The sequence below is a fragment of the Enterobacter sp. PTB genome, assembly GCF_051130085.1.
GTDB lineage: Bacteria > Pseudomonadota > Gammaproteobacteria > Enterobacterales > Enterobacteriaceae > Enterobacter > Enterobacter ludwigii.
The window spans coordinates 284,758-400,100 of record NZ_JBDKEE010000002.1 but is presented as its reverse complement, the minus strand read 5'-3'; the positions used below and the strand labels follow the sequence as shown (position 1 = coordinate 400,100).

The window sequence follows — 115,343 nt, the reverse complement described above, 5'->3', positions numbered from 1 at the left end:
GTGATGACCCTGACGCTGAACCGTCCGGAGCGTCTGAACAGCTTTAACGACGTGATGCATCAGCAACTCGCTGAGTGCCTGAAGCAGGCCGAGCGCGATGACACCATCCGCTGTCTGCTTATTACCGGGGCGGGGCGCGGCTTCTGCGCGGGTCAGGATCTTAATGACCGCAACGTCGACCCTAACGGTCCGGCGCCGGATCTGGGAATGTCCGTGGAGACGTTCTACAACCCGCTGGTTCGCCGTCTTGCGACGTTGCCGAAACCGGTGATTTGCGCGGTCAACGGCGTGGCCGCCGGGGCCGGGGCCACGCTGGCACTGGGGTGTGACATGGTCATTGCCGCCCGTTCTGCCACCTTTGTGATGGCCTTCAGCAAGCTCGGATTAGTGCCGGACTGCGGGGGAACATGGTTCCTGCCGCGCGTCGCCGGGCGCGCCCGCGCAATGGGGCTGGCGTTGCTCGGAGACAAACTCAGCGCCGAACAGGCACACGCCTGGGGGATGATCTGGCAGGTGGTGGATGACGAACACCTCTCCGCCACGGCCCAGCAGATGGCGCTGCACTTTGCTTCTCAGCCCACCTTTGGTCTGGGGCTGATTAAGCAGGCGATTAACGCGGCAGAGACCAACACCCTCGACGCCCAGCTTGACCTGGAGCGCGATTTTCAACGTCTGGCCGGTCGCAGCGACGACTACCGGGAAGGGGTCAGCGCCTTCCTTGCCAAACGCGCACCGACATTCACGGGGAAATAAGATGGCGATCACGGTTCGTACTGTCGCCGTCATTGGAAGCGGCACGATGGGCGCAGGAATTGCGGAGGTCGCGGCGAGTCATGGGCATCAGGTTCTGATGTATGACATTGCTTCAGACGCGATTTCACGCGCGATTGACGGGATCCGCCAGCGTCTCGCCTCCCGGGTGACTCGCGGAAAACTTTCCGCCGATGCTGGCAGCCAGATTCTTGCCAGGCTGTTGCCGGTAACGGATATCGAAGCGCTCGCCGCGGCAGATCTGGTGATTGAAGCCGCGTCTGAGCGTATCGACGTCAAAAAAGCGCTGTTTGCGCAACTGGCTCAGATTTGCCCGCCGCAGACCTTGCTGACCAGCAATACCTCCTCCATTTCTGTTACGGCGATTGCGGCGGATGTTCACCATCCGGAGCGCGTCGCGGGGCTGCATTTCTTTAATCCCGCACCGGTCATGAAGCTGGTTGAGGTGGTGAGCGGGCTGGCGACATCGCCCGAAGTGGCCGATGCGCTGTGCGAGCTGGCGCTGAACTGGGGGAAACAGCCCGTTCGCTGTCAGTCAACGCCAGGGTTCATCGTCAACCGCGTTGCGCGTCCGTTCTATTCTGAAGCCTGGCGCGCCCTGGAAGAGCAGGTCGCCGCGCCAGAAGTGATTGATGCCGCCCTGCGCGACGGCGGCGGTTTCCCGATGGGACCGCTGGAGTTGACCGACATGATTGGTCAGGACGTCAACTTTGCGGTGACCTGTTCCGTGTTCAATGCCTTCTGGCAGGAACGTCGTTTCCTGCCGTCGCTGGTGCAGCAGGAACTGGTGCTGGCGGGGCGACTGGGCAAAAAAAGCGGGAAGGGCGTTTACGACTGGCACGGTGAGAAACCGGCTGTGCCGTGGCTTGACGCAGTAAACGACAGCTTTACCCCCATGCGTGTGCAGCGAAGAGGTGACGGTGTCACGGAAATAGATGAGCTCCTGTTGATTGAAACCCAGGGGGAGACCGCTCAGGCGCTGGCCCGGCGTTTTAACTGTCCGGTCGTGGTGATTGACCGCATCGAACGCGACGTGGCGGTGATCGCAGCCGCATCGGATAACCCGCATACCGCCACGCAAAAAGCCGTCTGGTACCTGCAGCAGCAGGGACACCGGGTACTGCGCATTGCCGATTACCCCGGCCTGCTGGTCTGGCGGACGGTGGCGATGATTGCCAACGAAGCGCTGGATGCGCTGCAAAAAGGGGTGGCCAGCGAGAAGGATATCGACACCGCCATGCGCCTCGGCGTGAATTACCCGAACGGGCCCATTGCCTGGGGGGAGCGTCTGGGCTGGCAACGGCTGTTAACGCTGCTTGAAAATTTGCAACGCCATTACGGCGAAGAACGCTATCGCCCTTGTTCACTGCTGCGCCAGCGTGCGCTTCTGGAGAGTAGCTATGAGTCATAACGCCTGGCATAACGCCCGCACCATGTATGAACAGGACGCCTGTGCCCAGGCGCTGGGGATCGACATCATCGACATGGACGATGGCTACGCGGTAGTGACGATGACCATCACCCCGCAGATGCTCAACGGCCACAAAACCTGCCACGGAGGACAGCTGTTTTCACTGGCCGATACCGCCTTTGCCTACGCCTGCAACAGCCAGGGGCTGGCGGCAGTGGCGTCAGGCTGTTCAATCGATTTTCTGCGCCCGGGGTTTGCCGGCGACACGCTGACCGCCACCGCGCGGGTTAAGCATCAGGGCAAACTGACCGGCGTGTATGACATTGAAATTCAGAACCAACAACAGAAAACCGTTGCCCTGTTTCGCGGAAAATCTCACCGCATCGGCGGCAGTGTGACAGGAGAAGCCTGATGCGTGACGCTTTTATTTGTGATGGCGTTCGAACCCCGGTGGGGCGCTATGGCGGGGCGCTGGCCAGCGTTCGCGCCGACGATCTCGGCGCGGTGCCGCTGCGTGCGCTGCTGGCCCGTTATCCGCAGCTCGACCTCGAGCGGATTGATGATGTGATCTTCGGCTGCGCCAACCAGGCGGGGGAAGATAACCGCAACGTGGCGCGTATGTCGCTGCTGCTGGCCGGACTGCCTCAGACGGTCTCCGGCACCACGCTGAACCGCCTGTGCGGTTCGGGTCTGGACGCGATTGGCTTTGCCGCACGGGCAATCAGGGCGGGCGATGGCGACATGCTGCTTGCAGGCGGCGTCGAGTCAATGTCCCGGGCGCCGTTTGTGATGGGTAAAGCCACGGCGGCGTTCCAGCGTCAGGCGGAGATTTTCGACACCACCCTCGGCTGGCGATTTGTGAATCCGCTCATGCATCAGCAATTCGGAACTGACAGCATGCCGGAAACGGCAGAGAATGTAGCTGAATTGTTAAATATCAGCCGGGCCGATCAGGATGCTTTCGCGCTGCGCAGCCAGCAGCGTACTGCTCAGGCACAGCAGAACGGCATTCTGGCGCAGGAGATTGTGCCGGTGCAGGTGCCCGGCAAAAAAGGAACGATTACGGAAGTTTCGGTAGATGAGCATCCCCGTGCTGATACCACGCTTGAACAACTTGCCGCGCTGAAAACACCGTTTCGCAAGAACGGTGTCGTGACGGCGGGTAACGCCTCCGGTGTAAACGATGGCGCTGCGGCGCTGATTATCGCCAGCGAGTCGATGGCGCACGCGCAAGGGCTTGTCCCGCGCACGCGGATCGTGGCGATGGCTACCGCTGGCGTGGAACCACGTCTGATGGGCTTAGGACCAGTGCCAGCCACCCGCAAAGTGCTGGAGCGTGCCGGGCTCAGCATCAACGATATGGACGTGATTGAGCTTAACGAAGCTTTCGCTTCTCAGGCGCTGGGCGTGTTACGTCAGCTGGGATTGCCGGATGACGCTGAACACGTCAACCCGAACGGAGGGGCCATTGCGTTGGGCCACCCGCTGGGCATGAGCGGTGCCAGGCTGGCGCTGGCCGCGAGCAATGAATTGCATCGACGCAACGGGCGCTATGCGCTGTGTACGATGTGCATCGGTGTGGGTCAGGGCATTGCCATGATCCTTGAGCGTGTTTGAGCGAATAACAGTGTGAGTACCCTACAATGACAAATACAACAAAGCTTGATCCGATCGAAACGGCCTCCATTGACGAATTACAGGCGCTGCAAACCGAGCGTCTGAAATGGACGCTGCATCACGCCTATAACAACGTTCCGATGTACAAACGCAAGTTTGACGCCGCGGGCGTTCACCCTGACGATTTTAAAACGCTGGAAGACATCCGTAAGTTTCCGTGTACCACCAAGCAGGACCTGCGTGATAACTATCCGTTCGATACCTTTGCCGTACCGATGGAGCAGGTGGTGCGTATTCACGCCTCTTCCGGCACCACCGGAAAGCCAACCGTCGTCGGTTATACCCAGCATGACATCGACAACTGGGCCAACCTGGTGGCCCGTTCTCTGCGCGCCGCGGGCGGCAGTGCGAAAGACAAAATTCATGTGGCCTATGGGTATGGCCTGTTTACCGGTGGGCTGGGCGCGCACTATGGCGCAGAGCGTTTAGGGGCGACCGTTATCCCGATGTCCGGCGGCCAGACGGAGAAACAGGCGCAGCTGATCCGCGATTTCAAGCCGGATATGATCATGGTGACGCCATCCTACTGCCTTAATCTGATCGAAGAGCTGGAGCGTCAGATGGGAGGCGATGCCAGCGCCTGCTCCCTGCGTGTGGGGGTGTTTGGCGCAGAGCCGTGGACGCAGGCCATGCGCCGCGAAATCGAGAAACGTCTGGGGATCACCGCGCTGGATATCTATGGGCTTTCTGAGGTCATGGGGCCAGGCGTGGCGATGGAGTGTATCGAAACCGCCGACGGTCCGACCATCTGGGAAGACCATTTCTATCCGGAGATCGTCAACCCGAACGACGGCACGCCGCTTAATGATGGCGAGCAGGGCGAACTGCTGTTCACCACGCTGACCAAGGAGGCGCTGCCGGTTATTCGTTATCGCACCCGCGACCTGACGCGCCTGCTGCCCGGCACAGCCCGTACCATGCGTCGTATGGACAGGATCAGCGGTCGCAGTGACGATATGCTCATCATCCGCGGCGTCAACGTCTTCCCGTCCCAGCTGGAAGAGGAGATCGTGAAGTTCGAACACCTCTCCCCGCACTACCAGCTGGAGGTCAACCGCCGCGGTCATCTTGATTCACTTTCCGTGAAGGTGGAGCTCAAAGAGAGCAGTCTGACCCTGACCCACGAGCAGCGCTGCCAGGTGTGCCATCAGCTGCGCCATCGGATTAAATCGATGGTCGGGATCTCCACCGACGTGATGATTGTCAACTGCGGCAGTATCCCGCGCTCAGAGGGCAAAGCCTGTCGGGTGTTTGATTTGCGTAAAGTTGCGGCTAACGGTTGAGTTTCCCTCACCCCCTCAACCTAACCTTCTCCCCGGAGGGGAGAAGGGACGTTGTCTCCCTCTCCCTTTGGGAGAGGGCCGGGGTGAGGGGAATATGCTATGATTCATCCAGACCAAAAATAACAACAGAATGAATCACATGAATAAACTCGATGCCTTTATCCAGCACGCGGTTAGCTCGGTTCCCGTTAGCGGAACGTCGCTTATCTCCTCATTATACGGTGACGCGCTTTCACATCGCGGCGGCGAGATTTGGCTTGGCAGCCTCGCCGCCTTACTGGAAGGGATGGGATTTGGCGAGCGCTTTGTGCGCACTGCGCTGTTTCGTCTTAACAAAGAGGGCTGGCTGGATGTGTCGCGCATCGGACGACGCAGCTTTTACCGGCTGAGCGACAAAGGGCTGCGTTTGACCCGCCGCGCGGAGAGTAAAATCTACCGGTCTGAACTCCCCGCATGGGACGGCAAGTGGCTGTTGCTTCTCTCGGAAGGCCTGGATAAAACCACCCTTGCTGACGTCAAAAAACAGCTGATCTGGCAGGGTTTTGGCACCCTGGCTCCCAGCCTGATGGCCTCCCCGTCGCAGCATCTGGCGGATGTGCAGTCGCTTTTACACGACGCAGGCGTGGCGGAAAACGTCATCTTCTTCGAGGCCCATTCGCCGCTGGCGCTGTCCCGCGCGGCGCTGCGTGCCCGGGTCGAGGAGTGCTGGCAGTTGACCGAACAGAACGCGATGTACGAGACGTTTATCCACTCGTTCCGTCCTCTTCTGCCGCTGCTGAAAGAGGCCGCGCCGGACGAATTAACGCCGGAACGCTGCTTCCAGATCCAGCTGTTGCTGATCCATTTTTACCGTCGCGTGGTGCTGAAAGACCCGCTGTTGCCGGAGGAGTTATTGCCTGCACACTGGGCCGGACAAAGTGCGCGACAGCTGTGCATTAATATTTATCAGCGTGTGGCACCGGGGGCGCTGGCGTTTGTCAGCGAGAAAGGTGAAACCTCCGTCGGCGAACTGCCTGTGCCCGGCACGCTCTACTATCAACGCTTTGGTGGTCTTACTATCGTATAAGGAGTGGAGATGCCCGTTTATCAAATTGACGGTCTGACGCCGGTGGTGCCTGATGAGAGCTACGTTCACCCGACGGCAGTGCTCATCGGCGACGTGATCCTGGGCAAAGGCGTGTATGTTGGCCCGAATGCCAGCCTGCGCGGCGATTTTGGCCGGATTGTGGTGAAAGACGGCGCGAACATTCAGGATAACTGCGTCATGCACGGTTTCCCGGAGCAGGACACGGTGGTGGAAGAGGACGGACATATCGGCCACAGCGCGATTCTGCACGGCTGTATTATCCGCCGTAACGCTCTGGTAGGGATGAACGCAGTGGTCATGGACGGCGCGGTGATTGGCGAAAACAGCATTGTCGGCGCGGCGGCCTTTGTGAAAGCGAAAGCCGAGATGCCCGCCAACCATTTGATCATTGGCAGTCCGGCAAAAGCGATACGTGTGCTGAGCGAGCAGGAAATTGCCTGGAAGAAGCAGGGCACGCGTGAGTATCAGGTGCTGGTGGATCGCTGCAAGCTGACCCTGCATCAGGTCGAACCCCTGCGCGAAGTGGAGCCCGGTCGAAAACGTCTGGAGTTTGACGAGGATCTGCGACCAAAATCGGCGTCATGAAGGGGCGCGCACCTGCGGAAGTAAAGCAGCACATCGAAAAAGGCCCCGTCAGGGGCCTGTGCATGTTTACGCTGGCCTGATGCGTTGCACGAAATCAGAACCGGTATTGCAGACCGGCGGTAACGGTATAGTTTTTGTTGGAAATGCCCGCCGCATCACCGCCAATTGACCCGGATTCGCCCGTGTTAGTATCAATAATCTGCGTGCCGCCTTTGCCCTCTTTGTAACGGCTATACGCGAACTCGGCAAAGACTTTGGCGTGTGGCGTGACGTAATATCCTGCATCCACTGACGCACCATAATAGCGAGAGTCTGAAGTTTTCTCGCGGAAGGTCAGCTCGCGCATATAGTGCTCGTCGTTATCATGAGCGCGCACCCAGTCACTGAATTTAAACAGGCCATTAAATTCGAAATTATTAATACGATACTGCCCCACAAGCCCAATATAAGGCATTGAGAAGCGCTGGCTATAACCAATGCCGCGTTCGCCCGCCGGGAAATTCCCCGTGTTGGTACCGTTATCATAATTATAAGAGCCACCGGTGGCCGTCCAGCTAAAACGGGTTTCCTGATAACCGGCAGTCACGCCCGCTTTATAGCTTTCGCCCTGCAATATCCAGCCTTTTACATTGAGATCGTATTCATTGGCATAATTGACGTTAGTTGCCGGATGCGTCGAATGATCTGTCCAGCTGGATTGTCTTTCGTTCATCCAGTCATAGTCATCCATATGACCCGACCCGGATGCCAGCGAGGTCCAGCCGCGTGCGTTCAGGGTCAGGAAAGGGTACGCATCCCAGGAAATATCGCCTTTCAGGATAGCGACGTTTTTAATTTTCCAGTCCAGCTGGCTGATTTTTCTGCCTGTGACGTCGTCATACACCATTTCATGGGATTTCCCGCTGAGCATCCCGCCCGAGGCTGAAACGGTGACGCTGTCAGGTGAGAAATTCGGCGTAAATTGCGTTTCCCCTGCGTATACTGCGCCTGAAAAGGCGGCCATCATTGTCAGTAAAAGCGTATTTCTTGTCATTTTTATGTCCCTAATTAAAATTTAATAAATACCTTGCAATTAAATTTTAAAAGCCACGCAAATAACAATCAACTGCCAGTTTTAGTCATTATTCGCATTTGTGCTGTATATTCCTTTCACAAGAAACGTCCCTGAACGAGATAATATTGCCGTCCGGCCTCCGACAATTAGCGTGAATATCTTTAGCAGGATATTAATCAAAGTACGGTTTTAAAATGACTTCCGTCCAGTGCATAAAAGCTCTGACACGCTGCGATAAATTACGCCGATGGGCGACCACGAAAGCGGCATTAAGCGGTTCAGGAGGCAAATGGGGAAGCACTTCAACCAGCGCGCCGCGCTGGATATGGGGCGCCAGCGCGGAATACCCGCCCTGAATTAAGCCCAGACCCGCCAGCCCGGCTTCATGATAGGCCGGTACGCTGTTGACCCGCGCGGCGCCGGGTAACATCACGGACCGGTAGCCATCACCGTCCGGGTACTGCCAGCCATCAGGCCTGGCACCAAAATTTCGCATGTAATGCACCATTCGGTGCCCCTGACGAAGCAGGTCGTCGATCGTCTCGGGCACCCCGACGCGCTCCAGATAGCGTGGGCTGGCGGCGTTAATCATCCGTAACTGACCCAGCGGTCGGGCAATGAGGGTCTCATCAACAATGGGCCCAAAACGAATGACGCAGTCAAAGCCTTCCTGAACCAGATCGACTCGCCGGTCTGTGCTTGAAAGTTCTATTTCAAGTTCAGGATGCGCGTCCAGCAGTTGTGGCAGGGCGGGAATCACTACGCTTTGGGCCAACACTGCTGGCATATCGACGCGTAAACGTCCCCGCAGTGACATGCCGCCAGGCGCAAACATGGACTGCAGATCTTCAGCATCTGATAACAAATCCCGGGCGCGGGAATAAAAAGCCCGACCGTCTTCGGTCAGCTGTACCGCGCGGGTAGTCCGGTGCAACAGCGTCGTCCCGAGGTCATGCTCAAGCTCACGTACGACCGTTGAAACGCGGCCTTTCTTAATGCCCAGGCTTTCCGCCGCCTGAGTAAAGCTCTGCATTTCTGCGACGCGCGCAAAAATAGTCAGTGCATGCAGGTTTTTCATTGTTCACCTTCCGGGTAACAGTGCGTTATTTTTTGGGTGGTTTATCCCCTTATTGATGACTAATAGAGTGTCTTCATACCGCGTAACGCTGTCAAACAGGTTGATGCGCTTTACACCACCGGCAACAGTCCTCAGGAAGGATAAAGAAGATGAATAAAGGTTATTTAATCGCCCACGTGACCGTCACAGATCCTGCTGCCTATGCAGAATATGCGAACGCTGCCGGGGAAGCGCTGCAGGGGTTCAACCCCCGGGTCATCGTCTGGTCAGGGGAATATGAAAATCTCGAAGGGGAGGCGCATGAACGCCATGTCGTTTTAGAGTTTGATTCGTATGCTGAGGCCAAACGTTTTTATAACAGTCCCGGGTACGTGGCCGCCAGAAAGCTGCGCGCGGGGGCGGCAACCGGGACATTTGTTGTGGTTGAAGGGGCTTAATCCTGCGCCAGCGGCAGGAAGGTGTCAGCAAATATGTCCGGCTCATACCCGGCTGAGGTAAAGAGATGATGACGTGATTCATCAATGGCCTCGCGAAGGCGGGTGATGTCGACCCCCAGCACGTTGCCGTCTTGCTTCACGATTCGTCCGGCAATCATGACGGTATGGATGTTGCTGCGCTCTGCCGCATGGACCACCGTGCCAAATGCATTGCCGGACGGATAGAGGTTGAGATCGCCGGCGTTAATAAGCACCAGGTCGGCCTGTTTGCCCGGCGTCAGGCTGCCGATGCTCTCCTGTAACCCTGCACAGGCCGCACCATCGACGATGGCTGCTTTCAGGAGCTGTTGGGTATGAAGCGTATTTACGATGTGCGCTGAACCACAGCAGTGCTGCTGATGCATGCCCATGACGCGCTGGAGGTAAAAAGCCACGCGCATTTCCATAAACATGTCGCCGCTGTACGACGTTTCATTGTCAACGCTGAGGCCGGGGCTGATGCCGTGGCGCAGCGCGGACTGAAGGGCAAACATGCCGTCTTCAATCCCATAGTGCGCATCGGAACGGGGGCAGACGTTCACGCGTACGCCCGCGTCCCGCAGAATTTTCCATCCGTCGTCCGGCAGTGCGGTGCAGTGATTAAAAATATTGTCCGGTCCCAGAAGCCCCTGCTGATGCAGCGCCTCAAGCTGCGACGCCATTTCACCCCCAAAGAATTCGGTCACGATTGGCAACCCCAGCCTGCGGGCCTCCAGCCATCTCTCCGGTTCCAGCTGGGCCATGACCGCCAGCGAAACAAGACTTTCAGGGTTATTCTGGAAATACTTTTCTTGCAGGCGCTGCCAGTTACCGGGCCAGTGCGCGCGATCCCATTCTCCGGACACCGGTGCACCGGAAGCGTGTACGGCGCGGATCCCCGCATCCAGCAGGGCCTCAACGGCCGCGTCCGAATGCGCAGCGGTGCGGCTGTTATGGGAATTATCAATCACCGTGGTGATACCGGCATCAATACACCCCAGGGCGGTGAGCAGGTTGCCGATATAAATATCGGCAGGGCGATAATACCTGGCGAATGAGAAGTGCGTGGCGTTGCAGTAATCTTCAAGCGTTTTGGCGTCGGGGTTAATGCGGCGCAGTTGTCCCTCCCAGGCATGGCGATGGGTATCTACCAGGCCCGGCATGGCAATCATATGTGTGGCATCTATTAAGCGGGCGCCTTCTGCTGCCAGATTTTCACCAATGGCGACGATCTTTGCGCCTTCGATAAGGATATCGCCGCGCTCAAAATTACCCACCCTGTCATCCATGCTGAGCAGGGTTGCGCCCTTAATCAACGTGGCGGGTGGGGTTATGCTCTGATTGTTAATCATATTTCTCAGGTAATCGCTCATCTTCTTGTCCTTTGTCTCTTCATGGGTGAGAAATTACGCCACCCGATTACGGCGAAAAAGATGCTTAACGTGTTTTCATTATTCATAATCTACGAAGAATAATGTGAGCGACGGTCGGGGGAGAAAAAATGGATCGTATTCAGGCAATGCAGATCTTCATGCGGGTAGCGCAGGCCGGAAGCTTTGTCCGCGCAGCCGAAACGCTTTCTCTGCCTTCGTCAACGGTCACCAGCAGCATAAAAAATCTGGAGAATTACCTCCAGGTGCGCCTGCTTAACAGAACGACAAGGCGGGTGAGCCTCACCGCTGAAGGTGTGCAGTATCTGGCGCAATGCCAGGAAATACTGGCGTTAATCGATCATGCGGAAACGAGCCTGACGGCGTCAGTCCGGCGCCCGCAGGGACGCTTGCGGGTGGATATGCCGGGCGGGATCGCGGATTTCATCGTGATGCCCCACCTGAAAGATTTTTACCGGCTTTATCCGGATATCTACCTGATGTTGGGCGTCAACGATCGGCAGGTTGATCTGGTGCAGGAGGGGGTGGACTGTGTGATCCGAACGGGGGATCTGAATAGCTCGACTCTTGTTGCCCGTCCTCTGGGCCGGTTTCGCTGGGTGACCTGTGCCTCACCGGACTATCTCAGGAAGTTCGGTATTCCCCGCTCGCCAGACGACTTATCACAGCATCGGGCGATACACTATTTTTCCGATCAGACCCGACGGGCGGATGCGTTACGCTTTGTCCGCGGGACAGAGACCGTCTCCATCCCTGTCCGCGGCGAAGCGGCCGTAAATGCCACCGGGCTTTATATCAACATGTGCCTTGAAGGTTTCGGGCTGGCGCAGCTGGCTGAGAGTATTGTCTCAGCGCATCTGCGGGAGGGAAGGCTGGTTGAGGTTCTGGCTGACTGGCAACCGCCTTCGGTGCCCGTTACGTTGCTTTATCCCCATCAGCGTTTTCTCTCTCCCGCAGTGCGTGCTTTTGCAGACTGGATTGCCGGGCTTATCCCGAACGCCAGCCCGGCACCGTCAGGCGGCGGGCTTGATCCGAAACCAGATCGCATACATCGCAGGCAGGAAGACGAGGGTAATAATGGTTCCCCCTAGCGTTCCGCCAATCAGCGTGTAGGCCAGCGTTCCCCAGAACACGGAGTGCGTCAGGGGAATGAACGCCAGCACGGCGGCCATGGCCGTCAGTAAGACCGGCCTCGCGCGCTGTACGGTCGCCTCAACCACGGCGTGGAACGGTTCGAGACCGTCCTTCTGGTTGTGATCGATTTGACCAATGAGTATCAGCGTATTTCGCATCAGGATCCCCGAAAGCGCGATCAGGCCGACGAGGGCATTGATGCCAAACGGCTGATTGAAAAGCAGCAGCGTAGGAACCACACCAATAAGCCCCAGCGGTGCGGTCAGGAATACCATGACCATGGCCGAGAGTGAACGCACCTGCAGAATGATTATCAGCAGCGTCAGGGCAATCATGATGGGGAACAGCGGGGCCATGGCCTGGGTGGCTTTGCCGGATTCCTCAATCGATCCCGCCATTTCGATGCGATAGCCAGGTGGAAGCGAATCAACAATGGGTTGCAGCTGTTTCATGATGGCGGTTGACACATCCGGGGGCTGAAGGTTTTCGGCAATGTCTCCCCGCACGGTAATCGTGGGCGTACGATCGCGACGGCGCAACAGCGGATCTTCCATTCGGATCTCAATCTCCCCGATTTGTGACAGCGGAACGCGTTGCCCGGCGTTACCCACCAGGGTAAAGCCCTCTATCTTCGCCGGATCAAGGCGGATATCACCCGCGGCGCGGCCCGTAACCTGTACCGAACGAATATCTTCCCGCACGGAGGTGATGGGAACGCCCGACAGCAGGAACTGAAGCTGCTGGGCAACGGCGTTCGACGTTAAACCGGTAGCCTGCAGGCGGTTCTGATCGAGGGTGAAATGCAGGGTCGGTACGCGTGAACCCCAGTCGGTATTGACGGTCCTCATCATCGGACTGGCCTGCAGCACACCTTTAACGTTCTCTGCAATGTCACGCAGTTTATTGACATCCGGTCCCATTACACGCCAGGCGACCGGGAAGGGAGAATAAGGCCCGAACACCAGCTGCGTGACCCGCACGCGTGCCTCCGGAGCCAGCCCGCGGGCTACCGCTTCGCGAAGGCGGAACTTAAGCGCCTCGCGTGACTTCTCGCTGTCCGTCATGACGACAACCTTCGCGAAAGAGGGATCGGGCAACTCAGGGGCCATCGCCAGATAAAAACGCGGCGAACCCTGGCCAATGTAGGCGGTGACGATGCTGGCTTCAGGCTGTTTGCGCAGCCACGCTTCGATTTTCGCGGTGGCGGCGCTGGTTTGCTCAATCGATGTGCCATACGGCATCTGCACTTCCACCAGCACCTCGGGGCGGTCGGACGTCGGGAAAAACTGTTTCTTAACCAGCCCCATCCCCAGTACTGCGAGGGTGAAGATGGCCACGACGGACGCGGCGACGATCCATTTTCGGGCGATCACGCGGCTCAGGGTATGACGAAAACGGTTATAGCGCGGGGTGTCATAGATGGCGGCATGACCGCCTTCGACTTTTGCGATGTCCGGCAGAATTTTGACGCCCAGATAAGGGGTGAACACCACCGCCACAAACCACGAAGCTATCAGGGCGAGGCCGACTACCCAGAACATATTGCTGGTGTACTCCCCGGCGGTTGACTGCGCAAAACCATTCGGCATAAACCCGATGGCTGTCACCAGGGTTCCGGCCAGCATTGGCGCGGCGGTATGGCTCCAGGCGTAGGCGGAGGCTTTGATTCTGTCGTAGCCTTCCTCCATTTTTACCACCATCATTTCGATGGCGATAATCGCATCATCAACCAGTAAGCCGAGGGCGAGAATAAGGGAGCCCAGGGTAACGCGGTCGAAGTTTATACCGGAGGCTTCCATCACGACAAAAACGACCGCCAGCGTCAGCGGCACTGCCGCCGCGACAACGATGCCCACGCGCCACCCCATACTGACAAAACACACCACCATCACCACCAGCAGGGCGACGAAGAACTTGATCATGAACTCATCGACCGACGAGCGGATATTCACCGACTGATCGGTGACTTTCGTCAGGGTCATCCCCAGAGGCATATGGGCATTGATGTTTGCCGTTTCAGCATCCAGGGCTTTACCCAGCGCCAGGCCGTTCCAGCCTTCACGCATGACAATACCGAGCAGGAGGGTGGGTTCTTGCTGGTTACGGATCTGCAGGGTCGGTGGATCTTCATAGCCCCGTTCAACCGTTGCCACGTCGGACAGCCGGAGCGTTTTGCCCTGCGCGATAAGGGGCGTATCGCGGATCTTCTGCAATTTATCGAAAGCGCCGTCGAGGCGGATAAAGATTTGCGCCCCGCGCGTTTCAATCGAGCCCGCCGCGGTTAATGCGTTCTGGCTGTTGAGCGTGGTGAAAATATCCTGCGGCGAGAGTCCCAGTGTTGCCAGACGGTCATGCGAGAAGGAGATGTAAATCCGCTCGGCCTGTTCCCCGATGATGTTCACTTTCTTTACGCCCGGAACGTGCAAAAGCTGCTGGCGCAGGGCTTCGGCGTCACGCACTAACAGACGCTGTGGTTCGCCTTTCGCTTTCAGTGCAAAAAGGGCAAAGGTGACATCGGAAAACTCATCATTGATCATCGGCCCCATAACGCCTGCCGGAAGGTTTTTGGTTTCATCCCCCAGTTTCTTTCGCGCCTGGTAAAACTCTTCCTGAACCTGAGAAGGCGGGGTTTTGTCCTGCAATGACAACGTGATAAACGCCATACCGGGGCGGGTATACGTTTCCGTACGGTCATACCATTTGAGCTCCTGCAGACGTTTTTCCAGCGGCTCGGCGACCTGATCCTGAATTTCCTGTGCGCTTGCCCCGGGCCAGACGGTGATAACCGTCATTTGCTTAACCGTGAAGGGCGGATCTTCCGCGCGGCCAAGGCCAAAAAACGAGAAAATACCGGCAAGGGTAACCAGAATAATCAAGAACAGCGTGACCGAGCGCTCGCGTACCGCAAGCGCTGACAGGTTGAAACGACCTCCACTCATGGTGCCATCCCCGCCTGAGTGGCATCGCGCTGTTCCGCCAGCCGGACCGCTTCGCCTTCGTGCAGAAGATGGACACCTAACGCAACAATCTTTTCTCCGGGCTGCACGCCGCCGGTTACTCTGGCGATATCATCCCCTACGCTAAGCACCCTGACAGGCTGCCAGACGACTTTTGTCGGCTGAGCGGAAATACGCCAGACGCCAGGCCCTTTCCCCGCATCGTAGAGAGACGCCAGAGGAACCTGCATCACCCGGCTGTCGCCTTTGCCGTGTTCGATGCTCAGCGTCACGGTCGCCCCCAGCGGCGCGTTCGCCAGCGCGCCATCCAGCACGTATCGGGCCTCAAAGGTACGGGTGGTCGCATCGGCTGAATCAGACAGCAGGCGCAGCTTCGCGCTAACGGGCTGCTTTTCGTTACCGTAGAGCGTTGCCAGGGCTGTACTTCCTACGGCAGGGCGCAGGGTTTCCGGCAACTGGACCAGCGCCTCGCGCTGCCCCGCGCGGGCCAGACGGATCACCGCCTGCCCGGCGCTGACCACCTGTCCGGGCTCGGCAAGCGTCTCCATCACCACGCCGTCTGAATCGGCAAGTAGCACGGCATAACCGGTAGCGTTTTGCGCCACGCCTGCCTGTGCCCGGGCAGCGCTGAGCTCCGCTCTGGCGCTGTCGGCTGCGGCTTTAATCTGGTCGTACTCTGACGCCGACACTGCACCGGATGCCACAAGGCCGCGATAACGCGCCTCATCGCTGGACGCTTTACGTGCGCGCGCCTGGGCAGCATCCACCGCTCGCTGCTGGGCCTGCGCCTGTAATTTCAGATCAACAGGATCCAGACGCATTAAAGGCTGGCCCTGCTTAACGGTTTGACCCGTATCGACAAGACGTTCGAGAATTTTGCCCTGCACCCTGAAGCCTAAATCACTTTGCGTTCTTGCCACCACCACGCCGGTAAAGGCGCGTGACGTCTCGTTCGCAGGGATCACGGACGCAGACCTGACAAGCGGTGGCTGCGTGCGCGGATCGTCACTGGCGTGGTTATCGCCGCATGCCACCAGGGCAAACGGCAGGAGGCATACGGCAAGGCGGGCTGAATGAAGCCTGAGCATGGGAACCCTTATTACATTAACAGGACGGTATCCGCATTCTCATTCTAGTGACCAATAAAGTCAATGGTCACTAATCAGGGGGCGAGGCTTCGCAAAATCAGAGAGGAGAGGACAACCGCCGCGGTCGGGGCGGCTTCGAGGTTGTACTGCAGCTGAACAGGGTTAATGAAAGGGCACATCACCATATAGATCGCCAGTGTAGCTTCGTCCAGAGGGGTTTTTCTCTCGAACTCACCGGCTTTTCTGCCCTCGACAACAATGCTCTCAATCAGTTTCAGCAGACGTTCGGAATACCTTTCGGTTGAAGGCCACTTGTCCCGCGCGGCAACGGCGGCGATGTCGTAGAGTTTACGCTCATGGAAAAACAGTTCACTTCCCGCCTCGGTGAGCGCCCTGAACAGACGACGCAGCTTTTCGCTTGCGGATGGCGCATCAGCGATGGCTGCATTGACCGCCGCCATGATCATATCAAGACGGTTCGCGCAGATGACCTCGCCGATTGCCTGCTTGGAATCAAAAAACTTATAGATATAGGCTTTTGAAAAACCGATGGCTTTGGCAAGTTCAGCGACGGTGGTTTTTTCATAGCCGTAATGGCCGAAATGCTCATACGCAGCTTCGACGATTTGCTCTCGGACCGTGTGATCGAGTGGACCACGTGTGGATGGGGTGTTCATGTCTTTAGTCATTATTTCAGCTTAGCGTGACAGGCTCCGATTGACAACGTGTGACCATTTGGTTATTAGGTCACATGTTTGAGTGGGCAGATGGCACATGCACAGTCGTCTGTGGAACCCGAGGGATAATACTCGTTAGCCCTGAGCCGTTAAGACTGCATCATCAACCAGGTCGGCTAAGTGTATCACTGTTTTTCGCGGGATATTGTCAGTCTTTGCGAGAGGTTGCGCGCGTTTCAGTGCAATTGCGCGGCACTGAAACGTCACGCTTTGACCTGAACGGGATTATGCGTCTGAGCGCGTCCCCTGACCGGCGGGCTTAGGTCGTAATACTTTTTCAGCAATGATCGCCAGACGTCGGCGGGTGACAAACCGGTGTAACTGGCCCAGCAGCCAGTTGCCGCAGCCGGGGATCAGCGTATTGCGTTGCGTATCCACGGCCCGTAACGCCAGCGCGACCACGTTCTGCGCTGGCATTCTTTTGCCCACTGACGCTTCCTCGGCGTTCACCACCTCAAAAAAGGCGGTATCCGTTGCGCCGGGGCAAAGCGCCAGCACGCGGATGCCGTGAGCGCGGTATTCTCCCCACAGCGCGTTCGAAAAGGAGAGTAAAAATGCCTTTGTTGCCCCATAAATTGCCATATACGGATCCGGTTGCATGGCAGCGGTTGAGGCCACGTTAATCATCACGCCTGAACCTTTACGCAGCATCGCGGGCAGCAGGGCGTGCGCGAGCGCCACGGGGGCAACGCAGTTGACGTTGATCTCTTCACGCTGGCGCGCCAGAGATAGTTTTTCAAATCGCCCGTAGGTGGCAAACCCCGCGCTATTAATCAAAATATCGGGATAAAGCCGTAACGCTTCCAGCCGTTCCACAATGTGGGTAATGGCCTCAGGCAGCGTTAAGTCCTGCACGATAACGGTGAGTGATACGCCGTGCGTTTTGTGTAGCTCAGCCGCAAGCGCCTGCAGCGTTGCCTCGGAGCGGGCAACCAGGATCAACCCCACGCCACGGGCCGCGAGCTGGCGGGCGAACTCCCGTCCGATGCCCGAGGATGCACCGGTAACCAGTGCTGTTTTTCCTGTATAATCAAAAGAATTCATAACATAAATCCCGTTTTCCCTGTCTGTGCGGCACAGGATAAACCGTGTACTCAGGTACACGGTCAAGCGTGATTTTTACAAGGTGAGAACGACGCGATGAGGATCGGCGAGCTGTGTGCCAGAACTGGGTTATCGAAAGAGACGGTGCGTTATTATGAAAGGGCGGGCCTGCTGGAAAAAATTCCGCAGCCAAACGGCAGTAATAACTACAAAGTCTACTCGGCTGTGGATTTACAACGGCTGAAGCTGATCGGGCATGCCAAAATGCTGGGGTTTACCCTTGCTGAAATCGCCGATGTTCTGGCGGTCTGGGTTGATGACCGCTTTACCGCGGAGGAAAAACAGGCCGCTTTGCGGCGCAAACTGGCGCAACTGGCGGAGAAAGAAGCGGCGCTGAATGAACTTCGGACCCGCTTGACCGATGCCCTTCATAAAGTCGGTCAGCCGTGTGTTGATGTATTTTAACCGGCCGACGGGGGCCGTTTAACGCAACCGGTGGCTTCACGACGTCATCAGCTCACCGCGTTCAGTCTTTTTAAGCCAGTCGATAAAAAACTGGCTAAATGCGGTGACCTGAAGCGGCTGGAGTTTCCGTTGCGGGTAGACAAACTGTAGCCCGACATCTTTGCGATCAAACCGGCTAAAGCCGGTGAAGCTCCCGGCAAGCAACACTTTCAGCCTACCTTTCTCGACATCGTCCTTCACGTCCCACCACGATTTGCCCGCAATGCCAGCCCCGTCGAGGGCCCACTGACGAAGCAGCGCTCCGTCATCACAGACCATGGCAGGCTCTACGCGAACGACGCGCTCTTTACCCTCAACCTCAAACCGCCATTCATTCATCACCACCCCTTGCGACTCCAGCGCCAGACAGCGGTGGTCCGTCAGCGCGTCACAGGAGGCAGGGATACCCTGGTCGCTAAGATACGCTGCTGACGCGACCAGCACCCGGTGATTGGGACGGATATTTCTGACCACCAGGCTGCTGTCCGGCAGGTTGCCGAAGCGAATGCTCATATCCAGCCGGTTAGCGACCAGATCCTCTACGTGTTCTCTTAAGTAAATGAAAAATTTGATTTCCGGATGCAGGCGGGAAAATGCCATGACGGCGGGGCTGAGATACTGCCTGCCAAAGTCAGAGGGGGCGGAAAGACGAATGTTGCCGCTGAGCACACCCTCTTTTTGTGCCAGTAACGACTCGGCATGATGCATCTCTTCCAGCACGCGCAGTGCAGCATGGTAAAACTCTTCGCCCGCCCGGGTGAGGGAGATAGCCCGCGTGGAACGGTGAAACAGGCGCGTCTGGTAGCGTTCTTCAATCGCTTTGAGGCGGGCGGTCATGGTAGCCGGGGAAAGTGACAGGCGGCGGCCAGCGGCGGAAAGCCCGCCAGCCTCGGCCACTTCAACCAGCAGCGCCATATCTTCGAGTTTACCCATTATTCATATTTTCCGAAAAGTGCATCTGATTTTAGTGTAATTATCAAAATCAGATGCCGCCTGTAAAGTGATTTCATCGTAACCACAAGGGACGTCCAGATGAACCAGACCTCACTTTTTGAACGCTACAGGTTAGGGGATCTCAACCTGAAAAATCGCATCGTCATGGCACCAATGACCCGTGCCCGCGCTCTTCAGCCGGGAAATATTCCCTCGACGCTGATGGCTGAATATTACCGACAGCGGGCCAGTGCGGGCTTAATCATCACCGAAGCCACGCAGATTTCGCCTCAGGGCCAGGGCTATTCATGGACTCCGGGGATCCATACGCCAGAGCAGGTTGCGGGGTGGCAACTCACTACCGGCGCGGTCCACCAGGCGGGAGGGGTGATTTTTTCCCAGCTCTGGCACGTGGGGCGGATGTCTCATGCCCGTTTTCACGAAGACGGACTGCCCGTCGCGCCCTCCGCGCTGGCACCCGATGCGAAAGTATGGGTGGTGAATGAACATGGCGAAGGTCAAATGGTTGACTGCCCGACGCCACGCGTGCTGTCGCGAAAAGAGATCGCGCTCGTCGTCGATCAGTACCGACAGGCGGCGCTCAATGCCGTTCAGGCCGGGTTTGATGGCGTGGAGGTGCACGGCGGAAACGGCTATCTGATTGATCAGTTCCTGAGATCCACGTCAAACATCCGCACGGATGAGTATGGCGGCAGTCTCGTGAACCGGATCCGCTTCGCGCAGGAGGTGCTCGATGCCATTGCAGAGGCCATTGGCGCTGAGCGCACCGGTATCCGGCTTTCGCCGTTTATTACACAGCGGGGAATGAACGATCCGCAGGTGATCGAAGCCATTCTCGCCCTCGCGGCCTGGTGCCAGCAACGAGGCATTGCGTTTATTCACCTGGCGGAAGCCGACTGGGATGATGCGCCACAGGTTCCGGAAAGTTTCCGCAAAAAACTGCGCGAAACATTCCGTGGCACCCTGATCGTGGCGGGAAATTATACCCCTGAAAAGGCGGAAAAAATCCTCGCAGCAGGGTATGCCGATTTGATTGCGTTTGGACGCCCGTTTATTGCCAACCCCGATTTACCACAGCGGCTGGCGCATCACTGGCCGCTGAATGACATCAGCGATCCCGCCACGCTCTTTGGTGGTGCGGCGGTGGGGTATACCGATTACCCCACCTACAACCTGTGTGAGGAAAAATGATGACCCGTAAAACGTTAATTATTGGCGGCGCGTCCGGTATTGGTTTTGCTGTAGCCCGTGCCCTGGCAGCACGCGGCGACGACATTATTCTCGCGGGACGCAATAAAGAGAAACTGAACGCTGCCCGCGCGCGGCTCAGTCCATCTCCCGCCTCTGTTGAGACCCTCGTCCTCGATATTAGCAATGAAGCAGAGGTGATCGCGTTAAGCGAAACGCTGGGTGAGGTCGACAATATTATTGTCACGGCCGGCTCTCAGGCACCGGGAGGGCCGCTTTCCACCCTCGACCCTGGCGCGGCGAGACTGGCTTTTGATACCAAATTTTGGGGTAGCATGCATGTCGCCAGGTATCTGAGCGGGAATATTTCGCCCCGCGGTACGCTGACGCTGACCAGCGGATTTGTTGCACGCCGCGTGGTAGCCGGTGCCATAGTCAAAACCACCATGAACGCCGCCATCGAGGCGGCAACAAAAGTGCTGGCAAAAGAGCTTTCACCGCGTCGCGTAAACGTCATCAGCCCGGGTCTGACCGATACCGAAGCCCACGCCGGGATGGATGCGGCTGCGCGGGAAAAAATGCTGACTGTTGCAGCGCAAACGCTGCCCGCTAAAGCGTGGGGACGAGCGGAAGACGTTGCTCAGGGCTATCTCTTTGCCATCGATAATGCCTTTGTTACGGGCTCGGTGCTTGATATTGAGGGCGGGGCATTACTTAACTGACCCCGTGTTGATCCGAATTGATTCCGGCAGTGAACATGCTGGCGGAAAACGTAATCTCAGGTTGTAAGCGTTTATGCAATATTCAACATATGCACGTCCAGCTGTGCTGGCGTTAATTCTGGCTGGCGTATCCGGTGTGGCTTATTCGGCCCAGAGCGACCGGGTGAAACCGAATCTTCTTATCGTGGATAACACGCTGTCGCAAACGCAATTAACGGCGAGCGAACATGCGGCCGTTACGTATGCCACGTTCTGGGATACCGGCAAAGAGTCTCTGGCACGGGAAGCGCTGGCGGTTAATTTTGTGGATAAAACCCCACCGGAAGGCCGTAAACAGGGGCCAGAGGGCGCCATTATGGCCTCGAGGGCATTTCGCACCGCGGTGCCGGATTTACGCTGCGAGGTGGAACAAATGATCGTTACGGGTAATCGTGTCGTGTCCCATTTGCATTTCCACGGTCATTTCAGCGGGACATTTGGCAAAATAAAAGGGCAGGGTCAGACCGTGGATTTTATCGCGACGGATATCTATGAGATCGGCAACGGTAAAATAGTGTCCAACTGGCATATTGAAGATAACCTGACGCTGATGAAACAGTTGGGTGTGATTTAAATAATAGTCTGCCTCTTTTTCATGGTGTAAAAGATAAGCCCGCCCGGGTAACCGAAAGGTTACCCGGAGCGTATGACCCCCCGTAATGGCGAAGCATGATCCTGACGAAACCTACAGCCCCAGGTCGCTCAGTGAAGGGTGGTCATCAGGACGTCTGCCCAGCGGCCAGTGAAACAGGCGCTCAGACGCTTTTATCGGCACATCGTTGATGCAGGCGAAGCGGCGCTTCATCAGACCATCCGGCTCGAATTCCCAGTTTTCATTACCGTAAGAACGATACCAGTTGCCCGAATCATCATGCCATTCATAGGCATAGCGCACGGCGATACGGTTTTCCGTAAATGCCCACAGCTCTTTGATCAGACGATAATCCAGCTCTTTTTTCCATTTGCGCTCCAGGAATGCCTGCGCTTCCTGACGGTTAGTGGCAAACTCCGCGCGGTTTCGCCACTGGGTATCGAGCGAATAGGCAAGTGCGATTTTGGCCGGGTCGCGACTGTTCCAGCCATCTTCTGCCAGTCTGACTTTTTCGATGGCACTTTCACGCGTAAAAGGCGGTAAAGGGGGGCGTGTGTTCATTTCGGCTACCTCTGGTTGGTATCAGGTAGACAGGTCTGTCTACTGGTGTTAATCTAAGCCTGAAAAATAACGCTGTCAACCTGTCAATTGAGGCCGTCGATCTGTGAACAGAGTCAACTTGAATAACGATAAAACAATCAGTGTGAGGGAAAAAATCTTGCTGACCGCGCACGATCTGTTTTATTCCAGCGGATTTAAAGCAACGGGCGTGGATACCATTATCAAGCAGGCTAAAGTCACGAAAGTGACGTTTTATCGCCATTTTCCGGGAAAAAGTTTACTGATTGTTGCCTATCTCCACTATCGACACGAAATATGGATTGACTGGTTTGAAAGCACGCTGCGTCGACATCTTGCTGCGGGTAAAACCCCGGCCAGTGCATTATCTGACACGCTGTATGAATGGTTTATTTCGGCGTTATTCCATGGGTGCGCCTTTATTAATGCCAGCGCAGAAGCAAAATCTGAAGAAAATGAAGGCGAAATAAAAGATATTTGCCGCAATCATAAAACCGAAACAAAGGCAAAAATAGCGTCCCTGACCGGCATAACCGATGAGAAAACCGTTAATGAAATCATGATGCTGATCGACGGTGCGATTATTCATGCGCAAATGGGGATCGCAGCGGATGAGGTCATAAGCTCATTGAAAAAGGGAGTAGAACGGCTAACAGAAAACGCCGCCTGAACCGGGGCACGATCGGCCGTCGACGAAATACGCTTAGCATGGAAGGGCTGGCGCTGAGCCTGGCAGTGAATGCCAGGCTCCTGCCTTTAGTCATCATCTTCTGCCCGTTCCGCCAGCGCCAGCGAGCTGGCACTGGCCGGATCAAACAGGGAAATACTCTCGATCTGATTCAGCATGATCACCTTTCTGAAGTCCATTGCGCTTCCGGGTTCTGAATCCAGAGTAATGTCGTGGCGGGCATACCATTTGCTGTAATTATTTTCGATGCAAATCCGCATTGTCTTTTCATCGCGGTAGCCGCTTAGCATGGGGATCAGCACGATATTGGCGGTTTTTTCATACTCGAGCGTTGCGGTGTGGATCATGCCGACATAAATCCGTCTCGAGCGCAGCGTCACCTGCGCCAGCTCCCCTTGCTCCATACACTGATACAGCAGTTGTTCGATACCGCTCGACTGCGCGAGACGTTTGTAGAGCTTCTTCCTGCCTTCACCGTCCAGCCTGGCGCTGCCTGCCCAGTTAGAACGATAAAGGCAAAACAGGATGGCGAAGGCCAGCATGACGACAACCGGCGCCTGAATACCTAAAAAGCTCCAGTTCATAAAATCTATTTGCCAGTCGGCATAGGTCTGCGCCGTGAAGTGGAAGGTGTTGTCGGCGGCAGAAAGTGCATAGAGCAACAGCCAGAGCAGCCCCGTGGCGATCACCCCTTGCAGAACGAAGATACAGCCATACAGGGCAACGAGAAAATAGACATCCCAGCCGAAAGATCGCTTGATTTTAAAACGGGTCGACAGGTCACGGCTGGTGTACCAGTACCCACAGACCATCAGCACCATAAAGATAGCCGTTCCCATATCAGGCCCTCTTCAGCGCGTTAACATGACGCAGGAAATCCTGTCGCACCTCGTTGCTCTTGTAGTTCACCGAGGCGTTCCCGTCCTGGTCGATGATGATGCGATCGCCATCCTCCACGGCTTCGATAATTTCCTGCTGGCTCATCACCTGGAGCAATGATTCCGGACTGGAGAAAAGTGACAGAAAGAAACGTTTCATCGCGGGTTTCCTCATCCTTATGATTAAAAAGGATAAGTCTGGAAGAAGAAGGGGAAATTCGCCTTAAGGTAAAACTGAAAAGCAAAACGGGTAACAGGTGTGTCAGAAAATGTTCTGAAAAAAGCATCGGCAAAAAATGTGTAACTTTTTGAAAATTAATATAAATAAAAAATAGTTTTACACAAACTTGGACAAGTAACGTTAATTGTGTAAGTTTTAATTATGCGATTACGCCACGTTGTTTACCGCCAGGATGTGACCCATGAGCACTTTGCCCTCTGTCGTGAGTCGGTTTGTTGAGTACTACACCGCACTGGATAGCCAGCCGCCCTCAGCGCTGGTCGGGCTTTATCATTCGGATGCCACGCTTATCGATCCGTTCGGCGAGCATGACGGGATTTTCGCGCTCCAGCGCTATTTCACCCATCTGCTGGCCAATGTTGAAAATTGCCGTTTTACCATTGATCCTCCGCTGTTTGGTGACCGCCGTTTCGTTGTCACGTGGATTATGCACTGGTCGCATCCGCGCATTGCCGGAGGCGAGCCGCTCGACCTGCCGGGATGTTCGGTGGTGGAGACCGAACATGGGTTGATTACTCGGCAGCGTGACTATTACGACGCCGGAGAGATGATCTACGAGCACCTTCCGCTGCTCGGTTGGGCAGTGCGCGGCGTGAAGCGGAGGGTGAACGCATGAGCACGGTTCTGATTACCGGAGCAAGTTCGGGCATCGGCGCCGGGCTGGCGAAATCCTTCGCTGCTGACGGCCACACGGTTATCGCCTGCGGGCGCGATCCGGCGCGTCTGGACGCCCTGCATCAGCACAGCCCCACTATCACGGTTCGCCTGTTCGATATGACAGACAGGGACGCCTGTCGCCAGGCGCTGACGGGCTGCTATGCCGACCTGGTTATTCTCTGCGCCGGTACCTGCGAATACCTTGAGCAGGGCGTGGTGGATGCAGCGCTGGTAGAGCGGGTGATGACCACCAATTTCCTCGGGCCAGTGAACTGTCTGGCCGCGTTACAGCCGCAGCTGGTTTCAGGCAACCGCGTGGTGCTGGTCAGCTCCATGGCGCACTGGCTGACGTTCCCGCGCGCAGAGGCTTACGGCGCGTCCAAAGCGGCGTTGAGCTGGTTTGCCGACAGTCTGCGGCTCGACTGGGAGCCGAAAGGGGTCGCCGTGACGGTGGTATTCCCGGGCTTCGTTGATACGCCGCTGACGCGAAAAAATGACTTTGCCATGCCGGGCAGGGTGAGCGTTGAGGAGGCCGTTCAGGCCATTCGGACCGGGCTGGCGAAAGGGAAAATGCAAATTGCGTTTCCGGTGGGGTTTGGCCTTATCTTGCGGTTGCTTTCAGGGCTTCCCGCATTTCTTCAGCGCACACTGCTGCGCAGGATGGTGCGTTCATGAAGATTGCCATTATCGGCAGCGGCATCGCCGGGTTGACCTGTGCCTGGCGTCTTGCCGGTCATCATGAGGTGACGCTGTTCGAAGCGGGGGCCACTCCCGGCGGTCATACCGCGACGGTTGACGTGCCGACGCCACAGGGCACTTTCGCCATCGATACCGGTTTTATCGTCTACAACGACCGTACCTACCCACGATTTATGGGCCTGCTGAGCGAGCTGGGTATCAGTGGGCAAAAGACGCAGATGAGCTTTTCGGTGCATAACCCGCAAACCGGGCTGGAGTACAACGGACACACCCTGACCTCGTTATTTGCCCAGCGTCGAAACCTGGTGAACCCGTCGTTCTGGCGGCTGCTCGGGGAGATTGTCCGCTTTAATCGCCTGGCGAAACAGGCGCTGGAGAGCGAGCCAGATCCGCACGCGACGCTGCAGACGTTTCTGGACAGGCACCGCTTTACGCCGTTTTTCGCGCGTCACTACATTCTGCCGATGGGGGCGGCCATCTGGTCATCGTCGTTGCAGGAGATGAAACGTTTTCCGTTGCCGCTCTTTTTGCGTTTCTTTGACAATCACGGCCTGCTGGATGTGACGCATCGTCCGCAGTGGTACGTCGTACCCGGAGGTTCGCGGGAATACATCCGCGCCATGCTGGATAAACTCGGTGACCGCCTGACGCTACACCTCAACGCCCCGGTGCAGCGGGTGATTCGTCAGCAGAATGGGGTAACGATCCAGCTCGACAACGCGAGCCACAGCGTTGATCAGGTGATTTTTGCCTGTCACTCCGGGCAGGCGCTGGCGATGCTTGACGCGCCGAGCGCGGCTGAGCAGGACGTGCTGGGCGATATCGGCTGGCAGCGTAATGAGGTGGTGCTTCACAGCGATCCGCGCTGGCTACCGGTACGTCAGCGTGCCTGGGCGAGCTGGAACTACCGTCTGAGCCAGCAGGATCAGGCCAGCGCCTGCGTCACCTACAACATGAATATTTTGCAGGGGTTGCCTGCGGGTAGCCCGCTGTTCTGCGTCACCCTTAATCCGGACATCCCCGTGGATGAACGCTTCGTTCTGAAACGCTTTGTCTATGAACACCCGCTGTTTAACCCCAAAAGCTGGCGTGCACAGGCGCGTCGCGGTGAGATTAACGGCCACCAGCGTAGCTGGTTCTGCGGCGCTTACTGGTACAACGGCTTTCATGAAGATGGCGTGCGCAGTGCGCTGGACGTGGTGAATGCGATAGCCGCCGGGGAGGGGAACTGAAATGAACAGCTGCCTCTATCACGGTGTCTTACGCCATCGTCGCTTCCGGCCGAAAGCGCACCAGTTCCGCTACAGCGTCTTTATGGCCTGGCTCGATCTCGATGAGCTGGAGACGTTGCCCGCGGTCGGGGTCCGTCGCAATCGTGTTGCCGCCGCTTCGTTCCATGATGCGGATTATCCGCTGGGCACGCCGCTTAAAGAGAACGTCCTCACCAGGCTTGAAAGCCTGACCGGAGAACGGCCGCAGGGGCGGGTTATGCTCCTGACGCAGCTGCGCTACTTCGGATTCCATTTTAATCCGGTCAACTTTTACTACTGCTATGACCGGGCGGAGACGCTGCGCTGGGTGCTGGCGGAAGTTCGCAATACCCCTTGGAATGAGCGTCATTACTACGCGGTGAATGGGCAGGATGCGCGTCCCACAGAAAAAGCGTTTCATGTTTCCCCTTTTAACCCGATGGACATGGTTTACCACTGGCGCTTTAACCCGCCTGACGACTCGTTGCATATGCACATTGAAAACCATCAGGAAGCGAAGGTGTTTGACGCCACGCTGGCGCTACGACGGAAGCCGCTTACCCGGGCGGCACTGCGGTCGCTGCTGCTGCGCATTCCACTGATGACCCTCAAAACCGTTTTCGCTATTTACTGGCAGGCGCTGCGGCTGTGGCTCAAGCGCGTGCCGCTGTATAACCATCCCGTCAGCAGGAGTGAACGCTCATGACCGATCCCGTCTTTGCGCTTGAACCCGATATCCCGCGCAACGTCCGCATCGCGCGCTGGCTGCTGTTTCGTCTGTTAAGCGGTATCCGCGGCGGCTCGCTGACCCTGCGTGAGGGTGCGCAGACGTTCCATTTCGGCGAGACATCCGCTGCGCTGCATGCTGACGTTCAGATCCTGAGCCCGGGCGTGTACTGGCGTGTCTTAATGGGGGGTAGCCTCGCCGCCGCTGAGGCCTGGATGGATGGCGAATGGGAAACCACACAGCTCACGCCATTGCTTGAGATCCTGGCGCTTAACGGGCAGGTGCTTGGCCGGCTGGAAAAGGGATTTCGCCTGTTCAGCAGGCCGCTTGAACGGCTTCGTCACTGGACGCGGCGAAACTCACGCGCCCAGGCCCGCGAAAATATTGCCGCGCATTACGATCTGGGTAACACCTTCTATGCCCATTTTCTGGACAACGAGTTGCTTTACTCCAGTGCGCTGTTCACCGCAGATGAGCAGGATCTCACAGCGGCTCAACAGGCCAAAATGGCTCGCCTGTGCGATCAGCTGGCGCTGAACGCCAATGATCACCTGCTGGAAATTGGCACCGGCTGGGGAGCGATGGCGGAATATGCCGCCCGTCATTATGGCTGTCGGGTGACCACCACGACGCTGTCGCAGGAGCAGTATCTCTGGGCGAAAGAACGGATTGTCCGCGCCGGGTTGCAGGATCGCGTTGAGGTACTGCTGTGCGATTACCGCGACCTCACCGGAGAGTACGACAAGCTGGTCTCGATAGAGATGATTGAGGCCGTGGGGCAGCGCTATCTGCCAACCTTCTTCCGCACCTGTCAGGCCAGGCTGCGACCGGGCGGTCGTATGGCAATACAGGCCATCACCATTCAGGACCAGCGCTATCGCGACTACAGCAAAAACGTCGATTTTATCCAGCGCTACATTTTTCCCGGCGGTTTTTTACCAAGCATCACCGCCATGAATGAGCTTATGACGCGCCACACCGATTTCGTGATGCGCAATCTCTTTGATATGGGGCCCGACTATGCCCGCACGCTGGCTCTCTGGCGCCAGCGCTTCGTGCATGCATGGCAGGAGATTGAAAAGCTCGGGTTCGATGAGCGGTTTCGTCGGATGTGGCTGTACTACCTCGGCTACTGTGAAGCCGGGTTTAACGCCCGCACCATCAGCGTGGTGCAACTGACCGCCGAGCGCGTATGAAACATTATTTGCAGGTCTTTCTGCTGGCTATCGCGTTCGATTTTTACTGGGCGCTGGTGGTGCTCTTTCGCGAGCAGGGCCTGATTATCTGGATCGTGCTGGCGGTTGTGGCCTGCCTGCTGTTGCCGTCCGCGTACCGACTTTACGCCATTGCGCTGGCCGCGGCAGGGAGCCTGCTGGATGCGCTCTGGGCGTTGACGGGCCTGATTGCGTTTACGGGAGAGTCACTGATGCCGCTGTGGATGGTGGCACTGTGGCTGATGTTCGCCACCGTCTGGACTCAGCTGACGCGCACAACAACATTACCCGGCTGGCTGCTGACCCTGCTGGCAACCGTGGGCGGGCCTGTCGCCTATCTGATTGGCGAACGGCTTGGTGCCATTACTTTTCTGGAGCCGACTTTTATTGTCATCAGTTGGATGGCCCCGGGCTGGCTGGTTTTGATGCTGTTTTTCCATCTGCTGGTGGGGAGACAAAAATGAGAGCTGCGGCACTGCTTCTCTTACTGATAATCCTGTCCCCCGTGGCTCAGGCTGCCGACTGGCTGACCTGGCGCAAGGTCGGTGACGCCACGCTGACCTGGGGGCCGTTCACCGTCTATACCTCACAGCTTCGCACGCCGGAGGGGCGTTATAGCGGGGAGAACGGGGATCGGGCGCTGATCATCACTTACGCGCGTGAAATCGACCGTGACGACCTGGTTGAGGCAACGCGCGATCAGTGGCAGGCGCAGGGGATCCTCGAGCAGGAGCCCCAAAGCGAAGCCTGGCTACATATGCTCCAGTCGCTCTGGCCCGATGTTGGGCCGGGCAGCCAGCTGGCGTTTGTGGTCACCGACAGGCAGGGGCAGTTCTGGTACCGCGCTTCGGCGGCGCAGAAAAACTTTATTCCACTGGGACCACGTCAGTCCGCCGCGTTCAGCACGCGCTTTCTGGCAATCTGGCTCAGTCCCCGCACGCAATATCCCGCGCTGCGTCAGCAGCTGACAGGAGGGCAACAATGAAACGTATTCTGGTCATCGCGCTGGCGGTAACGATGCTGCTGGCCGGCTGCAGTACAGAGGTGACGGAATACCGTCAGCAGCAGCCGAAGCTGGATATCTTCCACTATTTTCAGGGGAAAACCGAAGCGTGGGGCATGGTGCAGGATCGCAGCGGTAAACAGTTGCGCCGGTTTCACGTTGAGATTGCAGGTGACGTTATCGGCGATACGCTGACGCTCAATGAACATTTCGTCTATGACGACGGCGAAAAGCAGCAGCGGGTATGGCATATCCGGCGGATAGGGGGCGATCGCTACGAAGGCACGGCAGGGGATATCGAAGGGGTGGCGACCGGGCAGGCGGCGGGAAACGCCTTCAACTGGCATTACAGCATGCAGGTGAAAGCCAATGGCAGCACCTGGCTGCTGCACTTTGACGACTGGATGTACCTGCAGGATGAAACCCATCTGTTCAATAAAACAGATCTGAAGAAACTGGGCGTCACCGTCGCCACGGTGACGCTGTTCTTTACCCGCAAGGCGTAACGTTACTCGCTCCCGGGCGCCGGTTCGGCGGGGTTTTTGCTGCTGAGGTAGATGAAGATCAGCGCAATGGCCAGGCAGACGATGGCCCCGAGACGGCTCAGCGAAAACGGAATGACCGCGTTACCCAGCCAGCCAAAGCTGTCAATCAACATGCTCATGGTGAGCTGGCCGAAAATCACCGCGACCGTGGCAACGGCGGTACCGATACGTTGTACCGCCAGTACCATTATCACAATGTAGGGCACGCCGAACAGGGCACCGAGCAGCTGCCATTTGGGCACATCCATCAGGGTAATGGCCTGTTTGGGTTCAAAGAAGAAGATCAGCAGGGCGGTGACCAGCGCACCAACGGAAAACGTCAGAAACGCGCTTTTAAAGACGCCCACGCTGCTTCCCAGCTGTCCGTTGATGGCGGCCTGGACGCTCAGCGTCGCGCCGCCACACACTGCCAACATAATCATAATCAGTGTCATTTTGTTACCCCTGTGCAACCAGAACCAGCGCGGCAATGATGAAAAGCAGCGCGATGATGCGTTTACCGTTAATCTTTCTGGGCGTGGTGCCCAGCAACCCATAGTGGTCAATGATAAGACTCTTAAAGACCTGACCTGCCAGAATGCCAATCATCGTCAGGGCGATGCCGATGGCTGGCGTGGCGAGGGTCAAAATGACGACGTAAACGGGCCCGAGTACGCCGCCGAGCAGTTGCCATGCGGGCTGTGCGAAAAACGACGGGCTGTTACGCGGGCTGAAAAACAGCATCAGCAGAAACGTCAGTGCGGCACCTGTACCGAAAATACTGAACGTGGCCCATAAATCGCCGACTTCCCCACCCAGTGGCCCCAGCAAGCCAGCCTCTACGGAGAGGCCCATGCCGCCGAGAATAACCAGTAAAATTAACAACCATTGCATATTCATTATCTCTACGTTCTGAAGGCGAAACAGACTAGCCCTGAACATCGATGAGAAAAATGCCATAATGCAGGAAACACCTTTGCAGGAAATGCACTAATGGTTGATGCCGGAAATATGAATATCCGCTCGCTGCGGGTTTTTATTGCGGTTTACGAAGCGCAAAACTTTTCTGTGGTCGCCCGGCGGGAGGGGATGTCTGCCTCGCAGGTTTCACGCGTTATCCATCAGCTTGAGGACGCGCTCGGCCAGCAACTTTTCTATCGTAATACCCGGGCGGTGATCCCAACAGAAAGCGGCCACCTTTTTATCCGCTACGCCAGAGCGATGGTGGAAAGCCTGGAGGAGGCGCGTCGGGAGCTGGATGAGCGTTCGACGGAGCCTTCCGGCACGCTGCGCATAAATGGCCCGGTGTACTTTGGGCAGCGGCACGTTGCCCCTGGCCTGCCTGCACTGGCGGCGCGGTATCCCCGGCTGAATATAGAGCTGACGCTGACCGATGACTTTATCGACCCGCACAAAGATGCCGCCGACGTTATCTTTCGCATCGGCATGCTGACGGATTCAACCTTTCACGCGCGGGTTTTTGGCCAGCAGCGTTACCATCTGGCCGCGTCGCCGGACTATTTGCGAAAACACGGTGTGCCAGACGGGCCGGATGACCTCAGTCGTCACCGGTGCCTGGTCTACCGCGGGTCGTCAGGTCCCAATCGCTGGCTGGTGCGAGGTCAGGGGGACGCCTGGGTGCATTACCCCGTGGTGCCGCTGATGACCTCCAATAATGCGGAGTCGCTGCTCATTGCCGCGCTGGGCGGGATGGGGATCGTGCTGTTTCCGGACTGGCTGATTGGCGACAGACTGCAGAAGGGGGAACTGGTCGCACTCCTCGCGGAACGGGAGTGCGCCATAAATACCGAGCCGCTGAACATTGCGGCGATCTATCCTCACGCCCGTCACCCGCCCCTGAACGTCAGGGCGGTGATTGATCATTACGTGGCGCTTTTCGGCACCCCACCTTACTGGCAGACGTAGCGATTACGCGCCGAGTTCTTTACGGATAATGTCGGCGCCGGCGCTCAGGGCGTTGAGCTTTCCGTTGGCAACCTGACGTGAGAGCGGGGCCATCCCGCAGTTTGTTGATGGCCACAGCTTGTCGGCATCGACAAACTGCAGCGCTTTACGCAGCGTATCGGCCACTTCCTCTGGCGTCTCAATGGTATTGGTCGCCACGTCAATGGCACCCACCATCACCTTTTTGCCGCGGATCAGTTCCAGCAGGTCCATCGGTACGCGGGAGTTGTGGCACTCCAGCGAGATGATGTCGATATTGGACGTCTGCAGTTTAGGGAAGGCTTCTTCATACTGCCGCCATTCTGAACCGAGCGTTTTTTTCCAGTCAGTATTGGCTTTGATGCCATACCCGTAGCAGATATGGACCGCGGTCTGGCAGCGCAAACCTTCGATGGCGCGTTCCAGCGCGGCAATACCCCAGTCGTTCACCTCATCAAAAAACACGTTAAAGGCCGGTTCATCAAACTGGATGATATCAACGCCCGCCGCTTCTAACTCTCTCGCTTCCTGATTGAGAATTTTGGCAAATTCCCAGGCCAGCTTTTCGCGGCTTTTATAGTGAGCGTCATAGAGGGTGTCGATCATGGTCATCGGGCCGGGCAGAGCCCACTTGATCGGTTTATCCGTGAGCTGGCGTAAATACTTTGCATCATCAACGAACACCGGTTTTTGACGCGCGACGGCATCCACCACGGTCGGCACGCTCGCGTCATAGCGGTTACGAATTCGCACGGTCTGGCGGTTCTCAAAATCAACGCCGCTGAGGTGTTCAATAAAGGTGGTGACGAAGTGCTGACGAGTCTGTTCCCCGTCGCTGACAATATCAATGCCCGCACGGATCTGCTCATCCAGAGATAAACGCAGCGCATCCTGTTTACCGGCAAGTAATTCCTGATCCTGCAATTTCCATGGCGACCAGAGCGTTTCGGGTTGCGCAAGCCAGGTTGGCTTAGGCAAACTGCCAGCCGTTGAAGTCGGGAGCAATGTTTTCATAGTAGAAGACCTTTATTATCGATTAATTAAAGCGTGTTGTGACCTGACCACTGCTCAAGAAGAGGTTTATAGGGCTTGATGAAATACGCTTCCGTAAATTTGCCCTGTTCAATTGCCAGCCGGCTGCGTTCTTCGCGGTCATAAACAATTTTTGTTAATGAATGATCCTCATGATTCAGATCGGGCTGGTAGCATTCTCCGGCAGTCGAGTTCGCATTGTAAATTTCAGGGCGATAAATTTTCTGGAAAGTCTCCATGGTGCTAATGGTGCTAATCAACTCCAGGTTGGTGTAATCCCGTAATAAATCGCCGGTGAAATAAAACGCAAACGGCGCTGCGCTATTCTCAGGCATAAAGTAACGAACCTGCAGACCCATTTTCCCGAAGTACTGCTCGGTTAAGGATGTACCGTCCGGACGATACTCAATGCCCAGCACCGGGTGCTGGTTGCCCGTGCGGCGGTAGGTGTCTTTGCTGGAGACGCTCAGGCAGATCACCGGTGCCTTTTTGAAGTTCTCTTTGTATTCAGGTGAGTTAACGAAATGCCGGAAAATAGTGCCGTGCAGCTCACCAAAATTATCCGGGATCGCGAAGCGGGACTGATTTTTATTGTGCTCCGGCAGCAAGACGCTGAAATCATAATCGCGGACATAGGACGAGAAATTATTTCCAACGATACCCTCGATGCGCTCATGGGTCTTTTTATCAACGATCGTTGTCTGCAATATTTCGATGGCCGGGAAGGGCTTCTCAGCGCCGATATGCAAATCCACAGAAATAATGTCCAGTTCGAGCGCATAGCGATCGGCTTTTGGGTTATCCCAGCGCGCTAACGCGTTAAAACGGTTATTCATCATCACCAGCGTATTACGCAGGTTTTGCTGGCGTTTTTCGCCACGGGCCAGGTTGGCGAAGTTGGTGGTGGTACGCGTATTTTCTGAAGGGTTATAATTTTCATCAAAGCAACTACGCTTAAGGCTAAATGTAAAAGCATTACTCATCGTCGTTATACATCCTAAGTTCTTGTTGCTAAGAAGTTACCAATGCATAATTTATGCCTGAGCCCGTGACGGAGGGGAAGTGACTTAATTTCACTGCAACATGAGCTATCTTCATGAACAGCGCCTTTCCAGGTATAATCCCCAAAATTTCAATACGGTTTAGAAACGATCATGACAAAACTCACCCTACAAGAGCAGATGCTGAAAGCAGGCTTAGTCAGCAGTAAGAAGATGGCTAAAGTTCAGCGCACGGCCAAGAAATCGCGCGTTCAGGCCCGTGAAGCAAGGGAAGCAGTAGAAGAGAATAAAAAAGCGCAGCTCGAGCGTGACAAGCAGCTGAGCGAGCAGCAGAAGCAGGCGACGCTGGCGAAAGAGTTTAAAGCGCAGGTCAAGCAGCTGATAGAAATGAACCGCATCACCGTGACCAGAGGCACCATCGCCTTTAACTTTACCGACGGCAACCTCATCAAAAAAATCGAGGTCGACAAGCAGACGCAGGCCCAGCTGATCAATGGCCGCCTGGCGATTGCGCGTCTGGTGATTAATGCCAATGGCGACTGCGACTATGCGATTATCCCGGCAGTGGTGGCCGATAAAATCGCCCAGCGCGATGCCGAGAGTATCGTGTTAAACAGCGCCCTGAGTCAGGAAGAGCAGGATGAAGACGATCCGTACGCAGATTTCAAAATTCCTGACGATTTGATGTGGTAAGCAGCGCTTAAAACGGTGCGGCGTGACGGGCGTTAATTGCCTCTGCGCTGACCGGATGCACAAAATCCAGCTCGCTGGCGTGCAGCATCAGCCGCGGTATCGGTTCGGTGCCCGGCAGTGCAAGACCACCATACAGATCGCAGCCTAAAATAGGGTAGCCCAACTGCTGGCAGTGAATACGCAGCTGGTGGGTTCGCCCGGTCTCCGGGGTCAGTCTGACCCGCGTCAACGGCAGTGCCGCATCATAAAACCGGTCCATCACCTGATAGCGTGAGCGTGCGGGTTTGCCGGTAATTGCACAAATCGACATCAGCGGAAACAGCGCCGGATCTTTAGCAATCGGGGCATCAATCACGCCCTCGTCGTGTTCCACATGCCCGCAAAGCAGGGCGCTGTATACCTTTCGCACGGCGCGCTGGCTGAACTGGTGACAGAGAGCGGCGTTAATCGCTTTATTGCGCGCAATGACCATCAGCCCGGATGTACCGAAATCCAGACGATGCACCAGCGTGCAGCCGGGAAACGTCTGTACCAGTCGATAATGCACTGAATCGCGGTTTTGCGGATTTTTGCCTGAAAGGCTGAGCAGACCGGAAGGCTTATTAATCAGGACCAGATGTTCGTCCTGCCAGAGGATCTCGATCTCGTCGTGACACGGTGGGGCAATAAAAGAATCTATAATCGCAGACATCAGACGGCCCGACAGAAGAGTGGGTGCGGATGATAGCGAATTTTTAGCGGTGGGGACAGTAAGAAACCCTCCCACCAGGCGGTGAGAGGGGGATGATTAAGCGGCTACGAGGCTGTCGATAGCGGCTTTCGCGTCGGTCTGCGCTTTGGTCGCAACTTCCGGGCCGTAGGCAATACCTTCAGCAAACACGAAATTCACGTCGGTGATACCGATGAAGCCCAGGAACAGAGTCAGGTACGGTGCAACCAGGTCAGTAGGGGTGTCTTTGTGAATACCGCCACGGCTGGTCAGTACAATCGCACGCTTACCTTTCACCAGACCTTCAGGGCCGTTTTCAGTGTAACGGAAGGTTACGCCGGCACGGGCAACCAGGTCGAAGTAGTTCTTCAGCTGAGTAGGGATGTTGAAGTTGTACATTGGCGCGTTGATCACGATAACGTCGTGCGCCTGCAGTTCAGCAATCAGCTCGTCAGAGAGGGCCAGGGCTTCCTGCTGACGTGGCGTCAGGGGAGCGTCGCCTGGACGCAGCGCGCCAACCAGTTCGCCATCCAGCACAGGAATCGGGTTTGCAGCCAGGTCACGCACGGTGATTTCATCAGCAGAATGCTGTTCACGCCACTGTTCAACGAAGTAGTCAGAGAGCTGACCAGACTGTGAGTACCCTGCCAGAATACTGGATTTCAATACTAATACTTTGCTCATGGGTGATTCCTGTTTTTGCATTTGATTGAAGGGGGTTGCCCCGTTGCTTGTTGACACTCTATTCACAATCCTGTCGCAGGGATAGCGCAATATATCGAAGTCTATGTTCGAATTTTTTGAATAAGGCACTCAAAGCGCCAATGTGATACTCTATAGCAATCATTAAAAAGAGATTTTACCCGGCAGTGCACTGCCCGTTAACGCTATGACAGAACAACAAAAATTAACCTTCCCGATGCTCCTGCAACAGCTTGATTCACTGATGCTGCGTGATAAACAGCGGTTTGCCCGCCGTCTGCACGGGGTGAAGAAGGTTAAAAATCCTGATGCACAACAGGCCATTTATCAGGAGATGGCGAAAGAGATTGAACAGGCGGCAGGGAAAGTCGTGCTGCGCGAAGCCGCACGTCCGGAGATTACCTACCCGGAAAACCTGCCGGTCAGTCAGAAAAAACAGGACATTCTTGACGCCGTGCGCGACCACCAGGTGGTGATTGTCGCAGGGGAAACCGGTTCAGGGAAAACCACTCAGCTGCCGAAAATTTGTATGGAGCTGGGGCGTGGGGTGAAAGGGCTGATTGGTCACACCCAGCCGCGTCGTCTGGCGGCGCGTACCGTGGCGAACCGTATTGCCGAAGAGCTGCAAACGCAGCCCGGCGGCTGCATTGGGTATAAGGTGCGATTCAGCGACCACGTTAGCGATAACACTATGGTCAAGCTGATGACTGACGGTATTCTGCTGGCGGAAATCCAGCAGGATCGTCTGCTGATGCAGTACGACACGATCATTATCGATGAAGCGCACGAACGCAGCCTGAATATCGACTTCCTGCTCGGGTATCTGAAAGAACTGTTACCGCGTCGCCCGGACCTGAAAATTATCATCACCTCCGCCACCATCGATCCGGAGCGTTTCTCAAAGCATTTCAACAATGCGCCGATTATCGAGGTCTCTGGCCGAACGTATCCGGTGGAGGTACGCTATCGCCCGATAGTGGAAGACGCGGACGATACCGAGCGCGACCAGCTGCAGGCCATCTTTGATGCCGTCGACGAGCTGGGAAATGAAAGCGCGGGCGACATTCTGATTTTCCTGAGCGGCGAACGGGAAATTCGCGATACCGCTGACGCCCTCAGCAAGCGCGATCTTCGCCATACCGAAATTCTGCCGCTGTATGCGCGCCTGTCAAACAGCGAACAAAACCGCGTGTTCCAGCCGCACAGCGGACGTCGTATTGTGCTCGCCACCAACGTGGCGGAAACCTCGCTTACCGTGCCGGGCATCAAATATGTGATTGACCCGGGTACGGCGCGTATCAGCCGCTACAGCTACCGCACCAAAGTTCAGCGCCTGCCAATTGAGCCGGTTTCTCAGGCTTCCGCTAATCAGCGTAAAGGCCGCTGCGGCCGTGTGTCGGAAGGGATCTGTATTCGCCTCTATTCCGAGGACGATTTCCTGTCGCGCCCGGAGTTTACTGACCCGGAAATTCTGCGCACCAACCTGGCGTCGGTCATCCTGCAAATGACTGCGCTAGGGCTTGGCGACATCGCCGCGTTCCCGTTTGTCGAAGCGCCGGACAAGCGCAACATTCAGGACGGCGTGCGCCTGCTGGAAGAGCTGGGTGCCATCACCACCGACGAGCAGGCTAGCGCCTACAAACTGACGCCGCTGGGCCGTCAGCTCAGCCAGTTGCCGGTGGACCCGCGTCTGGCGCGCATGGTGCTGGAAGCACAGAAACACGGCTGTGTGCGTGAAGCAATGATCATTACCTCCGCGCTCTCGATTCAGGATCCGCGCGAGCGTCCGATGGACAAGCAGCAGGCGTCTGATGAAAAACACCGTCGGTTCCACGATAAAGAGTCCGACTTCCTCGCCTTTGTGAACCTGTGGAACTACCTCGGCGAGCAGCAGAAAGCGCTGTCGTCGAACCAGTTCCGCCGCCAGTGCCGCGTCGATTTCCTCAATTATCTGCGCGTGCGCGAGTGGCAGGATATCTACACGCAGCTGCGTCAGGTGGTGAAAGAGCTGGGCATCCCGGTTAACAGTGAACCGGCGGAGTACCGCGAAATTCACATTGCGTTGCTGACCGGTCTGCTCTCCCATATCGGGATGAAGGATGCCGACAAGCAGGAGTATACCGGGGCGCGTAACGCCCGTTTCTCCATCTTCCCGGGGTCCGGTTTATTCAAGAAACCGCCTAAATGGACCATGGTGGCCGAACTGGTGGAAACCAGCCGCCTGTGGGGCCGCATTGCGGCGCGCATTGATCCTGAGTGGGTTGAACCTGTTGCCCAGCACCTGCTGAAGCGCTCATACAGTGAACCGCACTGGGAGCGCGCGCAGGGCGCGGTGATGGCGACCGAAAAAGTGACCGTTTACGGTCTGCCGGTGGTTGGCGCGCGCAAGGTTAACTACAGCCAGATAGACCCCGCGTTGTGTCGCGAGTTGTTTATTCGTCACGCGCTGGTGGAGGGCGACTGGCAGACGCGTCATGCGTTCTTCCGTGAAAACCTCAAACTGCGTGCCGAAGTGGAAGAGCTTGAGCATAAATCCCGTCGCCGCGACATTCTGGTCGACGACGAGGCGCTGTTTGAGTTTTACGACCAGCGTATCAGCCACGATGTGATTTCTGCCCGCCACTTCGACAGCTGGTGGAAGAAGGCCAGCAAAGAGACCCCGGACCTGCTCAACTTTGAAAAGAGCATGTTGATCAAAGAGGGGGCGGAGTCGGTCAGCAAACTCGATTACCCGAACTTCTGGCATCAGGGCTCTCTCAAGCTGCGTCTGACCTATCAGTTTGAGCCTGGCGCGGATGCGGATGGCGTCACCGTACACATTCCGCTGCCGCTGTTAAACCAGGTCGAAGAGAGCGGATTCGAGTGGCAAATTCCGGGGCTGCGTCGCGAGCTGGTGATTGCGCTGATCAAATCGCTGCCAAAACCGGTGCGTCGTAACTTTGTGCCTGCGCCAAACTATGCCGAAGCGTTTTTAGGCCGCGTAACGCCGCTGGAGTTGCCGCTGCTGGATTCGCTGGAGCGTGAGCTCAGGCGCATGACGGGCGTAACCGTCGACCGCGACGACTGGCACTGGGATCAGGTGCCCGATCACCTGAAAATCAGCTTCCGCGTGGTGGACGACAAAAACAAAAAGCTGCAGGAAGGCCGATCGCTGACCGAACTGAAAGAGGCGCTGAAAGGTAAAGTCCAGGAGACGCTTTCTGCGGTGGCTGATGACGGTATCGAGCAGAGCGGATTGCACATCTGGAGCTTTGGAGAGCTTCCGGAAAGCTATGAGCAAAAACGCGGCAACTACAGGGTGAAGGCCTGGCCTGCACTGGTGGATGAGCGTGACAGCGTGGCCATCAAACTCTTTGATAATCCACAGGAACAACAGCAGATGATGTGGCGTGGTCTGCGTCGTTTGCTGCTGCTTAATATTCCGTCACCGATTAAATATCTGCACGAGAAGTTACCGAACAAAGCCAAGCTTGGCCTCTACTTTAACCCGTACGGTAAAGTGCTGGATCTGATTGACGACTGCATCTCCTGTGGCGTAGACAAGCTTATCCACGAGGCGGGCGGTCCGGTCTGGTCAGAAGCGGAGTTTGCGGTACTGCACGAGAAAGTCAGGGCAGAACTGAACGACACCGTGGTCGACATTGCGAAACAGGTCGAGCAGATCCTCACCACCGTGTTCAATATCAACAAACGCCTGAAAGGGCGCGTGGATATGACCATGGCGCTGGGGCTGTCGGACGTGAAAGCGCAAATGGCCGGGTTAGTGTACCGTGGATTCGTTACCGGCAACGGCTTCAAACGCCTTGGCGATACGTTGCGTTATCTGCAGGCGATCGAAAAACGTCTGGAGAAAATGGCTATCGATCCGCATCGTGACCGCGCGCAGATGCTGAAAGTGGAAAGCGTGCAGAAGGCATGGCAGCAGTGGCTCAACAAATTGCCGCCAGCGCGCCGTGACGATGAAGACGTGCAGGCGATCCGCTGGATGATTGAAGAGCTGCGCGTCAGCTTCTTTGCCCAGCAGCTCGGTACGCCGTATCCCATTTCGGATAAGCGTATTTTGCAGGCAATGGAGCAGATTTCGGCGTAACGTCGGGTGTTCGCCCTCTCTCTGTGAGAGAGGGCATCTGCGTTTAGCGATTCACCACGGCCAGGGTAAAGCCATCCCATCCTTTACTGCCCACCGTTTGTAGCGCGGTCGCCGTCAGGCGCGGGTTATCCCCGATCATCTCAATAAATCGTCTGACGCCCTGTACGCGGGCATCGTCGCTTTGCGCGTTAATCACTTCGCCGTCCCGAACCACATTATCCCCGACGATCAGCGTTCCCGGGCGTGAGTAGTACAGTGCCCACTCCAGATACCCTGGATTGTTTGGCTTATCGGCATCGATAAAAATCAGGTCGAACGGCGGAATATCACCGATGTGTTCAAGAGAGTGCAGCGCCTGGCCTTCAATGAGCTCAATCCGATCGCTGAGCCCCGCCAGCTGGATATTCTGCCGTGCAACGCGGGCATGGATGGGGTCCGCTTCGAGGGTGATCAACTTCCCGTCAGGTGGCAGCGCACGCGCCATCCAGATAGTGCTGTAGGCGCCCAGCGTGCCGATTTCAAGGATCCGCCGTGCCTGCGTCATGCGGACAAAAAGCGCCAGCAGCTGCCCCTGATTGGCCGCGACATCATGTTCGGGTAAACCAGCACGCTGGTTGTTTTCCAGCACCCGCTGGAGGATATCATCCTCGGGAATGAGTGAAGAGATCATGTAATTATCGACTGCAGACCACTGTTGTTGCATAGATTGACTCCTGAGTGGCAAACACCGGGTTGCGCTGCGATCCGGTTTTCGCCCCCTCCATGCCGGAGAGGGCCTGTGGGGTATCAGGTCACGCGTTGCTCCAGCCTCCGCCCAGTGCTCTGTACAAATCAACCTGCGCCAGCAGCAGGTTATTTTTGACCTGCACGACGCTGGTTTGTACCGAGAACAGCGTGCGCTGGGCATCCAGCACATCCAGGTACGACGAATAGCCGTTGCGATAGCGGTTTTGCGCTATGCGCAGCGTCTCTTGCGCCACATCTTGTTGGGCAAGCAGCTCCGTCAGTTGTTCCTGATAGCGCGTGATGGCATCAAGACTGTTATTGACCTCGGCAAAGGCGTTACGGACGGTTTTTTCATAACTGTAAAGCGCCTGGTTGCGCTGGGACTGCGAAATATCCACCTGTGCGTTCAGCGCCTGGCGGTTGAGCAGCGGAGCAAGAATGCTGCCGCCGACGCTCCAGAGCTGCAGCGGGTTGTCGAGTAAGCCGGAGAGCGTGCGATCCTATATCGATCCGGTTGCGGTCAGGTTGATCGACGGCAGCAGGCTGGCGCGTGAGGCAGCCAGCGAGGCATCAGCCGCAACCAGTTGCTTTTCAGCCTGCACAATATCCGGACGGCGATTAAGCAGCGAGGAGGGCAGTTGCGAGGGCAATGTCAGGGGCGTCAGGGCCGCAAAGCTTTCACTGCGCGCGACCTCGCCCGGGTTGCTCCCCAGCAGCAGGCTCAGGGCGTTCTCCTGCTGTGCAATCTGATGCTGCAGCAGGGGAACCTGCGCCCGCGTGGAGCGCAGTTCGGAGTCGGACTGCATCAGCTCCAGGCGTGAACTGTAGCCCGTTTCAAACTGGCGTTTAGCGAGAGTGAATGCCTCTTCCCGGGACTTCAGCGTGGAGCGGGTAACGCGAAGCTGTTCATCGAGGGACAGCAGAGTGATATAGCCGGAGGCGACCGAGGACGCCACGGTAAGATCTGCTGCCGCCGCCGCGGCTTTCTGCGCGTCCAGCGAGGCTTCAGCCGCATTCGCGGTGCTGCGGTTTACGCCCCAGATATCGACATCATAGCTGGCGGTGAGGCTGCCTTTATACAGGCTGCTGTAGATCGGCAGACCGGTGGCAGCAGATTGTGTCCGGGCGCGGGTGCCCGTGACGCCAGCATCCAGCGACGGAAACAGGCTGCCGTCGGCCGCGTAGACCCGCGCCTGATACTCGTTAATCCGTTCGCGGGCAATTAGCACGTCGCTGTTGTTCTTAAGCGCCAGGTCCACATAGCGGTTCAGATTATTGTCGTGGAAATTACGCCACCAGAGCTGTTCTGCAGGGCTTGCCGGGCCTGCTGTTGCTCGCCATTGTGTGGGGATGTGCAGCGACGGCTGCGCCGGTTTCACGTCGACCGACTGGCAACCGGCCAGCACGGTCATCATCATCAGAACGGCTATCGGGCGAAGGGTCATTGCTTCGCCTCCCGCGTATCAATGGTCACCTGCACCGACATGCCCGGACGCAGAAGCTGATAGGCTTCCTGGTCACCCAATACTTCAATTCGCACCGGAATACGCTGGGCAATTTTGACAAAGTTACCCGTGGCGTTATCCGGCGTGATGGCGCTGAACTCAACGCCGGTTGCCGGAGAGATGCTCTCCACGCGGCCCTGATAGGCCTTATCATTTAACGCATCGACGGTGAATTTCACCGGCTGACCCACCCGAAGCTCCGCCAGCTGCGTCTCTTTAATATTGGCGATCACCCAGTGCTGAGGCGGCACGAGGGTGGTGAGGTGGGTTCCGGCGGTAACGTAAGCTCCCAGACGAACGGCGATCTGACCAAGCTGGCCGTCGCGTGGCGCCACAATGCGCGTGTTTTGCAGGTCAATTTGCGCCAGCTCCAGCGCCGCTTTGGCGTTTTCTACATCCGCCTCCAGCGCGCCGCGATTGACGATCACCGTTTGCAGATCCTGGCGCGACATTTCCAGCGTGGCTTTCGCCTGGTCAATGTCGGCGCTGCCCTGGGCTGCGCTTGCCAGCGCGGCGTCGCGCTCACGGATAGACAGTGAACCATCCGCCGTCAGGTCCTTTACGCGTTTCAAATCCGCCTGGGATTTCAGACTCTGGGCGCGGGCATTTTTCAGAGCCGCTTCGTTTTTGGCGATCACCGCTTCGGCGCTTTTGCGCTGTTGCAGGTTGTTGTTCAGGGCGGCAATCTTCATCGCCAGCTGCGCTTCGGCCTGATGCACCCGCTGGCGGTAGATACGGTCATCAATCTGCAGCAGCAGCTCGCCCTTTTTGACCCGGTCGAAATCCTGCACCTTCACCTCAGTGATATAGCCGTTAACCTGCGGGCTGATAAAGGTCGTCTGTCCGCGCACGTAGGCATTATCAGTAAACTGCGAGTGGCGGGTAAACGGGGGTAGCTGCCAGGCGTAGAGGATCACCATTACGCCGACAATACCGATTGCTGCCGCGGTGAAAACCGAAACGATACGGACATTTTTACGGGTGTTGGCCTGCTCTTTAGCGGCATCCTGCTGACTCATAACATCTCCAGAGAAATCATCTTCATATTCATTACTTGTTGCCTGTTGCCTTCTTCAGGGCCATACGGGCAGTCAGGCGCAGGCGCAGCAAGCGCCATAAAATCCAGACCAGGGTGGCGGCGGCAATGCTCGCCGTCAGTAAATAAGTATCGTTATAAGCCAGAATATTTGCTTCAAGCGATGAAACCGTTTGCAGCTGGGTGATGGCCTGGGTGCCCAGCAGCGAGCTGTCGCCAATCAGGCTCCGGTACAGCCCGGTGTAAGCCTGAATACGGTCATTCACCAGCGGGTTCAGGGTTGTAAGCTGATCGGCCAGCATGCTGGAGTGGTATTTCTCGCGCCAGGTCTGGAAGGTCCCCAGGATGGCAGAGCCGAGCAGGCCGCCGAGGTTCTGGCTCATGCCAAACATCACCGAGAAGCTCACCAGGTTGCGCGGATCGGCGATAACCCCGCCAATGGCGGCCAGCATGGCGGGCGCGAGGAAGAAGGCGCTGCCGAAGCCCAGCAGGAACTGGCTGAGCATCAGCTGGTCCGGGCGGGTCAGGTTGTTCGACTGGCTGTCCAGCAGGGAGGCAACAATCATAAGCGCCAGCGAGGTAATGATCGGCCACGCCAGTTTTGTGGGCTTGATGGTCAAACAACTGGTCACAATCCCGCAGACAATACCGGCAAAAATAGACCACGCCAGGTGGGTCATCTGCTCATTCTGCAAGCCGACATACTGCAGCCAGCCGATAACGCCGGTGTTTTGCTCCGCCAGCACGATGCGGATCAGCAGCATAATGAGCCCGAGACGCACGATGCTGCCGCTCGACAACCAGCGGGTATTCAGCAACGGGTTAGAACGGTTATGTTCAAACACGATCGCAGACACGATTAATACCAGCGCTAATGCCAGCGACCAGCCGATCCACGGCGCTTCAAACCACCAGTAAAGACGGCCTAAGGAGAGCACCGCGCAGAGCAGCGCCATCCCCGGGGCCAGTAAAAAGAAGGTGATGAAGTCTTTTTTCTCGAAGACCTTGCGCCGGTCGCCAGGAGGCAATTTCAACGCTATCACGCAGGCCAGTGAAATGAGCGCCAGCCCGAGCTCAAAGAAGTAAAGCCCGCGCCACTCGTCAAGCTGCAGCAGCTCGGTCGAAAAGAGGCGGGCGAGGGGGATGGCGAGCGATGACCCGGTAATCCCGATGGTCAGTGCCTTCAGACGGTGTTTCGCGGGCCAGGCCTGTATCTGGTAGTAAATACCGAGGGAGCTGAGCGCGGCGGCCACCATCCCGTGTGCGGCACGCACCATCAGCGCGGAGCTGAGATCGTTTACAAACAGGTGGAAAAAGGTGACCAGCACATACAGCACCAGAAAACCTTCCGTGAAGGCGCGCAAACCATACTGCTGGCGGAATTTCACCAGCAGCAGGTTGATGGAGATGTTGGTCATTACATACACCGCCGGGAGCCAGGCGATTTCTGTCGACCAGGCCCCGAAGGTCCCCTGCAGATTTTGCAGATTGGCGGTGACCACCGCATTACCCAGCGCCCCCGTCAGGCACACCAGCAGACCGACAACCCCGTAGGCAATCCGTTTTGGCGTGCTGTGTTCTGGCGTGGAGGGCGAACCCAAGAGGGCGGGTTTCTCATGAGGCTGCCACTCGCGAGGAGCATAAGGGTCGCGTTCGGGCAGGCGCATAACGTCTTTTACCTTAGAAAAAATTGAATAATGAGTGGGCTAACGATTCTACGTTTGCCGCAAATGATAATTCAAGTGAATATGATTTTCGCAGGTTAATCAAATGTTGAAGAACAGGTTAAGGAAAAAGAGCGGCCCGGAAGGCCGTTGTTTTGTCGATCTGAAGTCGTTAATCTGAACCTGAGCAACTGAGGACATCACCATGGTTCAGACGCATTTTCCCCTTCTGCCGGAGTCAACCCTGGCGGCAATCAACACGGTCGGCCAGTGGCTGGCACAGGATGATTTGGGCGATACCCGCGACGTGGCGGCGGTTGACAGGGTTATTCTGGCCGGAAACGCGGTGATGCCGACCATCGACGCTGCCTGCCGTATTGCCGCTGAACACGACGTTCCGTTACTGATTAGCGGAGGGATTGGCCATTCGACCGCGTTTTTGTATGCGGCCATCGCTCAGCATCCGCGTTATCACACTGTCCCGGTAACGGGGCGAGCGGAAGCAAGCATTCTGGCCGATATTGCCCGCCAGTTCTGGCAGATCCCTGATGCGCACGTGTGGGTTGACGATCAATCAACCAACTGCGGAGAAAACGCGCGTTTTAGCTGGAACATGCTCAAACAGCATCATCAGACGTCCGGGCGCGTGCTGGTCGTGCAGGATCCGACCATGCAACGCCGCACGATGGCAACCTTTGCCCGCGTGTGCCGTGACGAGTCTGCTTCGCCGCAGTGGGTCAGCCACCCGGGCTATACACCGGTGCTGAAAAATGGCGAAAACGGGCTGGTGTTCAGCGGGGAGAGCGCTGGCCTCTGGCCGGTAGAGCGTTATCTCTCGCTCATTTTAGGCGAGCTTCCGCGACTCTGTGATGACATGAACGGCTATGGCCCGGCCGGGCGTGATTTTATTGCACACGTTGAATTCCCCGACGAGGTGACTGCAGCGTGGGCACGGTTAAAGCAGGATCCTGTGCTTACGGATGCCCTGAACCACCGGTCGCTTCTCTGAGCAGAGGCCGTTTGCGGTATTCCCCTCTCCGCGGAGAGGGGACAGGCATTACAGCGAGGCGAATTTGTCCAGCGTGCGCACCAGCTGGGTGACGAAACCGTATTCGTTGTCATACCAGGCGACGGTTTTCACCAGTTGCAGATCGCCAGCCTCTGATACTTCGGTCTGTGTGGCGTCAAAGACAGAACCAAAGTGAGAGCCAATCACATCAGACGAAACAATCTCTTCATCGGTATAACCAAAAGATTTATTCCCCTGCGTCGCTTTTTTCAGCGCGGCGTTGATCTCCTCAACGGTGACCTTTTTACCCAGAATCGAGACCAGCTCGGTCACTGAACCGGTTTTCACCGGTACGCGCTGGGCGTGGCCTTTCAGCTTGCCGCTGAGGGCCGGAATCACCAGACCGATGGCTTTGGCCGCCCCGGTGGTGTGCGGAATAATATTCTCCGCCGCGGCGCGTGAGGCGCGAAGATCTTTCCCGCGCGGGCCATCCACCAGCGCCTGCGTGCCGGTATAGGCGTGAATGGTTGTCATGGTGCCCACTTTTATTTCAAACGCATCGTGCAGGGCTTTTGCCAGTGGGGCGAGGCAGTTGGTGGTACAGGAAGCAACGGAGATAATCGTATCACTGGCGTCAATGGTATCGTCATTCACGTTATACACGATGGTTTTCATCTCACCGGCAGGGGCAGAGATCAGCACTTTTTTGGCACCGGCCTCAAGGTGTGCCTGTGATTTTTCTGCCGACGTGTAGAAGCCGGTGCATTCCACGACGATATCCACGCCCGCGGCTTTCCACGGGATATGTTTTGCCTCTTTTTCGGCGTACACGGCGATAGTTTTTCCGTCAACAATCAGGGCGTCTTCGGTGAAATCTACGCTCCACGGGAAGCCACCGTAGTTGGAATCATGCCTGAGCAGGTAGGCCAGCACTTTGGGAGAGGTGAGATCGTTGATGGCGACGACGGTGTTGCTGTCCTGGGTTTCAAGAAGGCGACGCAGGACAAGGCGTCCTATGCGTCCAAATCCGTTAATGCCAATTTTACTCATGGTGTACTCCTGTGAACGCGTCTTTGCGACAGTTTGAACTCATCCAGGCTTAGACCATCACGGACAGGGCGGCAATTGAAGAAGCTTCATGCGAGGGGAAGTATTTGAAAAACCATACAGAAAAATTAATGAATTTTTAAGGAAAGGGGATTATGTTGGCGCGATATCGGTTATTTATCAGGAAATCTCATGCGTACTAAATATACAAGCCTGCAAATTGCTATCCACTGGCTGGTGTTTTTGTTAATCATCGTCGCCTACTGCGCGATGGAGTTCAAAGGCTTCTTCCCACGCACCGCCCGGCCGGTAATCAACATGATCCACGTTTCGTGCGGCATCTCTGTGCTGGTGTTAATGGTGACGCGTTTAGTGGTTCGCCTTAAATTCCGCGCACCGCCGATTGAACCGAAACCAAAACCGATGGTGACCGGACTGTCCCATCTTGGCCATCTGGTGGTGTATCTGCTGTTCATCGCGCTGCCGCTGATTGGTATTGTCATGATGTATAACCGCGGTACTGACTGGTTAGCCTTTGGTCTGGTGATGCCGCACGCGGCAGAATCGAATTTTGATCTGGTCGACGTTCTGAAAGAGTGGCACGAGACGCTGGCCAACGTGGGGTACGTTGTGATTGGTCTGCACGCGATGGCGGCGCTGATGCATCACTATTTCTGGAAAGACAACACCCTCCTGCGCATGATGCCAAATAAACGCCAGTAACCCATAACCGCGAGCCCTGCAGCAGTCTGCAGGGCTTTTATTTAGCGTTTTATTGCAGTTGAGCGCGTTCTTCCAGGGTTAACTCCAGCGCCTGAGTGGTGCCCGTCTCTGAGGATTTCACGGCCGCTTCCAGTACCGCCATCACCGCCAGCGCCTCGACCGGATGAACCGGATTGGTGATTTTTCCGAGTAGCGCATCACGCACGTTGATGTAGTACTGACGCTGATCGCCTTTCGGCGTGGTAACGGTCTGCGGCTCACCGTTTGCACCAAAGAACACCATGCTGTCACTGTCCTCGCCCCAGGCCTCACTGCCGGGGATCACGCCCGCCAGCAGCTGCGCTTCCTGTTGGTCGATTCGGGCTTTCACCACGCTGCCTTTATCGCCGTGAACGGTAAAACGTGCCGTTCCGCCAGCCACCAGCATGCTGCAGTGCAAAATCACTTTATGTTGCGGATAATCTAAGACCACGTGTGCCCAGTCGTTAATTTCCGCGCCGTCACGCAGCGTGGCGATATTGCCCTGTACCGACTGTGGCAGTCCAAAGAGCTGCAGCGTCTGGTCAATCAGGTGCGGCCCCAGATCAAACCACAGACCGCTACCGGGCACGTTTTGCTCTCTCCAGCGCACGCGCACTTCCGGGCGGAAACGGTCAATGTGCGACTCAAGGTGTTTGACCTTGCCAAGGGTTCCTTGCTCAATAATCTGCTTAATGCCGAGGAAGTCGCTGTCCCAGCGGCGGTTATGGAAGACGGAGAGCAGCCGTTGCTTCTCTTGCGCCAGGGCAATCAGGTCGCGTGCTTCCTGCATGTCGAGCGTGAACGGTTTATCCACGACCACATGTTTGCCTGAATTCAGGGCAAGCGTTGCCAGCGGCGCGTGGGTGGCGTTAGGGGAGGCAATCACCACCAGATCGACATCGGGATGCTGAATTGCCTCTTCCGGGGTTGCCACCACCTGAACATCAGGAAGATCGCGTTTAACCTTCTCTTCATCACGAGACGAAACCACCGCCAGCTTAAGGCCGTCCACGGACTGGATCAGCGGGGCATGGAAGGTCTTGCCTACAAATCCATACCCGATCAGCGCAATGTTGATTGTCTTCTCTTTACTCATGACCTTCTCCACGTTATTTCGCGCAAACCGTAATGTGCATTGCGCCAGGGTCCCCAAGCTCAGGCCAGGGACGATCTAAAAAGAGGTGCTGGATGTTGGATAATCCGCTGACCAGATACGGTTCACAGCGGTTTAGTTTCAGATGGTCGGCGACAATCCAGCGCTCATGGCTGGCCGCGAGCATCGCCCGTTTGACCTCGGCATCGGCCTCTTTTCCGGCGCTCAGACCGAGTTCAGCATGGATAGCACAGGCTCCCAGAATGGCGATATCCGCGCGGTAGCGTGACAGCAGGGAAAGGGTGGCGCTGCCGGCAAACAGTCGCTGCTTGTGATCCCATTTTCCGCCGAGCAGGATCAGTTCGATATCGTCACGGTCGCTGAAGTGCCACGCGATATCCAGCGAGGTGGTGATGATTGTCAGCGGTCCCTTCAGGAACGAGGCGACAGCCATTATCGTGCTCCCCGCATCCAGAAACAGCGTCGAACCTGGCGGAACAGCCTGCGCCACCTGTTTACCAAGACGTTGTTTGGTTTCCGGCAGCAGTGTATTGCGCCCCTGACGATTCATGGCCGACAGATTCAGGGCAATTGCCCCGCCGTGGTTCTTTTGCGCCAGCCCCTGTTTCTCGAGATCGGTCAGATCCCGGCGGATGGTGTCCGCTGAGACCTGCAGTTTGTCCGCCAGTTCCGTAATGCTGGCCTGCCCGTGCTCACTAATGATATCAAGCACATATTTTTGTCTGGCCGTTTTGTGCATGGGTAAATCCCGCAAAATGTCGCAATAAGTTGCATATTACAGCATTTTACCGCAGAGGGAAGGGTGTTGATCGACAGTAAGTATCAATGTCCGGTATTGTTCACATTGGTTATTATTAAAATGTTATTAATACGGTGTGAGTGATTCATTCCAAATGTTAACAGCAATGTTACTGTTGTGTTTTATTAAACATACTGGCGGATATAACCATTGTGATACCAATATGCAACCATTAATGCTTTAATGAAATTAATAAATAGCAATAAATTCTGTGTATTTTTATATTAATAGATATTAATGTTGCGTATGGCATTATGGTTACTTAAATTGACATTTCTTTGAAAATCTTTGTGTCTGACGCATGCTGAAATTAACGCAAAAATGTGCATCCGGCGATTCTAAAATTTTACTTAAATAACAAAGACTTTATTTGTTTCATTTGAAAGCCCCTTTTTAAGGTTTTGTCCAGAAACCCCATCTTTTTTCTTATCTGTAACACCACATTAACATTGTGGGTGTAGTTGCCTATAGCGCATTTTGTTATGCTGCAAACCAGTTAAAGAAATAAGTAAATTCTTATTGTCATAAGAATATGGTCGGCTCTCATCTCCAATGGAAATGGGGTTGGGGAGCGTTTGTCCAATATTTATTCGGACCCAGGTAAGATATTTGTCGAATTATTTATACCCCTTTAGGGGTAAATATTTAAGCGTCATTCAGAGTCAGGGAGATAAAAATGACTATCATGCGGAATAATATGTTGCTGAGATTTCCAGTCGCCCTGGCATTAATTTCACTAGCCTTTAATACGGCCTCTGCGAATAGCCGCCAGGTGGGGATTGCTCCGATTGCTGCGACAACATTAAAAGAGAGTATTCTTTTTGCCATCGATCGCGATCCGTCGATTAGCCAGCAGGCCGCGCAACTGGGAATAGGTCAGGCACAAATAGATGAAGCACGCAGCGGCTGGATGCCACAAATATCGTTAAACGGTAGCACCGGCCATAGCCAGACCACCGATTCCAGCGGCTCGCTGCGCAATTCTGCGGCCTGGGGATTGAGTCTGACGCAGCTGGTATACGATTTTGGCAAGACCAACAACAGCATCGACCAGTCCACGGCGCAGCGCGATAGCTATCGTTACCAGTTGATGAGCACCTTGTCTGCGGTGGCGGAAAAAACGGCGCTCAGCTACGTAGAAGTCAAACGCTATTCCGACCTGTTGCAGGCCGCCAAAGAGAACGTTCAGGCGCTCAAAAACGTTGAACAACTGGCCAAACTCCGCGCCGACGCAGGCGTCAGCTCAACCTCTGACGAGCTTCAGACGCGCACGCGCATTGCCGGTATGCAGGCCACGGTCGAGCAGTATAACGCGGCGTTAAACAGCGCCCGCGCACGGCTTGCGGTGTTGACTGGCATGGAGGCCGAGCGCTATTCACCTGTACCGGCGAAGCTTGCCGTTGAGCAAGACTCGCTTAATCGCATTGATTACTCGGCCATTCCCACGGTCATGGCCGCACAGAATATGGAGCGTTCAGCTCAGTATGGCGTGGCAACGGCAAAGTCTCAGCACTGGCCGACGTTAAGCCTGAAAGGAGGCCGCACCCGCTACGAGTCCGACAACCGTTCTTACTGGGATGACCAGATTCAGCTCAATATTGACGCGCCGCTATACCAGGGGGGCGCCGTTTCAGCCCGCGTTCGCCAGGCCGAAGGGGCAAGGGCCATGGCATCGTCTCAGGTTGACCAGGCGCGGTTCGATGTCCTGCAAAAAGCCTCTGTCGCGCAGGCTGACTGGACCGGCGCGCAGGGGAGAATGCAGGCGGGGAAGCTGCAGCTGGAAAGCGCGTTACGCGCCCGGGATGTTTACAGAAATGAATATACCCTGAGCAAGCGGAGCATTAACGATTTGCTCAGCGTTGAACAGGATGTCTGGCAAGCCACCTCAGCCAAAATAATGGCTGAATATGATGGCTGGAGCTCGGCGATTAATTACGCATCTGCCGTTGATAATTTGATGCCGCTGATCGGAATAGAGAAAAACGCTGCCGCAAAATTACCTGATTTGAGTTAAAAAACACGCGTCTTTTTGTGCGAAATAAGTAAGAAAATAATGGGTGCTTTTTCCCAGGGATAGCTACATCCATTTGGTGGACATATCCACAGGAATCCGGACACCTGCAAGGAGAGGAAAATGAGTAACGTAAAAATTGTTGATGTCATTATTCGCAAAACGGCCGAGAAAACGAAATTAACCGGAGAGGGTAATTTGTCGGTTTCTATTTCTTCGCCGAGTGTGATTGAAATTCAGGGTTCTGCTCAGGATGTTGTGCGTTATGTTCGCCAGGGTAAAGACCTGCTTATTTATATGAAAGACGGCAGCGTTATTCGCTGCAATAACTATTTTGTTGAAGATCCACAGACCCATAATCAATCAGAACTGGTCTTCAACGATCAGCAGGAACTGACGCATATTTCTTTTGCCGATGCCGGGGAAGCGTCTGGCGTTGCTGTTACCGAGTTAACCGCGCAGGCTACGCCGGTTGCCAGCATTGAGCCTTTTCTCGAGCAGGGAAGCGTTCTCAATGACGCGCCATGGGGATGGATTGCAGGCGCTGCGTTGGGCGGCGGTGCCATTGGCGCACTGCTGGCGCACGGGGGTGACGGCGAAACCAAAACCAAAGTCATCGACAACACCAAAGATGTTGAAAGCGCGACGCCGACCTTTTTGCTGACGGACAACGCGGGTGATAAGCAGGGTGTGCTGAGTGGAAAAGCGATCACGGACGACAACACCCCAACCTTTAGCGGTACCGGGCAGCCGGGCGCGACCATTCAGATTAAAGACAGCAGCGGAAGCACCATTGCCAGCACCATGGTCGGGAAAGAGGGTACCTGGACCGTAAAACTCCCGACTCAGGCTGACGGCGAACATACCTGGTCTGTCGTGCAAATCGACGGGAGCAAAACGACGCAGGCGGGCAGCATTACCGTCACAATCTCTACCGCTGACGCCAGCATCACGCTGGGGACAACGGCCGGTGACAACGTGATCAATGCCAGCGAACACTCCGCTGGCTTTACGCTGTCCGGCACCAGCAAAAATCTGGCGCAGGGAACCGGGCTTACCGTCACGCTGAACGGCAAAACCTACACGGCGGAAGTGGGGGCCGGCGGCGCATGGATCGTGAGCGTGCCTGCCGCGGATGCACAGGCGCTGGGTGACGGCACCTGGACCGTGAACGTCAGCGGTAAAGACGCCGCGGGCAATACCGTGAGCGGCAGCCAGACGATAGGTGTGGATACCAACGCGCCAGCGCTTTCTGTTGATACGATTGCGCAGGACAACGTCATCAACGCGGCTGAGCACAACCAGGCGCTGACGCTCACCGGTAAAACCGATGCGGAAGCCGGCCAGATTGTGACGGTAACGCTCAACGGGAAAAATCATACCGCCACGGTGGGGACCAACGGCACGTGGTCCGTTACGCTTCCCGCCAGCGAGGTGCAATCGCTGGCGAATGGCGACCATACGCTAACGGTGAACGTCAGCGATAAAGCGGGGAACGGATCTTCCACGACCGTCGATTTCACCGTGGATACCGCCGCCCCGGTCGTGACGATTAACACCGTTGCTGACGACGATATCCTCAATACCAGCGAGCAGGGCCAGGCGCAGATTATTTCCGGTACGGCGAGCGGTGCCGCAGCAGGGGATGTCGTGAGCGTAACCGTTGGCGGTCAGACCTTCACCGGTGTGGTACAGGCGGACGGCAGCTGGAGCGTGGGGGTGCCTGCGTCCGTGGTGGGCTTGCTGGGAGAAGGCAACCACAACATTACGGTTTCCGTTACCGATGCCGCGGGCAATACCGGCAGCGCCACACACGGCATTACGCTGAGCGGTAACCCACCGGAATTTACCGTTCATGCCATCAGCCAGGATAACGTTCTCAATGCTCAGGAGGCTATGCAGCCGCTGAGCCTGACCGGCACCAGTACTCTGCCAGACGGCAGCGCCATCACCGTGACGCTGAACAACGTCAATTATCAAACCGTTGTCGAGAACGGGAGCTGGTCAGTTCAGGTACCGGTTTCCGACGTCCTGCAACTGGCGAACACGCTGTACACCGTCAGCGTCAGCGGTACCGACAGCGTGGGCAACAGCGGCTCAGCGGAGGCCACACTGCTGGTTGATACCGTGTTGCCACAGGTGGTCATTAATACCTTTGCCGGCGACAACCGGGTGAATAACGCCGAAGTGGCCGCCGATCAAACGATCAGCGGTCGTGTCACGGGTGCAGCGGCAGGGGATACGGTGTCTGTTTCCGTTGGCGGCAAGCATTACAGCGCCACCGTGGGTAGCGATCTGACCTGGAACCTCACTATCCCGTCTGCGGATCTCAGGGCATTCGGCGACGGCGACCTGACCATTACCGCGTCAGTCACCAACAGCCACGGCAATACGGGCAGCGGCGAGCGCGATATCAATATCAACGCGGCGCTGCCGGGTCTGCGCGTTAACACCCTTTCCGGTGATGACGTGATCAATGCCATTGAGCAGCATCAGGATCTTACCGTGACCGGCTCCAGCAGCCATCTGGCCGCAGGCACGCAGATCACCGTCACCATCAATAACGTCGACTATGTCACCGTGGTCAACGCCACCGGTGGCTGGCAGATTGGTGTCCCGGCGAGCGACCTCCAGTCCTGGACGCCGGGCCATATCGCAGTGCACGTCAGTGCAGAAGATGCGTGGGGCAATGCCGTTGCCGCTGAACATCCGATCGAACTCGACCTGAACGCCGTGGCGGTTACTGTTGATGTCATCTCCGGTGATGACCGACTGAACGCGGCGGAAAAAGGCAGCGATCTCACGCTCTCTGGCCAGACGCAGGGCGTGGAAGCCGGGCAGACTGTGGTGGTGAAATTCGCCGAACGGACCTATACCGCGCAGGTGCAGCAGGACGGCTCCTGGAGCCTGACCGTACCGGCCAGCGCCATGGAAACGTTGATTGACGGCCGCGCGCAGGTGAGCGTCAGCGTGACGAACGTTAACGGCAACAGCGCCGATGCGTCGCGCGTGGTGACGGTCGATACGCTGCCTCCGGACATCACGATCAATAATCTGACCGATGACAACATTATCAGTGCCGCCGAAGCGCAGCAGGATATCGTGTTAAGCGGTAGCAGCACGGCAGAAGCGGGCCAGACGGTCACCGTCGCGCTGAACGGTAAAACCTACCAGACCACCGTTCAACATGACGGTAGCTGGCAACTGACAGTACCTGCCGCGGACGTCGGCGCACTGGTCGATGGCACCGTCACGATAACGGCAACCGTGAGCGATGTGGCAGGTAACAGCAGCAGCACGGATCGCGTCGGGCTGGTGGATGCCACCGTACCGCAGGTGACCATTAACGATTTTGTCACCGATACCAATACCATAAACCAGCTTGCCCATACCCAGGCGCAGGTCCTCAGCGGCTCCGTGACCGGAGCGGCAGCGGGTGATTGGGTCACGGTGACCATCAATAACGTGGATTACACCACCGTGGTGGATGCGGCGGGCAACTGGAGCCTCGGCCTGCCTGCGTCTGTGGTACAGGGCCTGGCGGACGGAACCTGGACGATTACGGTCTCTGTGACCGATCAATCTGGCAACACTGGCAGCAGCACGCTGGAGGTGGTGGTTAATACCGTGACGCCGGAGATAGGTATTCACACTCTGGCGGCGGACGACGTGATTAACGCCACCGAAAAAGGCGAAAATCTGCTGCTTTCCGGGACCAGCAACCAGCCAGAAGGCACCCCGATCACCGTGGCCCTGAATGGCATTCACTACACCGCCATTACGGATGCCAGCGGTAACTGGCGTGTTACCGTACCGGCCTCCGCAGTAAGCGCGCTGGGCGAGGCGCACTACACGGTGACGGCGAGCGTCACGGACAGTGTGGGTAATAGCGCGTCGGCCACGCATGATGTGCTGGTAGACAGCTCGCTGCCGGTGGTCACGCTCAACACGCTGGCGGGCGATAACATCATCAACGCGGCGGAACTGGCGGCAGGCCAGACCCTGACGGGGAAAGTCGCCAACGCGGCGGCAGGCGACATTGTCACCCTTACCCTGGGCGGCCAGACGTATACCGTTGCGGTGCAGGACGATCTTACCTGGAGCCTGCCGTTAACCCAGAGCCAGTTAACCGCGCTCGGTAACGGTGAGTTGACGGTTACGGCCAGCGTGACGAATGCGCACGGAAACACCGGTTCTGCCGCGCTGGACTTCACCATCGACGCCCAGTTGCCTGGTCTGCGTATTGATACCGTGGCGGGCGACGATGTTATCAATATCATCGAGCACGGGCAGAATCTCATTGTTTCCGGTACCAGCACCGATCTGGCAGCGGGCAGCACCGTTACCGTGACCATTAACAACATTGAGTACGTCGCCACGGTCCTGGCCGATGGAACCTGGAAAGCGGCGGTGCCTGCGGCGGATGTCAGCCAGTGGCCGGACGGTCCTCTCGACATTACAGCCCGCGCACAGGATGCTTCCGCCAACCCGGTGAATATCGGGACCGTGGTGGATGTCGATCTCGCCCCGGTCGCGATAAGCGTTAACAGCGTGACCCCTGATAACGTGCTGAACGCGGCGGAGAAGGGACACGATCTGGCGCTCTCCGGCACCACGTCTGGGGTCGAAGCCGGTCAGACGGTGACGGTCACCTTTGGCGGCAAAAGCTACACCACCACCGTGGATGCGAATGGCAACTGGGCTTACACCGTTCCGGCTGCGGATGTAAGTGGCCTGAAAGAGGGCGATGCCCGCGTTCAGGTGAGCGTGAGCAACGTGAATGGCAACCCGGCCTCTTCGTCACACGAATTCAGCGTCGATACCACTGCGCCGGCGGTCACCATCAATACGGTCAGTCACGACAACATGCTCAATGCGGCAGAGGCGGCACAGGATCTCACCCTGAGCGGCACCTCGACTGCCGAAGCGGGGCAGACGGTCACGGTGACCTTTAATGGCAATCAATACACCGCACAGGTACAGGCTGACGGCAGCTGGACGCTTGACGTGCCGGCAGCCGATCTGGCCGGTATCACCGACGGCACAGCCGTCGTTACGGCGACCGTGTCGGATAAAGCCGGTAACCCGGCCAGCACGGATGCGTCTGTGCTGGTGGACACCACCGTGCCGCAGATCACCTTCAACACCGTTGCCGGTGATGACATTCTGAATATTGCTGAACACGGTCAGGCGCTGATCGTTTCTGGCACAGTCACCGGGGCACAGGCAGGCGACGTGATCACCGTGACGCTGAACGGTAAAAATTACAGCGCAATGCTGGACGCGTCCGGCAACTGGAGTATGGGTATTCCGGCGGCTGACGCGGGCGCGCTGGGCAATGGCGACCATACGATGTCTGCGACCCTCACCGACAAAGCGGGCAACAGCATCACGCAGACGCATGAGATTGCGGTTTCCCTGACCGCTCCGGTTATCGCTATCAATACCGTTGCGGGCGATGATGTGATCAATGCCATCGAGAAAGGCGAAGATCTGCAACTCTCCGGCACCAGCAACCAGCCGGACGGCACCACGATCGTCGTGACCCTGAATGGCATTAACTACACGGCCACGACTGACGCCAGCGGCAACTGGAGCGTGACGGTACCGGCAGCAAACGTCTCGGCGCTGGGCGAAGCGAACTACACGGTCACCGCGAGCGTGACCGATACCGCAGGCAACAGCGCGAGCACCAGCCATCAGGCACTTGTCGACAGTGCGCTACCGGTGGTGACCATTAACGCTGTCGCCATTGATGATGTCATCAATGCGGCGGAAGTGACTGCGGGACAGACCCTGAGCGGAAAAGTCAGCGGTGCCGCAAGTGGTGACACTGTCACGATTTCAATGGGGGGCAACACCTGGACCGCCACCGTTGAGGATGATCTGAGCTGGTCGGTCAATGTGCCGCCTGAAGTCTTAAAGGCCATTGGCAACGGCGATTTGACCGTGATGGCAAGCGTCACTAACGGTCACGGCAATACCGGCTCCGGCAGCCGCGACATCACCATTGATGCCAACCTGCCGGGTCTGCGGGTCGATACCGTGGCGGGCGACGATGTGATTAACAGCATCGAGCATGGTCAAAACCTGATTATTAGCGGCTCCAGTGATGGGCTGAAAACCGGCTCCGCGTTGACGGTGACCGTCAATGGTAAAACCTATGCGGCGACGGTTCTGGCAGACGGGACATGGACGGCAGCGATCCCGGCCGCCGACGTCAGCGCGCTGAACGCAGGCAAGGTGACGGTAACCGTTGAGGGTCAGAGCACCGCAGGAAACCCGGTGACGATCGCGCATGACGTCACGGTCGATCTGGCCGCGGTGGCGATCAGCGTCAACGCGGTTGCCATCGACGACGTGATCAACGCGGCGGAAAAAGGCACAGACCTGGTCCTGTCGGGTACCACCACCCACGTCGAAGCCAACCAGACCGTGTATATCACCTTCGGCGGCAAGTCTTACACCGCGACCGTGGATGCCAGCGGTAACTGGACCGCTACCGTGCCTTCTGCTGATTTAGGCAGCCTGAAGGAGGGCGATGCCAGCGTGCAGGTTAGCGTCACCAACGTGAACGGCAACAGCGCGTCAGCGGGCCGTGAATACAGCGTGGATACGACCGCGCCGACGGTCTCTATCGACATTGTCAGCGACAACAACATCATTAATGCGTCTGAAGCGCAGCAGGATTTGGTGGTTAACGGCATCACGAACGCGGAAGCGGGTCAGACCGTGACCGTTACGCTGAACGGCAAGGATTACACCACCACCGTGCAGGCGGATGGCAGCTGGAGCCTGAGCGTACCGTCAACCGACCTGAGCGGCATTATCGACGGAAACTACACCATCACCGCGGCGGTATCCGACAAAGCGGGTAACCCGGCCTCGGTGGATCGTGACGTGCTGGTGGATACCACGGTGCCACAGTTGACCATTCACACCGTTTCGGATGACGACGTCATCAACAGCGTTGAGCACGCGCAGGCGTTGATTGTCACCGGGTCTGTCACCGGCGCGGCAGCGGGTGATGTGGTCACCGTCACCATCAATAATAAATCTTACACCGCCACGCTGGATGCCGCGGGCAACTGGAGCGTGGGAGTGCCTGCGGCCGACGTCACTGCTCTGGCCGCCGGGGATCACACCATCACCGCGACCCTGACCGATAAAGCGGGTAACAGCAACAGTGCGACTCACGACGTGGCCGTCAACCTTACCGCTCCGGTGCTGACCATTGACACCATTTCAGACGACGATGTCATCAATAGCACCGAGAAAACGCAGGATCTCACCCTCACCGGCACCGCGTCTGGTCTGGCGACGGGCGCGCTCGTCACCGTGATGCTGAACGGCAAAGCCTACAGCGCGACGGTGGATGATAACGGGCTGTGGACGGCTACCGTTCCGGCGGATCAGGTCGGCGCACTGGGTGAAGCGATCTACACCCTCACCGCGTCTGCAACCGATGCTGTTGGCAACAGTACCAGCGTGACTCACACCGTGAACGTGGAGTCTGTCCTGCCGGGTGTCACCATCAACACCGTGGCTGGCGACGATATTATCAATACCGCGGAGCTGGCGACCGGCCAGACTCTCAGCGGTACCGTGGTGAATGCCGAAGCGGGCAACACCGTCACCGTGACCCTCGGCGGTAACACCCTGACCGCAACGGTGCAGGATGACCTGACCTGGTCCGTCAACGTCCCGCAGTCTGTGTTAACCGCACTGGGTAACGGCGAACTGACCGTCACCGCCAGCGTGACTAACGGCGTGGGCAACAGCGGCACCGGCGAGCGCGATATCACCATCGACGCCAGCCTGCCGGGCCTGCGCGTGGATACCGTGGCGGGTGACGATGTGATCAACAGCATCGAGCATGGTCAGAACCTGATCGTGACCGGCACCAGCGAAGGACTGGCGACAGGAACCGCACTGACCGTAACGGTAAATAATAAAACCTATCCGGCCACCGTGCTGGCTGACGGCACCTGGAGTGCGGCTATTCCGGCGGCCGATGTTGGCGCGCTGGCGGCAGGCACGGTAGCGGTCACCGTTGAGGGGCAGAACAGCGCCGGTACGCCGGTGTCCATTACCCACAATGTGACGGTGGACCTTGCGGCGGTCGCCATCGGGATTGACGCCATTGCCACGGATGATGTGATTAACGCGGCTGAGAAGGGCGCGGACCTGGTGCTCTCTGGCACCACCTCCAACGTGGAGGAGAATCAGACCGTCAGCATCCTCTTCGGCGGTAAAACCTATACGGCGTCGGTGGATGCTGACGGCAAATGGACGGCGACGGTGCCGTCTGCCGACCTGGCCGGTCTGAAAGAGGGCGATGCCAGCGTGCAGGTGAGCGTCACCAACGTCAACGGCAACAGCGCGTCTGCGGGCCGCGAGTACAGCGTGGACACCACCGCGCCGTCCGTAACGATTAACACCCTGGCGGCTGACGACATCCTGAATGCGACCGAAGCGAAAGCTGACCTGACGGTGTCCGGTACCAGCACCGCCGAAGCGGGCCAGACGGTCACTGTAAGCCTGAACGGGAAGGACTACACCACCACCGTGGGCGCAGACGGCAACTGGACGCTGGACGTTCCGGCAGCCGACCTGGCGGCGCTTACGGACGGCAGCGTGACCGTGACGGCCGCCGTCAGTGACAAGGCGGGTAACCCGGCCTCGGTGGCTCACAACCTGGCTGTCGACGTGACGGTGCCGGTCGTGACCATCAACACCGTGGCGGGCGACGACGTGATTAACGTGGCTGAGCATGCGCAGGCGCAGATCGTCAGCGGCTCTGCCACCGGCGCGGCGGCGGGCGATAAAGTCACCGTGACCCTTGGCAGCCAGACCTACACCACCGTGCTGGACGCCGCGGGCAACTGGAGCGTGGGTGTTCCGGCGAACGTGATTTCTGGCCTCAGCGACGGCACCGTGACGGTCAGCGTCAGCGTCACCGATGCCGCGGGCAATACCGGATCCGGCACCCATAACGTGACCGTCGATACCGGTCTGCCTTCCGTGGGCTTCAGTACCCTCAGTGGTGACAACGTACTGAACGCGGTGGAGAAAGGTCAGGATCTGAGCGTCAGCGGTACCAGCGCCAACCTTGCGGAAGGCACCCTGGTCACCGTGACCCTGAACGGTAAACAGTACACCGCAACAACCGCGGCGGACGGCGGCTGGAGCCTGACGGTACCGGCAGCGGATCTGGCCGCGCTGGGTGAGGCGAACTACACCCTGAGCGCAACCGCGACGAACACCGTGGGGAACAGCGTCAGCAATACGGCGAACCTGCAGGTCGATACCGCGCTGCCGACCGTTATCATCAACACCGTGGCCGGTGACAACGTGATCAATGCGGCAGAAGTGGCTGCCGGTCAAACCCTGAGCGGTACCGTTGCCCACGCCGAAGCGGGCAATACCGTCACCGTTACGATGGGCGGTAACAGCTGGACGGCGACGGTGCAGGATGACCTGACCTGGTCCGTCAACGTGCCTTCAGAGGTGCTGACGGCGCTGGGTAACGGCGGACTGAGCGTGACGGCCACCGTCACCAACGGACACGGCAATACCGGTTCCAGCGAACGCGATATCACCATTGACGCCAGCCTGCCGGGCCTGCGTGTCGATACCGTGGCAGGCGACGATGTGATTAACAGCATCGAGCATGGCCAGAACCTGATTGTCAGCGGCTCCAGCGATGGGCTGGCAGCGGGCACGGCACTGACCGTCACCGTGAACGGCAAAACCTATGCGGCGTCCGTACTGGCGGACGGGACCTGGAACGCAGCCGTGCCGGCCGCAGACGTCAGCGCGTGGCCGGAAGGCACCGTGAAAATTACCGTTACCGGTGATAGCCCGACGGGCAACCCGATGACCATCAGCCACGACGTGACGGTGGATCTGGCGACCGTGGCGATCAGCATTAACGCCATCGCTACCGATGACGTGATTAACGCGGCGGAAAAAGGGACCGATCTGGTGCTGTCAGGTGCGACCACCAACGTGGAAGCCGGACAGACCGTCACCCTCGCCATGGGCGGTAAAATCTATACCACCACTGTCGATGCGAGCGGTAACTGGACTTATACCGTACCGTCTGCTGACCTGGCCGGTCTGAAAGAGGGCGATGCCAGCGTGCAGGTGAGCGTCACCAACGTCAACGGCAACAGCGCGTCTGCGGGTCGCGAGTACAGCGTGGACACCACCGCGCCGTCCGTAACGATTAACACCCTGGCGGCTGACGACATCCTGAATGCGACCGAAGCGAAAGCTGACCTGACGGTGTCCGGTACCAGCACCGCCGAAGCGGGCCAGACGGTCACCGTAAGCCTGAACGGGAAGGACTACACCACCACCGTGGGGGCAGACGGCAACTGGACGCTGGACGTTCCGGCAGCCGACCTGGCGGCGCTTACGGACGGCAGCGTGACCGTAACGGCCGCCGTCAGTGACAAGGCGGGTAACCCGGCCTCGGTGGCTCACAACCTGACGGTCGACGTGACGGTGCCGGTCGTGACCATCAACACCGTGGCGGGCGACGACGTGATTAACGTGGCTGAGCATGCGCAGGCACAGATCGTCAGCGGCTCCGCCACCGGCGCGGCGGCGGGCGATAAAGTCACCGTGACCCTTGGCAGCCAGACCTACACCACCGTGCTGGACGCCGCGGGCAACTGGAGCGTGGGCGTTCCGGCGAACGTGATTTCTGGCCTCAGCGACGGCACCGTGACGGTCAGCGTCAGCGTCACCGATGCCGCGGGCAATACCGGATCCGGTACACATAACGTGACCGTCGATACCGGGCTGCCTTCCGTGGGCTTCAGTACCCTGAGCGGCGACAATGTGCTGAACGCGGTGGAGAAAGGTCAGGATCTGAGCGTCAGCGGTACCAGCGCCAACCTTGCGGAAGGTACCCTGGTCACCGTGACCCTGAACGGCAAACAATACACCGCAACAACCGCGGCGGACGGCGGCTGGAGCCTGACGGTACCGGCAGCGGATCTGGCCGCGCTGGGTGAGGCGAACTACACCCTGAGCGCAACCGCGACGAACACCGTGGGTAACAGCGTCAGCAATACGGCGAACCTGCAGGTCGACACCGCGCTGCCGACCGTCACCATCAACACCGTGGCCGGTGACAACGTCATCAATGCAGCGGAAGTGGCGGCAGGCCAGACGATCGGCGGGAAAGTGGTGAACGCCGAAGCGGGTAATACCGTGACGGTCTCTGTCGGTGGCAATACCTACACCACAACGGTACAGAGCGATCTGAGCTGGTCTGTAGACGTCCCGCAGTCCGTGCTGACCGCGCTGGGTAATGGCGACCTGACCGTCACCGCAACGGTTACCAACGGACACGGCAATACCGGTTCCGGCGAGCGTGATATCTCCATCGATGCCAGCCTGCCGGGCCTGCGTGTCGATACCGTGGCAGGCGACGATGTGATCAACAGCATTGAGCAGGGTCAGAACCTGATTGTCAGCGGCTCCAGCGATGGGCTGGCAGCGGGGACCATGCTTACGGTAACGGTGAACGGCAAAACCTATGCGGCGTCCGTACTGGCTGACGGGACCTGGAACGCGGCTATTCCGGCGGCGGATGTAAGCGCGCTGCCGGCAGGAACGGTAACCGTTACCGTTGCAGGCCAAAGCACCACGGGCAATCCGGTGACCATCAGCCACGACGTGACGGTGGATCTGGCGACCGTCGCCATCAGCATTGATACCATTGCCGTTGACGATGTGATTAACGCGGCGGAGAAAGGGGCAGACCTGCTGCTTTCCGGCACCACCAGCAACGTGGAAGCCAACCAGACCGTCAGCATCACCTTTGGTGGCAAGCACTACACGGCCACCGTTGATGCCAGCGGTAACTGGACGGCGACGGTACCGTCTGCTGACCTGGCCGGTCTGAAAGAGGGCGATGCCAGCGTACAGGTGAGCGTCACCAACGTGAACGGCAACAGCGCCTCAGCAGGGCGCGAATACAGCGTCGATGCGACCGCGCCTGCCGTGACGATTGATACGGTTGCCGGCGACAACGTGATCAACGCCAGCGAAGCGTCTGCAGGTGTGGCCATCACCGGCACCACCACGGCAGAAGCGGGTCAGACGGTCACCGTAACGCTCGGCAATAAGCAGTACACTGCGCAGGTTCAGTCAGGCGGCACGTGGAGTGTGAATGTGCCCGGGGCCGACCTGACCGCGATGGCCGACAACGGCTACACCGTACAGGTTAGCGTGAGCGATGCGGCCGGTAACCCAGGCAGCGCGGATAAAGCCATTACCCTTGACACCACGCCACCGGTTATCAGCTTTAACGCGGTCGCCGTTGATGATGTGATCAACAGCGTGGAGCATGCGCAGGCGCAGATCGTCAGCGGTAGTGCAACCGGTGCAAACGTCGGCGACAGGCTGGTGATTACCGTCGGGTCTCATCAGTACACGACAACGGTAGATGCGAGCGGCAACTGGAGCGTGGGCGTACCGGCCAGCGTAATTTCCTCGCTGGCTGACGGCACCGCGACCCTCAGCGCAACCATTACCGACAGTGCGGGCAACAGCAGCACGAAGACCCATGATGTGGTGGTCAACACGGCCTCGGTGGCGCTGACCGTGAATACCATTGCCGGCGACGACGTGATCAACGCGGCAGAAGCAGGCACCTCGCTGGTGATTAACGGCTCGAGCGCGCAGTTTGCCAGCGGGACGCAGGTCACGGTAACCCTGAACGGTAAAAGCTACACCGCCACCATTCAGAGCGACGGCTCCTGGACGACTACCGTGCCGGCTGCTGATGTGGGCGCACTGACCGATGGCGGACATTATCCTGTCTCCGTTGCTGCCCAGGACAGCGCGGGCAACAGCGCGTCGGCAACGCACGGCATCAGCGTGGATACCACCGCGCCGGTGATCGGTGTGAATACGCTCTCTGGCGACGACGTGTTAAATGCAGCAGAAGCACAGCAGCCGCTGACCGTGCACGGTTCTACCAGCGCGGAAGCCGGGCAGACCGTTACCGTAACGCTGGGGGGGAAAACCTACAGCGCAACGGTGGCGAACGATGGTACGTGGACGCTGGATGTGCCAGCCGCCGACCTGGCGGCCCTGAATCAAGGGGCGCTGACGCTGACCGCTTCAGTCAACGATAAAGCGGGTAACAGCGGACAGACCACTCACACCCTGACGGTGGATACCGTAGCGCCAACCGTAACCATCGGCACTGTGGCGGATGACGATATTGTCAATAACGCTGAGCAGCTGGCAGGCCAGACCATCAGCGGCACCACCACGGCGGAAGAGGGCCAGACGGTGACGGTTTCCTTCAACGATCACAACTATCAGGCGACCGTGGGGGCGGACGGCTCGTGGTCGGTCTTTGTGCCGGGACATGACTTCCTCGGCCTGAGCGACGGGAATTACACCCTAACGGCGACGGTGATCGACAAGGCCGGTAACCCGGGCAGCGCGACGCACGACGTGACGCTAAACGGTGATGTCCCGACCATAACTATCCACACCTTTGCGCAGGACGATATCGTCAGTGCCGCTGAACATGGTATCCCTCTGGTGGTCAGTGGTACCACCGACGCGCCTGCTGGCCAGACGGTGACCATCACCCTGAACGGCAAAACCTACACCACAACCGTGCAGGCTGACGGTAGCTGGAACTATACCGTAGGCAGTGCAGACGTGACCGCGCTGGCAGACGGAGGATCGTATGTGATCCATGCCCAGGTGAGTAACACCATCGGTAACACTGCCAGCGACGATCACACCGTGACCGTGGATCTGACCGCGCCGTCAATGGGGATCAGTATCGACGCCCTGCAAAACGATACCGGGCTGAGCGCGAGTGATTTCATCACCAACGACAGCCAGATTATTGTTAACGGTTCATTGACCGCGCAGCTCGGCAATAACGAGAAAGCGCAGATCAGCGTGGACGGCGGGGCGAGCTGGATTGACCTGGCCGTTACGGGCACCACCTGGCGCTACACCGATGGCCGCACCCTGACGGACGGTACGTATCAGTACCAGGTCCGCGTGATTGATAACGCGGGTAACGTAGGGGCAACGGACAGCCAGAACGTGGTGGTGGATCTCACCGCGCCTGCGGCGACGACCATTACGGTCGATTCCGTCAGTCAGGATACCGGTTTGTCTGGCAGCGACTTTATCACCAGCGATAACCAGATCAGCCTGAAAGGGACGCTCGGTGCGGCGCTGGGGAGTGGCGATCACGCGCAGATCAGCCTCGACGGCGGCGTAACCTGGACGGATGTCAGCGTCAGCGGACTGAGCTGGACCTGGGTTGATACCCGCACGCTGGCGGACGGCGATTATAACTATCAGCTTCGCGTGATTGACGATGCGGGCAATATCAGCGCCACCACCAGCCAGGTGGTCACCATTGATACCGTGGCACCCGATGCCAGTAAAACCATCGCCATTGACAGCATCAGCGATGACACTGGCCTGAGCAGCAGCGACTTTATCACCCATGATACCTCGCTGACGCTGCATGGCTCGCTCGGCGCGACGCTGGCTGACGGCGAATATGCGCAAATCAGCATCGATGGTGGCGTGACCTGGCAGAATATGATTGTCACCGGCAACAGCTGGTACTACGTGGACGGCCGCACGTTGGGTAATGCCACTTATGACTATTATGTGCGCGTGGTGGATGCCGCAGGTAACGTGGGATCCAGTGCCCATCAGCAGGTGACTGTCGATACGGTTGCCCCGGATGCGGCGATTACGGTGACCGTGGATAACATCACCGTGGATACCGGCTTTGACAACAACGACTTCCTGACCAGTTCAACGTCATACACCCTGAACGGGACGCTGGGGGCGCAACCCGGTGCGGGCGAGTATGTTCAGGTCAGTATGGATGGCGGCACCACCTGGGTTAACGCGACGGTGAATGGCACACAGTGGAGCTATAACGACACGCGTACCCTGGCCGACGGTAGCTACAACTATCAGGTGCGGGTGGTCGATCTGGCCGGTAACGTCGGGGCAACCACGTCGCAGACGGTCACGGTTGATACCCACGCGCCTCAGTACGGCATCACCATTGACAGCATCAGTGAAGATACCGGGCAGTCCGGCACTGATTTCATCACCATGGACACCACGCTTACGCTCAACGGCTCGCTTGGCAGCGCGCTGGCCAATGATGAACGCGTGCAGATTAGCCTGGACGGCGGGAATACCTGGACAGATGCAACGGTAACCAACCAGCGCTGGAGCTACACCGATACCCGCGATCTGGCTGACGGTGATTACACCTATCAGGTGCGGATTATCGACCAGGCAGGCAACGTGGGCTCAACCTCATCGCAGGTGGTGACGGTGGATACCACGCCGCCAACCACCGTGGGCACCGTGGTGAGCTATACCGATGGCGAAGGTGAACGTCAGGGCTCCTTTGGCAGCACGATGGCGACGGATGACAGCTCGCCGCTGATCAACGGAACGCTGAACCGCGCACCGGATGACGGTGAGATTGTGCAGCTTTATCGTGACGGGATCCTGCTGGGCCAAGTCACGATGAACGGTAGCGCAAGCTGGTCCTTCCAGGATAACGGCCTGAGCGATGGCAATCATACGTATATCCTGCGGGTAACCGATAAAGCCGGTAACTATACGGAATCGGACGGGTTTGTACTGAACGTCGATACCAGTATCCCGACCACCACGGCGGCAATTACCGCGCAGACAACATCGGATACCACGCCGATTGTCAGCGGAACGGTCTCCGCGGATCTGGTGAACGGCGAGTACCTGGTGGTGAATGTGAACGGTAAAACCTACACGTCGCAGACGGGCGGCGCGGTGGTGGTCGACCCGGATCACAACACCTGGTATCTGCAGATCCCGGACAGCGATGCACTGAGCGTTGCCAGCTATAACGTAACGGCACAGGTGAAGAGCAGTGCGGGTAACGGCAATACCACCGGGACGGCGAGCGGCAGCCTGGTGATTGATACCACAACGGTGAATACCAGTTGGGCCACCACGGCGGGTAACAGCGATAACTCGACCATGACCGTCGGCATGAACAGCAGCGGCCTGTGGAATATCATTGCTAACGGACAGTCCTATTCCAGCAGTGATGATTCAACCTACGCGGCGAACGCGCTAACCAATACGCGTGGCTTCCCTGCCGTAAGCCAGACCGCCGCCGATTTCGACCGTAACGGCACGCAGGACATCTTTGCGACTGAAACCACCTACGGCGGGTCTACACAGGTGATGTGGACCTACGATGGCAGCACTTACAACGCCAGCCAACTGGGTATGGGAACCACTATCTGGTATGGCGGTGTCATTGCCTACGATAAAACCGGTGACGGGTATCTGGACCTTGCGTATGGCGATGCCGGTGCGGACTCCATTACCTACCTTATTAACAACAAAGGGGTGCTCACGCCGGATGGGAACTATGGCGGCGCCGGGTTCTGGGGACAATTCACCACCATGCGTGAAATCTCCGGCGTCGACCTGAATAACGACGGCACCGTGGATGTGGTTCAGCACACCAACCGCAGCGGCGCGTACTCGCTTACCGTGATTAACAACAACGGTAACGGGACGTTATCCCTCGGTCAGAACCTGACTAACGTGTTTGTTGCAAACGTGGCGAATACCACCACAGCGGCGTCGATGACGTGGGCGGATTTCAACGGCGATGGCTACATGGATCTGTACCTGGGCAGCAGCTACAACAACAACGGCGGGGTGATCTACTACAACGACGGTACCGGGAAACTCTCCACCACCAAGAGCGCGGTTGAGGCCTCTAACGCGTCTGCAGGGTATCTGTCGGTGGCGGTGGACTGGAACGCCGACGGCCAGATGGACGTCATCAAGCTCAGTACCTACAGCGGATCGCAGACCGCAACCCTGTTTACCAACAACGGTTACGGTTCAAGCTGGACATCAAGTCAGCTGGCTTCCGGACTGGCGAACGTCACCGGTGTGGCCGCCGTGGATTACAACTGGGACGGCGCGCAGGATCTGCTGGTGTCGCAGCAGAACGGCAAGGTGGTGCTGGTGCAAAACAGCAAAACCGTTGCCGACGGCACGGCGATGCATCTGCACATTGTCGACAGTGAGGGTATCAACGCCTACTACGGTAATACGGTCAATCTGTATAACGCGGCGGGCGTACTGGTGGCCTCGCAGATCATCAACGCCCAGTCCGGTATCGGTTCGAACGATACCTCTGCACTGGTGAGTTTCTACGGTCTGGATCCGAATGAAACTTACTCGGCCGAGATCCTGAAAATCACCAATGGCGTGTCGGATAACGTCACCTGGAGCGGTCTGGAAGCCGGCAACGGCAAAGAGGGCTACGTCCTCACTGCCGAAGCAGCAACCGGAGGGCACAGCGGGACGCTTACCGGTACCGGGTATAACGACACCTTTATCGCCGAGGACGGCACGTATACCTATAACGGTTCCGGCGGCTGGACGACCCACTCGGATCACGACACCTGGAGTAACACCGGGGGGATGGACGTGGTGGACTACCGCAATGCGACGTCCGGCGTGACCGTCGACCTGCGTCTTTCTACCGCGCAGGACACCGGGTTTGGTACCTCACGCCTGCTGAACATTGAGGGCATTAACGGCTCGGACTTTGACGATGTCATTACCGGCAACAGCGGTAACAACCAGTTCGAAGGCCGTGGCGGTAACGACACGTTCAATATTGGCAGCGGCGGTCACGATACGCTGCTCTATACGTTGATCAACGCCTCCAATGCCACAGGCGGTAACGGCAGTGATGTGGTGAACGGCTTTACGGTAGGCACCTGGGAAGGCACGGCGGATACGGATCGTATTGACCTGCGCGACCTGCTTTCAGGCAGCGGCTACACCGGTACGGGCTCAGCGAGCTATGTGAACGGGGTCGCCACGCTGGACGGCAGTGCGGGGAATATCACCGATTACATCCGCGTGGTGCAGAACGGCAGCAATACCGAAATCCAGGTTGACCTGGACGGTAGCGGCGGTCAGTTCTCACCCACAACGCTGGTCACGCTGAACGGCGTGCAGACCGATCTGGCTACGCTGCTGGCAAATCATCAACTGTTAATTGCGTAAAACTATGCCGCGAGGAGCGATCCTCGCGGCCTTTTGCGTGGCTACAACGAAGAGCGATAAAAGATTTCACAACATTATGAAGACACATCCACAGTACGAACCCTGGTTGCAGGGCATGCTCATCATCGCGAAGCACTATCGGCTGGACTTCTCGGCAGAGCATGTTCGGGTCACGATTAACCATGAAAGCCAGTCTCCACGCCAGCTGGTGCTGGAAGAGATGGCTCGCCAGCTTGGGTTAGGGATGCGTATGGTGGCGGCCGACGCGGTCTCCCTCGACCCGTGGCGTTTACCTCTGCTTGCGGAATTTACCGGCGGGCAAATCGCGGTCATTAACCGCATGGACAGCGAGGGCAACGTGAGCCTGCAGTTCAGCGGTGACGGCGGCCTGGAGACGACGCTGACGCGTGATGCGCTGTGCTCACGGTTGACAGGACTGCTGGTGCTGCGCCCGCTCGAGTCCACGCCGGATGCCCGGGTGGATGATTACATCAAACCGTATGAGAAAAACTGGTTCTGGCAGCTGGCCCTGAAGGACTGGCGACGCTACAGCGATATTATGCTGGTGGCGCTGGTCGCTAACGTCCTGGCCCTTTCCGGCATGGTCTTTTCCATGCAGGTGTATGACAGGGTGGTGCCCTCGCAATCGGAAGCCACGCTGTGGGTTCTGTTTGGCGGCGTGATGATCGCCATTGTTTTCGAATTCATCATGCGCATGCTGCGCGTGCACATTTCGGATGTGGTGGGTAAACGCGCCGACCTGCGTATTTCTGAACGCGTTTTTGCACACGCGCTGCGGATTAAAAACGGGGCGCGCTCTAAGTCAACCGGGTCGTTTATTGCCCAGATCCGCGAGCTGGAGTCGGTACGTGAACTGATCACGTCCACCACCATTGCGGCCATCTCCGATCTGCCATTCTTCCTGCTGTTTGTGTTCATTTTGTGGATGATTGGCGGTCCTCTGGTACTGGTTGTCCTGCTTGCCGTGCCGCTGCTGCTTATCCCGGGCCTGCTGGTCCAGCGCCCGCTGGGCAAACTGTCCAGCGAAGGGATGCGCGAGTCCGCCATTCGTAACGCCACGCTGGTGGAAGCGGTTCAGGGCATTGAAGACATCAAGCTGATGCGCGCTGAACAGCGCTTCCAGAATCAGTGGAATAACACCAATGATGTTGCCGCTAACGTCGGCATGAAGCAGCGCTGGCTGACCGGGCTGTTGCTGACCTGGACGCAGGAGGTGCAGTCGATTGTGTATGCCGTGGTGCTGCTGGTGGGGTGTTACCTGGTTATCAGCGGGGACATGACCACCGGTGCGCTGGTGGGGACCTCTATTCTCGCGTCGCGGACCATCGCGCCGCTGTCGCAAATTTCAGGCGTGCTCTCCCGCTGGCAGTCGGCGAAAGTGGCGCGTAAAGGACTCGACGATCTGATGCAGCGCCCGATTGACGATCCTCAGCAGGGCAAGAAGGTGCATAAAGCCCATCTGCGGGGGGATTATGCGCTGGAAGAGGTGGGGTTCTGGTACGACGATGAAGAAAAACTCACCGTTCTGAACATCAGCAAACTGCAGATTCGCGCCGGTGAGCGGGTGGCGGTGCTCGGACGCAATGGCTCCGGCAAAAGCACGCTGCTGCAACTGCTGGCTGGGATGCAGGAGCCTCAGCAGGGCAGCATTCTGCTGGATAATATCGCGTTGAACCACCTGGACCCGGCTGACGTTCGCCGCGACATGCAGCTGCTGAGCCAGCAGGCGCGGCTGTTCTTTGGCTCCGTGCGGGACAACATTCTGATGGGCAACCCGCTGGCCACCGACGATGAGATCCATCAGGCGCTGGTGAACAGTGGTGCGCTGGAGTTTGTCCGCAAACAGAAAATGGGGCTCAACTACATTATCAACGAAGGCGGCGCGGGCCTGTCCGGCGGGCAGCGTCAGGCGTTATTACTGGCTCGCGCCCTGATCACCTCTCCGAACATTTTGTTGCTGGATGAACCTACCGCCTGGCTTGACGAGATGAGTGAGAAGCAGTTTATCCAGCACCTTAAACCGTGGTTGGGCAAGCGCCGGACGCTGGTGGTCGCGACCCATCGTCTGCCTATTCTGGAACTGGTTGACCGTATCATCGTGCTGGAAAACGGCAAGGTGATCATGGATGGCCCGCGCGACGCCATCCTTCGTCAGCACGGTATGGCGCCGCAAAAAGCCTCACAGCGTACCGTGACCATGAAACCGACACCAGTAGCAGAGGAGGGCGTAGCATGACTGATTTCTCTCGCGTCAACAGCCGCCTGAAGGAGCCACGCTTGCCGCGGTCAACCTGGGTCGCCTGGTCGCTGTTCGCCCTGCTGGCGGTATTTATCACCTGGGCAAGCCTGTTCAGCCTTGATGAGGTCACCACCGGTAGCGGCAAGGTTATCCCCTCTTCGCACGAGCAGGTGATCCAGTCCCTTGAGGGGGGCATTATTCACAGTTTGCTGGTGCGTGAAGGCGACATCGTTGAGCGTGGTCAGCAGCTGGCACAGCTTGACCGGACGAAAACCGAATCAAGCGTGCTGGAAAGTGAATCGCGCCTGAATGCCGCGCTGGCAACCGCCTCGCGTCTGAAGGCCGAAGTGAACGACACGGCACTGGCTTTTCCGGCAGAGCTGGATGATGACGTTGAGCTGGTCAAACAGGAAACGGCGCTGTATCAGTCTCGTCGCGAAAGTCTTGAGAAAGGGCTGGCGGGGTTACGGCAGGGGGCCGAACTGGTGCAGCGTGAGCTGTCGCTGACCCGTCCGCTGGTGACGCAGGGGGCAGCCAGTAAGGTGGAGGTGTTACGTCTTGAGCGTCAAAAAAATGAGCTTGAGAACAAAATCACCGAGATGAAAAACCAGTATTACGTTCGCGCCCGTGAAGAGCTGGCGAAAGCGAACGCGGAGATTGAAGCGCAACGTTCGGTGATGAAAGGGCGTGAAGATTCGTTGACCAGACTGACCTTCAATGCGCCGGTGCGCGGGATCGTTAAGGATATCGACGTGACAACCGTGGGAGGGGTGATTCCGCCAAACGGCAAGCTGATGAGCCTGGTTCCGCTTGATGACCAGATGGTGATTGAAGCGAAAATCTCGCCGCGCGATGTCGCCTTTATTCATCCGGGACAAAAAGCGCTGGTGAAAGTGACCGCCTATGACTACTCCATTTACGGTGGGCTGGAGGGCGAGGTGACCATGATTTCGCCGGATACGCTTCAGGATGAGGTGAAAAGGGATGTGTATTACTATCGGGTCTATATCCGCACTGACAGTAACCATCTGACCAATAAACAAGGCAAAGCCTTCCCGGTGTTTCCGGGGATGATTGCGACCGTTGATATTAAAACAGGCAGTAAAACGATTCTGGATTATCTGTTGAAACCGCTTAATAAGGCGAAAGAGGCACTGCGGGAACGTTAAGCAAAGGGCGTTCGGGAAACCGAACGCCAGAAACATTATACCGTCGACGTTACGTTAACAACGTGGCGTCGTTCTTTAGGAACGACGTTGATATAGTGAGTCACATAGGCGAAGTATAATCCGGCATAGTTTTCGACCAGTTCTATAAACGCCGGGTAAATCGACATCTGGCCATCACCCTGATCTTTAAGATAACCCGCCTCTTGCGCCGATTTAATAATACGGTTGACGTGGATCCGTGAAACAAAAAATTCTTTAGCCAGTAAGTTGGCTGAATAAGGTATTACTGCACCATGTGCGGTTTTATTTTTTATGGCCTGCAGGTAAAGATATAACATTATCATCCGCCCTCCGTCTTTATCAATAAACAATCCCACTTCAGGCAAAACCTTCCTGAACGTTAATCCCCTGAAAAGGTATTCCGCTGCGCGACGGAAAAAGTTATTTCGCAGGATGTCGTTATCCAGCAGATTAACGTTGATATTAAACTTTGGGAAAAGAATACTTACCGGCAAAAATGCGCCGGACATGTAGCGTTTAAGTTCATTAAGTCCCTTTTCAGTCGGTGCGATTCTCGTTTTGCGTCTGTCTTCACTGCAGCGCCAGGTCTTGATGCGGCCGGTGGTTCTGAGCAAGGTGATGATCGCAATCACACTGTTGGGGCTGGCTATTTTATAACGGGAACATAATTCTTTAATTTCTGATACTGACTCAGCCTGATTTCCAAAGATAAAACAACACATGGAAAGAATAATGTTGAACCGTGATTCCTGAAGCATCGTTTTGTAGAACAAAGGTTGTTTTTTGTAGATGGCGTCATTAATGGTGTAGTGCTCTGTTATTGCCTCACTGAATCGCGGATTGTTTTTAATGACATCCCTTCGATGTAGCAAGGCCCTGGATGAGATATGATTATCCATAGCGTTTGTCTCTTATATGAATGAGCCGATAGATGAAGTATCCAGTCTTCTTTCGGATTTTTCATTATACCTTGAGATTGACATATTTACCGTTATTATTTGATGCGAATTTTATATTTATACTGCATATGGATACAGGCGGTGATTAACACAAAGATGTTCTCGTTAGTCACGTTGATAACGGTTTCTTAACCTGATGGTGTACTGTAAAATTATTATCAACAACAGGGTTTTTTATATTTTGTTACATTCACAAGTGGGATATGTGTTTTTGTGCCCAGGAGCAGGTTATGACCCAAAATATTTCTTTCAGAAATGCTGCTTTTTATGAGCAAAAATTTGTCATCTCAACCTGCCATTTCACATTTCAGGGGTACAGTCTGTTGCTTAAACAGTACGGTATAGACGCTTCGCACGTTCGTTTTGAGGGGGATGAACCTTCCCGGCAGGATCTGGAAAATATCCTTAGCAGTCAAAATGCTCAAATCTCGGTGTTCCTCGGAAAAGGTGTGGTCTCTCTGCTGGAGAGCCTGAAGCGACTCGCTTGCGTGCTAAATAAACTTCCTGTTATTCGAAAGGTAACCCTGTACGGGGAAATGCCGGATGGCTGGCTGTATCGAACGCTGGGGAATCTGTTAAATAATACTTTCCAGCTTTCATTGATTCGTATAGCCAGCGTGTCTGATGTTATGACCTGTTTTCGTATGCATAATGACGTATTTAAGGATAACTCACGTTCATTGCGTGACCAATACTGGGGGGTGTCTTATCAGGAAAACGTAAAAGGTTTAACCGAAAGAGAGGTAAGCGTTTTATTAAATTTTTATCGCGGAATGTCAGTAAAAGAGCAGTGTGAAAAAATGGGGCTGTCTAATAAAACGGTTTATACCCATCGTAAGGAAGGGGTGAAAAAATTACACCAGATCCGACGCTGGCTGAAAGATCCGCATGCCTTAAGAATCGAAGGCAGCACGGAACGGTTAACGCAAAAAGAAAGTCTCTCTGCCAAAGAGACGGCGGTTTATAATGCATTGCTAAAAAGAGAAATATTCCCTGCATATCAGATCATAACCGATCGTTATAAGAAAGGTGTGGGGTTTGAGATACTCATTCGCTGGAATAATAATGGTAAAATTATCAAGCCAGTTAATTTTCTTACTGATATTTCAAGCCAGGAAGTATGGCTAAAAATTACTGCGCTAGTGATTCATGCTGCGGTGTCAGGTATTAATAAATATAACGGTAAATATTATTTTTCCGTCAATATCCCCCCGCGACTTGCCTCGGGGAATGCACTTCCCGACATGGCCAAAAAGGCTGTGGCGATGCTGCTCAATCCGCAGTGGGCCGACAAACTGGTCTTTGAATTTGCCGAAGATATTGATGTGACCAAGGATAGGACGATCCCAGAAACCATGCGGCGTTTACGCAATACCGGGTGCCGGCTGTTTCTCGATGACTGCTTTTCCAACCATCAAACCATGTTCCCGGTAAGGCAGGTGCATTTTGATGGATTAAAGCTTGATCGGGATATCGTCGAGCATTTTGTGGCGAATGATAATGATTATAATCTTATTAAAGCGATACAGATATACAGCGATATGACCGGCACGGATTGTATTGCTGAAGGGGTGGATAGCGAAGAGAAGTTTGAGAAGTTAGTCGCCCTTGGGGTTAAAAGCTTTCAGGGCTATTATCTGTCGCGGGCGGTGAAAGAAGACGAATTAGATCGCATGGTCAGATTGTTTAGCTAAAGCGCAAAAATAAAGCCCCGAAGGGCCTTTGTTTATTTTCGACCCAGTAACAGGCCGAGAACAATACCTACCGCCCCCGCAGCAATTAAACCCGTCAGGGGATTATTTCTCACCGCTTCAGTGACATCGGAAACGGCGTCGCTGGCCTGTGCGGCATATTTTTTGGCAGCACCTTTAACCTGATGCTTAGGGGAGTCAACGAAATCGCCAAACTGCTGCTGGGCTGAGCCTGCCAGTTCATCGAGTTTATTTTTCGCTTTGTCTTCTGCAAACTGTGTATTTTTATCAGTATTGAAATCAGTCATTTTTGCCTCCTTGTGTTGATAGTATAAGGATAGCCTCTCTTTTGCGTTTTAAGGGAAGCAGGGCGTAATTTGGCACAAAATCCTCCTGTTTTCGGATATATCTCTATGCCACAAACCCTTTATTTCTCATTCTTATCCTGACCGTAATACAGTTTTCCAATCCGGATAAGCGGGCGGCCCTGAGATTTGCGGTGCAGGTTACTGTCCCTGAGCGAATACACGCACCCGCAATATTCCTGCTGGTAAAACTGTTCTCGCTTGCTTATCTCAATCATGCGCGAGGAACCGCCCTGTTTGCGCCAGTTGTAGTCCCAGTAGACCATCCCCGGATAGCGCGCTGCCGCACGCTGGCCGCAGTCATTTATCTGCTGCATATTCTTCCAGCGGGAGATCCCTAATGAACTACTGATGACGCGAAAACCATTTTCTGCCGCATATAACGCTGTGCGTTCGAAACGCATATCGAAGCACATGGTGCAGCGGATGCCGCGCTCGGGTTCCCATTCCATGCCCTTAGCGCGTTCAAACCAGTTATCGGTGTCGTAATCGGCATCGACAAACGGCACGCCGTGTTTTTCCGCAAAGCGAATATTCTCCTCCTTACGGATGAGGTATTCCTTTTGCGGATGAATATTGGGGTTATAGAAAAATATGGTGTAATCAATTCCCGACGCCTGGATCGCCTCCATCACTTCTCCCGAGCAGGGGGCGCAGCAGGAGTGCAGCAGCAGTTTGTCGGCGCCGTCTGGCAGGGTAAGTTGAGGGCGGATAAAGGGGGTTGTACTCATCGTATCAACTCTATGTGAATGAAATTTATTGAATTGTAGTCCCGTAACCGAAGAAAGTGAACGTTCAGGGCAAACCCCGGCGAACGTAAACATCCACGTTTCTTTTCTATGGCTCCGATCACGTCACCTCGTATTCCCCTGATCCTGCGACAACTCGCAGCAATCATGCATTGACCGAAGGAATAAATTCGACATAATTTATTTCCGTGGTGAATCCTCTCTGACGAGAGGGCGTTCCAGACTACTGCTGTCCGCAGGTATGCACGCATCTTTGCTTACCAGGGGAGAGTCACTGGGATGCACCCGACACCACGATTCTTTCTTTAATTTTTTATCCCATTGGAAGGGTATAGAGTGCACAAGTTTAATTCCTCTCTTCTTGCGATTTTTTTGCTGACAGGTTGTAGTTCCGATTTGGTTCTCAGCCCACCTCAAAAACCTAAATACAAGGCTATGCCAGAGATAACCCAGTCTGTGACGCCATCCCAACAGCGTGCGATCATGGCTGGCGAGAGGCCTGATTGGTCAGAAAGGACGCCAGTCGGCACCATGAAACGATATTGATAAATACCTAGCGACCAGGGCTGCCATTCGGTGGCCTTTTTTATTGTGATGAATGAGCGGGATGTGATGGCCGCAGCCAAAACGCAGAAGGCATGGTGAAAACGCCCCTGCGCCTGGCGTTGATAATCACCAGACGTGTGGAATGCAACTGAATCAAGTTAATGTTCTATATACTTATTTTATCAATACACCAATTCCTGATAAGATTGTTCCTAATTTTTACTGATGGAATAGGGACATGAAAAAAATTGTTGGCGTGATATTACTTTCCTGCTTACTTGCCGGTTGCGATAAACCTAAAATTGACTCATCAACTGATGATGCAATGAAATCGTCTATAGCTAAAGTCAGAGAGTCACTTCCGGAGAATAAGCGGGAGGAGTTTGATAGCGCTCTGCAAGTTGTGGCATTCAGTAACATCAACATGGCTGATCTCATGCATGCCTCATCAGACAATGACAAAGAAGACCTCAGCAAAAAGATGCGCGAACCCCTGTCGGGAAAGACTGCTGAGGAAGTCATTTCTTATGCTCAGAAAGTAACAGCTGAGAGAGAGCTTAAGCAGAAAGAACAGGCAATTCAGGAAATTAAAACGCTAGAAAAGAAAAAAGCTGACTCAGATATGGCTAAAGAGGAGCTGAAGAAAATCCAAGTTTTATCAGCCAGATTTACCAGGGAGCCTGAGGCAGACGGTGAGCCACAACCCGTAATTAGACTGGTTGTAAAAAACAAGAGTGAAAACGTTATTTCCAGAGCCTACCTGCATGGAGTGATAGCAAGCAGCGGACACTCAGATCCCTGGTTGGAAAGTAAGTTCTTTTACGATATTCCTGACGGGCTTAAACCGAATGAAGAAGCTACATGGGCTCTGGCTCCGCCTAAAAATTCTGAATGGGGTCAACTTTATGCCCCAAGCGACGCTGTTTTCACTGTGACAGTCATGAGAGTAGACGGTACTGATAAGCGGGCGTTGTTTGATGCAACAATGTTTACAGAGGAAGACGGTAACAAGCTTGATGAACTGAAGAAAAAATACCCGTGACTTTTAGCTAAAAAAATGACCCGCTTAGGCGGGTTTTTTTACGTCCGGAGGAAACGTGGCGACAGATATATTCACCTGGTGAACCCAGATACGGGCAGAAAGGGAAGGGAAGTTTAGCCACACGATTCGTTCTGCATCCTTTGGTCGTGGTTATGAGCAAATCGCAGGAGATGAATTACCCCTGAGCAGCAATTCTGGCTGATGACCCTCTCAGCTAACTACACGATAACCACGTAAAAGCTAATGTTTACATAAACCTGTTTTAAAAGATACAATACCCCCCTATAGTATCAGGAGGGCGTATGCCGCATTCACCCGCAGATAAAAAACGTATTCTGACGCGCGTCCGCCGCATTCGAGGGCAGGTTGATGCTCTTGAGCGTGCACTGGAATCGGGCGACCCCTGTCTGTCCATCCTGCAGCAAATTGCCGCCGTGCGCGGTGCTGCGAATGGGCTGATGGGCGAAATGGTTGAAATTCACCTCAAAGATGAGCTGGTGACCGGGGAGACAACGCCGGACCAGCGGGCCGTTCGCATGGCAGAAGTCGGCCATTTGCTGCGCTCTTATCTAAAATAAACCCACAGACCTCACAATAAGGGAAGAGACATTATGAAATCTCGCGCTGCTGTCGCATTTGGCCCCGGCCAGCCGCTCAAAATCGTTGAAATCGACGTGGCTCCGCCGAAGAAAGGCGAAGTCCTGATCAAAATTACCCATACCGGCGTGTGCCATACCGATGCGTTTACCCTTTCGGGTGACGATCCTGAAGGCGTGTTCCCGGCGGTACTCGGCCACGAAGGCGGCGGGATTGTGGTGGAAGTCGGCGAGGGTGTGACCAGCCTGAAGCCGGGTGACCATGTGATCCCGCTGTACACGGCAGAATGTGGTGAGTGTAAGTTCTGTAAATCCGGCAAAACTAACCTGTGCCAGGCGGTTCGCGCTACTCAGGGTAAAGGTCTGATGCCAGACGGTACCACTCGCTTCTCCTATAACGGTGAACCGATCTATCACTACATGGGCACCAGTACCTTCAGCGAATACACCGTGTGTGCGGAAATTTCGCTGGCGAAAGTGAACCCGCAGGCGCCGCTGGATAAAGTTTGCCTGCTGGGCTGCGGCGTAACCACCGGAATTGGCGCGGTGCATAACACCGCAAAAGTGAAAGAGGGCGACACCGTTGCGGTGTTCGGTCTCGGCGGTATTGGTCTGGCGGTTATCCAGGGGGCGGTGCAGGCAAAAGCGGGTCGTATTATCGCTGTCGATACTAACCCGGAGAAATTCACGCTGGCAGGCGAAATGGGTGCCACTGATTTCGTGAACCCGAAAGACTACGATAAGCCGGTTCAGGATGTGATCGTTGAGATGACCGATGGCGGCGTTGACTTCAGCTTCGAATGTATCGGTAACGTTAACGTGATGCGCTCCGCGCTTGAATGCTGCCACAAAGGCTGGGGTGAGAGCATCATCATTGGCGTTGCCGGTGCGGGCCAGGAGATCAAAACCCGTCCATTCCAGTTGGTGACCGGCCGTGTGTGGCGTGGTTCAGCGTTTGGCGGCGTGAAAGGGCGCACCCAGCTTCCGGGCATGGTGGAAGATGCAATGGTCGGGAAAATTCAGCTCGACCCGTTCATTACCCATCGCCTGCCGCTGGAGCAAATCAACGACGCGTTCGATTTGATGCACGAAGGTAAGTCCATCCGTACCGTGATTCACTTCGGCGACAAGTAACTCTTCTGCCAGCGGTTTTTTTGCCGCTGGCGTTTCCTGCATAATCTTCTCTAAAGTGTGACCTGCCTTGCGCTTTTAGCCGTAAGCTAATCTCCAGCCGTGCCGATGACTATTTTACAGGCGTGTTTTTACGCATCTTACCTACAAGAGAGTCGACGGTCATGGACAACACAACAACGATGCAGGCGCAGCGCACGCTGAGCTTTTTGCATCATATCAGGCTGGTTCCGCTGTTTTCCTCCATTCTCGGTGGCATTATTTTGCTGTTCGCCTTGAGCTCAGGTCTGGCGGGCTATTTCCTGCTGCAGGCAGACGCCGATCAGCAGGATGTCACATCAGAAATTCAGGTGCGTATGGGGCTGTCGAACAGTTCTAACCATCTTCGCACCGCGCGTATCAATATGATCCACGCTGGCGCGGCCAGCCGTATCGCCGAGATGGATGCAATGAAGCAGAACATCAGCGAGGCGGAAAAACGTATTAAGCAGTCTCAGGATGGCTTTAATGCGTACATGAACCGCCCCGTTCGTACGGCGGAGGATGAAGCGCTGGATGCCGAACTGAAAACACGCTTTGACGCCTATATCGCGGGCCTTCAGCCGATGGTTAAATTTGCCAAAAACGGCATGTTTGAAGCGATCATTAACCATGAAAACGAATCCGCGCGCCCGCTGGATGACGCCTATAACGCCGTCCTGCTGAAGGCGATTAAGATCCGTACCGACCGGGCCAATGCCCTGACGGCGCAGGCGCACAGCCGCACGCAGCTGGGCCTGATGTTTATGGTCGGGGCGTTTGCCCTGGCGCTGGTGTTGACCGCGCTGACCTTTATCGTACTGCGCCGCACGGTCATCAATCCGCTTCAGCGTGCTGCTACGCGAATCGAGAACATTGCGAAAGGCGACCTGACGATGCCGGATGATGTCGCCGGGCGCAGCGAAATTGGCCGACTGACGCGCGACCTGCAAACCATGCAGCACTCGCTGGAGACCACGGTTGGCACCGTACGCCAGGGGGCGGAAGAGATCTATCGCGGAACCAGTGAAATCTCGGCTGGCAACACCGATCTCTCATCCCGTACCGAACAGCAGGCGGCCGCCATTGAGCAGACTGCCGCAAGTATGGAACAGCTGACCGCGACGGTGAAACAGAATGCCGATAACGCGCACCATGCCAGCAAGCTGGCGGAAGATGCCTCCGGTAAAGCCAGTCGTGGCGGCCAGATGGTCTCCGGCGTGGTGAAAACGATGAGCAATATCTCCACCAGTTCGAAGAAGATCTCTGAGATTACTGCGGTGATTAACAGCATTGCGTTCCAGACCAATATCCTGGCGCTCAATGCGGCAGTAGAAGCAGCGCGTGCGGGTGAACAAGGACGCGGCTTTGCGGTGGTGGCGAGCGAAGTGCGTACCCTGGCGAGCCGAAGTGCAAATGCCGCGAAAGAGATTGAAAGCCTGATCAACGAGTCGGTTTCCCTGATCGATCAGGGTTCCGGTGAAGTGGTCGCCGCGGGCAACACCATGAACGACATCGTCGATGCGGTGAAACGCGTCACCGATATTATGCTGGAAATTGCCGCCGCCTCCGACGAACAGAGCCGCGGTATCGAGCAGGTCAGCCAGGCGATTTCGGAGATGGACAAAGTGACGCAGCAGAACGCCTCGCTGGTGGAGGAAGCCTCTGCGGCGGCGGCCTCCCTGGAAGAACAGGGCGCGCGTCTGACCGAGGCTGTCGGGGCATTTCGTCTGAGTGGCGCAAAGCCTGGCCGTTCAGTCTCGTCTGCGCCAGCGGTGAAAAACGCACCTTTACGTCCTGCGCCTGCGGTGTCGGGTGATAACTGGGAAACGTTCTGAGTCATCCGGGGTAAACGGGTGAAAAAAAAGGGACCGTCAGGTCCCTTTTTTATTGCGTTACTGCTTATCCGGCAGCGCGTAGGCAATCACGTAATCACCGCGATCCGGCGACTGACGGGCACCCCCCGCGTTGATGATGATGTACTGTTTACCGGTTTTCGGTGAAACATAGGTCATCGGTCCGGACTGGCTACCGACCGGCAGACGGTCTTTCCAGATCTCTTTCCCGGTGGCGGTATCAAATGCGCGCAGGTAGAAATCCTGGGTGCCGGCAAAGAACAGCAAACCGGACTGGGTAGCGAGGGACGCGCCCAGGGTCGGCATACCGATTGGGATCGGCATATGCATGCGAATGCCAAGCGGGCCAGTATCTTCCACCGTACCGACCGGAACCTGCCACACCAGCTTGCCTGATTTCAGGTCAACGGCTGACATGGTGCCAAACGGTGGCTTCTGACACGGAATGCCCAACGGCGACAGGAAGCGTTCACGCATAGCTCCGAACGGTGTACCGTCCATAGGCACAATACCCATCTCGATGCCGCTGGCGTTTTTCGCCACGTTGGCACGCGGTACCATGTAGTTTGCCAGTCCCAGGCGCATATCGTTAACGAACATCAGGCTGTTGTTCGGGTCGATTGAGACGCTGCCCCAGTTCATCCCGCCAAGGGAGCCCGGGAACTGCAGGGAACGGTCGAGACCCGGTGGGGTGAAGACGCCCTGGTGACGCATCTCTTTAAACTGAATGCGGCACAGCAGCAGGTCTACTGGCGTCGCCCCCCACATATCCGATTCGGTCAGCGTCTGGTTGCCAATCATCGGCATGCCAACAGAGTACGGTTGGGTCGGGGAGTAACGTTCACCTTCAACGTTACCGGCCGGTACCGGGCGCTCTTCCACTTTCGCCACGGGCTTGCCGGTTTCGCGGTTGAGCATAAAGATCATGCCCTGTTTGCTGGTCTGCACCAGCACCGGCGTGGTGCCACCTTTACCGTCGGGTAAATTGTACAGCAGCGGCTGGGAAGGGAGATCAAAGTCCCACAGGTCGTGGTGGGTGGTCTGGAAATGCCAGCGCACCTGACCGGTGGCGGCGTCCACCGCCACGATGGAGGAGCTGTACTTGTCATCCAGCGCCGTACGCTCACCCGCCCAGAAATCTGGCGTGGCGTTGCCGGTTGGCAGATAGATCAGGTTCAGTTTTGCATCGTAAGACATGGCAGACCAGACGTTCGGCGTGCCGCGTGTATAGGTCTGTCCTTCCGGTGGGAGGCCGGTCAGTTGCGGATTACCCGGATCCCATGCCCATGCCAGCTTACCGGTATGAACGTCATACGCACGCACGACGCCCGGCGGTTCGCCGGTGGAGAAGTTATCCGCGATACGACCGCCAACCACCACCACATTCCCCGCGACCAGCGGCGTGGAGGTCTGCTGATAGTAACCCGGCTTGATTTCCCCCATCCCGATGCTCAGGTCAACGGTGCCACGATCGCCAAAGTCTTCACAGACCTTGCCGTTATCCGCATTGATGGCAATCAGTCGCGCATCGGTGGTCGGCAGGAACAGACGACGAGGGCAGGCCGCAGGCTGTGTATCTGTCTGTGACGTTGTCACGCTGCTGTGATCTTCAAAATAACCCAGACCGCGGCAACGCTGCCAGTTCGGTGCCGAGGCTTTCGCGTCGTAACGCCATTTCTCTTTACCGGAGTCGACGTCCAGCGCCAGGACTTTACTGTACGGCGTACAGACATACAGCGTGTCGCCAATTTGCAATGGGGTGTTCTGATCTTCCGCACCGGAGCCGTTGCTCTGAGGAATATCCCCCGTGTGGGCAACCCAGGCCACCTTCAGATCGTTCACGTTTTGTTTGTTAATTTGATCGAGGGCGGCGAAGCGGTCACCGTGGGTGGTATTGCCCCAGTGCGCCCAGTTTTTCTGCTCCTGACCTGGTGCGACCGGTTTTACCGGTACCGGCTCATTCGCCACCACCAGCGTTTGCGGCTTGAACATCCAGCCGAGGCTCACCAGCATCACGACCGCCAGAACGGCCGCGACGCCAAACGCCGGTGCTTTGTTCGGGGCGTTGTGGTTTGCTGCGCGCATAAACGGCCAGACGATGGCACAGAGGAAGGCCAGCACGGCAAACGTAAAGAGGCGCGAGAAGAGCGGCCAGAAATCCCATCCGGCATCGCTGACGGCCCAGAACAGCGAGGCGATAAACGCGATGCCATAGAGGACGATCCCGCTGGTGCGGTTGATGAAAATCAGGACGGCGGCAATCACCATCGCCACGCCCATGATCAGGAAGTACCCACTTCCGCCTACGGTAACAAGCTTTAAACCTAAGCCGCCAACAGCCAGACCGATGAGCGTCATCAGTCCGGCAAGGAGCCACTGCAGGATACGGGGTATCCCACGTGGCGCGCTGCCAAATGCCATTTCTGTCTCCTTTAAATCCCCCGCGTTGCGGAACGGTGCCGAATATGTACCAATTGGGTAATAATCGCGGAGGTGGATGAGGTTTTATACGGTTTATCCGCATCATGTGCGGTTGAATTACTGTTTAACAAATAGCATGCGAACCATTTGGTGAATTCGCGGCTATGATAAAACTGTTAAATTGTTTTACGCAATTGTTAATGGATGATTTCGCATTTTTTGACCACAGAAACAAAAAACCCGTCGACAGGACGGGTTAGTGGTTGAGGCTATAAAGGCATCTCAGGCAGGCATGGATTTGCGGATGGCGCTGAGCAGCGTCTGCGCACCCGGGGAGAGCGGGGTATCCACGCGGGTTAATATACCGATAGGTTCGCCCGCACCTGGCGACGTCACCGGCAGTGCGGTAAGCGTGCCCTGGCGGAGATCATCTTTCACCGCGCCGGAGGGAACGAACCAGACGTAGTCATAATCCACCGTAAGCTGGCGCGAAAGCGAGGCCGACAGCGTTTCGATGCAACCTGAAGGCAGTGAGCAGCCCTGCATCTGCAGCAGTGTCTCAGCGTTCTGACGCGGAACGGTGCCTTTTGGGGATACCACCACCGGCCACTCCATCACGCGGCTTAACGTCACCGTATCCTGCAGCAGAGGGTGACCGGGACGCACGACCAGCTTCAGGGATTCCAGGAACAACAGCTCGTAGTTAAGCCCGCCCATAAGCTCGGGGTCGGACATGCGCCCGATACCGAGATCCAGTTCGCCGGATTTTAGCCCGGCGAGCAGCATGGTGTTATTCATGGTGGCAACCTGAATAGTGGTATGCCGCTGATGTTTGTGGAACTGTCCAATGACCGGAGGCAGAATGCCGAGCGCCGCCGTTGGCAGGGCACCCACGCGCACAATCTCCGTGGCGTGCTCCTCTTTGCGGTTGAGCGACTGTCCGGCAGTATTCAGCGCATCGAGAACCTTGACGGCGTGCGTAAGAAATTGCTCACCCACGAGGGTGAGTTGTGCCCCCAGCCGACCGCGGTCGAAGAGACGGGTTCCGGTGAGTTGTTCCAGCTCGTTCAGCGTTTTGGAGAGCGCAGGCTGGCTTAGGTTGAGAGTTTCAGCCGCTCGCCCCAGCGTTCCCTGTTGAGCGACGGCCACAAATGTATGCAAATGGCGCAAGCGTATGCGCTGACTGAACAGACCATTTTTTTCCATAGGCGATGTTAAAAACAGAGCGATGCGGGTGACAAGCTAAGTTGTTTAATTTTGATAACTTGATAGCAAAATATTTTTAACATTTGATCTGTTTGAGTTACAACATTTTTTTTGGCAGGGGGGAGAGGAAGAACGTCCTTGTTCTTTTCGAGCACATTGAGAGCGTTACGTCAGTGTATAGCCGGGTTAAATCACGCCATCACCGCCGTCAGAGCACCATACCTGACCGGAGGTAAATGAACATTCATCCGAGGCCAGCGTGACATAGAGCGGTGCGATTTCAACAGGTTGACCCGGACGCCCCAGCGGGGTATCGGCACCAAACTCTTTCACTTTTTCCATCGGCTGGCCGCCGCTGGATTGCAGCACCGTCCAGTAAGGACCCGGGGCAACCGCGTTGACGCGTATTCCTTTTGGACCAAGCTGTTTCGCTAAGGATTTGGTGAACACCGCCAGACAGGCTTTTGTCTGGGCATAATCCAGCAGCACAGGGCTGGGCTTAACCGCCTGGACCGAGGAAGTATTAATGATAGAGGCCGATGGTTTCAGATGGCGCAGCGCCGCTTTGGTTATCCAGAAAGGCGCATAGACATTGGTTTTGAAGGTCGCGTCAAAATCTTCCGTGGTGAGCTCTTCAAGGGATTCCCGGTATTGCTGACGACCAGCGTTATTCACCAGAATGTCCAGTCCCCCCAGTTTGGCCACCGCCTCTTCTACCAGCTTCTGGCAGAACGTCTCGTCACGGATGTCACCCGGCAGCGCGACGGCAATGCGTCCTTCCGCTTTGATAAGCTCAATGACGTCAACCGAGTCTTTCTCTTCTTCAGGCAGATAGTTGATTGCGACGTCAGCCCCTTCACGGGCGTAAGCGATCGCGACTGCGCGACCAATACCGGAGTCGCCTCCGGTGATCAATGCTTTCTTGCCGGCAAGGCGGCCATGCCCTTTATAGCTCGTTTCCCCGTGGTCGGGTACGGGTTGCATTTCTGATGCCAGTCCCGGCGGCGTTTGCGGTTGCTCCGGGAAAGGGGGTTGCGGGTAAGCGTTCTGACGTTGTGTAGTATCACTCATAGCTGACTCCTTAAGCCAAGGGGTGAGATTTGATGGATAGTTGCAGCGTTAACGCTTCGCTGAATTATTTCTGCAAATGATCGACGCGCACGACAGGCGGCGATGATTTCTTATCAAGCGATCCGTTGATACTGATCATCTGATCGGGTTTTACTGTTCTGCCGTCGAATACTGCCTGGGGAATAATAACGTCTATTTTTCCGGTTTTATCCTGGAATACAAACTTATCGCCGCTACCGTCAATAAGGTTTCCGCGTAATGAAATAGTCGCACCATCATGCATTTCTTTTGCATGATCGATGGTCATAATTCGTGCGTCATCGGTTCCACGATAACCGCTATCCAGTGCGTGCGGCGGTGGCGGTGCTTCACCTTTTTGTAACCCGCCGTTATTATCTGCCCATGCGGCCGGTACCAGAAATATCAAAAAAGCGGAAATAAGCGATAATTTCATCTGATATCCTTCATTTTGTGTGTCTTGACTTATTAAGTATTGTTGCTATTCCTTTATGTGGCAAATGTGATAAGTCTTAAAAACATTCGCTTTTGAAATCAAAAATATCGGTTAATAAGCGAAACGGTGATAGCCGCCATGAAGCATCAAAGTGATAAGTTACCTGGGATAGATGAGAATTACCGATTGCTGACGTTTGAATATGGATTTCGTCAGGTGGGTTTTATTGTCCTGCTGGCCATTATCGTTGCGGCGATAGCGGGCTTCTTTTCAAGCGGAGTGGTGAGTGATACGCAAAGAACAAACTCGGCAAAGTCGCTGACCATCAACTACGAGCGCTTTGGCCGACGCCAGACGGAGTCGAAGATCCACCTTTCATTCCCGGTCAGAACAGAAGGGAAATACACCCTGAGTGTGACCAGCGAGAGCAACGATGTTTACGAGCCAGGAAGCGTTTGGCCGCAACCGGACAGCATGTTCAGTCGCGGGAATACGCTCTTTTTTGTTTATAACAACCTGAAAATGTCCGACAACTTCTCTGTCTTACTTTTCACGACCCCTGCACGCGCAGGTAAATGGGACAATGTCGTTCGCATAAACAACGAGCCGGAAATCCCTTTCTGGCAATTTATTTACCCGTAGGAGGCTGATATGGATATGGTCTTTCGTGCGCTGGCTATTTACCTGTTCCTCGTCGTGGTATTTAAAGTTGCCGGACGGCGCGCTTTGCTGCAGATGACCAGCTTTGATCTGATTCTCCTGTTAATTATCAGTGAGGCGACGCAACAGGCGCTGCTCGGGGAAGATTTTTCGGTCACCGGCGCAATGATTACCATTACCACGCTGGTGGTAGTGGATATTATCTTTGGGATAATGAAAAAATATTTCTCACCGGTAGAAAATATTCTTGATGGCACTCCGGTGATATTGGTTGAGAACGGCGTGCCGCTAGCAGATAAACTCAAAAAAGTCGACGTTTCCTGTGATGATATTCTGGTATCGGCACGCCAGAATAATGGTGTTACGCAGCTGAGTGAAATTAAATATGCCATTCTTGAGCGCAATGGTCATATTTCAATCATTCCTTTTGAGAAGTAAGAGGCCACGAAATGAGCAACCTTCACCATGATAACAATTATACCGTCGCCGAACTGACCAAAAAAGTGGCGAGCAAATTGACAGACTTAGGGCTTCGCTTAACCACGGCAGAATCCTGCACCGGCGGAAAACTCTCCGTCGCCCTTTGTGCTGAAGAGAACACGGCCGAATTTTATGATGTCGGCCTGGTCGTGTTCAGTGACGGCGCAAAAGAGCGCATTCTGGGCGTGCGTCCTGAGACCCTTGAACGGTATACGGCCGTGAGTGAACAGACGGTGACCGAAATGGCCGCCCGGATCCTGGAGATTGCCCAGGCGGATGTCAGTATTGCCATCAGCGGTTATGCCGGGCCAGAAGGGGGAGACGATGGCACGGCGGCAGGGACCGTTTGCTTCGCCTGGAACCTTCGCGGACACACGGAAACCCGTACCGTCCTGTTTTCCGGCGACTGCCAGGATGTGGTTGAGAAGGCGGTGCAGTATTCATTGTCTGAATTAGTGACCAGATTATCAGGCTGGGATAACGAGTAAATTAACGCGGAGGTTCTATGGCTGTGATTGTCATTACCGGCGGTACGGCGGGTGTGGGAAAGGCAACGGCGTTGCACTTCGCAAAGGCAGGCTACGATGTGGGCATTATTGCCCGCGATGAGACAAGCCTGCACTCGACCCAGGAGGAATTAACGCGATTTGGCGTCAAAGCCTGTGCGGTACAGGCGGATGTCGCCGACAGCCAGGCGGTGGTGGACGCGGCAAACGAGATTGAATATCGCCTCGGCGCAATTGATGTGTGGGTTAACAATGCGATGGGTGCGGTGCTGGCACCGTTTCGTACCCTGACGCCGGATGAATTTCGCCGCGTCACTGATGTGACCTATCTTGGCTTCGTAAACGGAACCCGCGCCGCGCTGGAATTGATGGTGCCACGCGATCGCGGCGTGATTATTCAGGTCGGGTCCGCGCTGGCCTACCGTTCGATCCCGTTGCAATCGGCCTACTGCGGCGCCAAAGCGGCGATTCGGGGATTCACCGATGCGGTGCGCACGGAACTGATGCATGAGAACAGCCGGGTGCAGCTTTCAATGGTGTAGATGCCGGGGCTGAATACACCGCAGTTTGACTGGGCAAGAAACAAATTCGCCTGGTCTATGCGTCCGGTTCCGCCGGTGTTTGAGCCTGAAGTTGCCGCGAGCGCGATTTTTAAGGTCGCGCAAAAACCGGTGCGCGAACTGTGGGTGGGCAGCAGTACCATTCAGTCGATCGTCGGACAATTCCTCTTCCCGGGTTTCCTGGACCGGCTGATGGTGAAGAAGGCCTGGGAAGGTCAGATGACTGACGATCTGAATGACCGGGATCGCCAGGATTATCTCGACCAGCCTGTCAACGACCTGCACAAAATCCATGGGCGTTTTACCCCGGAAGCGAAAAACCGCGCCACGGCGATCACCTCAGGTGTGCCCGGGAAAGTCCTGTTAGGCTCCCTCACGGTGGCGGGCGTTGTGCTGACGCGGCTGATGATTCGGCGTAAAAGGTAATCAGCGCAGCGCGCTACGGTTAGTCCAGAACCAGCGATAGCCGTAGCCGCTGAGGGTAAGCTGGACGGTTTTGCCACAGATCAGCGCGTCGTCATAGCGTTTATCCGCCAGGCAGGCGGTCCAGGTGGCGTGACGGATCCCGCGGGCGGTAAACTGGACCGGCTTGTCGCTAAAGTTAACGAAGGTCAGGATACTGCGCGCTTCGGCCTCGTAATAAATGCCCAGTACCGCGTCATCATCAATATTGATGAGACGAAACGGTGCGACAGCAATCTCCGGAAATTCAGAGCGCGTATTGGCCATGTCGATGATCCGGTGCAGCAGGGAATTGCGGTGCAGCAGGGAATCGGCCACGTTGATTTTCTGATAACGCCAGGGACCGCGATCGATGATCGGGGCGATAAACCGCTCAGGATCCGCTGCTGAAAAGCCACCGCCTTCTGACCCCGCCCACTGCATTGGCGTACGCACGGCATAGCGCTCTTCCAGCGTCAAATCATCACCCATGCCAATCTCATCGCCGTAGCGCATGACCGGCACGCCCGGGAGTGAGAAGAGCACCGCGTGGCAGAACGCCAGCCGTTTTTGATCGCCCTTTAACATCGGTGCCAGACGGCGTCGTATCCCGCGCTGGTAGACGTTCATCTCTTCGTCAGGGGCGAAGGTGTCGACCACAATCTGTTTCTCTTTTTTACCGATCCCTTCCAGATCTAACTCATCGTGGTTGCGCAGCCAGTTGGCAAAGCAGCACGAGTCAGGCGGGACAATCATCTTCTTTATGGCATTGCGCAGCGGTCGGGCGCTTTTCCTGGCAAGGCTGACGTAGAAATACTTATTGAGCCAGAAATTCAGCACCAGATTCAGACGGTTATTTTCGCCGAAATAGTCTTTATACGCCTCCACGTCGACGTCCACCTCACCGAGCAGGATCGCTTCCGGATTACGTGCTTCAATAAGGCGGCGCATATGCTCCAGGATCCATAACCCCTTTTTCTCGTCACCGCCGCCTGCCTGCGCGGTCAGGTGCGTTGCGGCATCAAGGCGAAAGCCCGACACCCCGAGCTTGAGCCAGAAGAGGATAATATTTTCGATCTCGTTGAGCAGCGCGGGGCAGGTCAGATTCAGGTCGGGCTCGTGGTGATAGAACATATGTCGGTAGTATTGCCCGGCCTCGTCATCCCATGTCCAGACGCTCTCTTCCACGCCGGGAAACATCGGGGAGGTATCGTCCTCGTTATTATCCGACCAGATATAATAGTCACGAAAAGGTGAAGTTGGGTTGCGGCGCGCCTGCTGAAACCAGGGATGGGCGTCCGAGGTGTGCTGAATCAACAGCTCAATAATGACCTGCATACCCAGCTCCCGGGCCTGTTCAATAAAGGCGATAATGTCGGCCAGCTTTCCGAAGCGAGGATCAACCTGCAGATGGTCGCTGACGTCGTAGCCTTCATCCAGAAACGGGGTGAGGTAGAAAGGGGTGATCCAGATAACCGTCGCCCCCATGCGGCGAATGTAGCGCAGCTTTGCGCCAATCCCGGCGATGTCCCCGCAGCCATCGCCGTTTAAATCATAAAAGAGTGCAGTATCAATCTGATAAATAATGGCTCGGGTATGCCAGTCTGCCATAGTTCACCTCAGTGATAACCTTCCGTGTCGGAAACTTTGCCCCGGAAAACGTAGTAGCTCCAGGCGGTGTACACCAGAATCACCGGAATAATCAGTAACGTTCCGACCAGCATAAACAGCTGGCTGGCCGGTGGTGCCGCAGCCTCCCACAGGGTAATGTGCGGCGGAATAATGTTAGGCCACAGGCTAATTCCCAGACCGCTGAATCCGAGGAAGATCAGCCCAAGGGTCAGCAGGAAGGGACGCGAGTGGCTGGCCGGGTTGCGCGTCAGTCGCCAGATCCACAGGCTAAACACGCCTACCAGCAGGGGAACCGGCAGGAACCAGATGAAGTTGGGGAAGGTAAACCAGCGGTCGGCAACGTACTGCCAGCCGAGCGGCGTCCAGATACTCACCACCGCGATCACCACCACCAGCGCCAGCAGCACGTGCCGGGTCAGTTCACGCATGCGGTTTTGCAACGCGCCTTCACTTTTCATGATAAGCCACGTGGTACCGAGCAGGGTGTAGGCCACTACCAGCCCGATGCCGCAGAAAAGATTGAAGGGCGTTAACCAGTCAAGGGCGGAGCCGACAAAACGCCGGCCCTCAACGTCAAAGCCGTTAATCACTGCTCCCACCACCACCCCCTGGCTGAAGGTGGCAAGCAAAGAGCCGCCGGCGAAGGCGTAGTCCCAGAATTTGCGGTGCGAAGGCGTTGCCTTAAAGCGGAACTCAAAGGCCACGCCGCGAAAGATAAGGCCAATTAACATGGCGGTAAGAGGGATGGTCAGCGAATCGATAATCACCGCATAGGCCAGCGGAAACGCGCCGAATAACCCCGCACCGCCGAGCACCAGCCAGGTCTCGTTGCCGTCCCACACCGGCGCTACGCTGTTGACCATTACGTCACGCTCTCTGGCATCGCCCACGAAGTTAAAAAGCAGCCCGATGCCCAAATCAAAGCCATCCATGATGATATACATCAGCGTGGCGAATACGATGATGGCAAACCAGATAACTGAGATATCGACGCCCATCATTTTCTCTCCTGTTCCGGAACAGACTCAGCGGCAGACAGCGGACGGGCAGGGGTGCCCGAGGTATTTGACGTCAAGGTATCAACGGGCTGCGGACCTTTCTTGATAAGCCGAATCAGGTAGACGTAGCCCACGCCAAACACCGACGAATAGACCACAAAGAAGGCCAGCAGGCTGATGCTCATCTGCAGCGTGCTGTGCAGCGAGACCGCGTCGATCGTGCGCAGATAGCCATACACCACCCACGGCTGACGACCCACTTCGGTGGTAACCCAGCCGGCCAGCAGCGCCAGTAGGCCCGCCGGTCCCATGCACAGCGCGAACCAGTGGAAGGGCCGCGACTGGTAGAGTCGATGGCGATAGCGTAGCCAGACGCTGACCAGACCCAGCGTGATCATCAGCAGACCCATGCCGACCATAATGCGGAATGACCAGAAAACAATCGGTGAGTTCGGGCGATCTTCTTTCGGGAAGTCTTTCAGTGCCGGGACCTGTTTATCCAGGCTGTGGGTCAGAATCAGACTGCCAAGGGCAGGAATTTCCAGCGCGTAGCGGGTGCGCTCCTGCTCCATATCCGGCAGGCCAAACAGCAGCAGCGGTGTCGCTTCGCCTGGCGGGTTCTCCCAGTGACCTTCGATGGCGGCAATTTTGGCCGGCTGGTGTTCGAGGGTATTCAGGCCATGCATATCACCGACGACGGCCTGAATGGGCGCGACCAGCAGGGCCATCCACATCGCCATGGAAAACATGGTGCGTATCGCGGGCGTGTCGTTGCCGCGCAGCAGATGCCATGCGCCCGACGCCCCCACAAACAGCGCGCTGCTCAGGAACGCGGCGATAGCCATGTGAATGAGACGGTAAGGGAAGGAGGGGTTAAAAATGATGGCCAGCCAGTCCTCTGGAATGACCTGCCCGTTCTGAATACTGAACCCCTGGGGCGTGTGCATCCAGCTGTTGGAGGCGAGGATCCAGAAGGTGGACATCAGCGTACCCAGCGCGACCATACAGGTCGAGAAAAAGTGCAGGCCCGGGCCGACCTTGTTCCAGCCGAACAGCATCACGCCAAGAAAACCGGCTTCGAGGAAGAAGGCGGTTAAGACTTCATAGGTCAGGAGGGGGCCGGTGATACTGCCGGCAAACTGTGAGAATCCGCTCCAGTTAGTGCCGAACTGATAGGCCATGACCAGACCGGAAACGACCCCCATACCGAAGTTAACGGCAAATATCTTTAGCCAGAAATGGTACAGCGAGCGCCACACCTCATTTTTGGTGCGAAGCCACATCCCTTCGAGCACCACCAGATAGCTGGCAAGACCGATGGTGATCGCCGGGAAAAGAATATGAAACGAGACGGTAAAAGCGAACTGGATTCTGGCGAGGTGAAATGCGTCGAGTTCGAACATGGTCCGTACCTCTGGAACTGTTGCGCACGAGGATTGCCAGGCAGTCCGGGGCTGCCTGGCAAAATCGGTTACGGTTTTTTCTTCCCGGCACCCAGTTCGGCGCCGGTCAGCGGGTCGGAATGTGGATCGGACTTCGTGCGGGCCGACATCGCTTTGACCAGCGTGGCCTGTTCGGTCGTCAGCGTCACGCTTGCACTCCCGTCTCCGCCGTCAACGGCAGGTTGGGGGGATTCAACGTAGTCGAAATGTTTATCGCTGTTCCAGCTTCCGCGAACCTCTCCACCTTCAGACATATTGTAGTACTTGTTGGTGTATTCCTCGATTGGCGGTAGTTTTCCCGGAGGGAAATTATTACGAATGGACTGAAGCGCCTTCTCAAAGGAGAGCTGATGCGCTGCCTCACGCGTCATCAGAAACGCCAGCGCATCCTTCACGCCCGGATCGTCCGTGACGTTAATCAGCCGTTCATAGATGATCTTCGCTCGGGCCTCGGCAGCCACATTTGAGCGCAGATCGGCGGTCGGCTCGCCAATGGTGTCGACATAAGCCGCCGTCCACGGCACCCCGGCGGAGTTGGTCAACGGAGTACCGCCACCGTAAAGCAGGGAGGTAATATGGCTGTCGTTACCGTTTTCGGTCATGGACCGATACAGCTCGGCTTCATTTTCCACGCCCTCCGCCAGTGCGCCTTTAGCCCCTTTATTAAGCATACCCACCAGGGTACCGATAATTTCAAGGTGGCTTAACTCTTCGGTCGCGATATCCATCAGCATATCTTTACGACCCGGGTCGTCATCACTCAGCCCCTGAGTAAAGTAACGGCAGGCGGCGGCCAGCTCGCCCTGAGGACCGCCGAATTGTTCCAGTAATAAATTGGCAAGGCCGGGATTCGGTTCGGCAACCCGAACCGTATATTGTAATTGTTTGACGTGTCGAAACATGTCTTCTCTCCTGAGGTTATTTTTTTGCTTCGACACCGGATGCGTCTGAACGCAGCAGGAACTGTTCGGTGGTCTGTGGAATGTGGCGAATCAGCCAGTCGGCCATCTCGCGCTCTTCCGCCAGGATACTTTCGATGGCGGGCACGGAAGCCATGTCGCCCGCTTTTTTGGCCGCGGCCAGCAGGGAGGTGTAGCAGGCTATTTCAAACTGTTCGAAAACATAGCCGCTGATAGACCCTTTGACGATCTCATCAGAGGGGAACATCCCGCCAATGGACTGTCCGAGCGCCGCCATTTTACTCATCGAATCTTTTAAAACCGAACGCGAAATATCATTACGGTCGAGGATCTCTTCCAGTAAGGTAATTTGTCGCTTCGTTTCACTAATATGCTGCTCAATTCTGGCGCGAACATCGGGATAATTATCGATACGGCTGGCCATGGATTCCAGCATAGATTCGGCTTGCTTTTCCATCGCATGGGCATCGCGTAGCCAGTCATGGTAGTGTTCTACGTGATTCATTATAATGTCCTCATTATGGTGTCGCTTATTTGGTCTCACTCTCAGCAGCCTGATCGGCACGCGCAGCACTGTAGCCAGATAAATGGCCGACAATATTGGCGTAGATACTGATGATAATGACCCATAGTACGCTGCTCTTCCACCATAAAACGGAAGGGATAGCGAGTATGAACCATATTATTGCTGTCGTTAAATGGCACCGTTTAATAGTCCTGGGACTGATGCTCATTTTATTTAACCTTTGCTATAGCGTCATTTTTGCGCTTTTTGGTTAATATTGCCTACGGCCAGGTCGGTAAGTTTAAGATCGGTTTCTTTCTCTTCATCCAGCGTTTCGGCCAGAAGTTTAACGGCTTTTTTATAGCCCAGTTGTTCTGCTAATGTGGCGAGGGTACCGTAACTGGCAATTTCGTAATGCTCCACTTTTTGTGCTGCGGCAATTAATGCGGCGTCACGCACCTCATTTTTCTCGGTGCTCTCGATGACCTCATTGGCCTCTTCAATCAGGCCTTCCATTGCTACGCACTTCATACGCTTGAGCTTAAGACCAGATTCTTGCTCGATAATCTGGTCGATACGCTCAATCTGTCCCTGTGTCTCTTCAAGGTGTGCACTAAAGGCTGCGCTCAGTTTTTCACTGGAGGCAGCACGAGCCAGTTTGCCGAGCGCGCGGGTCAGCTGCTTCTCAGCGCTGTAGGTATCGGACAGGAGGTGAATAAACACATCTTCGACACTTTTCATATTCATCATTACGCTCCGGTAAAATAAAGAAGGGGTACTGCGAGCCTGGAGGCCCGCAGCATGCTCTCTGTTTTAAATAAAAGAGATTTACATCAGATCAGGAGTTTTTACGGCCACCACCGTGGCTGTTTTCTCCTCCTTTCTTACCTGCTTCAGATGCGCGTTGCGGATCGTTTTTAAAATTACCGCCGCTGTGCTGGCCACCTTTACGTCCAGCTTCTGATGCTTTTTCACGGTCTTGTGCGAAATTACCGGAACCACCACGATGCTCTGCCATATTAAACCTCATATATTGGTTATGTCAGTTAAGATACGAAAATATTCCGTATCACTCGTCGTTCGAATAATAACTTTAGTCGGTGTTTCATATTCGTCAAATATGTTTTGTAAACCATCGCTTCGTTGCTGAGATATTTCTGATGGTTAACGCTTCGTTTAATATGAATATATCCTGGATGGCTTGCGGTTAACTGCCTGTCTTCATGGAGTTAATCCGCGAGCCGCAGGGGATAACTTTTTTTCTTGCATTGTTTATGCCTGAAGTGCGTGCGGCAGTCTAAAAATTACAGACTAATCTTAAGGAGAAATATTGAAAATCCGCTTGTTGCGTTAACGAAATAAGATATATGCCACTGATATTTGTTTTTAATGAGATATTACCTCTTAAGATAATGCTATTTATTACCTCTTAATGGTTAAGCGATGAGGTTATTAATAATACAGTTTAATCAGAAAGCGCTTTATTTAGAGAAGGTGAATCTGCCAGGTCATATGGGTGTCAGGGCAGGCCAGCACACGCTTTAACCACTCCTGTCTTAAGATCACAAATCGGAAATTCTTCCCCCCAGAGGGAACGGGTTTCTCTACACTCCAGGTAATATTCACTGGAGGCATGACATCATGGCGAACACCATCACGGCTGATGATATTCGGGAACACTTTTCGCAGGCTATGTCGGCGATGTACCAGCAGGAAGTTCCGCAGTACGGCACCTTGCTCGACCTGGTTGCGGACGTAAACCTGGCGGTTCTGGAAAATAACCCACTATTACATGAACAACTGGCGAACGCGGATGAACTGGCGCGCCTGAATGTGGAGCGTCACGGGGCGATCCGCGTGGGTACCGCGCAAGAGCTTTCGACCTTGCGTCGTATGTTTGCCATTATGGGGATGTACCCGGTCAGCTATTATGACCTCTCTCAGGCGGGCGTGCCCGTCCACTCCACGGCGTTCCGCCCGGTCGATGATGCGGCGCTGTGCCGAAATCCGTTTCGTATCTTTACCTCGCTGCTGCGCCTCGAATTGATTGACAACGTCGTCCTGCGTGAGCGTGCCGCGGAGATCCTGTCTCACCGCAATATCTTTACCCCGCGTTGTCTGGAGCTTATCGCGCTGCATGAGGCAGAAGGGCACTTTACGGATGCGCAGGCGCAGGCGTTTGTACAGGAGGCGTTAGAAACCTTCCGCTGGCATCGTCATGCGACGGTCGACCAGGAGACTTATCTGGCATTGCATAACGAGCACCGACTGATTGCGGATGTGGTCTGTTTCCCGGGTTGCCATATCAACCACCTCACGCCACGTACGCTGGATATTGATCGGGTGCAGGAGCTGATGCCGAAGTACGGGATTGAACCCAAAATTCTGATTGAAGGGCCACCGCGCCGCGAGGTTCCCGTTTTACTGCGCCAGACCAGCTTTAAAGCGCTGGAAGAGCCGGTGCTGTTTGCCGGGGAGCATACAGGAACGCATACCGCGCGCTTTGGCGAAATTGAACAGCGCGGCGTGGCGCTGACGCCAAAAGGTCGTGCGCTTTATGATAGCCTGCTTGCAGAGGCCGGTACCGGTAAAGACAACATGACGCACCAGCTCCATTTGCGCGAGATCTTCAGCGCCTTCCCGGACAGCGAATTGTTGATGCGCCGTCAGGAGCTGGCCTATTTCCGCTATCGCCTGACGCCATCCGGGGAAGCGCATCGACATGCGTTTCGTCCGGGAGACGATCCACAGCCGTTAATTGAGCGCGGGTGGGTTGTCGCTCAGCCGATCACCTATGAAGATTTCCTCCCGGTCAGTGCCGCAGGGATTTTCCAGTCGAATCTGGGCAATGAAACCCAGGCGCGTAGCCACGGTAACGCCAGTCGCGACGCGTTCGAAGCGGCGCTGGGTTGCCCGGTGTACGATGAGTTCATGCTCTATCAGGAGGCTGAAATCCGCAGCAAACAGCGTTGCGGTTTGCTCTGAAATCGTTACTCTTCTGGGGTGTGATGGAAACAGAAGGTTGTTATGCAAAATCCCTCCGCCCCTGTGATTGAAACGCGCCAGGGCGCACTGTCTGGTTTAACGGATGAAAACGTTCATCTCTGGTGTGGTATTCCCTATGCGGCGCCTCCCGTTGGCAACTGGCGCTGGCGTTCGCCACGGCCGCCTGAACGCTGGAAGGGGCTGCGTCTGGCCACCGCTTTTTCGCCCTCAAGCTGGCAGAACAGTGAGTATTGCCAGGCGTTAGGGGGCGGCGATCCCGGCCGGTTCTCAGAAGATTGTCTGTATCTTAACGTCTGGTCACCCGTCGAGCGCCCGGCGCCGCTTCCCGTCATGGTCTGGCTACACGGCGGGGGGTTTACCATTGGCGCGGGTGGCCTGCCGCCCTATAACGGTAAGGCGCTGGCAACGCGCGGCGTGGTGGTTGTGACGATCAATTACCGTCTTGGTCACCTGGGCTTCTTTGCCCATCCCGCGCTGGAGGGAGAAGAAGACCGGGTGGTGCATAACTTTGCGCTGCTGGATCAGATTGCCGCCCTTGAATGGGTTCGGGAGAATATTGCCGCTTTCGGTGGCGATCCTGACAACGTCACCCTGTTTGGCGAATCCGCCGGCGCGCGCAGCGTGCTGTCGCTGCTGGCGTCTCCGCTGGCGAAGGGACTCTTCCACAAAGCGATTGTGCAAAGCGGATACACCCTGCCGGATACGCCACGGGAACAGGCCCTGCAAAAAGGGGAAGCGCTGGCGGCGCATTTCGGCCTTGAGGAGGCGTCAGCAGAACAGTTACGTGCCATTCCCCCCGAAGCGTTCTGGCCGCTGGCCGCGCCGCTGAACATCGCCCCGGCCCCCATCGTCGGAGACTGTGTTCTGCCGGAATCAATGCTCGATGTGTTCTTTGCCGCGCGTCAGCATCCTGTTCCGGTGATGATCGGGTCGAACAGTGACGAAGCCAGCGTGATGGCGGTATTTGGTATCGATCTCGCCGGTCAGATCCAGAAGCTTCGCCGTGAACGTCGCTTTGGACTGGGGCTGATCAAACTGCTCTATCCGGGTGTGAAAGGGGATGTGGAGCTTGGCAGGCAGGTGTGCCGGGATATGGCTTTTACCACCATGGGATATGTGGTGATGCAGGCCCAGCAGCGCGTGGGCGGCTTGTGCTGGCGTTACTGGTTCGACTATGTGGCGGAAGCAGAACACGCAACCTATATCAACGGTGCCTGGCACGGTAATGAGGTGCCGTACGTGTTTGACACCCTTGGTGAGATTGAGCCTTCCTGCCACTACGTTAATGCGCGAGACCGGCAATTCGCTGCGCAGGTTGCAGATTATTGGGTGAGCTTTGCGCGTGACGCCGGTCACCGGGAAAGCCTTCCAGGCCCGACGCACTGGCCGGCCTGTCGAAAAGGAAGGGACGTGCTGCTACGTATCGGCGTGAATAAACATGCAGGTTTCAGGCTTGAAAACCGCTTTATGCGCGCGCGCATGAGCCTCTTTAAGCGCGTTATGAAACACCATGTGAGCCTCGACTGAGCAGGCAGGAGCGAAACGCCGCCAGCCCATTTTCCTGGCCAGGCGATTCGCGCAGAACCAGTCTGTAGCTCGCACCCGTTTTAATGCTGCTCTCAAAAGGTCGCGCCAGCCTTCCGGCGCGGACATCTTCTTCCACCAGCGTTTCGTCAGCAATGGCCACCCCCAGCCCCTGAATGGCGGCCGTGATGGCAAGGTCCATCGTGTCGAAGTGTTGATTTTTGTGCATAACAACCCCCGGGCCTTCCTGCTTCGCCAGCCACAATGACCAGTCTGTCTTATCCCTTGTCGGGTGAAGGAAGGTTAACGCACCCAGTTCGCAACCTGCTCGCAGGGGGCTCATTACCGGGGTTAACGCCTCTTCAAACAGCAGATCGCCCGCGCTCATATGGGTGCCAAATACAATGGCCGCGTCGTAAGATTCCGTTTTGAAATTGACGTTATGGTCGGTAGTGGTGGTCAATGCTATCTGCAGATCCGGCTGCTCACGCTCCACCTCCAGCAGACGAGGCACCAGCCAGCGCATGGCGCAGGTGGGTGCTTTGAGTCGGATCACGGTTTGCTGGGTACGGGCCCGATCGGCCAGGGTCAGCAGCGTTTCAAAAGTGGATTGCAATTCCGGAAGCAGGGCGCTGCCCTGCGGGGAGAGGCGCAGGCCGCGCGCATGACGCTCGAACAGCGGAAAGCCGAACCACGCTTCAAGGGTGGCGATTTTGCGACTTACGGCTCCCTGCGTCAGACAGAGCTCTGTTGCGGCATGGGTCAGATTCAGATGACGCGCGGTGACTAAAAAGGCGTCGATGGCATTAAGCGGGAGCGAACGGCGCGACATTAACCACCTCAGGTATGCGTTTTTCTCATGGCTATTATGACAACAATTCGATTGTCCCGACAACTGACTTGTTGTTTGAATAGTTATGCATTCATCATGAGAAAGGAAAGAGGATGACGTTACACACTCCGGTGCACACCCGTTCCAAATTACCCGATGTGGGGACCACGATTTTTACCGTTATCGGCCAGCTCTCCGCCCGGCATAACGCCATCAATCTTTCTCAGGGTGCACCCAATTTTTCCTGCGATCCCAAACTGGTCGCCGGGGTGACCCGGGCGATGGAGGCAGGGCACAACCAGTACGCGGCAATGACCGGCCTGCAGCCGCTTAAAGAGCGTATTGCGGATAAAATTGCCACCCTCTACGGCACGCACTATGACCCGGCCAGCGAAGTGCTGGTCACCGCCAGTGCCAGCGAAGGACTCTATTCGGCGATCAGCGGGCTGGTGCACCCGGGCGACGAAGTGATCTACTTTGAACCGTCGTTTGACAGTTACGCCCCGATTGTTCGCCTTCAGGGGGCCACGCCGGTTGCCATTAAACTGACGGTGCCGGATTTTGCCGTCAACTGGGATGAAGTCCGTGCGGCGATCACCCCGCGTACGCGCATGATTATCATCAATACCCCGCACAACCCGAGCGGGCAGGTCTTCTCAGCAGAGGACCTGCAGCAGCTGGTGGCGGTGACCCGCAATACCGATATCATTATTTTGTCTGACGAAGTGTACGAACACGTCGTCTTTGATGGTGAACCGCACCACGGTATGGCGACACATCCGCAACTGGCGGAGCGGAGCGTCATTATCTCTTCCTTCGGAAAAACCTATCACGTGACCGGCTGGCGCGTGGGTTACTGTGTTGCTCCGGCGGTACTGATGGATGAGATTTGTAAAGTCCATCAATTTCTGATGTTTTCTGCCGATACGCCAATGCAGCATGCGTTTGCAGAGCACATGATTGACCCGCAAACCTGGCTGTCGCTGGCGGCGTTTTATCAGCGCAAACGCGATCTGCTGCAAAGTTTGCTGGAAGCATCACCGTTCAGACTCTTGCCGAGCGCCGGTTCGTTTTTCCTGCTGGCCGACTACAGCCAGTTTAGCGATGAGCGCGACAGTGAACTGGTGAAACGGCTGATCGTTGAGTATGGAGTGGCCACCATTCCGCTGTCGGCGTTTTATGCGGATGGTACGGATAATAAATTGATTCGTCTCTCTTTTGCGAAAGATGAGGCGACGTTACGGGCAGGTGCCCAGGCCCTGTGTCGGGTTAAACCACGCTAAGGAGTTGGAGATGAAATTACGCGCGTTAGTTGTCGGCATGGGATTGCTGTGTACGTTTTCGTCATTCGCGGCTACCGAACTGCGGTACGGGCTGGAGGCGGAATATCCGCCGTTTGAAAGCCGAAATGCTGCTGGCGAACTGGAAGGGTTTGACGTTGAGCTGGGCAATGCCATCTGCAAAGCCGCAGCGCTGAAATGCACCTGGGTTGAAACCTCTTTTGATGCGTTAATACCGGGCCTGGTGGCGAAGAAATTTGATGCCATTAACTCGGCGATGAACATCACCGAACAGCGACGTAAAAGTATTGATTTTACCCAGCCGATTTACCGCATCCCATCGCAGCTCGTTGGCAAGGCCGGTACCGCGGTAGAGGCAACGCCCGCGGGGCTTAAGGGCAAAACCATCGGTGTCCTGCAGGGCTCCATTCAGGAAACCTATGCGAAAGAGCACTGGGAAAAGCAGGGTGTCACCGTGGTGTCTTATAAAGATCAGAATATGGCCTGGGGCGATCTGCTGAATGGCCGTATCGACGCCTCGCTGGTCATGTCCGCGGCCGGGCAGGCAGGTTTCCTCAGCAAGCCGCAGGGGAAAGGGTTTGGCTTTATCGGCAAACCGGTGTCGGACGACACTATCCTCGGCAGTGGGATCGGCTTTGGGTTGCGTAAAGGGGACGAGGCCACCAAAAAGCAACTTGATGCCGCAATTGATAAAGTGCGTGCCGATGGCACGATCGCTAAACTCGCTGATAAGTACTTCCCAGGTATCGATGTCAGCGTAAAATAACCGCCTCATTTGCCCCGACTGACGATGTCCAGCCGGGGCATTTTTATACACGTCTTTATACCTTTCTTTACACCTTTTTCGGGTCGTTCTGGTCGACAGAAAATATTTCGCACTTTGTACAGATAATCGCCGCCCAACAATTGGATTCTTAACCATTTTTGTTTAGGCTGTGCGTTCTTTCTTGCCGTCATTTCGCCGAGTGCGAAACACATTCACACGACCATAAGGACGTTTTTCCAGGCATGAATCGCAGACGTTTTCTAAAAGGCTCGCTGGCAATGGCAGCCCTGAGCGGCACAACTGGCCTTGCTTCCCTGTTTTCCAAAGCGGCTTACGCTGCTGACTCTGACATTGCTGACGGTCAGAGCCGTCGTTTTGACTTCTCCGTACTGCAATCCATGGCCCATGACCTGGCGAAAACCCCATGGGGCGGAGCACCGCGACTGTTACCGGACACGCTGGCGACCATGACGCCGCAGGCCTATAACGCCATCCGTTACGATGAAAAACAGTCACTGTGGAATAACATTGAAGGCCGTCAGCTGGATGTGCAGTTCTTCCATATGGGCATGGGTTTCCGTCGCCGCGTGCGCATGTTCTCGCTGGATCAGTCAACGTCACAGGCGCGCGAAATCCACTTCCGTCCTGAGCTGTTCAGCTACGGTGAAACCGGTGTTGATACGAAGCAGCTGGAAGGGCAAAGCGATCTTGGGTTTGCCGGTTTCCGTGCCTTCAAGGCACCGGAACTGGCGCGTCGCGATATCGTCTCATTCCTGGGGGCGAGCTATTTCCGTGCGGTTGATGATACCTATCAGTATGGTCTTTCCGCGCGGGGTCTGGCGGTGGATACCTTTACCGACACGCCGGAAGAGTTCCCAGACTTCACCGCGTTCTGGTTTGAAACCGTCAAACCGGGCGACACTACCTTCACCGTCTATACGCTGCTGGACAGCCCAAGCATCACCGGTGCGTATAAGTTCGTGATCCACTGCGAGAAGAGCCAGGTGATCATGGAGGTGGAAAACCATCTCTATGCGCGTAAAGACATTAAACAGCTCGGCATTGCGCCGATGACCAGTATGTTCAGCTGCGGTACAAACGAACGCCGCATGTGCGATACCATCCACCCGCAAATTCATGACTCCGACCGTCTCGCCATGTGGCGCGGTAACGGGGAGTGGATTTGCCGTCCGCTGAACAACCCGCAGAAGCTGCAGTTCAATGCGTTTGTGGACAAAAACCCGAAAGGGTTCGGCTTGCTCCAGCTCGATCGCGATTTCTCGCATTATCAGGACGTCATGGGCTGGTATAACAAACGCCCAGGCCTCTGGGTGGAGCCGCGTAACGACTGGGGTAAAGGTGCGGTTGGCCTGATGGAGATCCCGACAACGGGTGAAACACTGGATAACGTGGTCTGCTTCTGGCAGCCAGAAAAACCGGTGAAAGCGGGCGATGAGCTGGACTTTAAATACCGTCTTTACTGGAGCGCCATGCCGCCGGTCCGTTCCCCACTGGCGAATGTCTTCGCGACCCGTACCGGTATGGGTGGGTTCCCGGAAGGCTGGGCGCCGGGCGAAAACTACCCGAAAGTGTGGGCCCGTCGCTTTGCTATCGACTTCGTCGGGGGCGATCTGAAAGCTGCCGCGCCAAAAGGGATTGAGCCGGTCATTACCCTCTCCAGCGGTGAAGCGAAGCAGGTTGAGATCCTCTACGTTGAGCCGTTTGACGGCTATCGCATTCTGTTCGACTGGTATCCTACCTCGGATTCAACCGAACCGGTGGACATGCGCCTGTTCCTGCGCTGTCAGGGAGATGCGATCAGTGAGACCTGGCTGTATCAGTATTTCCCGCCTGCGCCGGACAAACGTAACTACGTTGACGATCGCATCATGCGTTGACCATTTATTCCCTCTCCCCGGCGGGGAGAGGGTGACGGGAAGGGACCATGACCGCCACTGAATCTGAAATAATCCCGGTGACTGACCATCTCGAGCTTCGCGCCGTCGAAGAGCGCTATACCGCCGATTTGCACAACATGGTCATCAGAAACAAAGCCTGGCTGCAAACCGCCTTTGACTGGGCGCAGCATGTGGGCACCGAAGATGACACCCGTCGTAATGTGCTGAGTAATCAGATGCTGCACCAGCGCGGCTACGCCAAAATGTTTCTGATTTTCAAGGATGAGGACCTGGTCGGCGTGCTGTCGTTTAATGCGATTGAACCCGCCAACAAAGCCGGATACATCGGTTACTGGCTGGACGAGGCGCATCAGGGACAGGGCATTTTGTCGCAGGCGCTGCAGGCATTTATGCGCTATTACGTCGAGCGAGGCGAGATCCGCCGTTTTGTCATTAAGTGTCGGGTGGCGAATAAACCCAGCAACAACGTTGCTCTGCGCAACGGTTTTACGCTGGAGGGGTGCCTGCGGGAAGCAGAATTTCTGAATGGTAATTTTGACGATGTGAATCTCTACGGCAAAATTTACCCGCTATAACGCCCCCAACAGAGGCGTACGGGTGATGCGCTGGTCGCCGTTAATCACCTTTTCGCCGCGCAGGTGGATGTTCTCACCGGCAAAAGCCTCAATCACCGCATCGTCGGTGATTTCAACCCGATGCTCAATAAGCACATCGCCGCTGATACGCGCCCGCCCCTGGATCACGACCTTATCGTCAAGCAGGATAGGGCCGCCGCGCAACCAGGCCTGACCGCCAATCAGGACGTGGTGTTTAATGACACAATTTCCTTCCACCACCGCGTTTTCAGCCACCTGAGAGCTGTAGCGGACGGTAGGGATGGCATCGTCGTCAAAACCGGCAATGACGCGGGCGTTACCGTACACTTTTGCGCAGTCACATACCCAGACGTTATTGAGATCGTTGCCTTCGAGGATGGCGCTGTCGAAAACTTCCGCCCGGTGTTCAACGAAGGCATAATTAACCATTGCCTCGCCGTAGATTTGCGCCTGATGCACAATGCGTGACTGGCTTACCGTCGCCTTGTCATAAATTTTCAGGATCTGCTCATGGTCCGGCGTAAGCCCTTTGGCAGCAATCACCACGCTGTTATGAAGCACCCGCGCCTCGCCGAAAATATGGCATTCGCCGCGCACACAGGATTGCTGTATCGTGACGTTGTCACTTATGCGCGCGCCGTGACTGACCTCCGCGCCGTCCAGCCAGCAGTTGTCGCCAATCTGCGCGTCATGACTGACGATGCAAGGCAGGGTAAGGCGCGCGTTGCCGGACACCGTCGCACCGGCAAAGACGACGCTGTTTTCATCGTAGATCCAGCAGTCGCCTTCGTGCGCGAGGGCGCTCTCATCTTCAACCCAACCGCCTTTCGTGCCGCTCACGATGTCGTTAAAATTCGCCGTGGCAATAATCTGTCGTAACGACGTCGAGTGCGTTGTCTCGCCGTTTTTCCATTGCCAGAGGCGGGTGTCCTCGCTGAGCCTGTACTTTTTCATCATGGAGTCTCGGGTAAGCGTCTCCACTAAACGTAGCAAACTTTCGGTGTTTCGTAGTGCTGGCATCCGTCGCGGAAACCCCTTAAAATGGCATTTAAAATACATTTTAAAAATTCAAATTAATGAATAAAAATAACAACACTCAACAAGTGCTTAACCTGCCCGCGGGTTACTTCGGTATGGTGCTTGGCATCATTGGGATGGGCTTCGCCTGGCGATACGCCAGCACGCTCTGGCCCGTGACGCGCTGGCCTGGTGAGAGCCTGGTGGCCCTTGCGATTGTGATTTGGTTTTTGCTGACGGTGGCGTTTATCGCCCGGGCGATCCGTTTCCCGCAAAGTGTGCTGGCCGAGATGCGCCACCCGGTGATGAGCAGTTTTGTCAGCCTTTTTCCCGCCACAACGATGCTGGTCGCCATCGGTTTTGTGCCCTGGCTGCGCCCGGTGTCACTGGTATTATTTGGCGTCGGGGTGGTGATACAGCTGGCTTATGCTGCCTGGCAAAGCGCCGGATTATGGCGCGGTAACCATCCGCAAGAGGCCACCACGCCGGGGTTATACCTGCCCACGGTAGCAAACAACTTTATCAGCGCCATGGCGTGCGGCGCGCTGGGGTTTAACGATGCCGGGTTGGTGTTTCTCGGGGCGGGCGTTTTTTCCTGGCTCAGCCTTGAGCCGGTAATTTTGCAACGACTTCGTAGCGCCGGGGAGTTGCCTTCCGCGCTGCGAACCTCGCTGGGTATTCAGCTGGCCCCCGCGCTGGTGGCCTGCAGCGCCTGGTTTAGCGTCAATGGTGGTGAGGCGGATACATTTGCCAAAATGCTGTTCGGCTACGGCCTGTTGCAACTGCTGTTTATGTTACGGCTGCTGCCATGGTATTTATCCCAGCCGTTTAACGCCTCGTTCTGGAGCTTCTCGTTTGGCGTGTCGGCCCTGGCCACCACGGGGCTTCATCTGGGGCAGAGCAGTCCGTCGGGCTTTTTTCACGCCATTGCCGTCCCACTGTTTATCTTTACCAATGTCATCATCGGGATGCTGCTGGTACGAACGTTTATCTTGCTGATACAGGGCAAACTTCTGGTGCGCACTGATAAAGCGCTGCTTATGCAATCTGAGGAAAAATAATGGCTGTTGATGAAAATTACTTCACAGAGAAATATGGCTTAACCCGTACGCACTCAGAAGTGCTGTACAGCGCGGGCATTGTGAAACCGGGTAAAACGCTGGATCTGGGCTGTGGTAACGGGCGTAACAGCCTCTATCTGGCAGCCAACGGTTACGACGTGACCGCGTGGGATAAAAATCCCCTGAGTATCGATAATATTGAGCGCATCAAAGCGGAAGAAGGCATCGTAAACCTGCAGACGGCAATCAAAGATCTGAACAACCTGAGCTTTGAGGGCGAATACGATTTTATTCTCTCTACCGTGGTGCTGATGTTCCTGGAAGCGAAAACCATTCCGGGCCTGATCGACAATATGCAGCGCTGCACCAGACCCGGCGGTTATAACCTGATTGTTGCCGCGATGGACACGGCGGATTACCCGTGCACCGTCGGCTTCCCGTTTGCGTTCAAAAGCGGTGAACTGAGCAACTACTACGAGGGCTGGGCGTTGCTCAAGTACAACGAAGAGGTGGGCGAACTGCACCGCACCGACGAGAACGGTAACCGCATCAAACTGCGTTTTGCCACGCTGCTGGCGCGCAAGCCCGCTTAACGGGCGGCCAGCAGGCAGAGCTGCAGGGCCGTGTTGTATGAGGCCTCAAACGACGACAGCGGCAAAAACTCAAACTTCGAGTGGAAGTTATGCGCGCCGGTGAAGAAGTTTGGCGTGAGCAGGCCTTTTGCCGAGAGCGCTGCGCCGTCAGTACCGCCGCGCATTGGCGTCGGTTTGGGCGTGATCCCAAGGGATTCCATGGCTTCAAACATCAGGTCGATAGCGCGACGATCCTCACCAATCGCATTGCTGATATTGCTGTAGGTATCTTCAATGCGATACTCCACCTTTGCCGTAGGATGCTGTCCGGCAATCAACGCCGCGACATCGGCAATCTGCTGCTTGCGGGCGGCAAACTGTGCTTTATCGAAATCACGGATATTCGCTTTTAAGACGGCCTCGTTTTGCCCCGCCTGAATGCCGTTAAACCAGATATAGCCTTCACGCCCCTCGGTGCATTCCGGGGTTTGCTGGCGGTCAAAATGGCTGATGAAGTCTGTCGCCATCAGCAGTGGGTTAACCAGCACGCCTTTGGCGGACATGGGGTGAGCCGTTACGCCGGTAAAGCGAATTTCTGCCGCCGCGGCGTTGAAGTTCTCGTAAACAATCTCACCCAGCTCACAGCAGTCGATGGTCCAGGCAAAATCAACGTCAAAACGGTTTAGATCCAGCGCCTTCGCGCCACACAGGCCGATCTCCTCATCCGGCACAAACGCGACCACAATGTCGCCATGCTGATGTTCTGGCGTCAGGTTTTCCAGCAGCGTCATGACCACGGTGACGGCGGCTTTATTATCTGCGCCTAATACGCTGGTCCCGTCGCTGAAAATAATCTCTTCACCCGGGTAAGCCAGAATTTCCGGATGCTCTTTTACGCGTAACCAGATTGATTTCTCTTTATTCAAACAGAGGTCTTCACCCGTAAATTTTAATATTTGTGGATGAATATCCGGTGATAAACCGACATCGACGGTATCAATATGGGTAATAAAACCGATGCGTGGCGCCCCGGCTACATTACCTTTTTTAACCGCAGTAACCGTCGCGTATTCATCAATCACAATGTCGTCTAAACCCAGCTGCGCCAGCTCCTGGGCTAGCTCACGCGCCATGTCGTGCTGGCCCGGCGTAGAGGGAAGGGTGTTCACTCTGGGATCGCTCTGGCTGGTGATGGCGAGATAGCGGAAGAAGCGGTGCGTTAATTGTCTGGAGAGTGCCGAGCCCATAGTGATTCCTTCTGTATTTATTTTTCAGGTGTTTGCTACATCACTTTAATGATATTTATGAAATGGCAAAAGAATTAATTAGCCGTCGAATTAAAAAGACAGGAATAAATGATGAAAAGCAAACTCACAATGTTAACGCTGGCACTTGCTGCGCTCACGGTCAGTTCCACCGTCGCGGCAAAAACGCTGGTGTATTGCTCTGAAGGATCGCCGGAAAACTTTAATCCTCAGTTATACACGTCGGGAACCAGCGTGGATGCCAGTGCCGTGCCGGTCTATAACCGGCTGGTCGATTTCAGGGCGGGTACAACGGAACTGGTCCCGAGCCTCGCGGAACGCTGGGAGGTGAGCGATGACGGCAAGGTTTATACCTTCCATCTGCGTAAAGGGGTGAAATTTCAGAGTAATAAATCGTTCAGGCCGACGCGCGACTTTAACGCCGACGACGTGATTTTCTCATTTATGCGCCAGAAGGATGTCAACCATCCCTATCACAACGTCTCTAACGGCAGCTATTCCAACTTCGAGAGCCTTGAGTTCGGTAGCCTGATCACGGCCATTGATAAAGTCGATGAGCACACCGTGCGCTTTACGCTCGCCCATCCGGAAGCGCCGTTTGTCGCCGATCTGGCGTGGTATTTCGCCTCGATCCTGTCGGCGGAGTATGCCGACGCGATGCTGAAAGCCGGCACGCCTGAGAAGGTGGATATGGACCCGATTGGCACCGGGCCGTTTAAGCTGGCGCAGTACCAGAAAGATTCGCGCATCCTGTTCACTGCGTTTCCGGAGTACTGGCAGGGCAAATCGAAGCTGGATCGACTGGTGTTTAGCATCACGCCCGATGCCTCGGTGCGTTTTGCCAAAATCGAGAAGAACGAATGTCAGGTGATGCCGTTTCCAAACCCGGCGGACCTGCCGCGCATGAAGGCTAATAAAGACATTAATCTGATGAGTAAAGCCGGGCTGAATACCGGTTTTCTGGCCTTCAATACGCAAAAACCTCCGCTGGATAACGTGAAGGTCCGCCAGGCGCTGGCAATGGCCATCAATAAGCCGGCCATTATTGACGCGGTATTCCACGGCACCGGCACGGCGGCGAAAAACCTGCTGCCACCCGGCGTCTGGAGCGCCGACAGCGAACTGAAGGATTACGACTACGATCCGGAAAAAGCGAAAGCGTTGTTGAAGGAGGCTGGTTTTGCAAACGGCATCAGCATCGATTTATGGGCGATGCCGGTTCAGCGTCCCTACAATCCGAACGCAAAACGGATGGCGGAGATGATTCAGGCCGACTGGGCGAAGGTTGGCGTCCAGACCAAAATCGTCACCTATGAATGGGGCGAGTATCTTAAGCGGGTGAAGGGCGGTGAACACCAGGCCGCGCTGATGGGCTGGACGACAGCAACCGGCGACCCGGATAACTTCTTTGGTCCGTTATTTACCTGTACTTCGGCTAACGGTGGATCTAATTCCGCCAAATGGTGCTACAAACCATTTGATAAAATTATCGCTGAAGCGAAATCGATAACCGATCATGATAAACGCGTGGCGCTGTATAAAGAGGCCCAGCAGATGATGCATGACCAGATGCCGGCAGTAATGATTGCCCATTCGACGATTTTTGAACCGGTGCGCAAGGAAGTCACGGGCTATGAAATCGATCCGTTCGGCAAGCATTTGTTCTGGCAGGTTGATATTAATCAGTAGTTTTTCACTGCCCGGCGTTCAGTCGGGCAATCTTTTCGCAATTTGTGCTGCTTACATCATTTTTTGTCACAACAAACCCGCCAGACTTTTGCTATAACTTCAAATGCATACTTGCAGATAACATGGAATACCATCATGCGTACTCACACTTTTTTTAAAGTTGCAGTGCTTTCTGGTCTGTTGGCGTTAGCGGGCTGTTCGTCTAAAGTCGCCGCCCCCGAACAATATTCAGGCTTTTTAAAAGATTATTCTGGATTGCAGCAAACAACGTCCGCAACGGGTAAACCGACGCTGCGTTGGGTCGACCCGTCGTATAACGAGGCAAATTACGACAGTATTTTATGGACGCCAATCACCTATTATCCAGCGCCAAAACCAACGACCCAAATTGGTCAAAAAACGCTTGATGAGCTTCTGGCTTATACCAACACCAAAATGAAAGCGGCAATCAGCCAGCGTAAACCTGTTGTTACGACACCAGGTAAACACAGCCTGATCTTCCGCGGTGCGATTACCGGTGTGAGTTCACAGAAAGAAGGTCTGCAGTTCTATGAAGTAGTGCCCGTCGCGTTAGTGGTTGCAGGTACGCAGATGGCAACGGGGCACCGCACCATGGATACCCATCTCTTCTTCGAAGGCGAGCTGATTGATTCGGCGACGAATAAGCCGGTCATGAAGGTCGTGCGTAAAGGCGAAGGTAAAGAGCTGGCGAACGAAAACACGCCAATGGGCTTCGCAACGTTAAAACAGGTTGTGGATGACATGGCGACGGATGCCACCATGTTTGATGTTAAGAAAACCGCGAAATAATCAAAACGGCCTGCAGCAATGCAGGCCTTTTTTTATGCCATACGCAAACGTCTGAACCAGGTTTCCGGTTTCGTAAACATCACCATATTCCCGCCCAGAATCAGCAGTAATCCAATGATGCCGTTGAGATGCCACACGTAACCTTCATAGACCGTGGAGATGGACAGCGCCACCAGCGGGAAGAGCAGCGTACTGTATGCCGCTTTGCCCGGGCCAATGCGTCCCACCAGCGTGAAGTAGGCACCAAAAGCGATGACCGAACCAAAAATGGCGAGATAAAGCAGCGCGCCAATGTAACTCACCGTCCACTCGGGGATAAAACTGTCACCCCGGAACAGGGCAATGCAGCCCATAATGACCGTACCGTAAAACATCGCCCAGGCGTTGGTGGTCATGGTCTCCAGCCCTTTTCGCTGGTGGCGCATGCTGATCATATTGCCCAGCGAGAACCCGTAGGTCCCCAGTGCTGAAAGACCAATCCCCGTCAGCAGGGAGGCACTCCAGCCACTCGCCAGCAGGTCGTCCCAGAAGAGGGTGATGATCCCGATAAGCCCCAGGGCCGCCGCCGTCCAGAAGCGTGCGGGTGGGCGCTGACCGAAGAAAATAAAGCTGTTGATGGCGTTATACAGTACGGCCATCGAGAAAATCACCGACTCCAGCCCGGTATTAATGTGCGCGGCGGCGGTATAAAAACACCAGAAGTTGAAGCAAAAAACGCAGCATCCCTGCAGCATGCAAAAGAGATGATCCCGCAAGGCCAGTTTACGAAGCCGGCGCAGGGCAATTAAGACGATCATGATCGTGGCGCAGGCCACGGCAAAGCGCCAGAAAATTGACACCGGGGCTGCGACTGGCCCCTGTTGCAGGAAAATGGCAATCCAGGTTGTTCCCCATATCACCACCACCAGTCCATAGAGTAATGCGTTCATTGTTGCTCTCTTCTCACACAGCGAAAAGTGCAGTCTGGCGCGAGTGGCATGACATTGCTTTCACCGATTTGCGGTGGACTTGCATATTCTTGCGCTTTTTTGTGGCTGCAGATCTGGCATCGTGGAGCAACACTTCATAGACTGAGAGTCTGATTACTCACCCGTTAATAGCTATGTCTCGCGCTTACGATACCTTTGAAACGCTACGCCAGCAGAACGCCGTGCTGCGGGAAACCGTTGCGCTGAATTCCGGTATTCAACTGGCAGCCTGGTACAACAAGCACGACACGATAACCGTGAAAAGTAATCACCATACCCTCAGCCTGTACGTGGCGGACGGTTATGAGAGCTATCAAAAAACGCCGGGCGGCTGGAAAAACGGCGGCGGCCCGGACCGTTTCTGTCTGATGCCAAAAGAGAGTGAATCGACGTGGGATATTCGCGATGACCTGTCGTTTGTCCATCTCTACTGCACCGATGAGCATCTGCGTGATGTCGGGGAAAAAATCTGGGACAAGCGCCCGCTGTCCCTGACGCTGGATGAAAAGATCTTCGGCAGCGACCCGAAAATTACCGCGCTTTACCGTCAGTTTTTGCTCGGCTGCGACTGGCAGCAAAAAGCTAACCAGCTCACCCTGAGTACCGCGTCTACGCTGTTGATGACCCACCTGTTACAGAATTACTCCAGCGTGCAGTGGAAGCTGCCGGTGGTGACCGGCGGGTTGTCGCCGTTTGTGCTGCGTAACGTGCTGGCGTTTATCGAAGAGAACCTTTCCCAGCCGCTGACGCTGGCGGAACTGGCCGAACAGGCCGCGCTGAGCGAGTATCATTTCGCCAGGATGTTCCGTCAGTCCATGGGGCTGGCACCGCATCAGTACGTGATGCAGCGTCGAATGGAGAAAGCCAAAGCGCTGGTGCAGCACACAACCACACCGCTCACGGATATCGCGCTGGCCTGCGGGTTTAACTCCGCCAGCCATTTCAGTAACCGCTTTCGCAGCATGATGGGCATAACGCCCTCGCAGCTACGCGCGGCGAAGGTGTGAAAAGACCGTATAACATACGCCGCCCAGCACCAGCCCCCAGAACGCAGAGCCAATACCCAGGATCGTGACGCCGCTGGCGGTCATCAGAAAGGTGACAATTGCCGCGTCGCGCTCCGTTTCGTTGTTCAGTGCCTGATACAAGCTCCCGCTGATGGTGCCCAGCAGCGCCAGGCCGGCGAGCATCTGGATCCAGCTCAGGGGAAGGGAGGCCATCAGCCCGGAAATGGATCCGCCAAAAATGCCCGCCAGCAGATAAAACCCGCCTGCGGCCACGGCGGCAAGCCAGCGTTTGCTGGCATCCGGGTGCGCATCCGGGCTCTGGCAAATCGCAGCGGTGATCGCGGCGATACAGATGGAAAAGACGCCGAACGGGGATAACACCAGTGCCAGCCCTCCGGTGACGATCATCAGCGGTGATACGGCCAGCGGATAGCCGGAAGCCTGCATCGTGGCGAAGCCCGGCGCATTCTGGGACGCCATGGTGACCAGGAAGAAGGGCACGCCAATGCTTATCAGACTGGTTAACGTAAAGGTTGGCGCGATAAACGTGGGCATCACCACGGAAAGGGTTAACTCTTTTGTGACAACGTCACCTCCCGCCCAGGCCACCATACTGCCCACCAGCAACGTGGCGACAATGGCGTAGCGAGGGGCCAGCGCTTTGGCGAACAGCCATGCCGCCAGCATGCTGCCGCACAGTAAAAAATGTCCCTCAAGATTGCTGAACGCCTGCAGTCCAAACCTGAGCAGCACCCCGGCGAGCATAGCAGCGGCAAGGGAATGCGGGATAAGCTTCATCAGGCGAGCAAACAACCCGGTTACGCCGCACAGCAGAATGAGCGCGTTGGCAAAGATAAAAATCCCGATGGTCTCGGCAAGCGTTACCCCGTGCAGGCTGGTGGCTAACAGCGCCGCGCCGGGCGTAGACCAGGCGGTGAGTACCGGGGCTTTATACCACCAGGAAAGCGCCAGCGTGCTGACCCCCATACCTATCCCCAGGGCCGTCATCCAGCCGGCGATCTGCTGCGCGTTTGCGCCTGCGGCAGCAGCGGCTTGCCAGATAATGGCGGCGGAACTGGCATATCCCACCAGAACGGCGACAAAACCGGCGAGAACGGCAGGAAAGAGTGAGGATGAAGGGCGCA

General features: G+C 56.1%; 93 protein-coding genes and 3 pseudogenes (2 of these 96 only partly in view). 52 read left to right on the top strand and 44 right to left on the bottom strand.

Annotation, left to right across the window (positions count from 1 at the left end; translation table 11 throughout):
• From paaG to paaY, 7 genes are all read left to right on the top strand, one after another.
• Window positions 1-753 carry the 3' portion of a 2-(1,2-epoxy-1,2-dihydrophenyl)acetyl-CoA isomerase PaaG gene (paaG, locus tag AAIR21_RS03975; protein ID WP_131701768.1) on the top strand. Its footprint begins 36 nt before the window's first position, so only the last 753 of its 789 coding nucleotides appear in the window; the start codon falls outside the window, past its left edge; it ends in the stop codon at window positions 751-753.
• A 1-nt stretch (window position 754) separates the two neighbouring features.
• A complete protein-coding gene (paaH, locus tag AAIR21_RS03970; RefSeq protein ID WP_183516388.1) occupies window positions 755-2,182 on the top strand; it encodes a 3-hydroxyacyl-CoA dehydrogenase PaaH in 1,428 nt (475 codons plus the stop codon).
• The gene (paaI, locus tag AAIR21_RS03965) at window positions 2,172-2,594 is read left to right on the top strand and encodes a hydroxyphenylacetyl-CoA thioesterase PaaI (RefSeq protein WP_020884240.1); all 423 of its coding nucleotides are present in this window, start codon (window positions 2,172-2,174) and stop codon (window positions 2,592-2,594) included. The genes paaH and paaI overlap by 11 nt, the downstream gene beginning before the upstream one ends.
• Window positions 2,594-3,799, top strand: a complete 1,206-nt coding sequence (gene pcaF, locus AAIR21_RS03960) for a 3-oxoadipyl-CoA thiolase (protein WP_020884239.1) — start codon at window positions 2,594-2,596, stop codon at window positions 3,797-3,799. Before paaI ends, pcaF begins: the two co-directional genes overlap by 1 nt.
• A gap of 26 nt (window positions 3,800-3,825) precedes the next feature.
• Window positions 3,826-5,142, top strand: a complete 1,317-nt coding sequence (gene paaK, locus AAIR21_RS03955) for a phenylacetate--CoA ligase PaaK (RefSeq protein WP_148575735.1) — start codon at window positions 3,826-3,828, stop codon at window positions 5,140-5,142.
• A 130-nt stretch (window positions 5,143-5,272) separates the two neighbouring features.
• The gene (paaX, locus tag AAIR21_RS03950; RefSeq protein ID WP_044867798.1) at window positions 5,273-6,208 is read left to right on the top strand and encodes a phenylacetic acid degradation operon negative regulatory protein PaaX; all 936 of its coding nucleotides are present in this window, start codon (window positions 5,273-5,275) and stop codon (window positions 6,206-6,208) included.
• A 9-nt stretch (window positions 6,209-6,217) separates the two neighbouring features.
• Complete coding sequence (gene paaY / locus AAIR21_RS03945) at window positions 6,218-6,814, top strand: phenylacetic acid degradation protein PaaY (protein WP_020884237.1); 597 nt, start codon at window positions 6,218-6,220, stop codon at window positions 6,812-6,814.
• A gap of 94 nt (window positions 6,815-6,908) precedes the next feature.
• Here paaY and AAIR21_RS03940 read toward each other — a convergent pair whose 3' ends face one another.
• Together AAIR21_RS03940 and AAIR21_RS03935 are read right to left on the bottom strand one after the other, a co-directional pair.
• A complete protein-coding gene (locus AAIR21_RS03940) occupies window positions 6,909-7,847 on the bottom strand; it encodes an omptin family outer membrane protease (protein ID WP_183516387.1) in 939 nt (312 codons plus the stop codon).
• 193 nt (window positions 7,848-8,040) lie between these two features.
• On the bottom strand, window positions 8,041-8,946 hold the full coding sequence (locus AAIR21_RS03935; protein WP_014169938.1) for a LysR family transcriptional regulator: 906 nt from the start codon (window positions 8,944-8,946) through the stop codon (window positions 8,041-8,043).
• Window positions 8,947-9,095: 149 nt separating this feature from the next.
• Between AAIR21_RS03935 and AAIR21_RS03930 the strand changes: the two genes are divergently transcribed.
• A complete protein-coding gene (locus AAIR21_RS03930; RefSeq protein ID WP_014169939.1) occupies window positions 9,096-9,383 on the top strand; it encodes a DUF1330 domain-containing protein in 288 nt (95 codons plus the stop codon).
• On the opposite strand, the gene AAIR21_RS03925 is transcribed toward AAIR21_RS03930, so the two are convergent.
• Window positions 9,380-10,774, bottom strand: coding sequence for an amidohydrolase family protein (locus tag AAIR21_RS03925; protein WP_183516386.1), 1,395 nt, complete (start codon window positions 10,772-10,774; stop codon window positions 9,380-9,382). The genes AAIR21_RS03930 and AAIR21_RS03925 overlap by 4 nt on opposite strands.
• Before the next feature lie 128 nt (window positions 10,775-10,902).
• Between AAIR21_RS03925 and AAIR21_RS03920 the strand changes: the two genes are divergently transcribed.
• Window positions 10,903-11,883 carry a LysR family transcriptional regulator gene (locus AAIR21_RS03920; RefSeq protein WP_183516385.1) on the top strand — a complete coding sequence of 327 codons (981 nt, stop codon included), beginning with the start codon at window positions 10,903-10,905 and terminating at the stop codon, window positions 11,881-11,883.
• Here AAIR21_RS03920 and AAIR21_RS03915 read toward each other — a convergent pair.
• The 4 genes from AAIR21_RS03915 to AAIR21_RS03900 all read right to left on the bottom strand — a co-directional run bounded on the left by AAIR21_RS03915 (window position 11,806) and on the right by AAIR21_RS03900 (window position 17,752).
• Entirely contained in the window at window positions 11,806-14,865 is a 3,060-nt protein-coding gene (locus tag AAIR21_RS03915) for an efflux RND transporter permease subunit (protein ID WP_183516384.1), read from the bottom strand. The genes AAIR21_RS03920 and AAIR21_RS03915 overlap by 78 nt on opposite strands.
• Window positions 14,862-15,971, bottom strand: a complete 1,110-nt coding sequence (locus AAIR21_RS03910; protein WP_183516383.1) for an efflux RND transporter periplasmic adaptor subunit — start codon at window positions 15,969-15,971, stop codon at window positions 14,862-14,864. Before AAIR21_RS03910 ends, AAIR21_RS03915 begins: the two co-directional genes overlap by 4 nt.
• A gap of 74 nt (window positions 15,972-16,045) precedes the next feature.
• A complete protein-coding gene (locus AAIR21_RS03905) occupies window positions 16,046-16,660 on the bottom strand; it encodes a TetR/AcrR family transcriptional regulator (RefSeq protein WP_014169944.1) in 615 nt (204 codons plus the stop codon).
• A 273-nt stretch (window positions 16,661-16,933) separates the two neighbouring features.
• Window positions 16,934-17,752 carry an SDR family NAD(P)-dependent oxidoreductase gene (locus tag AAIR21_RS03900; RefSeq protein ID WP_032681083.1) on the bottom strand — a complete coding sequence of 273 codons (819 nt, stop codon included), beginning with the start codon at window positions 17,750-17,752 and terminating at the stop codon, window positions 16,934-16,936.
• 96 nt (window positions 17,753-17,848) lie between these two features.
• On the opposite strand from AAIR21_RS03900, the gene AAIR21_RS03895 reads away from it, so the two are divergent.
• Window positions 17,849-18,217 (top strand): MerR family transcriptional regulator, encoded by a 369-nt coding sequence (locus tag AAIR21_RS03895; protein ID WP_020884230.1) that lies wholly within the window; start codon window positions 17,849-17,851, stop codon window positions 18,215-18,217.
• Window positions 18,218-18,253: 36 nt separating this feature from the next.
• Here the strand turns inward: AAIR21_RS03895 and AAIR21_RS03890 are convergent, their stop codons facing one another.
• Window positions 18,254-19,189 (bottom strand): LysR family transcriptional regulator, encoded by a 936-nt coding sequence (locus AAIR21_RS03890; RefSeq protein WP_020884229.1) that lies wholly within the window; start codon window positions 19,187-19,189, stop codon window positions 18,254-18,256.
• Between the two features lie 99 nt (window positions 19,190-19,288).
• On the opposite strand from AAIR21_RS03890, the gene AAIR21_RS03885 reads away from it, so the two are divergent.
• The 3 genes from AAIR21_RS03885 (at window position 19,289) to AAIR21_RS03875 (ending at window position 21,733) form a co-directional block, all read left to right on the top strand.
• Window positions 19,289-20,401, top strand: a complete 1,113-nt coding sequence (locus AAIR21_RS03885) for an alkene reductase (RefSeq protein WP_183516382.1) — start codon at window positions 19,289-19,291, stop codon at window positions 20,399-20,401.
• Window positions 20,398-21,120, top strand: a complete 723-nt coding sequence (locus AAIR21_RS03880) for an SDR family oxidoreductase (protein WP_183516381.1) — start codon at window positions 20,398-20,400, stop codon at window positions 21,118-21,120. The genes AAIR21_RS03885 and AAIR21_RS03880 overlap by 4 nt, the downstream gene beginning before the upstream one ends.
• Window positions 21,121-21,193: 73 nt before the next feature.
• A complete protein-coding gene (locus tag AAIR21_RS03875; RefSeq protein WP_025204268.1) occupies window positions 21,194-21,733 on the top strand; it encodes an ester cyclase in 540 nt (179 codons plus the stop codon).
• 111 nt (window positions 21,734-21,844) lie between these two features.
• Here the strand turns inward: AAIR21_RS03875 and AAIR21_RS03870 are convergent, their stop codons facing one another.
• Window positions 21,845-22,312, bottom strand: a complete 468-nt coding sequence (locus AAIR21_RS03870) for a DUF1348 family protein (RefSeq protein WP_183516380.1) — start codon at window positions 22,310-22,312, stop codon at window positions 21,845-21,847.
• Between the two features lie 103 nt (window positions 22,313-22,415).
• Between AAIR21_RS03870 and AAIR21_RS03865 the strand changes: the two genes are divergently transcribed.
• Window positions 22,416-23,000 carry a TetR/AcrR family transcriptional regulator gene (locus AAIR21_RS03865; protein WP_068794601.1) on the top strand — a complete coding sequence of 195 codons (585 nt, stop codon included), beginning with the start codon at window positions 22,416-22,418 and terminating at the stop codon, window positions 22,998-23,000.
• Between the two features lie 86 nt (window positions 23,001-23,086).
• Here the strand turns inward: AAIR21_RS03865 and AAIR21_RS03860 are convergent, their stop codons facing one another.
• Both AAIR21_RS03860 and AAIR21_RS03855 read right to left on the bottom strand, forming a co-directional pair.
• Window positions 23,087-23,857 (bottom strand): hypothetical protein, encoded by a 771-nt coding sequence (locus AAIR21_RS03860; RefSeq protein WP_014169953.1) that lies wholly within the window; start codon window positions 23,855-23,857, stop codon window positions 23,087-23,089.
• 1 nt (window position 23,858) lies between these two features.
• Window positions 23,859-24,056, bottom strand: coding sequence for a hypothetical protein (locus AAIR21_RS03855; RefSeq protein WP_008502331.1), 198 nt, complete (start codon window positions 24,054-24,056; stop codon window positions 23,859-23,861).
• A gap of 262 nt (window positions 24,057-24,318) precedes the next feature.
• Here AAIR21_RS03855 and AAIR21_RS03850 point away from each other — a divergent pair, with 262 nt between their 5' ends.
• From AAIR21_RS03850 to AAIR21_RS03815, 8 genes are read left to right on the top strand one after another with little or no spacing between them, the layout of a single operon-like run.
• A complete protein-coding gene (locus AAIR21_RS03850) occupies window positions 24,319-24,753 on the top strand; it encodes a nuclear transport factor 2 family protein (RefSeq protein ID WP_014169955.1) in 435 nt (144 codons plus the stop codon).
• Entirely contained in the window at window positions 24,750-25,469 is a 720-nt protein-coding gene (locus AAIR21_RS03845) for an SDR family NAD(P)-dependent oxidoreductase (RefSeq protein WP_025204266.1), read from the top strand. The genes AAIR21_RS03850 and AAIR21_RS03845 overlap by 4 nt, the downstream gene beginning before the upstream one ends.
• Window positions 25,466-26,725 (top strand): NAD(P)/FAD-dependent oxidoreductase, encoded by a 1,260-nt coding sequence (locus tag AAIR21_RS03840; protein WP_049022881.1) that lies wholly within the window; start codon window positions 25,466-25,468, stop codon window positions 26,723-26,725. The genes AAIR21_RS03845 and AAIR21_RS03840 overlap by 4 nt, the downstream gene beginning before the upstream one ends.
• Before the next feature lies 1 nt (window position 26,726).
• The gene (locus tag AAIR21_RS03835) at window positions 26,727-27,449 is read left to right on the top strand and encodes a DUF1365 domain-containing protein (protein ID WP_183516379.1); all 723 of its coding nucleotides are present in this window, start codon (window positions 26,727-26,729) and stop codon (window positions 27,447-27,449) included.
• The gene (locus tag AAIR21_RS03830) at window positions 27,446-28,666 is read left to right on the top strand and encodes an SAM-dependent methyltransferase (RefSeq protein WP_183516378.1); all 1,221 of its coding nucleotides are present in this window, start codon (window positions 27,446-27,448) and stop codon (window positions 28,664-28,666) included. The genes AAIR21_RS03835 and AAIR21_RS03830 overlap by 4 nt, the downstream gene beginning before the upstream one ends.
• Window positions 28,663-29,148, top strand: coding sequence for a DUF2878 domain-containing protein (locus tag AAIR21_RS03825; RefSeq protein WP_040017417.1), 486 nt, complete (start codon window positions 28,663-28,665; stop codon window positions 29,146-29,148). Before AAIR21_RS03830 ends, AAIR21_RS03825 begins: the two co-directional genes overlap by 4 nt.
• Window positions 29,145-29,669, top strand: a complete 525-nt coding sequence (locus AAIR21_RS03820; protein ID WP_183516377.1) for a hypothetical protein — start codon at window positions 29,145-29,147, stop codon at window positions 29,667-29,669. Before AAIR21_RS03825 ends, AAIR21_RS03820 begins: the two co-directional genes overlap by 4 nt.
• On the top strand, window positions 29,666-30,193 hold the full coding sequence (locus tag AAIR21_RS03815) for a DUF3833 domain-containing protein (RefSeq protein WP_183516376.1): 528 nt from the start codon (window positions 29,666-29,668) through the stop codon (window positions 30,191-30,193). Before AAIR21_RS03820 ends, AAIR21_RS03815 begins: the two co-directional genes overlap by 4 nt.
• 2 nt (window positions 30,194-30,195) lie before the next feature.
• Here the strand turns inward: AAIR21_RS03815 and AAIR21_RS03810 are convergent, their stop codons facing one another.
• Both AAIR21_RS03810 and AAIR21_RS03805 read right to left on the bottom strand, forming a co-directional pair.
• On the bottom strand, window positions 30,196-30,666 hold the full coding sequence (locus AAIR21_RS03810; RefSeq protein WP_148575705.1) for a DMT family transporter: 471 nt from the start codon (window positions 30,664-30,666) through the stop codon (window positions 30,196-30,198).
• Between the two features lie 4 nt (window positions 30,667-30,670).
• The gene (locus AAIR21_RS03805) at window positions 30,671-31,105 is read right to left on the bottom strand and encodes a DMT family transporter (protein ID WP_032670472.1); all 435 of its coding nucleotides are present in this window, start codon (window positions 31,103-31,105) and stop codon (window positions 30,671-30,673) included.
• A 99-nt stretch (window positions 31,106-31,204) separates the two neighbouring features.
• Between AAIR21_RS03805 and AAIR21_RS03800 the strand changes: the two genes are divergently transcribed.
• On the top strand, window positions 31,205-32,137 hold the full coding sequence (locus tag AAIR21_RS03800; RefSeq protein ID WP_025204257.1) for a LysR family transcriptional regulator: 933 nt from the start codon (window positions 31,205-31,207) through the stop codon (window positions 32,135-32,137).
• Between the two features lie 3 nt (window positions 32,138-32,140).
• On the opposite strand, the gene AAIR21_RS03795 is transcribed toward AAIR21_RS03800, so the two are convergent.
• Together AAIR21_RS03795 and AAIR21_RS03790 are read right to left on the bottom strand one after the other, a co-directional pair.
• Window positions 32,141-33,169: a methionine synthase gene (locus tag AAIR21_RS03795; RefSeq protein WP_025204256.1), complete on the bottom strand. Its 1,029-nt coding sequence runs from the start codon at window positions 33,167-33,169 to the stop codon at window positions 32,141-32,143.
• A 26-nt stretch (window positions 33,170-33,195) separates the two neighbouring features.
• Complete coding sequence (locus AAIR21_RS03790; protein WP_063215369.1) at window positions 33,196-34,170, bottom strand: DUF1852 domain-containing protein; 975 nt, start codon at window positions 34,168-34,170, stop codon at window positions 33,196-33,198.
• Between the two features lie 171 nt (window positions 34,171-34,341).
• Here AAIR21_RS03790 and AAIR21_RS03785 point away from each other — a divergent pair, with 171 nt between their 5' ends.
• On the top strand, window positions 34,342-34,881 hold the full coding sequence (locus AAIR21_RS03785; RefSeq protein ID WP_014169968.1) for a DUF2058 domain-containing protein: 540 nt from the start codon (window positions 34,342-34,344) through the stop codon (window positions 34,879-34,881).
• Between the two features lie 7 nt (window positions 34,882-34,888).
• On the opposite strand, the gene AAIR21_RS03780 is transcribed toward AAIR21_RS03785, so the two are convergent.
• Both AAIR21_RS03780 and azoR read right to left on the bottom strand, forming a co-directional pair.
• Complete coding sequence (locus AAIR21_RS03780; protein WP_078774015.1) at window positions 34,889-35,572, bottom strand: RluA family pseudouridine synthase; 684 nt, start codon at window positions 35,570-35,572, stop codon at window positions 34,889-34,891.
• Between the two features lie 96 nt (window positions 35,573-35,668).
• The gene (gene azoR, locus AAIR21_RS03775) at window positions 35,669-36,274 is read right to left on the bottom strand and encodes an FMN-dependent NADH-azoreductase (RefSeq protein ID WP_025204253.1); all 606 of its coding nucleotides are present in this window, start codon (window positions 36,272-36,274) and stop codon (window positions 35,669-35,671) included.
• A 205-nt stretch (window positions 36,275-36,479) separates the two neighbouring features.
• Between azoR and hrpA the strand changes: the two genes are divergently transcribed.
• A complete protein-coding gene (gene hrpA, locus AAIR21_RS03770) occupies window positions 36,480-40,382 on the top strand; it encodes an ATP-dependent RNA helicase HrpA (protein WP_014169971.1) in 3,903 nt (1,300 codons plus the stop codon).
• 43 nt (window positions 40,383-40,425) lie between these two features.
• Here hrpA and AAIR21_RS03765 read toward each other — a convergent pair whose 3' ends face one another.
• From AAIR21_RS03765 to AAIR21_RS03750, 4 genes and pseudogenes are all read right to left on the bottom strand, one after another.
• Window positions 40,426-41,085: an O-methyltransferase gene (locus AAIR21_RS03765; RefSeq protein ID WP_044857164.1), complete on the bottom strand. Its 660-nt coding sequence runs from the start codon at window positions 41,083-41,085 to the stop codon at window positions 40,426-40,428.
• Window positions 41,086-41,173: 88 nt separating this feature from the next.
• A pseudogene (locus tag AAIR21_RS03760) lies at window positions 41,174-42,553 on the bottom strand (efflux transporter outer membrane subunit).
• Window positions 42,550-43,632 (bottom strand): HlyD family secretion protein, encoded by a 1,083-nt coding sequence (locus tag AAIR21_RS03755; RefSeq protein WP_434679992.1) that lies wholly within the window; start codon window positions 43,630-43,632, stop codon window positions 42,550-42,552. Before AAIR21_RS03755 ends, AAIR21_RS03760 begins: the two are co-directional and overlap by 4 nt.
• 31 nt (window positions 43,633-43,663) lie before the next feature.
• Window positions 43,664-45,316 (bottom strand): MFS transporter, encoded by a 1,653-nt coding sequence (locus AAIR21_RS03750; RefSeq protein WP_032681063.1) that lies wholly within the window; start codon window positions 45,314-45,316, stop codon window positions 43,664-43,666.
• A gap of 202 nt (window positions 45,317-45,518) precedes the next feature.
• Between AAIR21_RS03750 and AAIR21_RS03745 the strand changes: the two genes are divergently transcribed.
• Window positions 45,519-46,322, top strand: coding sequence for a YdcF family protein (locus AAIR21_RS03745; protein ID WP_044866483.1), 804 nt, complete (start codon window positions 45,519-45,521; stop codon window positions 46,320-46,322).
• Between the two features lie 48 nt (window positions 46,323-46,370).
• Here AAIR21_RS03745 and gap read toward each other — a convergent pair whose 3' ends face one another.
• Window positions 46,371-47,372: a type I glyceraldehyde-3-phosphate dehydrogenase gene (gene gap / locus AAIR21_RS03740; RefSeq protein ID WP_020884211.1), complete on the bottom strand. Its 1,002-nt coding sequence runs from the start codon at window positions 47,370-47,372 to the stop codon at window positions 46,371-46,373.
• Between the two features lie 189 nt (window positions 47,373-47,561).
• On the opposite strand from gap, the gene cybB reads away from it, so the two are divergent.
• The gene (gene cybB, locus AAIR21_RS03735) at window positions 47,562-48,092 is read left to right on the top strand and encodes a cytochrome b561 (RefSeq protein WP_183516374.1); all 531 of its coding nucleotides are present in this window, start codon (window positions 47,562-47,564) and stop codon (window positions 48,090-48,092) included.
• Window positions 48,093-48,141: 49 nt separating this feature from the next.
• On the opposite strand, the gene AAIR21_RS03730 is transcribed toward cybB, so the two are convergent.
• Together AAIR21_RS03730 and AAIR21_RS03725 are read right to left on the bottom strand one after the other, a co-directional pair.
• The gene (locus AAIR21_RS03730; RefSeq protein ID WP_183516373.1) at window positions 48,142-49,209 is read right to left on the bottom strand and encodes an oxidoreductase; all 1,068 of its coding nucleotides are present in this window, start codon (window positions 49,207-49,209) and stop codon (window positions 48,142-48,144) included.
• Between the two features lie 13 nt (window positions 49,210-49,222).
• Entirely contained in the window at window positions 49,223-49,966 is a 744-nt protein-coding gene (locus AAIR21_RS03725; RefSeq protein WP_149376560.1) for a DeoR/GlpR family DNA-binding transcription regulator, read from the bottom strand.
• Window positions 49,967-50,702: 736 nt separating this feature from the next.
• Between AAIR21_RS03725 and AAIR21_RS03720 the strand changes: the two genes are divergently transcribed.
• From AAIR21_RS03720 to AAIR21_RS03700, 5 genes and pseudogenes are all read left to right on the top strand, one after another.
• The gene (locus AAIR21_RS03720; protein ID WP_063215356.1) at window positions 50,703-52,040 is read left to right on the top strand and encodes a TolC family outer membrane protein; all 1,338 of its coding nucleotides are present in this window, start codon (window positions 50,703-50,705) and stop codon (window positions 52,038-52,040) included.
• A 120-nt stretch (window positions 52,041-52,160) separates the two neighbouring features.
• A pseudogene (locus tag AAIR21_RS03715) lies at window positions 52,161-54,071 on the top strand (Ig-like domain-containing protein); the annotation flags it as partial.
• Window positions 54,072-54,119: 48 nt separating this feature from the next.
• Window positions 54,120-70,166, top strand: coding sequence for an Ig-like domain-containing protein (locus tag AAIR21_RS03710; RefSeq protein ID WP_410392182.1), 16,047 nt, complete (start codon window positions 54,120-54,122; stop codon window positions 70,164-70,166).
• Between the two features lie 76 nt (window positions 70,167-70,242).
• Window positions 70,243-72,423 (top strand): type I secretion system permease/ATPase, encoded by a 2,181-nt coding sequence (locus tag AAIR21_RS03705; RefSeq protein WP_014169983.1) that lies wholly within the window; start codon window positions 70,243-70,245, stop codon window positions 72,421-72,423.
• Window positions 72,420-73,595 carry an HlyD family type I secretion periplasmic adaptor subunit gene (locus tag AAIR21_RS03700; protein ID WP_020884204.1) on the top strand — a complete coding sequence of 392 codons (1,176 nt, stop codon included), beginning with the start codon at window positions 72,420-72,422 and terminating at the stop codon, window positions 73,593-73,595. Before AAIR21_RS03705 ends, AAIR21_RS03700 begins: the two co-directional genes overlap by 4 nt.
• A gap of 35 nt (window positions 73,596-73,630) precedes the next feature.
• Here AAIR21_RS03700 and AAIR21_RS03695 read toward each other — a convergent pair whose 3' ends face one another.
• Window positions 73,631-74,515 (bottom strand): MarR family transcriptional regulator, encoded by an 885-nt coding sequence (locus AAIR21_RS03695; protein ID WP_014169985.1) that lies wholly within the window; start codon window positions 74,513-74,515, stop codon window positions 73,631-73,633.
• 290 nt (window positions 74,516-74,805) lie between these two features.
• Here AAIR21_RS03695 and AAIR21_RS03690 point away from each other — a divergent pair, with 290 nt between their 5' ends.
• The gene (locus AAIR21_RS03690; RefSeq protein ID WP_410379961.1) at window positions 74,806-76,269 is read left to right on the top strand and encodes an EAL domain-containing protein; all 1,464 of its coding nucleotides are present in this window, start codon (window positions 74,806-74,808) and stop codon (window positions 76,267-76,269) included.
• A gap of 32 nt (window positions 76,270-76,301) precedes the next feature.
• On the opposite strand, the gene AAIR21_RS03685 is transcribed toward AAIR21_RS03690, so the two are convergent.
• Window positions 76,302-76,574 carry a DUF883 family protein gene (locus AAIR21_RS03685; protein WP_014169987.1) on the bottom strand — a complete coding sequence of 91 codons (273 nt, stop codon included), beginning with the start codon at window positions 76,572-76,574 and terminating at the stop codon, window positions 76,302-76,304.
• Window positions 76,575-76,693: 119 nt separating this feature from the next.
• Window positions 76,694-77,362, bottom strand: coding sequence for an epoxyqueuosine reductase QueH (locus AAIR21_RS03680; protein WP_138013818.1), 669 nt, complete (start codon window positions 77,360-77,362; stop codon window positions 76,694-76,696).
• Window positions 77,363-78,164: 802 nt separating this feature from the next.
• On the opposite strand from AAIR21_RS03680, the gene AAIR21_RS03675 reads away from it, so the two are divergent.
• The 4 genes from AAIR21_RS03675 (at window position 78,165) to AAIR21_RS03660 (ending at window position 82,551) form a co-directional block, all read left to right on the top strand.
• Window positions 78,165-78,968 (top strand): DUF6694 family lipoprotein, encoded by an 804-nt coding sequence (locus AAIR21_RS03675; RefSeq protein ID WP_020884201.1) that lies wholly within the window; start codon window positions 78,165-78,167, stop codon window positions 78,966-78,968.
• Between the two features lie 302 nt (window positions 78,969-79,270).
• A complete protein-coding gene (locus AAIR21_RS03670; RefSeq protein WP_063924972.1) occupies window positions 79,271-79,546 on the top strand; it encodes a metal/formaldehyde-sensitive transcriptional repressor in 276 nt (91 codons plus the stop codon).
• A gap of 33 nt (window positions 79,547-79,579) precedes the next feature.
• Window positions 79,580-80,698: an S-(hydroxymethyl)glutathione dehydrogenase/class III alcohol dehydrogenase gene (locus AAIR21_RS03665; RefSeq protein ID WP_014169990.1), complete on the top strand. Its 1,119-nt coding sequence runs from the start codon at window positions 79,580-79,582 to the stop codon at window positions 80,696-80,698.
• 161 nt (window positions 80,699-80,859) lie between these two features.
• A complete protein-coding gene (locus AAIR21_RS03660) occupies window positions 80,860-82,551 on the top strand; it encodes a methyl-accepting chemotaxis protein (RefSeq protein WP_025204238.1) in 1,692 nt (563 codons plus the stop codon).
• 57 nt (window positions 82,552-82,608) lie between these two features.
• On the opposite strand, the gene AAIR21_RS03655 is transcribed toward AAIR21_RS03660, so the two are convergent.
• From AAIR21_RS03655 to AAIR21_RS03640, 4 genes are all read right to left on the bottom strand, one after another.
• Window positions 82,609-84,990 carry a glucose/quinate/shikimate family membrane-bound PQQ-dependent dehydrogenase gene (locus AAIR21_RS03655; protein ID WP_183516370.1) on the bottom strand — a complete coding sequence of 794 codons (2,382 nt, stop codon included), beginning with the start codon at window positions 84,988-84,990 and terminating at the stop codon, window positions 82,609-82,611.
• Window positions 84,991-85,272: 282 nt separating this feature from the next.
• Complete coding sequence (locus AAIR21_RS03650) at window positions 85,273-86,196, bottom strand: LysR substrate-binding domain-containing protein (RefSeq protein ID WP_014169993.1); 924 nt, start codon at window positions 86,194-86,196, stop codon at window positions 85,273-85,275.
• Window positions 86,197-86,382: 186 nt separating this feature from the next.
• On the bottom strand, window positions 86,383-87,267 hold the full coding sequence (locus AAIR21_RS03645; protein WP_183516369.1) for an SDR family oxidoreductase: 885 nt from the start codon (window positions 87,265-87,267) through the stop codon (window positions 86,383-86,385).
• 64 nt (window positions 87,268-87,331) lie between these two features.
• The gene (locus AAIR21_RS03640; RefSeq protein ID WP_020884197.1) at window positions 87,332-87,721 is read right to left on the bottom strand and encodes a YdeI family stress tolerance OB fold protein; all 390 of its coding nucleotides are present in this window, start codon (window positions 87,719-87,721) and stop codon (window positions 87,332-87,334) included.
• 138 nt (window positions 87,722-87,859) lie between these two features.
• Here AAIR21_RS03640 and AAIR21_RS03635 point away from each other — a divergent pair, with 138 nt between their 5' ends.
• From AAIR21_RS03635 to AAIR21_RS03620, 4 genes and pseudogenes are all read left to right on the top strand, one after another.
• Window positions 87,860-88,363 (top strand): hypothetical protein, encoded by a 504-nt coding sequence (locus AAIR21_RS03635; RefSeq protein ID WP_020884196.1) that lies wholly within the window; start codon window positions 87,860-87,862, stop codon window positions 88,361-88,363.
• A gap of 9 nt (window positions 88,364-88,372) precedes the next feature.
• Window positions 88,373-88,819 (top strand): DUF421 domain-containing protein, encoded by a 447-nt coding sequence (locus AAIR21_RS03630; protein WP_020884195.1) that lies wholly within the window; start codon window positions 88,373-88,375, stop codon window positions 88,817-88,819.
• 11 nt (window positions 88,820-88,830) lie between these two features.
• Window positions 88,831-89,349, top strand: a complete 519-nt coding sequence (locus tag AAIR21_RS03625) for a 2-oxo-tetronate isomerase (RefSeq protein ID WP_014169998.1) — start codon at window positions 88,831-88,833, stop codon at window positions 89,347-89,349.
• 17 nt (window positions 89,350-89,366) lie between these two features.
• Window positions 89,367-90,353, top strand: a pseudogene (locus AAIR21_RS03620) (SDR family oxidoreductase).
• Here AAIR21_RS03620 and AAIR21_RS03615 read toward each other — a convergent pair.
• The 8 genes from AAIR21_RS03615 to AAIR21_RS03580 all read right to left on the bottom strand — a co-directional run bounded on the left by AAIR21_RS03615 (window position 90,354) and on the right by AAIR21_RS03580 (window position 96,883).
• Window positions 90,354-91,979 carry an alpha-amylase family protein gene (locus AAIR21_RS03615; protein WP_020884193.1) on the bottom strand — a complete coding sequence of 542 codons (1,626 nt, stop codon included), beginning with the start codon at window positions 91,977-91,979 and terminating at the stop codon, window positions 90,354-90,356.
• Between the two features lie 8 nt (window positions 91,980-91,987).
• Window positions 91,988-92,998 (bottom strand): cytochrome d ubiquinol oxidase subunit II, encoded by a 1,011-nt coding sequence (gene cydB / locus AAIR21_RS03610; protein ID WP_183516656.1) that lies wholly within the window; start codon window positions 92,996-92,998, stop codon window positions 91,988-91,990.
• Window positions 92,998-94,401 carry a cytochrome ubiquinol oxidase subunit I gene (locus AAIR21_RS03605; RefSeq protein WP_049023362.1) on the bottom strand — a complete coding sequence of 468 codons (1,404 nt, stop codon included), beginning with the start codon at window positions 94,399-94,401 and terminating at the stop codon, window positions 92,998-93,000. The genes cydB and AAIR21_RS03605 overlap by 1 nt, the downstream gene beginning before the upstream one ends.
• Before the next feature lie 68 nt (window positions 94,402-94,469).
• Window positions 94,470-95,342, bottom strand: coding sequence for a manganese catalase family protein (locus AAIR21_RS03600; protein ID WP_020884190.1), 873 nt, complete (start codon window positions 95,340-95,342; stop codon window positions 94,470-94,472).
• Window positions 95,343-95,358: 16 nt separating this feature from the next.
• The gene (locus AAIR21_RS03595; protein ID WP_014170004.1) at window positions 95,359-95,865 is read right to left on the bottom strand and encodes a ferritin-like domain-containing protein; all 507 of its coding nucleotides are present in this window, start codon (window positions 95,863-95,865) and stop codon (window positions 95,359-95,361) included.
• A gap of 25 nt (window positions 95,866-95,890) precedes the next feature.
• Window positions 95,891-96,094, bottom strand: coding sequence for a hypothetical protein (locus AAIR21_RS03590; RefSeq protein WP_183516367.1), 204 nt, complete (start codon window positions 96,092-96,094; stop codon window positions 95,891-95,893).
• Window positions 96,095-96,117: 23 nt separating this feature from the next.
• Entirely contained in the window at window positions 96,118-96,612 is a 495-nt protein-coding gene (locus AAIR21_RS03585; protein ID WP_183516655.1) for a ferritin-like domain-containing protein, read from the bottom strand.
• 91 nt (window positions 96,613-96,703) lie between these two features.
• On the bottom strand, window positions 96,704-96,883 hold the full coding sequence (locus tag AAIR21_RS03580) for a general stress protein (protein WP_020884187.1): 180 nt from the start codon (window positions 96,881-96,883) through the stop codon (window positions 96,704-96,706).
• Between the two features lie 623 nt (window positions 96,884-97,506).
• Here AAIR21_RS03580 and hglS point away from each other — a divergent pair.
• Both hglS and AAIR21_RS03570 read left to right on the top strand, forming a co-directional pair.
• Complete coding sequence (gene hglS, locus AAIR21_RS03575; protein WP_014170009.1) at window positions 97,507-98,850, top strand: 2-oxoadipate dioxygenase/decarboxylase HglS; 1,344 nt, start codon at window positions 97,507-97,509, stop codon at window positions 98,848-98,850.
• Between the two features lie 42 nt (window positions 98,851-98,892).
• Window positions 98,893-100,398, top strand: coding sequence for a carboxylesterase/lipase family protein (locus AAIR21_RS03570; RefSeq protein ID WP_032681038.1), 1,506 nt, complete (start codon window positions 98,893-98,895; stop codon window positions 100,396-100,398).
• Here the strand turns inward: AAIR21_RS03570 and AAIR21_RS03565 are convergent.
• Complete coding sequence (locus AAIR21_RS03565) at window positions 100,370-101,227, bottom strand: LysR family transcriptional regulator (protein WP_183516366.1); 858 nt, start codon at window positions 101,225-101,227, stop codon at window positions 100,370-100,372. The two genes, AAIR21_RS03570 and AAIR21_RS03565, sit on opposite strands and share 29 nt — an antisense overlap.
• Window positions 101,228-101,340: 113 nt before the next feature.
• Here AAIR21_RS03565 and AAIR21_RS03560 point away from each other — a divergent pair, with 113 nt between their 5' ends.
• The 4 genes from AAIR21_RS03560 (at window position 101,341) to rimL (ending at window position 105,788) form a co-directional block, all read left to right on the top strand.
• The gene (locus AAIR21_RS03560) at window positions 101,341-102,510 is read left to right on the top strand and encodes a pyridoxal phosphate-dependent aminotransferase (protein ID WP_014170012.1); all 1,170 of its coding nucleotides are present in this window, start codon (window positions 101,341-101,343) and stop codon (window positions 102,508-102,510) included.
• A 10-nt stretch (window positions 102,511-102,520) separates the two neighbouring features.
• Window positions 102,521-103,294: a transporter substrate-binding domain-containing protein gene (locus AAIR21_RS03555; protein ID WP_025204230.1), complete on the top strand. Its 774-nt coding sequence runs from the start codon at window positions 102,521-102,523 to the stop codon at window positions 103,292-103,294.
• Between the two features lie 242 nt (window positions 103,295-103,536).
• Complete coding sequence (locus tag AAIR21_RS03550) at window positions 103,537-105,192, top strand: glucan biosynthesis protein D (RefSeq protein ID WP_183516365.1); 1,656 nt, start codon at window positions 103,537-103,539, stop codon at window positions 105,190-105,192.
• Window positions 105,193-105,239: 47 nt separating this feature from the next.
• Entirely contained in the window at window positions 105,240-105,788 is a 549-nt protein-coding gene (rimL, locus tag AAIR21_RS03545; RefSeq protein ID WP_183516364.1) for a 50S ribosomal protein L7/L12-serine acetyltransferase, read from the top strand.
• Here the strand turns inward: rimL and ydcK are convergent.
• Entirely contained in the window at window positions 105,783-106,763 is a 981-nt protein-coding gene (ydcK, locus tag AAIR21_RS03540) for a YdcK family protein (protein ID WP_047366223.1), read from the bottom strand. The genes rimL and ydcK overlap by 6 nt on opposite strands.
• 122 nt (window positions 106,764-106,885) lie before the next feature.
• Between ydcK and tehA the strand changes: the two genes are divergently transcribed.
• Window positions 106,886-107,887 carry a dicarboxylate transporter/tellurite-resistance protein TehA gene (gene tehA / locus AAIR21_RS03535; protein WP_020884179.1) on the top strand — a complete coding sequence of 334 codons (1,002 nt, stop codon included), beginning with the start codon at window positions 106,886-106,888 and terminating at the stop codon, window positions 107,885-107,887.
• On the top strand, window positions 107,887-108,480 hold the full coding sequence (gene tehB, locus AAIR21_RS03530; RefSeq protein WP_020884178.1) for a tellurite resistance methyltransferase TehB: 594 nt from the start codon (window positions 107,887-107,889) through the stop codon (window positions 108,478-108,480). The genes tehA and tehB overlap by 1 nt, the downstream gene beginning before the upstream one ends.
• On the opposite strand, the gene pepT is transcribed toward tehB, so the two are convergent.
• The gene (gene pepT / locus AAIR21_RS03525) at window positions 108,477-109,706 is read right to left on the bottom strand and encodes a peptidase T (protein ID WP_020884177.1); all 1,230 of its coding nucleotides are present in this window, start codon (window positions 109,704-109,706) and stop codon (window positions 108,477-108,479) included. The genes tehB and pepT overlap by 4 nt on opposite strands.
• Before the next feature lie 111 nt (window positions 109,707-109,817).
• Between pepT and AAIR21_RS03520 the strand changes: the two genes are divergently transcribed.
• Together AAIR21_RS03520 and AAIR21_RS03515 are read left to right on the top strand one after the other, a co-directional pair.
• Window positions 109,818-111,413 (top strand): ABC transporter substrate-binding protein, encoded by a 1,596-nt coding sequence (locus tag AAIR21_RS03520; protein ID WP_020884176.1) that lies wholly within the window; start codon window positions 109,818-109,820, stop codon window positions 111,411-111,413.
• A gap of 135 nt (window positions 111,414-111,548) precedes the next feature.
• On the top strand, window positions 111,549-112,223 hold the full coding sequence (locus AAIR21_RS03515; RefSeq protein WP_020884175.1) for a DUF3313 domain-containing protein: 675 nt from the start codon (window positions 111,549-111,551) through the stop codon (window positions 112,221-112,223).
• A gap of 32 nt (window positions 112,224-112,255) precedes the next feature.
• Here AAIR21_RS03515 and AAIR21_RS03510 read toward each other — a convergent pair whose 3' ends face one another.
• Window positions 112,256-113,152 carry a DMT family transporter gene (locus AAIR21_RS03510; protein WP_014170023.1) on the bottom strand — a complete coding sequence of 299 codons (897 nt, stop codon included), beginning with the start codon at window positions 113,150-113,152 and terminating at the stop codon, window positions 112,256-112,258.
• Between the two features lie 173 nt (window positions 113,153-113,325).
• On the opposite strand from AAIR21_RS03510, the gene AAIR21_RS03505 reads away from it, so the two are divergent.
• On the top strand, window positions 113,326-114,198 hold the full coding sequence (locus AAIR21_RS03505; RefSeq protein WP_025204220.1) for a helix-turn-helix domain-containing protein: 873 nt from the start codon (window positions 113,326-113,328) through the stop codon (window positions 114,196-114,198).
• On the opposite strand, the gene AAIR21_RS03500 is transcribed toward AAIR21_RS03505, so the two are convergent.
• Window positions 114,178-115,343: the 3' portion of a benzoate/H(+) symporter BenE family transporter gene (locus AAIR21_RS03500; protein ID WP_050736778.1), read on the bottom strand. 1 nt of this gene lie beyond the right edge of the window; the window shows 1,166 of its 1,167 coding nt (coding positions 2-1,167); only part of the start codon is in view: it crosses the right edge, with 2 bases visible at window positions 115,342-115,343; it ends in the stop codon at window positions 114,178-114,180. The genes AAIR21_RS03505 and AAIR21_RS03500 overlap by 21 nt on opposite strands.

Bases quoted from the DNA above. Each gene is read 5' to 3' on its own strand.
- paaH (WP_183516388.1), top strand. From the start codon at position 755: ATGGCGATCACGGTTCGTACTGTCGCCGTCATTGGAAGCGGCACGATG.
- paaI (WP_020884240.1), top strand. From the start codon at position 2,172: ATGAGTCATAACGCCTGGCATAACGCCCGCACCATGTATGAACAGGAC.
- pcaF (WP_020884239.1), top strand. From the start codon at position 2,594: ATGCGTGACGCTTTTATTTGTGATGGCGTTCGAACCCCGGTGGGGCGC.
- paaK (WP_148575735.1), top strand. From the start codon at position 3,826: ATGACAAATACAACAAAGCTTGATCCGATCGAAACGGCCTCCATTGAC.
- paaX (WP_044867798.1), top strand. From the start codon at position 5,273: ATGAATCACATGAATAAACTCGATGCCTTTATCCAGCACGCGGTTAGC.
- paaY (WP_020884237.1), top strand. From the start codon at position 6,218: ATGCCCGTTTATCAAATTGACGGTCTGACGCCGGTGGTGCCTGATGAG.
- AAIR21_RS03940 (WP_183516387.1), bottom strand. From the start codon at position 7,847: ATGACAAGAAATACGCTTTTACTGACAATGATGGCCGCCTTTTCAGGC.
- AAIR21_RS03935 (WP_014169938.1), bottom strand. From the start codon at position 8,946: ATGAAAAACCTGCATGCACTGACTATTTTTGCGCGCGTCGCAGAAATG.
- AAIR21_RS03930 (WP_014169939.1), top strand. From the start codon at position 9,096: ATGAATAAAGGTTATTTAATCGCCCACGTGACCGTCACAGATCCTGCT.
- AAIR21_RS03925 (WP_183516386.1), bottom strand. From the start codon at position 10,774: ATGAGCGATTACCTGAGAAATATGATTAACAATCAGAGCATAACCCCA.
- AAIR21_RS03920 (WP_183516385.1), top strand. From the start codon at position 10,903: ATGGATCGTATTCAGGCAATGCAGATCTTCATGCGGGTAGCGCAGGCC.
- AAIR21_RS03915 (WP_183516384.1), bottom strand. From the start codon at position 14,865: ATGAGTGGAGGTCGTTTCAACCTGTCAGCGCTTGCGGTACGCGAGCGC.
- AAIR21_RS03910 (WP_183516383.1), bottom strand. From the start codon at position 15,971: ATGCTCAGGCTTCATTCAGCCCGCCTTGCCGTATGCCTCCTGCCGTTT.
- AAIR21_RS03905 (WP_014169944.1), bottom strand. From the start codon at position 16,660: ATGACTAAAGACATGAACACCCCATCCACACGTGGTCCACTCGATCAC.
- AAIR21_RS03900 (WP_032681083.1), bottom strand. From the start codon at position 17,752: ATGAATTCTTTTGATTATACAGGAAAAACAGCACTGGTTACCGGTGCA.
- AAIR21_RS03895 (WP_020884230.1), top strand. From the start codon at position 17,849: ATGAGGATCGGCGAGCTGTGTGCCAGAACTGGGTTATCGAAAGAGACG.
- AAIR21_RS03890 (WP_020884229.1), bottom strand. From the start codon at position 19,189: ATGGGTAAACTCGAAGATATGGCGCTGCTGGTTGAAGTGGCCGAGGCT.
- AAIR21_RS03885 (WP_183516382.1), top strand. From the start codon at position 19,289: ATGAACCAGACCTCACTTTTTGAACGCTACAGGTTAGGGGATCTCAAC.
- AAIR21_RS03880 (WP_183516381.1), top strand. From the start codon at position 20,398: ATGATGACCCGTAAAACGTTAATTATTGGCGGCGCGTCCGGTATTGGT.
- AAIR21_RS03875 (WP_025204268.1), top strand. From the start codon at position 21,194: ATGCAATATTCAACATATGCACGTCCAGCTGTGCTGGCGTTAATTCTG.
- AAIR21_RS03870 (WP_183516380.1), bottom strand. From the start codon at position 22,312: ATGAACACACGCCCCCCTTTACCGCCTTTTACGCGTGAAAGTGCCATC.
- AAIR21_RS03860 (WP_014169953.1), bottom strand. From the start codon at position 23,857: ATGGGAACGGCTATCTTTATGGTGCTGATGGTCTGTGGGTACTGGTAC.
- AAIR21_RS03855 (WP_008502331.1), bottom strand. From the start codon at position 24,056: ATGAAACGTTTCTTTCTGTCACTTTTCTCCAGTCCGGAATCATTGCTC.
- AAIR21_RS03850 (WP_014169955.1), top strand. From the start codon at position 24,319: ATGAGCACTTTGCCCTCTGTCGTGAGTCGGTTTGTTGAGTACTACACC.
- AAIR21_RS03845 (WP_025204266.1), top strand. From the start codon at position 24,750: ATGAGCACGGTTCTGATTACCGGAGCAAGTTCGGGCATCGGCGCCGGG.
- AAIR21_RS03840 (WP_049022881.1), top strand. From the start codon at position 25,466: ATGAAGATTGCCATTATCGGCAGCGGCATCGCCGGGTTGACCTGTGCC.
- AAIR21_RS03835 (WP_183516379.1), top strand. From the start codon at position 26,727: ATGAACAGCTGCCTCTATCACGGTGTCTTACGCCATCGTCGCTTCCGG.
- AAIR21_RS03830 (WP_183516378.1), top strand. From the start codon at position 27,446: ATGACCGATCCCGTCTTTGCGCTTGAACCCGATATCCCGCGCAACGTC.
- AAIR21_RS03825 (WP_040017417.1), top strand. From the start codon at position 28,663: ATGAAACATTATTTGCAGGTCTTTCTGCTGGCTATCGCGTTCGATTTT.
- AAIR21_RS03820 (WP_183516377.1), top strand. From the start codon at position 29,145: ATGAGAGCTGCGGCACTGCTTCTCTTACTGATAATCCTGTCCCCCGTG.
- AAIR21_RS03815 (WP_183516376.1), top strand. From the start codon at position 29,666: ATGAAACGTATTCTGGTCATCGCGCTGGCGGTAACGATGCTGCTGGCC.
- AAIR21_RS03810 (WP_148575705.1), bottom strand. From the start codon at position 30,666: ATGACACTGATTATGATTATGTTGGCAGTGTGTGGCGGCGCGACGCTG.
- AAIR21_RS03805 (WP_032670472.1), bottom strand. From the start codon at position 31,105: ATGCAATGGTTGTTAATTTTACTGGTTATTCTCGGCGGCATGGGCCTC.
- AAIR21_RS03800 (WP_025204257.1), top strand. From the start codon at position 31,205: ATGGTTGATGCCGGAAATATGAATATCCGCTCGCTGCGGGTTTTTATT.
- AAIR21_RS03795 (WP_025204256.1), bottom strand. From the start codon at position 33,169: ATGAAAACATTGCTCCCGACTTCAACGGCTGGCAGTTTGCCTAAGCCA.
- AAIR21_RS03790 (WP_063215369.1), bottom strand. From the start codon at position 34,170: ATGAGTAATGCTTTTACATTTAGCCTTAAGCGTAGTTGCTTTGATGAA.
- AAIR21_RS03785 (WP_014169968.1), top strand. From the start codon at position 34,342: ATGACAAAACTCACCCTACAAGAGCAGATGCTGAAAGCAGGCTTAGTC.
- AAIR21_RS03780 (WP_078774015.1), bottom strand. From the start codon at position 35,572: ATGTCTGCGATTATAGATTCTTTTATTGCCCCACCGTGTCACGACGAG.
- azoR (WP_025204253.1), bottom strand. From the start codon at position 36,274: ATGAGCAAAGTATTAGTATTGAAATCCAGTATTCTGGCAGGGTACTCA.
- hrpA (WP_014169971.1), top strand. From the start codon at position 36,480: ATGACAGAACAACAAAAATTAACCTTCCCGATGCTCCTGCAACAGCTT.
- AAIR21_RS03765 (WP_044857164.1), bottom strand. From the start codon at position 41,085: ATGCAACAACAGTGGTCTGCAGTCGATAATTACATGATCTCTTCACTC.
- AAIR21_RS03755 (WP_434679992.1), bottom strand. From the start codon at position 43,632: ATGAGTCAGCAGGATGCCGCTAAAGAGCAGGCCAACACCCGTAAAAAT.
- AAIR21_RS03750 (WP_032681063.1), bottom strand. From the start codon at position 45,316: ATGCGCCTGCCCGAACGCGACCCTTATGCTCCTCGCGAGTGGCAGCCT.
- AAIR21_RS03745 (WP_044866483.1), top strand. From the start codon at position 45,519: ATGGTTCAGACGCATTTTCCCCTTCTGCCGGAGTCAACCCTGGCGGCA.
- gap (WP_020884211.1), bottom strand. From the start codon at position 47,372: ATGAGTAAAATTGGCATTAACGGATTTGGACGCATAGGACGCCTTGTC.
- cybB (WP_183516374.1), top strand. From the start codon at position 47,562: ATGCGTACTAAATATACAAGCCTGCAAATTGCTATCCACTGGCTGGTG.
- AAIR21_RS03730 (WP_183516373.1), bottom strand. From the start codon at position 49,209: ATGAGTAAAGAGAAGACAATCAACATTGCGCTGATCGGGTATGGATTT.
- AAIR21_RS03725 (WP_149376560.1), bottom strand. From the start codon at position 49,966: ATGCACAAAACGGCCAGACAAAAATATGTGCTTGATATCATTAGTGAG.
- AAIR21_RS03720 (WP_063215356.1), top strand. From the start codon at position 50,703: ATGACTATCATGCGGAATAATATGTTGCTGAGATTTCCAGTCGCCCTG.
- AAIR21_RS03705 (WP_014169983.1), top strand. From the start codon at position 70,243: ATGAAGACACATCCACAGTACGAACCCTGGTTGCAGGGCATGCTCATC.
- AAIR21_RS03700 (WP_020884204.1), top strand. From the start codon at position 72,420: ATGACTGATTTCTCTCGCGTCAACAGCCGCCTGAAGGAGCCACGCTTG.
- AAIR21_RS03695 (WP_014169985.1), bottom strand. From the start codon at position 74,515: ATGGATAATCATATCTCATCCAGGGCCTTGCTACATCGAAGGGATGTC.
- AAIR21_RS03690 (WP_410379961.1), top strand. From the start codon at position 74,806: ATGACCCAAAATATTTCTTTCAGAAATGCTGCTTTTTATGAGCAAAAA.
- AAIR21_RS03685 (WP_014169987.1), bottom strand. From the start codon at position 76,574: ATGACTGATTTCAATACTGATAAAAATACACAGTTTGCAGAAGACAAA.
- AAIR21_RS03680 (WP_138013818.1), bottom strand. From the start codon at position 77,362: ATGAGTACAACCCCCTTTATCCGCCCTCAACTTACCCTGCCAGACGGC.
- AAIR21_RS03675 (WP_020884201.1), top strand. From the start codon at position 78,165: ATGAAAAAAATTGTTGGCGTGATATTACTTTCCTGCTTACTTGCCGGT.
- AAIR21_RS03670 (WP_063924972.1), top strand. From the start codon at position 79,271: ATGCCGCATTCACCCGCAGATAAAAAACGTATTCTGACGCGCGTCCGC.
- AAIR21_RS03665 (WP_014169990.1), top strand. From the start codon at position 79,580: ATGAAATCTCGCGCTGCTGTCGCATTTGGCCCCGGCCAGCCGCTCAAA.
- AAIR21_RS03660 (WP_025204238.1), top strand. From the start codon at position 80,860: ATGGACAACACAACAACGATGCAGGCGCAGCGCACGCTGAGCTTTTTG.
- AAIR21_RS03655 (WP_183516370.1), bottom strand. From the start codon at position 84,990: ATGGCATTTGGCAGCGCGCCACGTGGGATACCCCGTATCCTGCAGTGG.
- AAIR21_RS03650 (WP_014169993.1), bottom strand. From the start codon at position 86,196: ATGGAAAAAAATGGTCTGTTCAGTCAGCGCATACGCTTGCGCCATTTG.
- AAIR21_RS03645 (WP_183516369.1), bottom strand. From the start codon at position 87,267: ATGAGTGATACTACACAACGTCAGAACGCTTACCCGCAACCCCCTTTC.
- AAIR21_RS03640 (WP_020884197.1), bottom strand. From the start codon at position 87,721: ATGAAATTATCGCTTATTTCCGCTTTTTTGATATTTCTGGTACCGGCC.
- AAIR21_RS03635 (WP_020884196.1), top strand. From the start codon at position 87,860: ATGAAGCATCAAAGTGATAAGTTACCTGGGATAGATGAGAATTACCGA.
- AAIR21_RS03630 (WP_020884195.1), top strand. From the start codon at position 88,373: ATGGATATGGTCTTTCGTGCGCTGGCTATTTACCTGTTCCTCGTCGTG.
- AAIR21_RS03625 (WP_014169998.1), top strand. From the start codon at position 88,831: ATGAGCAACCTTCACCATGATAACAATTATACCGTCGCCGAACTGACC.
- AAIR21_RS03615 (WP_020884193.1), bottom strand. From the start codon at position 91,979: ATGGCAGACTGGCATACCCGAGCCATTATTTATCAGATTGATACTGCA.
- cydB (WP_183516656.1), bottom strand. From the start codon at position 92,998: ATGGGCGTCGATATCTCAGTTATCTGGTTTGCCATCATCGTATTCGCC.
- AAIR21_RS03605 (WP_049023362.1), bottom strand. From the start codon at position 94,401: ATGTTCGAACTCGACGCATTTCACCTCGCCAGAATCCAGTTCGCTTTT.
- AAIR21_RS03600 (WP_020884190.1), bottom strand. From the start codon at position 95,342: ATGTTTCGACACGTCAAACAATTACAATATACGGTTCGGGTTGCCGAA.
- AAIR21_RS03595 (WP_014170004.1), bottom strand. From the start codon at position 95,865: ATGAATCACGTAGAACACTACCATGACTGGCTACGCGATGCCCATGCG.
- AAIR21_RS03590 (WP_183516367.1), bottom strand. From the start codon at position 96,094: ATGAGCATCAGTCCCAGGACTATTAAACGGTGCCATTTAACGACAGCA.
- AAIR21_RS03585 (WP_183516655.1), bottom strand. From the start codon at position 96,612: ATGAATATGAAAAGTGTCGAAGATGTGTTTATTCACCTCCTGTCCGAT.
- AAIR21_RS03580 (WP_020884187.1), bottom strand. From the start codon at position 96,883: ATGGCAGAGCATCGTGGTGGTTCCGGTAATTTCGCACAAGACCGTGAA.
- hglS (WP_014170009.1), top strand. From the start codon at position 97,507: ATGGCGAACACCATCACGGCTGATGATATTCGGGAACACTTTTCGCAG.
- AAIR21_RS03570 (WP_032681038.1), top strand. From the start codon at position 98,893: ATGCAAAATCCCTCCGCCCCTGTGATTGAAACGCGCCAGGGCGCACTG.
- AAIR21_RS03565 (WP_183516366.1), bottom strand. From the start codon at position 101,227: ATGTCGCGCCGTTCGCTCCCGCTTAATGCCATCGACGCCTTTTTAGTC.
- AAIR21_RS03560 (WP_014170012.1), top strand. From the start codon at position 101,341: ATGACGTTACACACTCCGGTGCACACCCGTTCCAAATTACCCGATGTG.
- AAIR21_RS03555 (WP_025204230.1), top strand. From the start codon at position 102,521: ATGAAATTACGCGCGTTAGTTGTCGGCATGGGATTGCTGTGTACGTTT.
- AAIR21_RS03550 (WP_183516365.1), top strand. From the start codon at position 103,537: ATGAATCGCAGACGTTTTCTAAAAGGCTCGCTGGCAATGGCAGCCCTG.
- rimL (WP_183516364.1), top strand. From the start codon at position 105,240: ATGACCGCCACTGAATCTGAAATAATCCCGGTGACTGACCATCTCGAG.
- ydcK (WP_047366223.1), bottom strand. From the start codon at position 106,763: ATGAAAAAGTACAGGCTCAGCGAGGACACCCGCCTCTGGCAATGGAAA.
- tehA (WP_020884179.1), top strand. From the start codon at position 106,886: ATGAATAAAAATAACAACACTCAACAAGTGCTTAACCTGCCCGCGGGT.
- tehB (WP_020884178.1), top strand. From the start codon at position 107,887: ATGGCTGTTGATGAAAATTACTTCACAGAGAAATATGGCTTAACCCGT.
- pepT (WP_020884177.1), bottom strand. From the start codon at position 109,706: ATGGGCTCGGCACTCTCCAGACAATTAACGCACCGCTTCTTCCGCTAT.
- AAIR21_RS03520 (WP_020884176.1), top strand. From the start codon at position 109,818: ATGAAAAGCAAACTCACAATGTTAACGCTGGCACTTGCTGCGCTCACG.
- AAIR21_RS03515 (WP_020884175.1), top strand. From the start codon at position 111,549: ATGCGTACTCACACTTTTTTTAAAGTTGCAGTGCTTTCTGGTCTGTTG.
- AAIR21_RS03510 (WP_014170023.1), bottom strand. From the start codon at position 113,152: ATGAACGCATTACTCTATGGACTGGTGGTGGTGATATGGGGAACAACC.
- AAIR21_RS03505 (WP_025204220.1), top strand. From the start codon at position 113,326: ATGTCTCGCGCTTACGATACCTTTGAAACGCTACGCCAGCAGAACGCC.